General features: G+C 33.0%; 119 protein-coding genes, 3 tRNA genes and 1 pseudogene (2 of these 123 running past the window's edge). 94 read left to right on the forward strand and 29 right to left on the reverse strand.

Annotation, left to right across the window (positions count from 1 at the left end):
* Positions 1–1,543: the 5' portion of a carbon starvation CstA family protein gene (locus ACX6U0_RS09765; protein WP_464959969.1), read on the reverse strand. 533 nt of this gene lie to the left of the window's left edge; the window shows 1,543 of its 2,076 coding nt (coding positions 1–1,543); it begins with the start codon at positions 1,541–1,543; its stop codon lies off the left edge, out of view.
* Between the two features lie 516 nt (positions 1,544–2,059).
* On the opposite strand from ACX6U0_RS09765, the gene ACX6U0_RS09770 reads away from it, so the two are divergent.
* Positions 2,060–3,058, forward strand: a complete 999-nt coding sequence (locus tag ACX6U0_RS09770) for an NAD(P)H-dependent flavin oxidoreductase (protein WP_464959762.1) — start codon at positions 2,060–2,062, stop codon at positions 3,056–3,058.
* Between the two features lie 361 nt (positions 3,059–3,419).
* Positions 3,420–3,650, forward strand: coding sequence for a hypothetical protein (locus tag ACX6U0_RS09775; RefSeq protein ID WP_464959763.1), 231 nt, complete (start codon positions 3,420–3,422; stop codon positions 3,648–3,650).
* Between the two features lie 102 nt (positions 3,651–3,752).
* Here the strand turns inward: ACX6U0_RS09775 and ACX6U0_RS09780 are convergent, their stop codons facing one another.
* On the reverse strand, positions 3,753–5,465 hold the full coding sequence (locus ACX6U0_RS09780; RefSeq protein ID WP_464959764.1) for a glycosyl hydrolase family 18 protein: 1,713 nt from the start codon (positions 5,463–5,465) through the stop codon (positions 3,753–3,755).
* A 633-nt stretch (positions 5,466–6,098) separates the two neighbouring features.
* Between ACX6U0_RS09780 and ACX6U0_RS09785 the strand changes: the two genes are divergently transcribed.
* From ACX6U0_RS09785 to ACX6U0_RS09795, 3 genes are all read left to right on the forward strand, one after another.
* Positions 6,099–10,448 (forward strand): S8 family serine peptidase, encoded by a 4,350-nt coding sequence (locus ACX6U0_RS09785; RefSeq protein WP_464959765.1) that lies wholly within the window; start codon positions 6,099–6,101, stop codon positions 10,446–10,448.
* Between the two features lie 69 nt (positions 10,449–10,517).
* Complete coding sequence (locus ACX6U0_RS09790) at positions 10,518–12,014, forward strand: Ig-like domain-containing protein (protein ID WP_464959766.1); 1,497 nt, start codon at positions 10,518–10,520, stop codon at positions 12,012–12,014.
* A gap of 244 nt (positions 12,015–12,258) precedes the next feature.
* Positions 12,259–13,257 carry an LCP family protein gene (locus ACX6U0_RS09795; RefSeq protein WP_464959767.1) on the forward strand — a complete coding sequence of 333 codons (999 nt, stop codon included), beginning with the start codon at positions 12,259–12,261 and terminating at the stop codon, positions 13,255–13,257.
* A 43-nt stretch (positions 13,258–13,300) separates the two neighbouring features.
* On the opposite strand, the gene ACX6U0_RS09800 is transcribed toward ACX6U0_RS09795, so the two are convergent.
* A complete protein-coding gene (locus tag ACX6U0_RS09800) occupies positions 13,301–13,456 on the reverse strand; it encodes a hypothetical protein (protein ID WP_464959768.1) in 156 nt (51 codons plus the stop codon).
* A gap of 92 nt (positions 13,457–13,548) precedes the next feature.
* Complete coding sequence (locus ACX6U0_RS09805; RefSeq protein ID WP_464959769.1) at positions 13,549–14,058, reverse strand: complement C1q domain-containing protein; 510 nt, start codon at positions 14,056–14,058, stop codon at positions 13,549–13,551.
* Between the two features lie 368 nt (positions 14,059–14,426).
* Here ACX6U0_RS09805 and ACX6U0_RS09810 point away from each other — a divergent pair, with 368 nt between their 5' ends.
* Together ACX6U0_RS09810 and ACX6U0_RS09815 are read left to right on the forward strand one after the other, a co-directional pair.
* The gene (locus ACX6U0_RS09810) at positions 14,427–15,413 is read left to right on the forward strand and encodes a DUF4309 domain-containing protein (RefSeq protein WP_464959770.1); all 987 of its coding nucleotides are present in this window, start codon (positions 14,427–14,429) and stop codon (positions 15,411–15,413) included.
* A gap of 155 nt (positions 15,414–15,568) precedes the next feature.
* On the forward strand, positions 15,569–15,901 hold the full coding sequence (locus tag ACX6U0_RS09815) for a hypothetical protein (protein ID WP_464959771.1): 333 nt from the start codon (positions 15,569–15,571) through the stop codon (positions 15,899–15,901).
* A 98-nt stretch (positions 15,902–15,999) separates the two neighbouring features.
* Here the strand turns inward: ACX6U0_RS09815 and ACX6U0_RS09820 are convergent, their stop codons facing one another.
* Positions 16,000–16,392 (reverse strand): YybH family protein, encoded by a 393-nt coding sequence (locus ACX6U0_RS09820; protein ID WP_464959772.1) that lies wholly within the window; start codon positions 16,390–16,392, stop codon positions 16,000–16,002.
* 484 nt (positions 16,393–16,876) lie between these two features.
* Here ACX6U0_RS09820 and ACX6U0_RS09825 point away from each other — a divergent pair, with 484 nt between their 5' ends.
* The 6 genes from ACX6U0_RS09825 to ACX6U0_RS09850 all read left to right on the forward strand — a co-directional run bounded on the left by ACX6U0_RS09825 (position 16,877) and on the right by ACX6U0_RS09850 (position 21,432).
* A complete protein-coding gene (locus ACX6U0_RS09825; RefSeq protein ID WP_464959773.1) occupies positions 16,877–17,203 on the forward strand; it encodes an antibiotic biosynthesis monooxygenase in 327 nt (108 codons plus the stop codon).
* Positions 17,204–17,309: 106 nt separating this feature from the next.
* Complete coding sequence (locus ACX6U0_RS09830) at positions 17,310–18,266, forward strand: ABC transporter permease (protein ID WP_464959774.1); 957 nt, start codon at positions 17,310–17,312, stop codon at positions 18,264–18,266.
* Entirely contained in the window at positions 18,256–19,203 is a 948-nt protein-coding gene (locus tag ACX6U0_RS09835; RefSeq protein WP_464959775.1) for an iron chelate uptake ABC transporter family permease subunit, read from the forward strand. Before ACX6U0_RS09830 ends, ACX6U0_RS09835 begins: the two co-directional genes overlap by 11 nt.
* On the forward strand, positions 19,200–19,958 hold the full coding sequence (locus tag ACX6U0_RS09840) for an iron ABC transporter ATP-binding protein (RefSeq protein WP_464959776.1): 759 nt from the start codon (positions 19,200–19,202) through the stop codon (positions 19,956–19,958). The genes ACX6U0_RS09835 and ACX6U0_RS09840 overlap by 4 nt, the downstream gene beginning before the upstream one ends.
* Positions 19,959–20,065: 107 nt before the next feature.
* Positions 20,066–21,016, forward strand: a complete 951-nt coding sequence (locus ACX6U0_RS09845; protein ID WP_464959777.1) for a siderophore ABC transporter substrate-binding protein — start codon at positions 20,066–20,068, stop codon at positions 21,014–21,016.
* Positions 21,017–21,123: 107 nt separating this feature from the next.
* Positions 21,124–21,432, forward strand: a complete 309-nt coding sequence (locus tag ACX6U0_RS09850) for a hypothetical protein (RefSeq protein ID WP_464959778.1) — start codon at positions 21,124–21,126, stop codon at positions 21,430–21,432.
* Between the two features lie 217 nt (positions 21,433–21,649).
* Here ACX6U0_RS09850 and ACX6U0_RS09855 read toward each other — a convergent pair whose 3' ends face one another.
* The 4 genes from ACX6U0_RS09855 to ACX6U0_RS09870 form a co-directional block, all read right to left on the reverse strand.
* Positions 21,650–22,720, reverse strand: coding sequence for a Ger(x)C family spore germination protein (locus tag ACX6U0_RS09855; protein ID WP_464959779.1), 1,071 nt, complete (start codon positions 22,718–22,720; stop codon positions 21,650–21,652).
* Positions 22,707–23,786: a GerAB/ArcD/ProY family transporter gene (locus ACX6U0_RS09860; RefSeq protein WP_464959780.1), complete on the reverse strand. Its 1,080-nt coding sequence runs from the start codon at positions 23,784–23,786 to the stop codon at positions 22,707–22,709. The genes ACX6U0_RS09855 and ACX6U0_RS09860 overlap by 14 nt, the downstream gene beginning before the upstream one ends.
* 1 nt (position 23,787) lies before the next feature.
* Complete coding sequence (locus ACX6U0_RS09865; RefSeq protein WP_464959781.1) at positions 23,788–25,119, reverse strand: spore germination protein; 1,332 nt, start codon at positions 25,117–25,119, stop codon at positions 23,788–23,790.
* 199 nt (positions 25,120–25,318) lie between these two features.
* Positions 25,319–26,080 carry an MBL fold metallo-hydrolase gene (locus ACX6U0_RS09870; RefSeq protein WP_464959782.1) on the reverse strand — a complete coding sequence of 254 codons (762 nt, stop codon included), beginning with the start codon at positions 26,078–26,080 and terminating at the stop codon, positions 25,319–25,321.
* 130 nt (positions 26,081–26,210) lie between these two features.
* On the opposite strand from ACX6U0_RS09870, the gene ACX6U0_RS09875 reads away from it, so the two are divergent.
* The 3 genes from ACX6U0_RS09875 to ACX6U0_RS09885 all read left to right on the forward strand — a co-directional run bounded on the left by ACX6U0_RS09875 (position 26,211) and on the right by ACX6U0_RS09885 (position 28,101).
* Positions 26,211–26,621 carry an Lrp/AsnC family transcriptional regulator gene (locus ACX6U0_RS09875; protein WP_464959783.1) on the forward strand — a complete coding sequence of 137 codons (411 nt, stop codon included), beginning with the start codon at positions 26,211–26,213 and terminating at the stop codon, positions 26,619–26,621.
* Between the two features lie 158 nt (positions 26,622–26,779).
* Positions 26,780–27,340 (forward strand): GNAT family N-acetyltransferase, encoded by a 561-nt coding sequence (locus ACX6U0_RS09880; RefSeq protein WP_464959784.1) that lies wholly within the window; start codon positions 26,780–26,782, stop codon positions 27,338–27,340.
* Between the two features lie 629 nt (positions 27,341–27,969).
* Entirely contained in the window at positions 27,970–28,101 is a 132-nt protein-coding gene (locus ACX6U0_RS09885; protein WP_464959785.1) for a hypothetical protein, read from the forward strand.
* Positions 28,102–28,159: 58 nt separating this feature from the next.
* Here the strand turns inward: ACX6U0_RS09885 and ACX6U0_RS09890 are convergent, their stop codons facing one another.
* Complete coding sequence (locus tag ACX6U0_RS09890; protein WP_464959786.1) at positions 28,160–28,954, reverse strand: HAD family hydrolase; 795 nt, start codon at positions 28,952–28,954, stop codon at positions 28,160–28,162.
* Positions 28,955–29,209: 255 nt separating this feature from the next.
* Between ACX6U0_RS09890 and ACX6U0_RS09895 the strand changes: the two genes are divergently transcribed.
* The 3 genes from ACX6U0_RS09895 to ACX6U0_RS09905 all read left to right on the forward strand — a co-directional run bounded on the left by ACX6U0_RS09895 (position 29,210) and on the right by ACX6U0_RS09905 (position 30,340).
* Positions 29,210–29,719 carry a DUF6933 domain-containing protein gene (locus ACX6U0_RS09895; protein ID WP_464959787.1) on the forward strand — a complete coding sequence of 170 codons (510 nt, stop codon included), beginning with the start codon at positions 29,210–29,212 and terminating at the stop codon, positions 29,717–29,719.
* Positions 29,720–29,750: 31 nt separating this feature from the next.
* Positions 29,751–30,047 carry a hypothetical protein gene (locus ACX6U0_RS09900; RefSeq protein ID WP_464959788.1) on the forward strand — a complete coding sequence of 99 codons (297 nt, stop codon included), beginning with the start codon at positions 29,751–29,753 and terminating at the stop codon, positions 30,045–30,047.
* Between the two features lie 74 nt (positions 30,048–30,121).
* A complete protein-coding gene (locus tag ACX6U0_RS09905) occupies positions 30,122–30,340 on the forward strand; it encodes a hypothetical protein (protein ID WP_464959789.1) in 219 nt (72 codons plus the stop codon).
* Between the two features lie 41 nt (positions 30,341–30,381).
* Here ACX6U0_RS09905 and ACX6U0_RS09910 read toward each other — a convergent pair whose 3' ends face one another.
* Positions 30,382–31,356: a hypothetical protein gene (locus ACX6U0_RS09910; protein ID WP_464959790.1), complete on the reverse strand. Its 975-nt coding sequence runs from the start codon at positions 31,354–31,356 to the stop codon at positions 30,382–30,384.
* Between the two features lie 193 nt (positions 31,357–31,549).
* Between ACX6U0_RS09910 and ACX6U0_RS09915 the strand changes: the two genes are divergently transcribed.
* Positions 31,550–31,747, forward strand: a complete 198-nt coding sequence (locus ACX6U0_RS09915) for a hypothetical protein (RefSeq protein ID WP_464959791.1) — start codon at positions 31,550–31,552, stop codon at positions 31,745–31,747.
* Between the two features lie 82 nt (positions 31,748–31,829).
* Here the strand turns inward: ACX6U0_RS09915 and ACX6U0_RS09920 are convergent, their stop codons facing one another.
* Positions 31,830–32,738, reverse strand: a complete 909-nt coding sequence (locus tag ACX6U0_RS09920; protein WP_464959792.1) for an alpha/beta fold hydrolase — start codon at positions 32,736–32,738, stop codon at positions 31,830–31,832.
* A gap of 206 nt (positions 32,739–32,944) precedes the next feature.
* On the opposite strand from ACX6U0_RS09920, the gene nagZ reads away from it, so the two are divergent.
* The 3 genes from nagZ to cdaS all read left to right on the forward strand — a co-directional run bounded on the left by nagZ (position 32,945) and on the right by cdaS (position 35,770).
* Complete coding sequence (gene nagZ / locus ACX6U0_RS09925) at positions 32,945–34,621, forward strand: beta-N-acetylhexosaminidase (RefSeq protein ID WP_464959793.1); 1,677 nt, start codon at positions 32,945–32,947, stop codon at positions 34,619–34,621.
* A 72-nt stretch (positions 34,622–34,693) separates the two neighbouring features.
* Positions 34,694–34,966: a hypothetical protein gene (locus ACX6U0_RS09930; RefSeq protein WP_464959794.1), complete on the forward strand. Its 273-nt coding sequence runs from the start codon at positions 34,694–34,696 to the stop codon at positions 34,964–34,966.
* 174 nt (positions 34,967–35,140) lie between these two features.
* Positions 35,141–35,770, forward strand: a complete 630-nt coding sequence (cdaS, locus tag ACX6U0_RS09935) for a sporulation-specific diadenylate cyclase CdaS (protein WP_464959970.1) — start codon at positions 35,141–35,143, stop codon at positions 35,768–35,770.
* Positions 35,771–35,811: 41 nt separating this feature from the next.
* Here cdaS and ACX6U0_RS09940 read toward each other — a convergent pair whose 3' ends face one another.
* On the reverse strand, positions 35,812–38,226 hold the full coding sequence (locus ACX6U0_RS09940) for an Ig-like domain-containing protein (protein WP_464959795.1): 2,415 nt from the start codon (positions 38,224–38,226) through the stop codon (positions 35,812–35,814).
* A gap of 206 nt (positions 38,227–38,432) precedes the next feature.
* On the opposite strand from ACX6U0_RS09940, the gene ACX6U0_RS09945 reads away from it, so the two are divergent.
* The 4 genes from ACX6U0_RS09945 to ACX6U0_RS09960 all read left to right on the forward strand — a co-directional run bounded on the left by ACX6U0_RS09945 (position 38,433) and on the right by ACX6U0_RS09960 (position 40,555).
* Positions 38,433–38,861 (forward strand): DUF4395 domain-containing protein, encoded by a 429-nt coding sequence (locus ACX6U0_RS09945; RefSeq protein ID WP_464959796.1) that lies wholly within the window; start codon positions 38,433–38,435, stop codon positions 38,859–38,861.
* Positions 38,862–39,021: 160 nt separating this feature from the next.
* Positions 39,022–39,360: a MerR family transcriptional regulator gene (locus ACX6U0_RS09950; protein ID WP_464959797.1), complete on the forward strand. Its 339-nt coding sequence runs from the start codon at positions 39,022–39,024 to the stop codon at positions 39,358–39,360.
* A 2-nt stretch (positions 39,361–39,362) separates the two neighbouring features.
* Positions 39,363–39,815 (forward strand): SRPBCC family protein, encoded by a 453-nt coding sequence (locus ACX6U0_RS09955; RefSeq protein WP_464959798.1) that lies wholly within the window; start codon positions 39,363–39,365, stop codon positions 39,813–39,815.
* A 221-nt stretch (positions 39,816–40,036) separates the two neighbouring features.
* Entirely contained in the window at positions 40,037–40,555 is a 519-nt protein-coding gene (locus tag ACX6U0_RS09960) for a DUF6843 domain-containing protein (RefSeq protein ID WP_464959799.1), read from the forward strand.
* A 336-nt stretch (positions 40,556–40,891) separates the two neighbouring features.
* Here the strand turns inward: ACX6U0_RS09960 and ACX6U0_RS09965 are convergent, their stop codons facing one another.
* Positions 40,892–41,608 (reverse strand): N-acetylmuramoyl-L-alanine amidase, encoded by a 717-nt coding sequence (locus ACX6U0_RS09965; RefSeq protein WP_464959800.1) that lies wholly within the window; start codon positions 41,606–41,608, stop codon positions 40,892–40,894.
* A gap of 608 nt (positions 41,609–42,216) precedes the next feature.
* Here ACX6U0_RS09965 and ACX6U0_RS09970 point away from each other — a divergent pair.
* Positions 42,217–45,384, forward strand: coding sequence for an ATP-binding cassette domain-containing protein (locus ACX6U0_RS09970; RefSeq protein ID WP_464959801.1), 3,168 nt, complete (start codon positions 42,217–42,219; stop codon positions 45,382–45,384).
* A gap of 149 nt (positions 45,385–45,533) precedes the next feature.
* On the opposite strand, the gene ACX6U0_RS09975 is transcribed toward ACX6U0_RS09970, so the two are convergent.
* Positions 45,534–46,574: an LLM class flavin-dependent oxidoreductase gene (locus ACX6U0_RS09975; protein WP_464959802.1), complete on the reverse strand. Its 1,041-nt coding sequence runs from the start codon at positions 46,572–46,574 to the stop codon at positions 45,534–45,536.
* A gap of 320 nt (positions 46,575–46,894) precedes the next feature.
* Here ACX6U0_RS09975 and ACX6U0_RS09980 point away from each other — a divergent pair, with 320 nt between their 5' ends.
* The 18 genes from ACX6U0_RS09980 to ACX6U0_RS10065 all read left to right on the forward strand — a co-directional run bounded on the left by ACX6U0_RS09980 (position 46,895) and on the right by ACX6U0_RS10065 (position 63,330).
* Complete coding sequence (locus tag ACX6U0_RS09980) at positions 46,895–47,098, forward strand: alpha/beta-type small acid-soluble spore protein (RefSeq protein WP_087998846.1); 204 nt, start codon at positions 46,895–46,897, stop codon at positions 47,096–47,098.
* 206 nt (positions 47,099–47,304) lie between these two features.
* A complete protein-coding gene (locus tag ACX6U0_RS09985) occupies positions 47,305–47,754 on the forward strand; it encodes an RrF2 family transcriptional regulator (protein WP_464959803.1) in 450 nt (149 codons plus the stop codon).
* 370 nt (positions 47,755–48,124) lie between these two features.
* Positions 48,125–48,484, forward strand: a complete 360-nt coding sequence (locus ACX6U0_RS09990; RefSeq protein ID WP_464959804.1) for a DoxX family protein — start codon at positions 48,125–48,127, stop codon at positions 48,482–48,484.
* Complete coding sequence (locus ACX6U0_RS09995; protein ID WP_464959805.1) at positions 48,481–49,335, forward strand: VOC family protein; 855 nt, start codon at positions 48,481–48,483, stop codon at positions 49,333–49,335. Before ACX6U0_RS09990 ends, ACX6U0_RS09995 begins: the two co-directional genes overlap by 4 nt.
* A gap of 453 nt (positions 49,336–49,788) precedes the next feature.
* Complete coding sequence (locus tag ACX6U0_RS10000; RefSeq protein ID WP_464959806.1) at positions 49,789–50,616, forward strand: electron transfer flavoprotein subunit beta/FixA family protein; 828 nt, start codon at positions 49,789–49,791, stop codon at positions 50,614–50,616.
* Entirely contained in the window at positions 50,617–51,657 is a 1,041-nt protein-coding gene (locus tag ACX6U0_RS10005; RefSeq protein WP_464959807.1) for an electron transfer flavoprotein subunit alpha/FixB family protein, read from the forward strand.
* Positions 51,641–52,936, forward strand: a complete 1,296-nt coding sequence (locus ACX6U0_RS10010; RefSeq protein WP_464959808.1) for an FAD-dependent oxidoreductase — start codon at positions 51,641–51,643, stop codon at positions 52,934–52,936. The genes ACX6U0_RS10005 and ACX6U0_RS10010 overlap by 17 nt, the downstream gene beginning before the upstream one ends.
* On the forward strand, positions 52,937–53,233 hold the full coding sequence (locus ACX6U0_RS10015; protein ID WP_087998853.1) for a ferredoxin family protein: 297 nt from the start codon (positions 52,937–52,939) through the stop codon (positions 53,231–53,233).
* A gap of 5 nt (positions 53,234–53,238) precedes the next feature.
* Positions 53,239–53,418: a tudor domain-containing protein gene (locus tag ACX6U0_RS10020; protein ID WP_087998854.1), complete on the forward strand. Its 180-nt coding sequence runs from the start codon at positions 53,239–53,241 to the stop codon at positions 53,416–53,418.
* A 583-nt stretch (positions 53,419–54,001) separates the two neighbouring features.
* Complete coding sequence (locus ACX6U0_RS10025) at positions 54,002–54,679, forward strand: response regulator transcription factor (protein ID WP_464959809.1); 678 nt, start codon at positions 54,002–54,004, stop codon at positions 54,677–54,679.
* A complete protein-coding gene (locus tag ACX6U0_RS10030) occupies positions 54,676–56,058 on the forward strand; it encodes a sensor histidine kinase (RefSeq protein ID WP_464959810.1) in 1,383 nt (460 codons plus the stop codon). Before ACX6U0_RS10025 ends, ACX6U0_RS10030 begins: the two co-directional genes overlap by 4 nt.
* Before the next feature lie 73 nt (positions 56,059–56,131).
* A complete protein-coding gene (locus ACX6U0_RS10035; RefSeq protein ID WP_464959811.1) occupies positions 56,132–57,220 on the forward strand; it encodes an ABC transporter permease in 1,089 nt (362 codons plus the stop codon).
* Positions 57,221–57,225: 5 nt separating this feature from the next.
* Entirely contained in the window at positions 57,226–57,900 is a 675-nt protein-coding gene (locus tag ACX6U0_RS10040; protein ID WP_464959971.1) for an ABC transporter ATP-binding protein, read from the forward strand.
* A gap of 217 nt (positions 57,901–58,117) precedes the next feature.
* Positions 58,118–58,960 carry an SAM hydrolase/SAM-dependent halogenase family protein gene (locus ACX6U0_RS10045; RefSeq protein WP_464959812.1) on the forward strand — a complete coding sequence of 281 codons (843 nt, stop codon included), beginning with the start codon at positions 58,118–58,120 and terminating at the stop codon, positions 58,958–58,960.
* Between the two features lie 36 nt (positions 58,961–58,996).
* Positions 58,997–59,554, forward strand: coding sequence for an ECF-type riboflavin transporter substrate-binding protein (locus ACX6U0_RS10050; protein ID WP_464959813.1), 558 nt, complete (start codon positions 58,997–58,999; stop codon positions 59,552–59,554).
* Positions 59,555–59,638: 84 nt separating this feature from the next.
* The gene (locus ACX6U0_RS10055; RefSeq protein WP_464959814.1) at positions 59,639–61,342 is read left to right on the forward strand and encodes an ABC transporter ATP-binding protein; all 1,704 of its coding nucleotides are present in this window, start codon (positions 59,639–59,641) and stop codon (positions 61,340–61,342) included.
* Positions 61,342–62,172 carry an energy-coupling factor transporter transmembrane component T family protein gene (locus tag ACX6U0_RS10060; protein ID WP_464959815.1) on the forward strand — a complete coding sequence of 277 codons (831 nt, stop codon included), beginning with the start codon at positions 61,342–61,344 and terminating at the stop codon, positions 62,170–62,172. Before ACX6U0_RS10055 ends, ACX6U0_RS10060 begins: the two co-directional genes overlap by 1 nt.
* A 705-nt stretch (positions 62,173–62,877) precedes the next feature.
* On the forward strand, positions 62,878–63,330 hold the full coding sequence (locus ACX6U0_RS10065; RefSeq protein ID WP_464959816.1) for an RDD family protein: 453 nt from the start codon (positions 62,878–62,880) through the stop codon (positions 63,328–63,330).
* Positions 63,331–63,441: 111 nt separating this feature from the next.
* Here ACX6U0_RS10065 and ACX6U0_RS10070 read toward each other — a convergent pair.
* Both ACX6U0_RS10070 and ACX6U0_RS10075 read right to left on the reverse strand, forming a co-directional pair.
* Positions 63,442–63,541: pseudogene (locus ACX6U0_RS10070) on the reverse strand (DUF2975 domain-containing protein); the annotation flags it as partial.
* A 17-nt stretch (positions 63,542–63,558) separates the two neighbouring features.
* A complete protein-coding gene (locus ACX6U0_RS10075; RefSeq protein ID WP_192602638.1) occupies positions 63,559–63,867 on the reverse strand; it encodes a hypothetical protein in 309 nt (102 codons plus the stop codon).
* Between the two features lie 206 nt (positions 63,868–64,073).
* On the opposite strand from ACX6U0_RS10075, the gene ACX6U0_RS10080 reads away from it, so the two are divergent.
* The 23 genes from ACX6U0_RS10080 to ACX6U0_RS10190 all read left to right on the forward strand — a co-directional run bounded on the left by ACX6U0_RS10080 (position 64,074) and on the right by ACX6U0_RS10190 (position 85,042).
* On the forward strand, positions 64,074–64,691 hold the full coding sequence (locus ACX6U0_RS10080) for a sterol desaturase family protein (RefSeq protein ID WP_464959817.1): 618 nt from the start codon (positions 64,074–64,076) through the stop codon (positions 64,689–64,691).
* A 593-nt stretch (positions 64,692–65,284) separates the two neighbouring features.
* Positions 65,285–66,502, forward strand: a complete 1,218-nt coding sequence (locus ACX6U0_RS10085; RefSeq protein WP_464959818.1) for an MFS transporter — start codon at positions 65,285–65,287, stop codon at positions 66,500–66,502.
* A gap of 153 nt (positions 66,503–66,655) precedes the next feature.
* Entirely contained in the window at positions 66,656–67,327 is a 672-nt protein-coding gene (deoC, locus tag ACX6U0_RS10090; protein ID WP_464959819.1) for a deoxyribose-phosphate aldolase, read from the forward strand.
* Between the two features lie 164 nt (positions 67,328–67,491).
* A complete protein-coding gene (rpsU, locus tag ACX6U0_RS10095; RefSeq protein ID WP_003152957.1) occupies positions 67,492–67,665 on the forward strand; it encodes a 30S ribosomal protein S21 in 174 nt (57 codons plus the stop codon).
* A 14-nt stretch (positions 67,666–67,679) separates the two neighbouring features.
* Positions 67,680–68,129 (forward strand): GatB/YqeY domain-containing protein, encoded by a 450-nt coding sequence (locus tag ACX6U0_RS10100; RefSeq protein ID WP_464959820.1) that lies wholly within the window; start codon positions 67,680–67,682, stop codon positions 68,127–68,129.
* A gap of 279 nt (positions 68,130–68,408) precedes the next feature.
* Positions 68,409–68,657 carry a sporulation protein YqfC gene (gene yqfC / locus ACX6U0_RS10105; RefSeq protein WP_087999544.1) on the forward strand — a complete coding sequence of 83 codons (249 nt, stop codon included), beginning with the start codon at positions 68,409–68,411 and terminating at the stop codon, positions 68,655–68,657.
* 48 nt (positions 68,658–68,705) lie between these two features.
* Positions 68,706–69,893, forward strand: coding sequence for a sporulation protein YqfD (yqfD, locus tag ACX6U0_RS10110; protein WP_464959821.1), 1,188 nt, complete (start codon positions 68,706–68,708; stop codon positions 69,891–69,893).
* A 3-nt stretch (positions 69,894–69,896) separates the two neighbouring features.
* Positions 69,897–70,859, forward strand: a complete 963-nt coding sequence (locus ACX6U0_RS10115) for a PhoH family protein (protein WP_464959822.1) — start codon at positions 69,897–69,899, stop codon at positions 70,857–70,859.
* 74 nt (positions 70,860–70,933) lie between these two features.
* Positions 70,934–73,039: an HD family phosphohydrolase gene (locus tag ACX6U0_RS10120; RefSeq protein WP_464959823.1), complete on the forward strand. Its 2,106-nt coding sequence runs from the start codon at positions 70,934–70,936 to the stop codon at positions 73,037–73,039.
* An 11-nt stretch (positions 73,040–73,050) separates the two neighbouring features.
* Complete coding sequence (gene ybeY / locus ACX6U0_RS10125) at positions 73,051–73,527, forward strand: rRNA maturation RNase YbeY (protein ID WP_464959824.1); 477 nt, start codon at positions 73,051–73,053, stop codon at positions 73,525–73,527.
* Positions 73,508–73,885 (forward strand): diacylglycerol kinase family protein, encoded by a 378-nt coding sequence (locus tag ACX6U0_RS10130; RefSeq protein ID WP_464959825.1) that lies wholly within the window; start codon positions 73,508–73,510, stop codon positions 73,883–73,885. The genes ybeY and ACX6U0_RS10130 overlap by 20 nt, the downstream gene beginning before the upstream one ends.
* A gap of 45 nt (positions 73,886–73,930) precedes the next feature.
* A complete protein-coding gene (locus tag ACX6U0_RS10135) occupies positions 73,931–74,329 on the forward strand; it encodes a cytidine deaminase (protein ID WP_464959826.1) in 399 nt (132 codons plus the stop codon).
* Positions 74,322–75,230 (forward strand): GTPase Era, encoded by a 909-nt coding sequence (era, locus tag ACX6U0_RS10140; RefSeq protein WP_464959827.1) that lies wholly within the window; start codon positions 74,322–74,324, stop codon positions 75,228–75,230. Before ACX6U0_RS10135 ends, era begins: the two co-directional genes overlap by 8 nt.
* Before the next feature lie 326 nt (positions 75,231–75,556).
* Positions 75,557–75,700 (forward strand): YqzL family protein, encoded by a 144-nt coding sequence (locus ACX6U0_RS10145; protein WP_087998878.1) that lies wholly within the window; start codon positions 75,557–75,559, stop codon positions 75,698–75,700.
* A gap of 28 nt (positions 75,701–75,728) precedes the next feature.
* Positions 75,729–76,511 (forward strand): DNA repair protein RecO, encoded by a 783-nt coding sequence (gene recO / locus ACX6U0_RS10150; RefSeq protein ID WP_464959828.1) that lies wholly within the window; start codon positions 75,729–75,731, stop codon positions 76,509–76,511.
* Between the two features lie 103 nt (positions 76,512–76,614).
* A complete protein-coding gene (locus tag ACX6U0_RS10155; protein WP_464959829.1) occupies positions 76,615–77,253 on the forward strand; it encodes a helix-turn-helix transcriptional regulator in 639 nt (212 codons plus the stop codon).
* A gap of 21 nt (positions 77,254–77,274) precedes the next feature.
* Complete coding sequence (locus ACX6U0_RS10160) at positions 77,275–78,087, forward strand: pyruvate, water dikinase regulatory protein (protein ID WP_464959830.1); 813 nt, start codon at positions 77,275–77,277, stop codon at positions 78,085–78,087.
* 808 nt (positions 78,088–78,895) lie between these two features.
* Positions 78,896–80,704 (forward strand): DNA primase, encoded by a 1,809-nt coding sequence (gene dnaG, locus ACX6U0_RS10165; RefSeq protein ID WP_464959831.1) that lies wholly within the window; start codon positions 78,896–78,898, stop codon positions 80,702–80,704.
* A 29-nt stretch (positions 80,705–80,733) separates the two neighbouring features.
* On the forward strand, positions 80,734–81,852 hold the full coding sequence (gene rpoD, locus ACX6U0_RS10170) for an RNA polymerase sigma factor RpoD (RefSeq protein WP_056474947.1): 1,119 nt from the start codon (positions 80,734–80,736) through the stop codon (positions 81,850–81,852).
* A 193-nt stretch (positions 81,853–82,045) separates the two neighbouring features.
* Positions 82,046–82,582: a hypothetical protein gene (locus ACX6U0_RS10175; RefSeq protein ID WP_464959832.1), complete on the forward strand. Its 537-nt coding sequence runs from the start codon at positions 82,046–82,048 to the stop codon at positions 82,580–82,582.
* A gap of 161 nt (positions 82,583–82,743) precedes the next feature.
* Positions 82,744–83,100 carry a cytochrome c550 gene (cccA, locus tag ACX6U0_RS10180; RefSeq protein ID WP_464959833.1) on the forward strand — a complete coding sequence of 119 codons (357 nt, stop codon included), beginning with the start codon at positions 82,744–82,746 and terminating at the stop codon, positions 83,098–83,100.
* A 119-nt stretch (positions 83,101–83,219) separates the two neighbouring features.
* The gene (locus tag ACX6U0_RS10185) at positions 83,220–83,927 is read left to right on the forward strand and encodes a tRNA (adenine(22)-N(1))-methyltransferase (RefSeq protein ID WP_464959834.1); all 708 of its coding nucleotides are present in this window, start codon (positions 83,220–83,222) and stop codon (positions 83,925–83,927) included.
* Positions 83,924–85,042 (forward strand): Nif3-like dinuclear metal center hexameric protein, encoded by a 1,119-nt coding sequence (locus ACX6U0_RS10190; RefSeq protein ID WP_464959835.1) that lies wholly within the window; start codon positions 83,924–83,926, stop codon positions 85,040–85,042. Before ACX6U0_RS10185 ends, ACX6U0_RS10190 begins: the two co-directional genes overlap by 4 nt.
* 34 nt (positions 85,043–85,076) lie before the next feature.
* Here ACX6U0_RS10190 and ACX6U0_RS10195 read toward each other — a convergent pair whose 3' ends face one another.
* Positions 85,077–86,021: a 4-hydroxy-3-methylbut-2-enyl diphosphate reductase gene (locus tag ACX6U0_RS10195; protein WP_464959836.1), complete on the reverse strand. Its 945-nt coding sequence runs from the start codon at positions 86,019–86,021 to the stop codon at positions 85,077–85,079.
* A gap of 83 nt (positions 86,022–86,104) precedes the next feature.
* Positions 86,105–86,884, reverse strand: coding sequence for a VrrA/YqfQ family protein (gene vrrA, locus ACX6U0_RS10200; RefSeq protein WP_464959837.1), 780 nt, complete (start codon positions 86,882–86,884; stop codon positions 86,105–86,107).
* 228 nt (positions 86,885–87,112) lie between these two features.
* On the opposite strand from vrrA, the gene ACX6U0_RS10205 reads away from it, so the two are divergent.
* From ACX6U0_RS10205 to ACX6U0_RS10220, 4 genes are all read left to right on the forward strand, one after another.
* Complete coding sequence (locus ACX6U0_RS10205; protein WP_464959838.1) at positions 87,113–88,420, forward strand: DEAD/DEAH box helicase; 1,308 nt, start codon at positions 87,113–87,115, stop codon at positions 88,418–88,420.
* A gap of 588 nt (positions 88,421–89,008) precedes the next feature.
* Positions 89,009–89,902 carry a deoxyribonuclease IV gene (locus ACX6U0_RS10210; RefSeq protein ID WP_464959839.1) on the forward strand — a complete coding sequence of 298 codons (894 nt, stop codon included), beginning with the start codon at positions 89,009–89,011 and terminating at the stop codon, positions 89,900–89,902.
* 170 nt (positions 89,903–90,072) lie between these two features.
* Positions 90,073–90,414: a hypothetical protein gene (locus tag ACX6U0_RS10215; RefSeq protein WP_464959840.1), complete on the forward strand. Its 342-nt coding sequence runs from the start codon at positions 90,073–90,075 to the stop codon at positions 90,412–90,414.
* 211 nt (positions 90,415–90,625) lie between these two features.
* Complete coding sequence (locus tag ACX6U0_RS10220) at positions 90,626–90,877, forward strand: hypothetical protein (protein ID WP_464959841.1); 252 nt, start codon at positions 90,626–90,628, stop codon at positions 90,875–90,877.
* A gap of 163 nt (positions 90,878–91,040) precedes the next feature.
* On the opposite strand, the gene ACX6U0_RS10225 is transcribed toward ACX6U0_RS10220, so the two are convergent.
* From ACX6U0_RS10225 to ACX6U0_RS10235, 3 genes are all read right to left on the reverse strand, one after another.
* On the reverse strand, positions 91,041–91,340 hold the full coding sequence (locus ACX6U0_RS10225) for a hypothetical protein (RefSeq protein WP_464959842.1): 300 nt from the start codon (positions 91,338–91,340) through the stop codon (positions 91,041–91,043).
* Between the two features lie 111 nt (positions 91,341–91,451).
* Positions 91,452–91,703, reverse strand: coding sequence for a DUF2624 domain-containing protein (locus ACX6U0_RS10230; protein ID WP_464959843.1), 252 nt, complete (start codon positions 91,701–91,703; stop codon positions 91,452–91,454).
* A 142-nt stretch (positions 91,704–91,845) separates the two neighbouring features.
* Positions 91,846–92,634 (reverse strand): YitT family protein, encoded by a 789-nt coding sequence (locus tag ACX6U0_RS10235; protein ID WP_464959844.1) that lies wholly within the window; start codon positions 92,632–92,634, stop codon positions 91,846–91,848.
* A 402-nt stretch (positions 92,635–93,036) separates the two neighbouring features.
* Between ACX6U0_RS10235 and ACX6U0_RS10240 the strand changes: the two genes are divergently transcribed.
* The 3 genes from ACX6U0_RS10240 to ACX6U0_RS10250 are packed head-to-tail and all read left to right on the forward strand — an operon-like array spanning position 93,037 to position 95,076.
* Positions 93,037–93,819: a metal ABC transporter ATP-binding protein gene (locus tag ACX6U0_RS10240; protein ID WP_464959845.1), complete on the forward strand. Its 783-nt coding sequence runs from the start codon at positions 93,037–93,039 to the stop codon at positions 93,817–93,819.
* On the forward strand, positions 93,816–94,646 hold the full coding sequence (locus ACX6U0_RS10245; protein WP_464959846.1) for a metal ABC transporter permease: 831 nt from the start codon (positions 93,816–93,818) through the stop codon (positions 94,644–94,646). Before ACX6U0_RS10240 ends, ACX6U0_RS10245 begins: the two co-directional genes overlap by 4 nt.
* Before the next feature lie 13 nt (positions 94,647–94,659).
* Complete coding sequence (locus ACX6U0_RS10250; protein ID WP_464959847.1) at positions 94,660–95,076, forward strand: Fur family transcriptional regulator; 417 nt, start codon at positions 94,660–94,662, stop codon at positions 95,074–95,076.
* Positions 95,077–95,268: 192 nt separating this feature from the next.
* On the opposite strand, the gene ACX6U0_RS10255 is transcribed toward ACX6U0_RS10250, so the two are convergent.
* A complete protein-coding gene (locus ACX6U0_RS10255; protein WP_464959848.1) occupies positions 95,269–95,685 on the reverse strand; it encodes a VOC family protein in 417 nt (138 codons plus the stop codon).
* A gap of 276 nt (positions 95,686–95,961) precedes the next feature.
* Here ACX6U0_RS10255 and ACX6U0_RS10260 point away from each other — a divergent pair, with 276 nt between their 5' ends.
* The 3 genes from ACX6U0_RS10260 (at position 95,962) to ACX6U0_RS10270 (ending at position 97,657) form a co-directional block, all read left to right on the forward strand.
* The gene (locus ACX6U0_RS10260) at positions 95,962–96,417 is read left to right on the forward strand and encodes a hypothetical protein (RefSeq protein WP_464959849.1); all 456 of its coding nucleotides are present in this window, start codon (positions 95,962–95,964) and stop codon (positions 96,415–96,417) included.
* Positions 96,418–96,619: 202 nt separating this feature from the next.
* Entirely contained in the window at positions 96,620–97,090 is a 471-nt protein-coding gene (locus ACX6U0_RS10265) for a CarD family transcriptional regulator (RefSeq protein WP_464959850.1), read from the forward strand.
* A gap of 183 nt (positions 97,091–97,273) precedes the next feature.
* Positions 97,274–97,657 (forward strand): hypothetical protein, encoded by a 384-nt coding sequence (locus ACX6U0_RS10270; protein ID WP_464959851.1) that lies wholly within the window; start codon positions 97,274–97,276, stop codon positions 97,655–97,657.
* Between the two features lie 91 nt (positions 97,658–97,748).
* Here the strand turns inward: ACX6U0_RS10270 and ACX6U0_RS10275 are convergent, their stop codons facing one another.
* Positions 97,749–97,961, reverse strand: a complete 213-nt coding sequence (locus ACX6U0_RS10275; protein WP_464959852.1) for a hypothetical protein — start codon at positions 97,959–97,961, stop codon at positions 97,749–97,751.
* A gap of 333 nt (positions 97,962–98,294) precedes the next feature.
* Between ACX6U0_RS10275 and ACX6U0_RS10280 the strand changes: the two genes are divergently transcribed.
* Positions 98,295–99,920, forward strand: a complete 1,626-nt coding sequence (locus ACX6U0_RS10280) for a M20/M25/M40 family metallo-hydrolase (protein ID WP_464959853.1) — start codon at positions 98,295–98,297, stop codon at positions 99,918–99,920.
* A gap of 80 nt (positions 99,921–100,000) precedes the next feature.
* Positions 100,001–100,441, forward strand: a complete 441-nt coding sequence (locus ACX6U0_RS10285) for a hypothetical protein (RefSeq protein ID WP_464959854.1) — start codon at positions 100,001–100,003, stop codon at positions 100,439–100,441.
* A 43-nt stretch (positions 100,442–100,484) separates the two neighbouring features.
* Here the strand turns inward: ACX6U0_RS10285 and ACX6U0_RS10290 are convergent, their stop codons facing one another.
* Complete coding sequence (locus ACX6U0_RS10290) at positions 100,485–100,619, reverse strand: hypothetical protein (RefSeq protein ID WP_464959855.1); 135 nt, start codon at positions 100,617–100,619, stop codon at positions 100,485–100,487.
* 104 nt (positions 100,620–100,723) lie between these two features.
* The gene (locus tag ACX6U0_RS10295) at positions 100,724–101,530 is read right to left on the reverse strand and encodes an arylamine N-acetyltransferase family protein (protein WP_464959856.1); all 807 of its coding nucleotides are present in this window, start codon (positions 101,528–101,530) and stop codon (positions 100,724–100,726) included.
* A gap of 310 nt (positions 101,531–101,840) precedes the next feature.
* Here ACX6U0_RS10295 and ACX6U0_RS10300 point away from each other — a divergent pair, with 310 nt between their 5' ends.
* The 4 genes from ACX6U0_RS10300 (at position 101,841) to ACX6U0_RS10315 (ending at position 105,833) form a co-directional block, all read left to right on the forward strand.
* Positions 101,841–102,887: a sulfate ABC transporter substrate-binding protein gene (locus tag ACX6U0_RS10300; protein ID WP_464959857.1), complete on the forward strand. Its 1,047-nt coding sequence runs from the start codon at positions 101,841–101,843 to the stop codon at positions 102,885–102,887.
* Between the two features lie 144 nt (positions 102,888–103,031).
* Positions 103,032–103,868: a sulfate ABC transporter permease subunit CysT gene (gene cysT / locus ACX6U0_RS10305; RefSeq protein ID WP_464959858.1), complete on the forward strand. Its 837-nt coding sequence runs from the start codon at positions 103,032–103,034 to the stop codon at positions 103,866–103,868.
* A 4-nt stretch (positions 103,869–103,872) separates the two neighbouring features.
* Positions 103,873–104,748, forward strand: coding sequence for a sulfate ABC transporter permease subunit CysW (cysW, locus tag ACX6U0_RS10310; protein ID WP_464959859.1), 876 nt, complete (start codon positions 103,873–103,875; stop codon positions 104,746–104,748).
* An 11-nt stretch (positions 104,749–104,759) separates the two neighbouring features.
* Positions 104,760–105,833 (forward strand): sulfate/molybdate ABC transporter ATP-binding protein, encoded by a 1,074-nt coding sequence (locus ACX6U0_RS10315; RefSeq protein ID WP_464959860.1) that lies wholly within the window; start codon positions 104,760–104,762, stop codon positions 105,831–105,833.
* Positions 105,834–105,888: 55 nt separating this feature from the next.
* Here ACX6U0_RS10315 and ispG read toward each other — a convergent pair whose 3' ends face one another.
* From ispG to ACX6U0_RS10330, 3 genes are all read right to left on the reverse strand, one after another.
* Positions 105,889–106,989 carry a flavodoxin-dependent (E)-4-hydroxy-3-methylbut-2-enyl-diphosphate synthase gene (gene ispG, locus ACX6U0_RS10320; protein ID WP_087998913.1) on the reverse strand — a complete coding sequence of 367 codons (1,101 nt, stop codon included), beginning with the start codon at positions 106,987–106,989 and terminating at the stop codon, positions 105,889–105,891.
* Between the two features lie 123 nt (positions 106,990–107,112).
* On the reverse strand, positions 107,113–107,454 hold the full coding sequence (locus ACX6U0_RS10325; protein ID WP_464959861.1) for a hypothetical protein: 342 nt from the start codon (positions 107,452–107,454) through the stop codon (positions 107,113–107,115).
* A 158-nt stretch (positions 107,455–107,612) separates the two neighbouring features.
* Complete coding sequence (locus ACX6U0_RS10330) at positions 107,613–108,371, reverse strand: DUF1189 domain-containing protein (protein WP_464959862.1); 759 nt, start codon at positions 108,369–108,371, stop codon at positions 107,613–107,615.
* A gap of 264 nt (positions 108,372–108,635) precedes the next feature.
* Here ACX6U0_RS10330 and ACX6U0_RS10335 point away from each other — a divergent pair.
* From ACX6U0_RS10335 to phoU, 9 genes are all read left to right on the forward strand, one after another.
* Positions 108,636–108,710 (forward strand) — tRNA-Asn (locus tag ACX6U0_RS10335).
* Positions 108,711–108,728: 18 nt separating this feature from the next.
* Positions 108,729–108,805 (forward strand) — tRNA-Met (locus ACX6U0_RS10340).
* An 11-nt stretch (positions 108,806–108,816) separates the two neighbouring features.
* Positions 108,817–108,906: transfer RNA gene (locus ACX6U0_RS10345), tRNA-Ser, on the forward strand.
* Positions 108,907–109,181: 275 nt separating this feature from the next.
* Positions 109,182–109,541, forward strand: a complete 360-nt coding sequence (locus ACX6U0_RS10350) for a hypothetical protein (RefSeq protein WP_464959863.1) — start codon at positions 109,182–109,184, stop codon at positions 109,539–109,541.
* Positions 109,542–109,793: 252 nt separating this feature from the next.
* Positions 109,794–110,402 carry a superoxide dismutase gene (locus ACX6U0_RS10355; RefSeq protein ID WP_087998917.1) on the forward strand — a complete coding sequence of 203 codons (609 nt, stop codon included), beginning with the start codon at positions 109,794–109,796 and terminating at the stop codon, positions 110,400–110,402.
* Between the two features lie 113 nt (positions 110,403–110,515).
* A complete protein-coding gene (locus ACX6U0_RS10360; RefSeq protein ID WP_464959864.1) occupies positions 110,516–111,733 on the forward strand; it encodes an MFS transporter in 1,218 nt (405 codons plus the stop codon).
* Between the two features lie 80 nt (positions 111,734–111,813).
* Positions 111,814–113,940 carry a peptidoglycan D,D-transpeptidase FtsI family protein gene (locus tag ACX6U0_RS10365; protein ID WP_464959865.1) on the forward strand — a complete coding sequence of 709 codons (2,127 nt, stop codon included), beginning with the start codon at positions 111,814–111,816 and terminating at the stop codon, positions 113,938–113,940.
* Positions 113,941–114,483: 543 nt separating this feature from the next.
* Positions 114,484–115,254, forward strand: coding sequence for a phosphate ABC transporter ATP-binding protein PstB (gene pstB, locus ACX6U0_RS10370; RefSeq protein WP_235821409.1), 771 nt, complete (start codon positions 114,484–114,486; stop codon positions 115,252–115,254).
* 23 nt (positions 115,255–115,277) lie between these two features.
* Positions 115,278–115,343 carry the 5' end (the start) of a phosphate signaling complex protein PhoU gene (gene phoU / locus ACX6U0_RS10375; RefSeq protein ID WP_464959866.1) on the forward strand. It continues 588 nt past the right edge of the window, so only the first 66 of its 654 coding nucleotides appear in the window; the start codon lies at positions 115,278–115,280; the stop codon falls past the right edge of the window.

Raw genomic sequence — 115,343 nt, forward strand, 5'->3', positions numbered from 1 at the left:
TAATATTAGGAATTAATGCATCCGTTCTAGCAAAAGGCTTATAAGCAGTCCCGATAAGGTCCTGAATCATAAAACGTCCTACACGTGTACCTGCATCAATCGTAGTTAAAATAAAAAGTGCTTCAAAAAGGATAGCAAAATGGTACCAAAATGCCATTAGTGCCTTTCCACCGATCACTTTGGAGAATATTACAGCCATACCGATTGCTAGCGTCGGTGCACCGCCAGTTCTTGAAAGAATGCTTTGCTCCCCAACGTCATTTGCGAGTGCTTTTAAATCATCAGGAGTGATTGTAAAGCCCCAGCTCGAAACAGTTGAAGCAGCTTGGACAACATCAGTTCCGATTAAAGCAGGTGGACTATTAATCGCAAAGTAAACGCCAGGTGTTAATACGCAGGCAGCAATCATTGCCATAACCGCAACAAAAGATTCTGTCAGCATTGCTCCATATCCGATCGGACGAGCATGTGATTCACGTTCAATCATTTTAGGAGTGGTACCTGAGGAAACCAACGCATGGAACCCAGAAACAGAACCACAGGCAATTGTAATAAATAAAAATGGGAAGAGATTTCCTGCAAAAACTGGACCTGTACCGTCTATGAATTTTGTAACACCAGCCATTTCTAGGTTTGGTGCAACAATAATGATACCTAACGCTAGGCCAAGGATCGTACCAATTTTTAAAAATGTACTCAAATAGTCCCGTGGTGCTAGAAGAAGCCAAACTGGTAAGACAGATGCTACAAATCCATAAATAATCATCATAATAGCAATTGTTTCACCTTTAAAGGTAAACATAGCTGCTAGAGTTGGGTTTTCAGCAACTGTTTGTCCTAAGAATAGTGAAATAAGCAACAATATTATACCAATTAGAGAAGCTTCCCCGACACGTCCCGGGCGAATAAAACGCATATAAATTCCCATAAAAATAGCGATTGGAATGGTAGCAGCTATGGTAAACATTCCCCATGGACTGCCTACTAATGCTTTAACAACCACCAATGCTAATACGGCTAATAAAATAACCATAATTCCTAAAATACCAATCATTGAAATAATTCCTGTTACACGTCCCATTTCGTCCTTAATCATTTCACCGAGTGACTTACCATTACGGCGCATGGAACCGAAAAGAATAATAAAGTCCTGAACAGCTCCAGCTAAAACAACACCTACTACAATCCACAGTGTTCCAGGTAAATAACCCATTTGTGCTGCAAGAATTGGGCCAACTAATGGTCCTGCACCGGCAATGGCAGCAAAGTGGTGTCCAAAGAGCACCCATTTATTTGTCGGAACATAGTCTTTTCCATCGTTATGTATTTCAGAAGGTGTTTTACGTTTGTCATCTAGCTGAAACACCTTATTCGCAATAAACCTACTGTAGAAACGGTAAGCAATTGCATAAACACAAACTGCTGCTGTTAAAAGCCAAATTGCATTAATACTTTCTCCGCTATTTAAAGCCATCACCGCAAATCCTGCTGCTCCAAGTGCAGCAATTAATCCCCAGATTAAAATTGATTTAAGCGCTTTTATACTGATCGCCACCTTTTCCAAAATTTAGTAATATTATATCTTAAAATTATGAAAATTCTAATAATTATTTAGGTCTATTATAAAATACAAAATTAGTACAATCTTACTAATTGATAAAATGATTGATTTAGGTTCTCGACTGAAATGGTTGTCACTATTTTATTTAATCATTTATTTAAGGAATGTATTTGATTTTAGAAAAAATACATTTTAGCTTTTTGTTAGGAAGATCAATTAAATTTCTAATAATAATTTTTTTAGCAACTAGTAAAAAATAAAAAGAATCCAAAGCATTACAATACATTAGTAAATATGAATATTTTAAAAGTATGTCTTATCTTAGTAGGGCTTTTTTAAAGTTAAATTTTACTATATAGATATATCAAATTCATTAGGAGGAAGTTCTGATTAACCATTCAACATGCTTTTTTACATTTAGAAGATTGAAAATAATAGTTTACTAATGTAAGATTAAGTAATAATCAGAAAATTCTGTATGAGAGTGAGGCGTTTTGTATGGGTAAGAAAATTCCTGAACAATGGTGGAGCCAATTAAAATTGCCAGCCATTTCTGCTCCGATGTTTTTAGTATCTGGACCTGAGTTAGTAGAGTCAGTATGTTTAAATGGTGTGATTGGGTCATTCCCCGCTCCAAATGCACGTCCAATTGAGTTACTTGATCAATGGATGGGTAGTTTGAATGAGAATCTTGCTTTAGCGAGGGAAAAAGAGCCTGAGCGTAAGATTGCACCTTGGGCGATTAATATGGTCGTTCACAGTTCATATAGCCGTTTGCAAGAAGAGCTTGAACTGTTGAAAAAACATCAGCCGCAGCTTGTTATTACTTCATTAGGAAGTCCGAAGGTTGTTGTTGACATTGTACATAGTTATGGTGGACTAGTATTCTCTGATGTTAGCGATATGAAGTTTGCTAAAAAGGCAGCCGAGGCAGGGGTTGACGGTTTGATTCTAGTTTCTACAGGAGCAGGCGGTCATGCAGGAAATATCAATGGATTTGCTTTTGTGGATAGCGTTCGTACATTTTGGGATGGCATTATTGTGCTAGCAGGTGGGATTTCTACAGGTAAAAGCATTTTAGCTGCTCAAGCTGCAGGTGCTGACTTAGCATACATGGGAACACGCTTTATCGTTGCTGAAGAAAGCTTAGCAAATGATGAGTACCGTCAAATGCTAGTTGATTCTACACAGGACGATATCGTTCTGACAGATGCATTCTCTGGGGTAAAAGCAAATATGCTAATTCCGAGTATTGTAAAAGCCGGTCTTGATCCAACGTTATTGAAAAAGAAAGATAAAGTAGAATTTGATAGCATGAAAAATGAATCGAGCGCAAAAGCCTGGAAAGAAATATGGTCAGCTGGCCATGGAGTTGGTGCGATTACAAAAATTAGCCCAGCAGCTGATATTATTAGCGAGCTTGAAGAAGAGTATAATGAAGCAGTTCAAAAGCTAAATGAACAGGCTGAAAAATTAAAGTCGACAGTTAGTAAATAACAGGTAACTTGTAAGCGTTTTATTAATTTGAAAACACTTCGGAAAATTTTTTCGAAGTGTTTTTTTGTGTTTAGTAAATTTGTTGAAAAATAGTCATTTTATGATCACAACTTCCATCATTTTATTCTAAGTATGTATGTTAATATTTTCACAAACTATATCATGAATATATAGATTGGAGTGATTATATGAAAGAAAATACTAAAATGTGGTGGAGTATTGCATTTTTATTATTCGTGGTCAGTATTGGAGTTGTATTAAAGATGATGGATGTTCCACCTTATGGGATTGAGGATCTATTTAAGTAAAAATGACTAATGTTATTTATTTGTTTCAAAGTCTAAGATAAAGGTAGGGTTATATGAATATCTGGTTTAAAGTATTATGTTATATTGTTTGGTTATGTTTTATATGTATTGAGTTCTATATGTTAGCAGATAGACCTGGTGATGTAAGGCTTCTAACTGCAATAGCTTTAATTCTAGGAGGTATATCATTCTATTTATATACGATCTATATAAATAGAAAAGGATTAAGAAGATATCTTACATTAATAATTGTTTTCATAGGTTTCGGTTTACTTGTGATTTAAAGGCTGAAATTCAACATTTAATAAAAGTTGAATTCTATCAAATAATCTTATAGGAAGGCCATTATATATTAAAAAACCGCCCCAATCAGAGCGGTCCATACATCATTTCGCCAATCCAAACAACTTCGTCTGAGTTTCCTTCCCTGCAATACCATCAACTTTCAATTTATATTTCTTTTGAAAATTAATAACAGCTTGTTTTGTTTTTGAGTCGTAAATACCGTGAGTAGATCCAGTATAGAATCCGAGTTTCTTTAGTGCATTTTGTAAATCAACTACGCTTTTTCCTTTTGAGCCTTGTTGTAAGTTTGCATATACTTTTGGAGTAGGTAGGCTATAAAGCTTTGTTTGTACTTGTTTTCCTGCAATTCCATCAATCTTCAAATGGTATTTCTTTTGAAATGTTGTGACTGCATTTTTAGTTTTCGTATCATATAATCCGGTCACAGTCCCAAAGTAGAAGCGATGTTTTTTGAGCGCGATTTGCAATTTTTTTACACTTTCACCTTTTGAGCCAATTTTTAGAATTGGATAAGTAGTGGTAGCTCTGGCAGGTGGAGGAGATGTGACTCTTTCGTCATGAGTTGTCATCCACCTTTTATAATTGCTCCAAATTGCTGTGTTTTCATCTCCAAGTGACCAGCTACCCGTGCCTTTTAAGTCATATTTATGTACCAAATCCACTTTTGCCTTTAGGGAGGTTAGATTTTCATACCAAAATACATATGTTCCAGGGTGCAATGTTCTACCATGAATGACTGGAAGCGGGTCACCACTTTTAATCGTGATTGTTGCTTTTGGTGATTGTTTAGTTTGATCGTATGAAACAACACCTTTATATTTCGAAATGAGCGACTCTACTTGATTTACTCCTACACCATATCCACCTACCGCACTGCCATCTTTCCAATATCGACCAAAAAATGGTACGCCAAGCACAATTTTGTCTTTTGATACACCTTGGTTTAATGCGTATTGAATTGATTTGTCGACCCAATCTCTACTTGCCACTGGCCCAGCAGTTCCACCTTCATAGTGCTCATCATATGCCATAATGAATAAGTAATCCGCATAATTAGCTAATGCTTTATAGTCATAGGATCCATGCCAGCCCTGTGTCCAGCCATAGGGATTTGCCGCAACGGCAACCGAGACTTCTTTATCCTTTGGTAGTTTGTTTCGAAGTAGTCTGACTAAATCAGTGAAGGCATCTCGATCATCATCGGTTACATTTTCAATATCAACATTTACACCATCAAGATTGTTTTTCATGATGAAACTGGCAATTTGACTGGAAAGTGCTTCACGGTTCGCTAAAGCAGTTCGTCCTAATTCTCGATCCCAATGATTACTTAGAAAAGGTACAACCTTCATATTTCGTTTATGTACTTCACTCACTAATTTTTCACTAAACTGATTTGTAACTTTAAGTGTTCCATTTGGATGAATATCAAAAAAGCTTGGAGCAACGAGATTTAAATTTCCTTTTGTCTGATCAATTTGTGAAAGATATGATTCTGTGTTACCAAAGTATAAATAACTCATATTAAAATTAGCTGAATGTGCAGAGCTTTTCATTGGAAAAGACGCTAATATAAACGAACCAGCCACAATACTAATCGTTGCAGTCTTTATTTGCGGTACATTTTGCTGAATATACTCAATTGCTGATTTTTTTAAGTTAATAATCTTCTTAATAGAGTTCGTTCCAAATTCGCTTGAAAACTCTTCTAAAAATGGTGATAAATGAACGATGATAATTGTTTCGCCATTTAACTGCTTAATCTCATATCTCTTAAACAATTCCAATTCCACTTCACCTACTTTTCAACTCAATCTTTTTTAGTATTAAAAAAAACAGGAAAATGTATCCAATCATTTATGAAAGTTATCTAATATTTTGGACTAAGAATTTTATACTGCAAAAGTGAATTTAATTAACTTAGTAAAAAAGTATACATTTTGTATACGTGCCTACATTTAACTATAAATTTAAAAGATTTATATCATATTTCTAATTATATTTTGAAAAAAAAAGAAATATTTTTTCCTCATAATAAGTCAAAAAAATGATCTTTGAACTAATTGAATCAATTTTTGTGATATTTTAGAGAATTCTCATTTTTTATATGTCATCCATTCGTGAATTTTGTCTAATATATCAGAAAAATATCTCGAGTATTTCAAAATGTGAACTTTTTCATAAGAAAGAGAATTGGAGAATCATAGGAAAAAACTAAAGTTATGTCAGAAATATATCAAACTTTGTCGGTAAAAATTTGTAATTTTATGAGAAATTCTACAAAATGAGTTTTTTTCCGCTATTTACGAGGGAAATAGGTCATGGTAATTTTTATGTAGTTAGGAAAATACACCTAACAATTGGATGAAACTGTTGAAAAGGGGGATTGTTTTAGTATTTCACTATAATTCAAAGGGGAGAAACAAGTGAAAAAGAGAAAGAAATATCAAAGAAGTGTGGCAGTAGGAGTTGCGACATTATTAACATTATCTAATGTTAGTATGGGACTTACTTCTGTTCATGCAGAGTCAGAAGGGGATACTTCAAATTTTGAAGAGCCTAAAGCTGTTCCACAGCAAAAAATCGATTTGGGTCAACATTTTGATGATAACGATAAAGTGCGTGTAATTGTTGAGTTAGAAGGTGATCCAGCCATCGTTTTACCTACTAAACAAGGGAAAAGATATAAGGATCTTCCTGCTTCGCAAAAAGAACAATTACAAACAGCAGTACAAAGCGAACAAAATGAATTTTTATCTGATGTAAAGATCGAAGACATTGATTTTGATGTTGAAAACAAAGTAACGACAGTCATGAATGGTCTTAGTGGTGAAGTAAAGTTTGGAGAAATTGATGAACTTGAAAAACTACCAAACGTTGAATCTGTAAGTCTTGTAAATCAATATCAAAGACCGACTGAAAAACCACAGATGATTTCTAGTAAAGACCTAGTTGAAACAATCCAAACTTGGAATGCTGGATTTGATGGACGTGGAATGGTAGTAGGGGTTATTGATACTGGTATCGACTATACACACAAAGATATGAAACTGACAACAAATAGTCCTAAATTAACTAAAGAGTCAGTGGATTCAGTTGTAGCAAAAGAAGGATTAAAAGGTAAGTTTTATACAAGTAAAGTTCCATATGGTTATAACTACGCTGATAAAAATAGTGAAGTTAGAGACCTAGGACCAGATGCATCGATGCACGGAATGCATGTTGCCGGTACTGTAGGTGCAAATGGAGATGAATCAGGAGATGGAATCAAAGGGGTAGCTCCTGAAGCACAGTTATTAGCGCTCAAAGTATTCGGTAATGACCCTGCAATGCCTTCTACTTTCGGGGATATTTACATAAAAGCAATTGATGATGCGATTAAATTAGGTGCAGACGTACTGAATATGAGTTTAGGATCAACAGCAGGTTTTGTAGATTCAAATAACTCAGAGCAAAAAGCAATTGACCGTGCAGTAAATAGTGGTGTTGTTATGTCCATTTCCGCAGGTAATAGCGCAAACTTTGGTAGTGGTGTCGATAATCCATACGCGGAGAACCCAGATATTGGACTAGTTGGTTCACCTGGTTTATCAACTAATTCCATTTCGGTTGCTTCTTTAGAAAATAGTAAGATTACGTTAAAACAATTGACGATGAAGTTTGGTGATGAATCAGTACCAATTGCATACAAAACTCAGGATTCTCCAGATTTTGTTGAAGTATTTGGCAAAACAAATGATTTAGATGTTGTGTATGTTGGTGACGGAAGTGCAGCCCAATACGAAGGTAAAAATGTAAAAGGTAAAGTTGTCTTTGCAGTAAGATCTGCAGCAGCTCCAAACTACGGTCAAATCCAACAGCAAGCTGAAGCGGCTGGGGCAACAGGTGTAATCGTTAGAGGAAACCCTGCCCATGGTGACTATGTAAGTATGGCTTTATTAAGTCCAAAAATTCCTCTAGTTTCTTTAAGTCAAAGTGACGGTAATTTGTTAAAAGAAAAAATTATCGCTGCTGGTGGAACAGCCAAAGTTAACTTCCCAGATAAACCAATGCAAGTAGCAAATACTGCAGCAGGTAGGATGTCTACATTTACTTCATGGGGATTAACACCTGATTTAGGTATTAAACCAGAAATTACTGCTCCAGGTGGCCAAATTTATTCTACGCTTAATAACAATAAATATGGTGTTATGAGTGGTACGTCAATGGCAGCTCCACATGTAGCAGGTGGTTCAGCTCTTGTATTACAAAGAGTTCAACAATTATTCCCAACTCTAACAGGTGCGGAAAAAGTAAAACGCGCAAAACTACTTCTAATGAATACAGCTAAACCTGTAAATGATCCAGACAACAATAATATCTACTACTCTCCTCGTCGCCAAGGTGCTGGATTAATGCAATTACATTCAGCAATCTCTTCACCAATATACGTTGTAAACAAGGGAACAAATGAAGGTAAAGTTGAATTAAAAGAAATCAATAACGATTCCTTCACAATGACATTAACGGCTACTAACTTCAGTAAACAGGATGTAACGTATAATGTTGATGCTTCAGTGTTAACTGACGCTATTGCAAATGGATATAATCAATTAAAAGAAAAAGTGATTTCAGATGCAAAAGTAACAGTTGCTACACCAAAAATCACTCTTTTAGCAGGTGAATCAGCTGACATTACTGTAAAAGTTGACTTAACAAATGCTAAAGCTGCTTTAGAAGCATTAATGGAAAATGGTTATTTTGTAGAAGGTTTCATTAAATTAACAAATGACTCACAAGAAAATCCTTTCCCAGCAATTTCAGTTCCATTCGTAGGCTTTAAAGGTGATTGGAATAAGGCTCCGGTATTAGATGGAATGATTTATGATGCTGACTCATTCTACGGATATGCTGGTATGGTTGATGAGTACGGCGAATATTTAGGTTTCAATAAATTTAAAGGTTATGACAAGAATTTAATTACAATCTCTCCAAATGGTGATGGCTTAAATGAAGCTATCACACCTGTTCTTTCATTCTTACGTAATAGTAAATCAGTTGAATACAGCATTGTGAATCAAGCTGGTACAACTTTAAGAAAAATTACAACAGATGGAGAACAACGTAAAAACTATCTTGTTGCTTCAGCAGGCGCAGCTTCACTGTACTCTTATAAAAAGATTACTCAGTGGGACGGCTTAATTAATAACAAGAAAACGGCTGATGGTCTTTACTATTATCAAGTAAAAACTCAAGTAGATTTAGCTGGTGAAACTCCACAAATTGTAAAAATTCCAGTTCGTGTTGATACAACTGCACCAACAGTTTCAAATGCAGCTTATAGCAGCAATACCGGATACTTATCCTTTACAGCTAGTGATAATGCTTCTGGTAGCGGATTACAAACAGTTGAAATTTATGTAGATGGTAAAAAAATGGGTGAGGTTAACCCTACAGGAAAAACAAACTTTAAAGTTAAGGTTGGTAAAGTAAACGAAGGTTCTACTATTGAAGTAATTGCTTATGACTATGGTTATAACTCTGGTGGCCAATCATTAACTGGTAAATGGGATAATACAATTCCATATATCATTACTGACTCTCCAGAAGCTCTAGGATACTATGATACTCGTGAAGTTCCATTATCTGGTTACGTAAGTGATGGTTCAGCAGTAGAGTACCTAAAAGTGAAAGGCGATAAGATCGAGGGTGGAGAAATCAACTTAGATCTTGAATACAACTCAACATTAAAAGAATATGAGTTTGCTACACAAATACCATTTACTGAAGATGGTGTTCATGAGATTTACTTTGAAGGTGAAGACTCAGTTGGTAACCATATTGAATTCAGACGTCAAATTATTGTTGATACTGAAGGACCAACAGTTGATGTAACTGGAGTTCCTGAAAATAACTACGTAGCAGCTGACGGACAAGATCCAGAAGTAACTGTTACAGTAGCTGATAATTTTGATGAGCTTCGTTTACAAGTAAATGGAAGCGAAGAATTCAAAACAGTATTTGATGAGCCATTTGAAAGAAGAGCTCTTACAAAAGAACAAAAAGTAACATTACATTTAGAGCCAGGTGAAAATAACTTTGAGTTCACAGCTACAGACTTAACAGGTCATGTAGTGACAAAAACAATTTGCATCTATAAAGGTGAAGCTGCACCTACTGCATTTGTAACGAACTTCTCAGCATCACCAACTCAAGATGTAAGTGCAAACCGTCCTTATGAATTTACTGCTGAAGCTTCTTCTTCAATTAAATGGAATGCAAAAGTAGTAGATCCAAACGGTAAAGAAGTTAAACTTGAAGGAGCAGAAGGTAAGACTTTCAAATCATCATTCACTCCAGATGCATTAGCACAAAATGGTAATTACACATTAGTGTTAACTTCTGAAGATGGAACTCTATCAAAATCTCAAACATTTACAGTTGTAAACTTCCCAATCACTGTAAATAGCGTTTCTACAATCGATGGAGCTGGTAACAAAACATCTACCTTCAATACTAGTGATACTGTAAGTGTTAAAGGTAACTTAAAGAACTTAGGACAAAATGCAGTAAGTCCTACAGTATTCGTTCAAGTGAAAGACGCTGAAGGAGCAGTTGTTTTCTTCAAACAAGTTGATCTAAATACATTAAAGAAAGGATCAATGAATAGATTTGGAGTTGATCTTGCACTGGATGAATTTGAAAAAGGTTCATATAAAGTTGAAGTATTTGTATGGGATCAAAATAATAACCCATTAACAGAAAGCAGTACTCAACAATCATTTACAGTGAATTAAGTAAGTAGAGAAGTGGGAGGTGTTTCTTGCCTCCCTAACTTCCTACCAATTATGCAGGGAGTGAATACTTTGAAGAATAAATTATTGATGTTGTTAACAACTTTTGTCTTAACAATTGGAATTGTAATGCCAGTATTTGCATCAACAGTAACTGTGGATTTTCAAACTGATAAAGTGACTTATTCAGCGAGCTCAACAATTGCAGTAACAGGTAATGTGTTAAAGGATGGACAAGCAGGTAAAGGAACTAATCCATTATTACAATTATTAAACCCAAGTGGACAAGTAGTTGAAGTTAAGCAATGGAATGATAGCGATATTGGAACAAACGGCGCAATCTCGACAAATATTAAACTAGGAACAAATATTGTAAACGGCACATATACTCTTCGAATAACAGCTGGGGGAGTATATAAAACAAATGAAATCACAGTTTCAGGTGGGGTAACTCAAACAGGTGCTGTGAGTAACTTAAGATTTGATAAAGCTGAATATTCACCAAATAGTTTGGTTCGTATAGATGGTAATGTATCAGTTGATAATAAACCCGCAAGTAAAAGTGTCAGTCTTAAAATTGTAAATGGTGGAACAGAAAGCAAAATGAGTACTCAATCAAACGCAGCGGGAGGATTTACAGCAACATATACACTTCCAGCTAATGCTTCAGGTACATATACAGTAACAGCTTCAATTGTTGGTATGAGTGCAAGTCAAACGAAAACATTCGTTGTAAAAGCTACTCCAACAACACCAACAAATCCAGGTACACCACCACCAGGACCAGTTGTGCCACCAACTGATCCAGAGCCACCAACAACAGGCTTAGAAACACCTGTTGTGAATGCAGTTACATCTGAAAGTACAGTCATTTCAGGAAAAGCAAAAGCTGGTACTACAGTATCAGTGACAGATAAGAAAGAATTAAATATAACAACTACTGCTGACGCAAGTGGAGCATTCTCTATCAAACTATCAAAGAAAATAAAAGAAGGTACTGTTTTATATGTAAAAGCAACAGATACAAAAGGTGAAGTAAGTAATGAAGTAGCAATTGTTGTAGCAGACAAAACTGCTCCAAAAGCACCAACAGTTTCAGCATTAAAGGACTATGACAAAGTAATCTCAGGTAAAGCAGAAGCTGGCTCAATCATCACAATTAAATCAGGAACAAAAGTGATTAAAACTGGTACAGCAGATAAAAATGGAAACTTTAAAATTTCAATTGCTGCTCAAAAAGCAAATACAGTCTTGCTGATCACTTCAAAAGACAAAGCTGGTAATGTTAGTACTGTATCGAAAGTGAAAGTACTTGATAAAACAGCACCAGGTACACCAACAATTAATAAAGTTAAAGCATCATCTAAAACAGTAACTGGTAAAGCTGAAGCAGGTGCAACTGTCTACGTAAAAGTAGGTAAAAAAGTAATTGGAAGTGCTGTTGCAAACAGTAAAGGAACGTACTCAATTAAAATTAAAAACCAAAAATCTGGCACAACACTTGTTGTTTATGTAAAAGATAAAGCAGGAAATGTAGGGAAAGCGAAATCTATTAAAGTAAGTAAGTAAAAAAAGGCTTGTGGATCTCAAATGATTCACAAGCTTTTTTTTAGTAAAAATCAATTTTTTCGGCTAATAAATTTGAAATTCAAGAATCATCCTTAAATCGTCGATATATAAGGAGGAAAGACCATAATAAATTCAATTCTAAATAGTTCTTATGTCAGGATACATATTTTCAAATTAAAGGATTTTCATGATATATGTAGTATTTAAATACGAAAGTAAGAACTTAAAGGGAGAACAAAGTGAGATGGAAATATCGAGAAAGAACATAAAAAAGAAGAAAAAATATAAAAAAGTACTATTATTTATTCTATCAATTTGTTTGATTCTTTTAGCAGTTGTTGGTTATAAGGGATATGTTACGTATACAGAATTAAATAAAATAACGCAAGGTGAAGAGATTAAGTCAATTATTAGACCTCAAGAAGTTAAGGTCGATGTTCAGGAAGAACCAATTTCAATATTATTTTTAGGATTGGAGGATTATGTAACAAAAGGAGTTAATGGAAGAACAGATGCCATCATTCTTGCCACTTATAATCCAAAGGATCAATCACTAAAAACTTTAAGTATACCAAGGGATACATATGTAGATATTGTGGACTTTAATGTTACGTCTAAAATTAATGGAGCATTTGCAAGAGGCGGAATACAAACGACTGTGCAAACAATTGAGAATTTCTTACATGTGCCAATTGACTATTATGTGACTGTCAATTTTGATGGTTTTAAAAACATAGTGGATGAAGTTGGTGGGGTAACAGTTGATGTGCCATTTGATTTTTGGGAGCATACTGATTCGGTACCTAGAGAAAAGGTCTATTTTACAAAGGGAAGGCAGCATTTAAATGGTCAAGAAGCGTTAGCATATTCTCGAATGAGAAAACGTGACGTAAATAATGACTTTGGACGACAAGAGCGTCAAAGACAAGTGTTATCTGCCATTTTAAATGAACTAAAATCTCCAAAATCTATTTTAAAAACAGATACATATGCAAAAGAATTCAGCAAAAATATTCGTACAAATATGGGCATCGGTGACGCGTTCAAGCTTTATCGCAGCCTACCAGATGACATAACAGCACATATTGAACCGTTAAGTTATACTGGTAAAAATGAATTAATTAATGGTATCTGGTACTATGTTGCGGATCAAGTAAGTGTAGATGATATATCAACAAAATTTAGGAATCACTTAGAGATTACTGACGATTCGGTTGGTAAAATAACAGAATCAGCCCAGTAAAAAAAGTCTTCAAAATGAAGACTTTTTTTGTTTGTAGAATTGTTTATAATGATCCATCACCAGGTGGAAGACTGTTAGATTTAATACGTTCCAATTCCTGTAATTGTTGTTCTGAAAGGTCACGAGAAGGACTACCAATTATACCAATGATAAAGATAATAACAAAGATGCCAATAAAAAAAATAATGCTCCAAAGCATAATGTGATCTCTCCTTTATTTTATATAATATGAAAGACGATCAACATAGTATGCTAATCGTCTTTTTTTGAAATAACGTTTACATGTAATACTTATTTTGTTGGAGATGGAAATCTCGCAGCTTCAAAATGAGTACTAACTTCTCCAGCTGCATTTACTGCAATAAAACCAGCAGTACTACTTTGGGCAAAAACCTCAACTTGATCATTTGCTCTAAGCTGCAGAATACTTGAGACACTTACAACATTTCCGAAGTTTATTGGACCAAAGAAATCATTATCAATAGCGATTGCAGGTCTTCCATTCACACGAATTTCGATCCGGGCTCTATAATTAACATTATTATTATTAGGAGCAAAAGAAATCGTTGCAGAAACTAAATATACGCCATTCTTATTTGGTCTAAATGTTGAAGTAGCTGGATGATACTCATTTGCTAAATCAAATTGCTGAAGTTGATAATTTACTTTTACAAAAGTGTTCTCAGGCACAGTTTGAATTACATTATTGACAGCTCTAAAGGCTGAAGCAATATGAATATTCTCTTCATTTGAATCATTTGGTTTTTTCGGTTTAGGTGGCAAACTGTTCACTTCCCTCATATAAACTTCTATATAATATTAGGGCTAGATTTGAAGTGATTGTATGCTTGTCCACGATTAATGAGTATAATATTTACGCTCAAAAAGAAAATGATTGGGAAGATCTTAATTGAAGCTAATGATTTGATAAAGTGAGTTCCATGATGACAGTACTTTTCTTTTACATTAAATTGAATTAGAACTATAGTAATATATTTCCCGGGTACATATTGTTTCGTAGTTCAAATTGACTTAATGTTTTTTCCAGTTTTCACCAATATTACGTCTGTATTAAAAAAATATGTCAATATAGTATTACTTTAGATATACTCCTACTATAAGTATCTTTTTATAAGAGATAACATTTAAAATTCAAGGAGTTTATTAAAATGAGAAACTTTACATCCAAGAACAAAATCCTTTTTGCAGCAATTATTTCGGCACTCGTATTACTAGTAGCATTATCTCCAATTCTTATCCCGAAAGTAAAACATTTGATAGCGGTTTCTCAAATTGACCCTACACAAAAGAAGTTATTAGATCAGATTACAAACGATGCTGAAAAAGGCAGAATGATTAATAGTCCATTTAAAATAGGAGATTCATATTCTTCTGTAAAAAAACAATGGGGTGAGGCAGATTCTATAAATAATGATCTAAGTGATAATGGAAATACTCCTTTTTTTATGGATATGTTTGCTAATGGCATGTATCCGGAAGATATGCGTAGTTTCATCTATGAGAAAAAAGACGTTAAGTTTGAAGTGAATTCTATGAAACAAATAAAAAGTATGACATCAGTTGACAAAAGACTGAACAAATTATCAAAATCTATTCTTACTCAATATTTTGGGGAACCTGAACATGAATTCTCGGACTACTCCTTATATAAAGTAGGGGAGTACCAACTGATGTTTCAGTTTTTACATGATGGGGAGTTTTTCAATACGAATAGGTATATTATTCTAGCTGAAGATTCTACAAAACATAAAAACACTCTTAATAAAATTGCGAAGTTAGCAAAACAAGGTAAGGTATTAAATTTCACATACCCAGTTGGAACGCCAGTTAAGGACGTTACTCAAAATATAGGAGAACCTAATCAAATTGATGCAGGTGGTTCTAATTTTATATATAAAGATGTTTCATTAGATATTGATCAAAAGAAACAGTTAATTAAAGGGATGCTAGTTAGTGATCAAAGCTTACAAAATATCTCATACATTACTTTAAAAAATACACTAGGAAAACCTTTTAAAGAAGATAATAATGAAAGTAGATGGGTAACATATAAATTTGGAAACCATAAAATTCATTTTTACTTTGGGCAAGATGTACCAGGTAATCCAGATTTAGCCTTTTATTCTCTTGACTAATGAATCTATTACAAAATAATGAAACTTATTTAACGGAGTTGCTATTGCAACTCTTTTTTTGTAGATTTTCAAAGAGAAACAAATGAAAAAGGGTTTTTGAATGTCTTATAGAATTACAAATAAATGGAAAAAACTAGTGTAAAAGAGGTATTCAAATGAGACAAACAAAGTGGTCAGAAATATTGTTAATAATTAGTCCTGTCATCATAATTCCTATCATTTTATTTGCTATTTTACATTCTACACCAAAGTTAGCATTAAGAACTCATGTATTTTTTAATGGTCACCCTATATTGGCTTTTCAAACAGAAATCATTCCTGATCGAGAGCATAATAGTATAGATAAGGAATATTTAAAGAAAGAACAAGCGAAATGTTACTCTTTAACAAAAGCACCTAAAGGAGGTACAACAGACTCACATTTTACCAATTATATAGTTCGTAAAAAGGGATTTATCTATAAGGCCAATTATTATGGGAATGCCTAAACAATTGATTTCCTGTGTTAAATCTATTAAGAAAAAGTAATTAAGTTCTTATTCTACTAATGCCAATAGTAGAGTAAGAACTTATCATAAAGCTAGAATTAATTTTCCTTCAATAAGTCTGTACCATATGAGTTGTCTATCGAACAAAGCCATTCACCTTGTGAGTTCTTCTTGAAAACATATGTAGCTCTTCTCTCCATAGAAAAACCCAATTCATTTTTGTCTGCTTCAAGCAGCGTTTGGGAAAGAACTAATGCAGTATCTCCGGCTTCTAAAATAATCATTTCACCCTCTGTCGGTACAAGCGTATTGTTAAAATATTTTGCAATGGCAATGAAGGCTTTTTTAATTTCTTCTTTTCCTCGTGCAATCATATCTGGTTTCACAACAAGGATTGCATCCTCAGCATAATAATTGAGAAGGGTATCAAAATCCTCTTGCTGAATAGCTGTGTCACACTTCTTAATTAACTCTTTTAATTCGTGTTCCATCTTTTTCTCCTCCAATACTTGATCCAGGTTCATACAAAGCAATTTGAAAATACATGAAAATTAATCCAATTATAATATATTTATGATAAGAGTTTGTAAAAATCTGAATCTTTTTTGGGGGAAACCATAAATTTGTGAATACCAAATTGTTATGTAATGAAGAGAACGATAGAAGATAAAGGTGGAAATACGTCAAAACGATGTACAGAACGAATTCACAGGAAAAAATAAGATAAAGAAAGGGAATGTAAGTTTGCAAATAAAGCAAAAAATAACAAGGAAATTAAGTATGACTCCATTGATTGATAGAGTCATATTTTTTTATTATTTTCATTAAAAATTTCTAATAAAAAGGATATAATTTTTACTATTTTGTGATATATCTATAATATATTTTTAATATTTCAGTATTGACGTTGATAATCATTATCATTATAATGTAAAACGTAAACGAATGAAACAAATCTGAATTGGAGATGATCTAGTGTTTGTACAAATGAGAAAGACGATTGTGACTGAAGGTAATTCAGATAAAGTCGTTGAACGTTTTAGTAAGGCAGGTGTGATTGAAGAGCAAGTTGGATTTGTTGATTTGACAATCATGGTGAAAAAGGTTCGTAGTGGTGATGAGGAAGTCATCATTATGATTCGTTGGGAATCAGAAGAGGATTGGAAAAATTGGGAGAAAAGTGAAGTACATATTGCAGGTCATAAAGCGAATGCGGGTAAGCCGAAGCCTGAATTTTATGTTAGTTCAGAGGCTGGACGATATGAGGTCAAGGCAGTGAAGAAGGCAGTTAATAATAACTAATCAATTATATATATATATTATTTTTTTGCATCTTACTGATAATGAATTTCGTTATCAAATACATGTTTTAACGATTATTCTAGAAATGGAAGTGTGGGTTTTACGAATGAAAAAAGTCGTTCTTTTTATGTTTATTTTCGTGCTATTATCCATCACTTCATTATTTATAGGAGTAAAGGATATCCATCCATTTGACCTCTTTCATTTAACAGAGGATCAAAAAGATATTTTATGGATCAGTCGCTTTCCTCGATTGATTACAATCATCATTGCTGGAGTTAGTATGAGTATTTGCGGGTTGATTATGCAGCAGCTTACTCAAAATAAATTTGTATCACCTACTACAGCGGGGACGATGGATTGCGCGAAGCTAGGAATTTTAGTTTCATTAATGCTTTTTTCATCTGCGACGATGTTAGAAAAAATAATAGTGGCGTCAATTTTTGCGTTAATTGGTACATTTTTATTTATGAAAATATTAGATTCTATTAAATTTAAGGATGCTATTTTTATTCCATTAGTAGGTTTAATGTTTGGAAGTATTGTCAGTTCTATTACTACTTTTTTTGCTTATAAGCATGACCTGATTCAAAGTATTTCAGCATGGGTGCAAGGAGATTTTTCGATGATTATGTCAGGTAGATTTGAAATGATATACATTAGTATTCCACTTGTTATCATGGCTTATCTTTTTGCAAACAAATTTACTTTAGCAGGAATGGGTGAAGATTTTGCTACAAATCTTGGCCTAAAGTATAAAGTAATTGTCAATATAGGATTAACGATTGTGGCACTGTCTACTACTTCTGTTTTATTAACAGTTGGTACGATTCCGTTTTTGGGATTGATTGTACCAAATATTGTTTCAATCTATAATGGCGATCATTTAAAGAAAAATTTATTTCCAACTGCGTTACTTGGTGCTGTATTTTTATTGTCTTGTGACATTTTAGGAAGAGTCATTATTGCTCCATATGAAATACCGATTGGATTAACAGTAGGGGCAATTGGTAGTGCAATTTTCCTTTACTTGCTAATAAGGGGAAGAGCCTATGCAGCATAAACTAAAACTATTAATTTTAACAGCTATATCGTTAACGATTGTGAGTATCTTTCTATTTACGAGTATCGGAAACTATTGGGAATATGTAGTTCCAAACCGTGCGATAAAAATACTTGCGATTGTATTAACAGGTGCAGCAATTTCTGTTTCGACAGTTGTTTTTCAAACAATCACAAATAATCGCATACTAACGCCAAGTATTATTGGTTTAGATTCTCTTTATATGCTCATTCAAACATTTCTTATATTTGCATTTGGAGCAACAAGTTCTACAGTGATGGATAAGAATATTAACTTTTTAATTTGCACCACAGTCATGATTGGGTTTGCTGGCCTTTTATATAAGTTCTTATTTCAAAAAGAAGGACGAAATATTTACTTTTTACTACTTGTCGGAATGGTCATGGGAATTTTCTTTCAAAGCTTTTCATCATTTATGCAGGTTATTATCGATCCGAATGACTTCTTGGTCATTCAAGATCGAATGTTTGCGAGCTTTAATAATATCAATACTGATTTATTAATCGTTTCGATCATTTTATTAATTCTTGTATTTTTATATTTTATGAGATTTGCCAAATATCTTAATGTCATTTCTCTTGGCAGGGATACAGCAATTAATCTTGGTGTAGATTTTGATCATGTAGTTAAAAGATTACTAATTATTGTTGCAATTCTAGTATCGATTTCTACTTCTTTAGTTGGTCCGATTATGTTTTTAGGATTACTCGTTTCGAATGTGTCCTATCAATTTATCAAAACATATCGCCATTCTTACATAATAGTATCTTCAATTCTGAACAGTATCATTGCGTTAGTCGGTGGCTTACTAATTGTTGAAAGAGTATTTACATTTTCAACCACCATTAGCGTCATTATCAACTTCATTGGTGGAGTGTATTTTATTTATCTACTAATAAGGGAGAGAAAAGCATGATATCAGTGAAAAGTGTTTCTAAGAAATATGGAGATAAATTAGTAGTTAATAATGTCTCGTTCAATATCGAAAAAGGAAAAATTACATCTTTAATTGGACCAAATGGAGCTGGAAAGAGTACGGTCCTTTCGATGATTAGTCGATTAAGTTTAAAAGATGCAGGTGAAATCTTTATTGATGGTAAAGAAATTAGTAAAACGCAAACAAGTGAATTAGCTAAAATACTGTCCATTTTAAAACAATCAAATCATATTAATGTTCGATTAACCGTTAGAGAGCTAGTATCTTTTGGCCGGTTCCCGTACTCGAAAGGGAAGTTGACGAAAGAAGATTGGCGGTTTGTAGATGAAGCAATTCACTATATGGACCTGGAACCAATTCAAGAACTATTTTTAGATCAATTAAGTGGAGGACAACAGCAAAGAGCTTATATTGCGATGACAATAGCGCAAGATACAGACTATATATTACTTGATGAGCCGTTAAATAATTTAGATATGAAGCACGCCGTTCAAATTATGAAGGTGCTAAGAAGATTGACTGACGAACTTGGAAAGACTGTCGTCATTGTCATCCATGATATTAATTTCGCATCCTGTTATTCGGATTATATTATTGCATTAAAAGATGGAAATCTAGCCCATTATGGGGCTATAAATCAGATCATGGATTCAAAGGTTTTAGCAAATCTATATGAAATGGATATATCGATTCAAGACATAAACGATCATAAAATATGTGTGTATTATGTGTAATGATAAAAAATAGGGAATGATAGTGTGCAAAAAGGCACCTATTTGAAAATTATAATTGAGAATGATATTCATTTTTAATTAAATATATAATATAATGAGGTGTAAGGATGTATAAAAAATTATCTGTATTTTTATTTGTTTCTTTATTAACGATGATCATCGCTGCTTGTGGAGCAAATAATGAAAAAACTTCAAGCTCTGAAAAGAAAGAAACGGTGTTAACGATTAAGCATCAATTAGGAGAATCGAAGGTAGCAAAAAATCCAAAAAAAGTAGTTGTTTTTGATTTTGGATCCTTAGATACATTAGATAAGCTTGGTCTTTCTGAATCAGTAGCAGGTGTTCCACAACAAAACATACCAAAATATCTAAAACAATATTCGGATTCTACATATGCTAATGTTGGTGGTTTAAAAGAACCAGATTTTGAAGCAATCAATGAAATTAAACCTGATTTAATTATCATTTCAGGGAGACAACAAGATTCATATGATAAATTCCAAGAAATTGCACCAACCATTTTTATGGGAATAGATCAAAAGAATTACATGGAGTCATTTAAACAGAATGTAATGACTTTAGGAGAAATTTTTAATAAAGAAGATCAAGTAAAAGAAGAACTAGATACAATTGACAGTGCAATCGCAGAATTAAAAGAGAAAGCTGATGCAAGCGATGTAAAAGCATTAATTACGCTAGCTGAGGGTGGAAAAGTAACTACATTTGGACCAAGCTCAAGATTTGGAATCGTGCATGATGTATTTGGTATTAAAGCTGCTGCAGAAAATACGGATGCGGATCCAATTCACGGACAAGTTATTTCGATGGAATTCATTACAGAAAAAAATCCTGGCATTTTATATGTAATTGACCGTGATGCGGCAATTGGAGAAGGTAGTAATGCAAAAAAAGTAATTGAAAATGACTTAGTTAAAAAGACAGATGCTTTTAAAAATGGGAAAATTATTTATCTTGATCCAGGTTATTGGTATCTTTCTGGTGGTGGACTGGAATCAGTAGCTGAGATGGTAAAAGAAGCATCAGCTGGACTTGAATAAATAATTCATTCTCACCAATATTTAGTGCAAAACGGGCTGTTACTGCAGGCTCTTTTGCAACAATTCGATTGTATTGAACATGAATCTATATCGTGTGAGGAGAAATTATGGATACTAAAAGAGTATTTTTTAGGTGGATCAATAAAAATAGAGACAAAGGTGATTTATATTTTATTTTACTCGTTGTTTCAGTCATTTTTACTTCAGGGATCATGACAAAAATGCTAAAACCTAATTTAGCCGTAGCAATGCTCTTATGTTTCATTCTTTTAGTAGTATTTAGATTATTTGAGGACATTGTTAGTTACATGTTTAAAGCAAAAAATCAGAAACAGCAATTACTCATTTCGATCATCCCACATGGTATGATCATTTCAACTACAATCTTACTTAATATTTATCAATCATTTGAATGAAGTCTGCTTTTGGGGTATAAAGATGTCAGTAAGTAGACACCAATTAAAAAGACTAAACAGCCGTTGTTCTCCTGTATTTTACAGTGGAATAACGGCTGAGTTATTTTTGTGAGGTTCAAATTGAAAAATCGAACGACGGTTGTACTTTGCTTGAATTGGTTTTGTTGACTTTATTTGATTTGAAAAGAGACACTGATAATTGTAAATTTCAACAATTTTATTTTGTAATTAAATTTCCTCCATTCTGAATGTCTACTTGAACATGGAAATCCATTGATAATTTAGAATAGTACTCTGATCGCCAATTCTTTAATTCTTTTCTTGGAATCTTTTTTCTATAAAATTGACCTAGTGCTAATATATCAGCTTCACTGTTTTGTAATTTAGTAAACATTTTATTAAATCGATTTGTTAGTAGCTTTTCCATATCACTTTTGATTGACTCTAAAGTTGCGTTTCCTGTTGTTTCAAGAATACTAACTTTTAGCTTCAAATTACTTTTCAAATAAGCCCTTTCATTTATGAACTTACTTTTGTGTTTCATTTTATTACTGAGGATTAAGACAGATCCATCGTGAGTGACTTCAATTTTTCCATTAGTGCTTTCATCGTTGAAGGCATTGAATAAAAGGGTTTCATCTGAGTTAATCTCTTCAACCATCTTCCCTTGTTTTATAACTGCTGAACCAACCTGTTCAACTAAAGTACTTTTTCCGACTTTTAACATGGGGATTGCAACGTCCTGCGTGTAAGAATGAATACTTCGATAAGTCTCCCATACACTAGTCAATGCTATTTGTGGATTCCAACCAGCGTTTTTTTCAAAATACTCCAAAAGAGCAGTTCCTTGAGGTTCAGCAGATTGCTTCATTTTTGAAAAGAATAAATTAATATCATCATCACAAATGGCAACCATTGCCTTTGGTGAGACATCCCTTGACCTCATAAAACCGGAAATCAAGTCCTTCATTCCTTTTTGGGCCAATTTTTTTTCAAAAACGATTACCTTCAAATGAAGCAAGTCAACACTGCTTTCCATATTCGTACTGATCTTATCGACAGCTTGACTAATTGTCTTGCCTGTTCCCATTACTACCTTGGTTTTAATAATTCCCTGTGAGGGTTGTGGAATCTGAAGGAAGAGTTTGTATTCATCATTTAACAATGAAATGCCTAAAACAACAGGCAACACCCTATGATTGATATCCTTGTTATCCCAACAAGCGCTTAGGGTGGATGCTAAAAATGAAATCAAAATAATAATCTTCAGCTTCTTAAAAGTTCTCATTATTTCCTTCCTTCCTTAACCTTTTTCCAATATAAAAAACTGAAATAGGAATGGCACACATTACATAGAATCTCAAATATGTGTTCCACAGAAAGACTTTTTCAATGTCATCCCAATTCGGGATTAGTAAACAAAGGATAAAGATGGATGCTGAGAGAGTAATTGTAAGAAAAGTAGGTTTTAATGATGGAAAACAGACATTCGCGATCCTGATCGTTTTCCAAAGCACCAATGATATATATAGCATAATGAAGGTTATCAGGCTCATTAGGAAAAACATCGTAACTCTGTCAAATATTAACCAATCCATTTCTACAGTATCCAGTGCTACGACGAAAGGGAATAATAAAGTGGATGCAGTGGCCTGACCGAACGTAAGGATAGGGATATAAACCGATAGAATAAAGCAAGGTATTAGGAAAAGTGCGCCTATTAAGATTTTTTTCCTTTGGTAGGATAAGTATGGTGGGATAAACCCGAGGAACAAAAATCCCCCTCCTACTGCAAAAAAACTTACATAAAATGATGAACTAGTGAAAAATGTAAATTCTTTATCTACAATCGGAAACAAATAGTGCCAGTCTACATTTTGTACAGAGCTGCAGAAGATAAGGATAATAAGAGGTAAAAATAAAAAAGCAATTAGGACACCAGTACGAAAAATGGCTTCCACTCCTTTTGATGCTAAATATGTTGAAATGAAGAGCAGGAAAGCCATAATAGCCCACAAAGGGGTCTTGGCTAAGAATACGATAGAAATAATTTCAGAATAAGCACGAATGGTAATAATAATGATCATAAGAAAATAAAGGGTAGTTGGTATTAAAAAAATAATTGCAACGCCCTTTCCAATCCCTAGATAAATACTCATGAGGTCCTTTTTTGGGAAATAACTTAGCCCTTTCATATAAGTTGCAATAGTGGCGAAATGAAAAAGCAGTCCTATCATAATAGGAATCCAATGACCTTCATCTGTACTAGCTATTATGTTTCTAGGATACAAAAAAAATATAAGACTAAGATGAGTTAAAATATACATTATGACAACTTGAAAACTTCTATCCATCTTAAATTTCTTCCTTTTTCATATTGAAATATAGATATGGAACACCAAACGTGGTAATACCAGCAAGATAGGTGCAGGTTATGACTAAACCACCCATAATCCCTAAAATACCGTAAATTGAAGCCAAAATGGCGATAATATACTTAAACAAACGGGTTGTGAGAGAGTTTTGAAAACCCACCATCGTCGAGTTTGCAATTGTTGTAGCTGCAAGTACGATTATTAGGAGGTTGCTCACTAACTTCGCTTCCACAACAGCTTGTCCAATGATAATTCCACCAACCATTGTTAACGTAGGACCAATACTTTTCGGTAGTCTAACGCTGGCCTCCATAATCAATTCCAAGATAACTAGCATTAGTATCATTTCCACAAGTGCAGGGTATGGAACACCATCACGACTTTGGGCGACGGATAAAGCAAGCTCTATTCTTAACACTTCTGGGTTGACGGCAACCAAGGCAACATATAATCCCGGTAATATCAAAGTCATTAAGTAGCCGATAATACGTAAAGAACGAAAGACAATCATGAGAGGTACGGGAAAGTTACGATCATTTTCAATTGCAAACATGTCCCAAAATAGTCCGGGAAGAACGAGAGCAAAAGGAATTCTATCAACGAACATAATAATCCTTCCCATGACTAAAAACTTACTAGCCTCTTGAGGAAGCTCTGTCATATTAAATTTGTTAACAGCCAACCAAGATGAAAAGCCCATCATTTTTGATAAGTCTTGAACATTATTAATTTCTTTTTCTAAATTACTTTCAATATGTTTAACGATTTTTTGGAGAAGATTTATATTGGCATTATTTTCAAAATATAGTACCGATAGCGTCTTTTTTCTATCCGTTCCTACAGAATACGATCTTATTTGTAATCTTTCGGAATTAGTTTGTTTTCTAATAATACCTATATTTGTATTAATATCTTCTATAAAGGAACTTAAAGGACCCTGAAGGACATTCTCATTTGTTGGTGATTCAATGGAACGATTAAGTATCTGAGAAATGGGATCTACTATAACGTACTTCTGATCCTTATCATCTTGTAAGAGAATGACTAATTTACCTTCTACGATTGATGAAAGGGCTTCTTTTGTATCGTTCACTCTTACTTCACCAATCCAATGCATTAGTTGATCAAAAGTCTTATCTGTCAGGAAAATTGATTCCATATTTTTTTGAATTGATATTAGTGTTTTTGGTAAGTCAATTAAACTTTTAAACCCCAAAAACACAACAGGGGCATTAACAAAGTGCTCTTTTAAAATAAAGAAATCATCATTTTTTCCGAACGTGTTTTTCATTTCCTCTAATAATGATTTCAAGTGATACCCTCCTTAGGGAACATGTTATTTTTTGATTACATGCGAAAACTATATATGGAATCATTTTGACCACTTTTTACTTTATTCTTTAACTTTTGCATGATTTAAATTCCTTATTCAAGAATAAGCAAATTGGATTAAAAAAGACCCATAAAGGGTCTCGTGATTAACTAATATTAACTTTTTAACGATGGGTTTATTAAAGTGTGTATGATTCACCATCTTCTGGTACTAAAACATAAGAAGAGATTCCTTTTTCATCAATAAATCTTCTTAATTCTTTTCTTGATAATGTCCAATGATTGACAGCTTCCATATGACTAACAATAATTTGTGCATTAGGGGCAGCCTGGGACAATTCAAAGATATCCTCTTTGCCCATAACAAGAGAACCGCCTACAAAAAATTGATTATCTCCACCATTTACAACAATAATTTCTGGTTTATTTGTATGAATCACTTCTTGAATTGCATCATACCAAACTGTATCTCCAGCAACATATAAAGTTTTTTCATTTTGGTGTTTGAAAACAACTCCACAGACTAAACCAGTACGTTTTAATATTTCCCCTCTACCATGTTCGCCTGCCGTTTTAATTAATTGAATATCATCAAAGATCGTATCCTCATGTAAAACCTCTACATTTTGGAAACCATCCTTTCTAACATTTATCGCATCTTCTTCGTTTTGAACAAATATTTTTATATCTTTCGGTAACACATCTTTGGCAACGTCGTCAAAATGATCTAAATGTAGGTGAGTTACAATCACAGCATCTACTTCATTTAAAATATCTTCAATTGAAGACGGTAAATTAACTAAAGGATTAAATTGATCTTGCCTAATTGAATTTTGGAAAGGGGGATAAGTACCTTTATCAGCTAACATCGGATCAATTAAAAACTTTTTACCTGCATATTGAACAATTAGTGTTGCATTTCGAATTTGTTTAATATTCATATTGATAACTCCTTTTCTTTTGTTAGTGTTTATTACATATGATAAGTTTAATCTATAAGCAGATCCCATTTACATAGATAAAATCAAGTGTTTTTATCCTTTTACTTGAATTTTGAAAGGAGTTGATTTCATGTTAGATCATACAGACATGCGAATCGTGGAGGAGTTATCTAAAAATAGTCGTATCACTATGAAAGAATTAGGGGAGAAAGTTCATTTAACAGGGCAAGCAGCTGCATCTCGAGTAGCTAAGCTAGAGGATAATGGAGTGATTGAGGGTTATACAATTAAAGTAAATCAAGTTAAATTAGGGTGTTTTATACATGCTCTAATTAATATCTTTACTAAAGATACACATCATCAACCATTTCTATCATTTATAAAAACACAAGAGAAATATGTGATAAATAACTATAAAATTAGTGGTGATAGTTGTTATCTTCTTGAATGTAGATTTCCATCTAATGAAATATTAAATCAATTCTTAAATGACTTAAACAAACATGCTAACTATAAATTATCAATTATCATTAATAAATAATGCAAAGGTTACCCAATTTTAAGCAAAGGAGTTACTAATAGTAGCTCTATTTTTATGAGGTTAAAGTGTAAATGAGAAGGATAATGAACATATAAAAAAGAACATGTATATAGAACAAGAAAAGAACAAGTATATAATGCAGCAATGGAGGAGATATATTGGCACAACTGATTGTTCGTCCCTATACATATGAAGATGCACAAGATAAGCTACAGCTACATCAAGAAAATAGAGAACATTTCCAAAAATGGTCTCCGATTAAAAGAAAAGAAGAGTTTTTCACACTGCAAGGACAAATTGATAGTATAAAAGAATATATAAAAAATAGTTCAGAAGATAGTAGATACGATTTCGCTATTTTTTTAAAAGATGAAACCACACATACATTAATTGGAGAGGTTCAGTTCGTCTTTGTAACACGAGGACCTAAGCAAAGTTGTATGGTGGGATATCAAATTGGAGAAAAATTTAACGGTTATGGCTATATGACAAAGGCTTTGGAGCTTGCATTAAAAATTGCCTTTCAAGAGTTGAAATTTCACCGAGTAACCTCAGAAGTAAATCCAGAAAACAAAGCATCCTTAAGAGTACTTGAAAAGCTAGGATTCGTAAAAGAAGGATACCTCAGAAAAAACTTAAAAGTTGGAGATGAGTGGTGTGACCACGTATGTGTGTCACTATTAGAGGAAGAATTTTTTGCATTGAATCAAAAAGCATAAGATCAAAATTTTAATGATTATTTATCTTAAGTAGTTTTAGATTATCAAGCTTCATCAATTCTAAACTCTTAGAATCTATTTCCCAGGCACTAATATAAATGAATCAAATGAACTTTACCACTAGAAAAAAATGAGGCACTTAGATCGTAGGTTGAAGTGAAAAAAGAATCTAATAAAGCAATTTTTTAAGATTATCCTTCAGATAGCTTCATTAAGAAGTTGAATGGAACGGAAGGATGCTCGACTCCTATGGGAAATGCCTGGACAGCTGAGACCTTGCAGAAGGCCCACAGGAAGTGGGTCATGCATGCGTTACGACAGGACGTCGTGGTTTTAGCATGCCTACCTTTTTGGAGGAGGCTCTGCGCCAGCCCCATGGAAAGCGAGCATCCTGTAGTGGAATTCAACAATCTTCTTTCAACAAATCAAAAAGAGACTAAAGTTAATGTTTTATTTTCTAAAAATTAAAATAATTATTGCGTTAAATACTTTAATCGTGTCAAAATATGATTACATCTTAAGGGCTTAATACATGATTAAAAACATTTTAAGTAAAATGTATCATTCTTGCCAACCTTGTTAATAATACAAAAATTACAATAAATAATCATTTAAAAGAGGTGTAATCAATGCACGTTAACGACCCAAACGAGTTTGATGAAGTGAATAAAAACGATGTTGATTTACATTTTAAAAATGAATTACCAGTAATTGAAGATGCACTCGGAATTGATGAAATACTTAAATGGTTAGAGGAATAAAACTCAATTTTTACAAACAAAAAAGTACTTTCTATAAAGAAAGTACTTTTTATTTTTTCTATTTTTCTGAGTTTAAAGTATCAATGATGCCAAATAACTCTTCTAAATGAGTAATTTCATATGTAGGTTTTACTTCGTTTCTCTCTTTATGATGACGATTAATCCAAACATTTTTCATACCGATTCGGTTGGATCCTAGTATGTCTGTCAGTAAATTGTCTCCAACCATTAATGCTTCTTCTTTTGATAAGTTCATTAATGATAAGGCATGTTCAAAAATAGAAGGGTCCGGTTTACCCTTACCAAAATCCCCTGAAATCAGAATTTGATCGAAGTATTCTTTTATTTCTGGAGTAATAGAAAGCTTTGTATGTTGTAAGTCAGGTGATCCATTTGTCAAAAGTAATAATTGATATGTCCCTTTTAACGAATCTAATACTTGAAACGTTTCCTCATAAACATACGGATTTCCCTTTCGTTCTTCTGGGAATGTTTCAGCTAAAATATGTCCAAACTCAGGATCATCAATTCCAAATGCTTTTAATCCTAATGTCCATGCATTTTTACGATATGAAGAAGAGTTTGCACGCATTTTAGGAAAGTCAGCGTGTTCCTCCAAAAAATTTCCCCAAAGTCCTTCAAAAGGATTGATTCCAATTAACTGAGTAAACTCATACGTATCATACGATTCATATAGTTCTCTAGCAGCATTTCTGACAGCTTCTTCAAATGCTTCAGGTTCGATTCCATATTTCTTTTCAACGAGTTTACAAGTATTTTCAAATGCAACCTTCACGCTTTTTTGATCCCAAAGCAATGTATCATCCAAATCAAAAATAATCCCTTTAATCATCGGAAATCTCCTTTTATGTTTGAATATTTTAAATTATTCATAATGGTACAAGGAAAATGGTGTTTAGTAAATAGGGAAAGTTTAAACTAAAGGAAAATGTGAGTTGCTTAAATGTAATATAAAGTTTCTTTAAATACCTTGTTAAACTATTAGTAAATTATTTTATTTAATAGTTCACAATGATATAATTTTTACAAGTTAATACAAGGAATATATATAATTTCAACTATAAAAAAAGAAGGAAGAATTAGATAAATGATTATTCAATGCACAAAAAAATTAGCTGATGAAATGAAAATAAATGTTGAAAAACCAGATTTAACCCACGAAAAATTATTGTACTGTTGGCACGCACATATATTTAAAATTGGTAGAACAAAATGTGTTATGATCATGAACAATGTTTCTAGATATCATTTTGTTATTTATGGTTTATTGAAAAAGGATTTTAATAATTTATCAGAAATCATTAAAAAAGAATTAATAACTAACTTTTTTGCAGATGAATTTTCAGAGGATGACATAAACAAATATTTAAATCAAATTGGAAATATACAGTATACTGCAACAAGTGATCGAAGTTTAATTTCCCAATTAAATGATTCAATTTTAATAACAGAGCATATCTTTTATGAAGAAGCCGAAAAAGGGAATCCAGTATACATTTATGATTTAAATAGAGAATTGAATAGTATGCTAATGATGAAAATTAAGGGTGATCCTAAGGATGTAATGAGATTACATTTAAGTACATTTAATAATTAATTCATATATAAAGAGGATGGAAAGATTAAAAATGAAAAAATATATATTCATCATCATTTTAGCAATTGTTTTATTTGTCTCAGCAAAAACGAACCCTTCAAAACAACAATTTGTTGTATGGGCCAAAGATAAACTAGTGGAAGAGTCAAATAATAAATATCTTAAATTTGGAATTGAACTGGTAGGGGATCGATTAATTAGTTCAGTTACGACAAAGCATGATTATGTCTTTTTTTCACTTTATGAGGTAAAAGTATTGGATAAAGAGATTAAAGTTATTGGTGTATTTGACCGATTTATTCCGATTTCGAAAAAAGATGTGAAATAGCTAGGTTTTAGTGAGTGGAAAATTTCAAAGGTAAGTATATAATAGAAGGAGAAAATGAAAAAAGAGGTGCTAAAATGAGTAAATCAAAAGCTAGGAAGTTTAGAGAAAAATTAGCAAGAGAAGGCAACAGAAACCCGGAATTAAGTAGAAGTCCATTTGCAATGTTAGATTTAAATACACGTAAGACGAAAACCAAAAAAGATAAATTACAGCAGATGAAGCATAAAAAACAGTCCTTTGGAAGAGATGACTTTCAAACAAAGGACTGTTTTTTATTTTGTTTCATTTTATAAAAAAAGAAGAGTAATAAATTACTCCTCTTAATGATACTTATTTAGTTAACAGGTGTTTCAGTAGTTGGTTCTGTCGGTTGTTTCGCTTTATCAGCAAATTTAACTGGTAGATTCGTTTTGTAAGCATCGATTTCTGCTTTAATTTTTTCAATTAATTCATTATATAATTTAGCATCATTTGTTGTTTTGACAATAGCAATTTTAACTTTTAATACATCTCTTTTTTCTATTGCTGAATATAAGTCGTCACTTCCCATAAAATCCATTAAGTCATCAAAAGAATCTTCGTTAATGTATTTTTCAGTAATCGCTTCTAAGTCAATTTGAATTTGCTTGTATAAAGGGTAATCCATATTTAGGACTTTATATGCATGAGATTGAACTTCTTGTTCAATAGTAAATAATTCAATTGAACTTTTCATTATTTTTGCAATTTCAGCATCATAGTTTTCAAATTCAGTAGGTAACTGATTGTGAATGTAAATTTCGTTTTCAGTAAACATTTGATCTTCAATTTCATAAGCATATTCTTCAATGTCATACATTAAATCATCTTGATAAATAAGGATAGCAAGTAATTTTGCTTTTTGTTTTACGTAGTATGCTTTTGCATTTTTAGTGTCACCTTTTTTCAGGTAAGCATTAAATGTAGCAGAAACTTTCTTCATATCTACAGCTGCGTTATCTTTACGCGTTTTATCAAGCTTTGCTCTGAAACTTGCAATCTTCTTCGTTAATTCTTCTTTACCAGTATATCCATACTTTGTAAATTCTTTATTGTATCTTTGCAGATCCATGTAAAGATCATAAATGTACTCATCATTTTCTTTAATATCTCTTTTATAATTGTTTAAAGTTTTGTTATATGCACTTATCTGGTTTTTAAATGCTTTTTGCGCTTGAGTAGTTTTTGAAGTAGTGCTTGCAGATGCTGATGTTGGGACTGAACCTAAAAGAATTCCTGCTGTTATTGTCGTTGCAGTAACGAATGATGTAATTTTCTTAAAGTTTTTCATTTTGGTCTCCTCAATATGTAATGTGTTTTTGCCTATATTAGTATAATATAAGATTTAAAAATATTAAATATAAATTAGTAAAATTAAATAACAATTAAATTTATTTTACAAAAAAGTTTCAAAAGTTGCAGGAATAATTGTAACGAAAGGTAATAAGTATAGAGCAGGTGATTGAGAAAAAGGAGGTATATATATGGAAGATTACCATTTTACAATCAATATGATCAGAAATATAATTGTGACATTTTTTCAAAATGGTATTTGGGTAGTTGGATTTTTTTACTTACTTAATAAAACATTTACTAGTAAAACTATATTAAAAGCTTCAAAAATAATCATAATTGTTGTTCTCGTATTTTTATTACTTTATTCTATTGATATCAGTCGGTAATTTACAATTGAAATAATAACTAAAAAACGCCCAGAAACTACTTTCTGGGCGTTTTTTCTAAGGATATTTACACATGTATTCATTAGTCTCTACCTGCATTTACGATCAAATGTGCGACTTTTCTCGGTTGTAATTTTGCAGTCGTCATATGATCTCCATGTCCTTGAATGAAACGGAAAATGCCTAATCTACTTGCCATATGTGGGTACCATCCATAAGCTTCACCAGCTGGAATCGCTGTATCTTCAAGTAAGTTAATAAAGCTTCTTGGAGTGGTTAACTGATAAAACGCTTTTAAATCTAGCTTTTCAGTCAATGGTGCAGATGGTTCTGGAGTAGTAGAGTTATAGATTTGTTGTGCGGTTTGCAGGTCTGCTAAGTTAACGAAAACTTCTCTAAAATAAGAAAAAGGTAGTTTAATTGAATGGTCAGGGGACTCTTGTGCAAGTCCTAATATGAACTGCTGTCCTTGTGGTGGAAATTGATCTGCCATGCTTTCTCCATCTTTTAAAATAAAAGCATTCCAAAAGACTAATCGCTTAATGCGATCTGGAAGGTGTTCTGCTACTTTTTGAATGACGCTACCACCAAAACTGTGTCCAACTAAAATGATGTTTTTTAGATTTTGTGTTGTTATATATTCAACAACAGACTGTGTAATCATTGCATGCGTTACATTTTTATTTTTATCAGTTCCATGGCCAGGTAATTGAGGGGTATGAACGATATGTCCCATTTTACGTAGTTCTCCAGCTATTCCATTCCAAAAAGTAGGGTCAGCCCAAGAGCCATGAATTAATACAAAGGTTAAGATATGTTGACGAAAATATAAGTCATTGTAATCTATCAAGCCATTTTGAGTTGTATTTGTGTAATATTCGTTATTGAAATGATAAGGTTGATAAGAATATGGAGTTGATTGATTCGGATTCATATGTCTAAAATAATAGTTAAATTGATGCATTGCTTCATTATGTTCTTTCGTAGTCATTAAAAGGGGTCCCTCCTTGTTAATCTTTCCCATGTTATGCATAATGAGATTGAAAGGTGCCCAATACAATATTAAAAATGATTAACAAATAATCAATTTCTAAAGGGATATACATAGATTGAAATAAAAGATTATTTTAGGAGGAGTTAGCAATTAAAAGAGCTTTCTGGATGATGTTTGGCATTATCCTCATATGTGGGATTAGCGTGTTTTATGTGAAGGGGGATGCAAAAGAAGAACATCCTATAAAACAAAGTCAGCCTTCATTTCAAACTGAACACGAAATTGAAGATGAAAGTGAATCGTTAGATGAACATGAATTATTAGCATTAATTGTTACAAATGCTCAACAGGGTAAGATATCCGAAGCAAGTATTTTTGTTGGTAAAACGGATGTAAACGAGGTAATTGGTAGATTTGGAACGATCAGTCAAAAAGATGTGGTCGATAAAGGGACATATTTAACGTTTAATGAACGAGCAATCGCTGTAGGATATGATCAAGATGGATTTGTTTTTGAGGCAAGATCCTATAAACCGAATCTACATCAAATTCATTATGACTCGATTATTGATTTATTACAGAATCCAACCACAATTAAATATTATAAAGATCAATCTGTTGATCAAATTATTCTTGGGTATAAACTAGCACATAACTATGAATTGAAGTTTATTTTACCAAGACCAACCGATGAAAATCCAAATCCTACTGTACATCATATATCTGTATCAATAATGAATAATATCAATGAAGTCATTCCTTCAGATTTTCTCTCTACAAATATTGATGAGCAGATTAAAAACATGAGTTTAAATGAAAAGATTGGACAAATGATTTTCTCTGGAATTTATGGGACTAAGTATACGGAAGAATTGAAAAACTTAGTACAGCAAAATAAAATCGGTGGATTCATTTTTTACAGTGATAACATAAAAAGTAAACAGCAATCTGTTGCATTAATAAACTCTTTAAAGAAGGCAAATGAATTTAATCCTCTGCCTATATTATTTGGAGTAGATCAAGAGGGTGGTAGAATTTCTCGTTTGCCGGCTAATATTGGAACGCTTCCTTCGAGTGCAGATATTGGGAAGAGGAACAATACTGAACTGTCATTTGCAATTGGTCAAATCTTAGGGAAACAAGTGAAAACATTTGGTTTTAATCTTGATTTCGCACCAGTGCTTGATATTAATAGTAATCCGAACAACCCAGTCATCGGAGATCGGTCATTTGGTAAGAGCGCTTCTATTGTGAGTGAACTTGGAATTCAAACAATGAAAGGAATTCAGTCAGATAATATCATACCTGTTATCAAACATTTTCCAGGTCATGGTGATACTGGTGTTGATTCACATTTAACATTACCAATTGTTTATAAATCATATAATGATTTAAAGGCGTTTGAATTGGTTCCATTTAGAAATGCGATAAAGCAAAATGCCGATGTTGTAATGATTGCGCATATTTTATTGCCGAAAATCGATTCTAACTATCCGTCATCAATGTCTAAAAAAGTGGTAACCAATATTTTAAGAAATGACATGCAATTTAATGGAGTCGTTATGACAGATGATATGACGATGGATGCGATTAGGAAGCATTTCAACTTAGCTAATGCATCTGTAAGATCTATTCAAGCAGGTACTGATATTATTATGGTTGCTCATGATACGAATAAAGTAAAAGCAGTATTTAAAGCAATTCAGACAGCTGTAAATAATGGTTCAATTTCAGAGGAACGGATAAATCAAAGTGTTAAACGAATCATTTTATTAAAACAAAAGTACAAAATTGACAATAAGTCAGTACCAAATTATAGTACGGATGAGTTAATTGATAATACGAATAAAGTACTAAAAAAATATCATATTGAAAAATGAGGAAAAAAAAGGAAAATACCATCTTTTTGTCGAATGAAATGTTAAATGATAATGGAGAAAGGTGGTGTTTTTATGACTACGATGATTTCTGATGCAGAGATGATGTTACTTGCGATCTTTAAAGAACTTCAAGAAAAAGAACCTAATTTTGAAAAAGGAATTCATGAAGAAGTTGGAGTAGCAATTGAATACGTTACACCTGCAATAATCGAACTAGAACAAGAAGGTTATATCAACGGAATAATATGGGTTAAAAGTGATGTAGATCAAAATGAAATACCTTCTTTTAATAATGTTGCTATAACACCGTCTGGGATGGTTAAAGTAATCGAATTACTCAAATAAAAAGATAATAGATAGAAATATATATGGTTATTAAATGGGAAAAAAACCTCAGTAGACATTCGTCTTCTGAGGTTTTTTGTGATTTTGAAATGGTAAAGAATGGTATATGATCATGCACTCGTGGGTAAAGTAAAATAAGCTAACTAGGTTTGAAAGAGAGTTGATGATTTGAAAATGGAAGAAATTGAATCTCTACTAACACCAACAGTACAGAAAAACTTAACGAATACACTTACTCAAATTAATTCTAAAATTGAAGGTATGATCGGAAAAATAGAAAAAAAGGGGTGCGGTATATTAACAGAGTTTGAAAATATTCATCGCGTATTTAATAAACTACAATTAGAAGCCTCTTCCTTCTATTTAAATTCATATCTTTCTCCTTATACGGATATTTTTGAAGAACTGACCATCGCTGTTCAGCATTTATCAGAGCGAAAACATGGTGGACTGATTGTAGTAAAGCGAGATGATTCACTCGAACACCTCATGAGTTCAGGTATACCGGTTGGGGCAACATTATCATCTGCTCTATTAGAATCCATTTTTTATCCTGGAAGCCCTTTACATGATGGAGCGGTTTTAGTTGAACAAAATACAATTATCTCTGCTGGAAATGTACTTCCATTATCAAAAATTACATATGAAAACAAAAAACTAGGGACGAGACATCGTGCAGCAATTGGGATTTCAGAAGAAAGTGATGCGCTAGTATTGGTTGTATCTGAAGAAACTGGGAAGATTTCTTTTGCGTTTAATGGAAGTTTATATCCTGTTCAGTCTGGTACACCGAATGTAAATTAGCAAAAAAATCTACCTAATCAGGTAGATTTTTTTAATGAAATTTATTTTACAGTAATAACTGTTGGTGCACTCACCGCACCTAAGGTATTTTTACTGACCACTGATAATTTGGTTCCTTTTTTCTGTTGTGCGATTTTTACTGAAAATTGACCATTCCGATTTGCTTTATTCGTACCAAGTACCTTGGAACCGTTTTTAACAATAATTGTTGTATACGGCTGTGCTTTACCTGAAATGTTCTTACTTGAAATTTTAATCGATGTAGGTGATTTCGGTGCTTTTAATGTTTTAACCGTCGTCGCTTTACTAATATTATTTGAAGGATCGGTTGCAGTGACTGTTAATACTGTTCCAACAGTTTGTTTTAGCACTTTTACTGAAAAACCACCTGATTGTGAAGCTAACACATTGCCAATTAATTTTCCATTTTTTCTAACATGAATTTTTGCATTTGGCTCTGTTACACCAGTTAGAGCAGTTGAAGCATCACTGAATGTGTATACTCGTGGAGCTGAAGGTGCCTTTGTATCTGCTATTTTAGCATTTGTTGGTTTACTGCGGTTCCCGACTAAATCAGTTGCAGTAGCTTTGAATACTTTACCAGCCATTCCTTTAAGTGATAACTTGAATTTACCATCTTTACTTGCTTTAACAGTAAAGGTAGTTTTTCCAGAAGTTGTCCCACCAAAAGGATTTAATTGACCATTTGAACTAGATAGCGAACGACTAGTTGTAGAGCTTGCAGTTGCCATCGTAGAAGATTGAATGGCAGAAACTGTTATCGTTGCATTTGGCTCAGTTATACCTTCCACTACTGAAGTTGACTCATCAATCTCCGTGATTGTAGGTGGCTTTGGTGCAACAGTGTCACGGATTACAGATTCAAATAAATAATGAGCTTGTTCTCCTTCAGCATCTTCAGTCCATGTCAAAAATGAAGGTAATCCATTTGCTTGTAACGGCTCTTTCAACTCAATCACGAAAGTACCATCTTCTTTTACTATTGTTTGATATTCTCCAATAACCGTAACGATGAGAGTTGCTCCAGCGGGTGCAGTACCTTTAATGACCGTAGAAGAATCGTATAAGGTTTCTACACTAATCTTTGAAGTGGATTTTTCTTTTACTTCAACAGACAAATAGTCTACAAAACCTTTATAAGTTGCTTTTACGAGTGTATTACCTGGTTTTTGAGAAACAATTTTATTTGTTGAATCGATTGTAATCACATTTTGATCTAATGACTCTAATTTAAATTCTTCTGGATCCAGAAGCGTTCGTTTCCCATATTGGTCAATGTATTCCAGGCTGTAATATGTTGAATTCCCTTCACGTAAGGCGATGGCAGGATCTTTAAATTCTATAGTATTTACTTTATGTGTTTTTATTGGATAATCTTGTACAACAACATATGTTGGAGTTTGTCCGGATGTATAATATACGTTTTTAGAATAAGCAATTTTTTCCATATTTTTAGAAAAAGTTACATCATATATTTTCCCATCAATTGTTTTCAGATATGATCCATTTTTTGAATCAAAGAATTTAATTTTATCAAAATAGTGAAGAATAATTTCATTGTTTTTTCCATATGAAATCATTCTTGGTCGAGTATCCATTGTATTTTCAGTTTCATTTACATAGGCATTTAGTTTAAATGGTGAAAGAGTATATTGCTGACTTTCATCGGGAATATACTGTAAAAATGGATTTTCTGCCCCAAAAGCATTAATCATATTTAATTTTCCATCAGGGCTAAATGATAATTGAAAGATTGCCCAAAATTCTTCACGGAAATCAAATGGATTTTCTATTTTAGTTAATAATTTTTTTGTTTCATAATTTATGATTTCAACATCAGTTCCATGAGATACTGCAACAATTGGAAGAATTGGATGCAGTGCAACATGCATCGTTTGTTCTTTTTCATAGCCTTTTTCATAAATAACAGATTGAGACTTTGTATCATAAATCGTTAAAGTATTTCGATAATAGGAAGTCTTATCTGGTGAATGCACAAAACCAACAATTGAGTCATCTGTTTCTTTGAAAGAATATTCTGCATAATTATATGGAAGACTAAATAATTTATCCCCTGTTTTTCCGTCTAAGAATAGTACAGTATCTCCTGCTAATACTACATAATTCCCTAGAGAACTATAGTTAGAAAACTCAGTATTATTATCAACTTCAATTGTTTTGATTAATGAGCCATTTTCTGTATTGTACATTCCAATGTTGTATACATTATCAATGGCATTATCTTTTCTTCTTTTACCAACAAATACAGTTTTACCATCTGGAGAAAGGGCTGGCCATACCCCATAAGTAGAAAACTCTACATTCTTACTCTCTTGAGTTGTTTCAGCATGTATTCCATTATCGAATTGTATTGGTAATGTACTAAATGCTAATAAAAAACTTAATATGCAGGTGAAAAATCTCTTGTTGTTCATCTTAATCTCCTAAATTAATATATTTTTACTCTCCTCAGTATAATGAATCAAAGTTACAAATTATATATAAAATTAGAAATTAATAAAAATTATTAGCGTAATTCTAAGAATTTCTTAATTTTTACTTCAAGTCGGAAATATTGTAAAAACCTTTTTAATACAATATGATTATATATAATTATTCCGATGTGAAAGGTTGGGTATTAATGACGAAATCAAAAAATGGCTCGATTCCATTACCATTAGTACGTACAAATCAGTGGACAATTGTATTAACAGTCGTACTAACTTTAATTACAGGTGTTTATTGGTTTTTACTAATTCCGCTACTAAGTGGTTTAGGTGGTATGCTCTTTCAATTTAATCCGGTTATGAGAATTGCAAAAACATTCTTGAAGAAAAGTCCTTCTGAATATATACAAGAGGATCAGCAACAGCAAAATTTCAACCAAGTGATAGCAGTATCTTGTTTAACCATTGCGTTTGTTAGTGCATTATTAGGCTTTAAGATATTATTTTATGTATTCACTATTATGGTTGGATTAGCAGCTTTTGTTGCAATTCTAGGATTTTGCGTTGGGTGCTTTATTCATTTTCAGTATAATCAATATAAATATAGAAGAAGCTTAAAATAATTTTTTTAAAGGGAAACATTTAGGGTTTCTCTTTTTTTATTTGCATTGAGTTTTTTTAAACACTTTTTGAATCAATCTAACTAGGTATATACTAAAAAAGAGAAATAAATATTGACCATGTGGTGTACCCCACAGTTTATGATGTAGTGGGAGGATAAAAATGTATAAAATAAGTGATTTCGCAGAGATAACAGGACTAAGTAAAGAAACTTTGCGATACTATGCTGAAGTGAAATTGCTCGAACCAGCTTATATTGATCCTAAAAATAATTATCGTTACTATGATGATGGTAGCTATTTTCTTGCTATGCTATTAAATAAATTACGTAGATTTGGTTTTACAATTCAGGAAATGATTTCAGTGATGGAAGACGAATCATTTACAAATTTAGAAGCGTTATTAAACAATAAGAGAAAAAAGATCCAGCTGCAAATAGAGGATTTAACATTACAATTAGAGGAAATAGATGATTTTATTGCATCTGGTAAGGAGGAGTAAAATTGATTCAGTGGAAAGAAGACATTATCATCGAAACAAATATTGAAAAGGTTTGGAGCTTATTTTTGGATAAAAATATTCAAAAAATCATGCCTAAAGTTGAGGAACATATTTTAATTGAAAAGAACGAAAATGAAATTGGTGCAAAACACCAACAAAGCTACCGAGAAGGAAAACGAGTAGAAACATATATTGTGAATACATTAGACTATGAAGATACGGAAACTAGCAAGAAAAAGCAAATCAGCTTTGTTTTAGCAAATGCATTTGAAACGAATCTAATTTTTAAACTTGAAAAAATAGACGAAAATCATACGAAGTTTATTTATGAAGGCTCAAATAAGGGCGTTAATTTTGTTGGACGAGCAATGCTAAAGTTAGGGAATAAGAAGGGTGCTATGAAAGTAGTGGACGATTTTTTACAAAGAGTTAAGCAAGAAGCATTAAGTTTGTAGTTTATTAGTTGATTTTCATAAACTCCTTGAATGAATTTAAGGAACGTACTTCTTATTAGAAATATGTTCCTTTTTTATTTTCCTTATTTAACATAATGGCAGTATAATATAAGTGAAGAGTTTCACAAACGGGTTCATATTTTTATAAAATCAAAATCCATCTACGTTTTCTATGATGTATTATAATATAGAACTGAGTTAAGTAAGAAGGGGTAATTACTGTGAAAAAATGTTTAATGTTGATGATAGCTATATTTATTATTGGCGGTTGCTCTACACAAGAAACACCTGATACAAATGAGTTGTTTCTTATTCCAAATGGTTTTGAAGGAACGATTACGGTTTTCTATAATGTAACTGATACTCCTGCCCTAGAAAAAGAAGGCAAATATTCCGTTATCCCGGTAATTGAAGCATCATTAAAACAATTAGAAGGTACTGATATAAGTAACTATGGCGTGTATTTAACGTCTTCGAAATTTTTGTTTGAAGGGGGCGCAACAATCTCTAATAAATATTTCTATGTTGGCGAAAATGGGAAAAGAACTGTTGTTGACGAGCAGTGTACGAATCCTAGTAACACTGGTAGCTTTACGTTGGAAAATGGGAAAGAGATTAACTATCAAACGATACAAGTAACAAAAAGCAAATGTGGACAGGACTTCTATTTTGATGGTGAAGAGCGATATAAAATACAAGAGAGAGAATTACTAAAATATTGGATGGATAATTTGGAATAAAGTTTAAATAAACTTCAACTAACTAAATGGCGCGTTTTTCGTATCTCTGTACTTTTCTAATTCTTCTTCTATATATTTATCTTTAAAAAGAGTGTCATTTTGTTTTAGAAGAATTTTTAAAAGAGGATTTTCATTAATTGAATATCCTCTTTCTTATATATGAAATTTAGACCAATAAGATATCTGAGTTTATTGGGATTATTTAGTGAGGTAAAATGTTGTTGTATGTTTCTTATAATGTTTTAATATTTCTTCAATTGGTAGATTCCTATATAGTACAAGCCTTATTCTTATCATAAAGCTAGTCAGCTAAATATCTTTGCTAATAATTTCTATTTAATGAACAGATTTCACGATTCCGTTGACTAGTCCGTTCACAATACTTTGCTGGTAGCTTTTGGTTGATAGTCGTTTGTCTTCTGCTACATTAGACATAAAGCCCATTTCAACCAGTACAACCGGTGTTTTGGACCAATTAAAACCCGTTAAATCACTTCGAGGGAGAAGACCGTCTCCATAGCCTTTTTTCGCTTTTGTTGTTCGAATACTTTCCGTTAACAAAGTTTTCGCAATGGATTCGCTGACTTTATTAATGCTTTTTGTAGAAGTACCAGATGGGTACAAGAGGGAAAGACCTTGAGTATTTTTGTTCGTGCTCCCATCCGCATGAATCCGAATCGATAAAGCAGATTGTTCATTGTTACAAATTGTTGCACGGTCAATATTACTTAGGTTCACATCATGCTTTGTTCGTGTCATAATCACCCGGTAATTCTTTTGTTCGAGTGCTGTTTGTAACTGAAGTGCAACTTCTAAATTCAACTCATATTCATATTTTTTGGTCGCAACTCCGCGCGTACCAGCTGACACTTTTGCTTTTTTTACTTTTGATCCAGGTGCAACTGGTTCTGTCTGAAGGTTTTGCTTCTTTTGATGTCCTGCATCGATACAAATCGTTTTTTGTGGTTTGGGTTTCGTTATTGCGACGGTAGACTGAACAAAGAATGTTCCAACCAATCCAATAACGGAAGCAAACAATATGATTTTTTTCAAGCGGTTCTCCTCCAAAGATTCCATTTTTTACTATGTATAAGACACATCCTTAAGTGTAACAGAATCCAACAAACGAGTGAGAATATTTTGCTAATTGTACAGAGAAAACCTTTGGTAAATTCAATAGAAATGACATTTGAAATGATATTACGACAACGAAACAAATAAGAATTGCATCTATTAAATATAGATAACGCATGCTTAGTTGTATTACATTAAGCTGCTATTTTTAATTATGCTAGCAGTTTAGTTAAATAGGGGTTATCTGAAAAATACAGCCTTTTTTGAGGAAGTTCATCGCACGCCCAAAAAAAAGCGAGCATACTGAAGCTGAAATCATCATTCTTTTTTTAAAATTGACAATATATTTAGAAATATAGCTTTCCTATGATATACGCTTTCATACTCGCCATTGTATAATAATCTATGAATCGACAAAGTTCGTATTAATCATTTTGAAAGATTGGTATTCATATAAGGAAGGTGGAGAAATATCAAAATCAAAAGTACGCCTTATGCTGCCTAACGATTTGTTTGTAAGTAAGTCTAAAAAGTAACACAGCTTGGAAAGAATAAGGATAGAGAAATAGAAATGAGAGGATGAAACTATGAAAATAAATCAATTAATAGCTAATAATATTCATAAGTTAGATGCAGTACTTCCGGTAGATCAATCATTAGGTGTAGCTGGTTTATCTGGATCTGGAAAAACAACTTTCTGCCAATCTATTGGGGAAGAATCAAAGAAACGTCTTGTATCGTTATTACCAAAGGCTGAATATCAATATCTATTTTCAAATATTATGGAAACCAACTTCAGTGCCATCAAAATGGAAGAAATGCCTCTAGTACTTTTTCTAGGAAAATCTTCTATATCATCAAATCCTCGTTCAACAATTGGTACACATACTGGCGTATTTAAAGAAATCCGTGATTGCCTTGCTGAGAAGTTTCATCTTTCTCCAGAGGTTTTTTCTTTCAATAATGAATTAGGTTGGTGTCCAGCTTGTAAAGGGCGCGGAACGACTAAAAATATTGAATGTACAAAATGTCATGGGAAGCGCTATAGCCAAGAAGTTGAACAATATACAATTGAACTGTTTGATAAACTACATACTATTTCCGATATTAATAACTTAAGCATTGAATCTATTCTTTCTTTATCAGATGAATTAAACATTAGCGAAGCGAAACAACATATTCTTAAAAACATTATCAATATGAATATTGGTTATTTAACACTTAATCGCATAATGGGTACTTTATCAGGTGGAGAATTAACAAGACTTTATTTGGCTGAATTCATGGCAACAAGTGAAGACACTGTCATTATTATTGATGAAATCTCTGTTGGTCTTGATCACCAAACTCTTTTAAAGATTCTTGAACAAATTAAACAATTAGGCTATAAAAATCAAATTTGGCTGATTGATCATTCTGATACGGTCCTAAATGCTTCTGATGAACAATTATTCTTTGGTCCGGGTAGTGGTAAATATGGTGGGAAAATTGTAGAAGAATCACCACGTCCAAAACCGATTATTTGGGAAAGAAATGTAGCAAAGCCAAGTGATTATTATCAATTTCATGATCTTTACTGTCGAAATATTCAAATTGATGAAATTCAGATTCCAAAAAATAGACTTGTAACCTTTACAGGTGAATCTGGGTGTGGAAAATCTACTCTTGTTAATGACTGTATGGCAAAGGATTTTCTGAATAGACATCCAAAGGATAAGCTGGTAATTGTAGGACAAGATCGTAATCAATCAATTACAAGTCGATCTACAGTTGCGACTTTCTTAGATATTAAAAAGAAACTGACAAAATATAGTGAAGATATTGATGATATTTTTGAGCGTTCAATTGAAGACATTATTGAGGAATTACCAAATGAAGACATTGCGCACAAACGTTTAAGTTTATTAATTAAGCTTGGACTAGGTTATTTAACATTAGAAAGAAAAACACAAACATTATCAACTGGTGAGTTTCAATGTGTTCATTTAGTTTCTGAGTTATTTGGTAATACAAGAAATCCACATACGCTGTTTATATTTGATGAGCCTTCTAAAGGATTATCTCAAAATATTTTAAACCAATTCATTGATAGTGTTAGGGTGATTCTTGAGGATGAGTCTGTTTCAATTATGATGATTGAGCATAATGCTTATATGTTAGAAAGCTCTGATTTTATCGTGGATTTTGGTAAAAGGCAGATCGAACCAGTAAAGCATCTCGATGTGTTAAGTCATGAAGATTATTACAAAAACATTGAAACTTTACATAATGATGCACCTTTGGAGATTACTTCAACCATTCATCAAAAAAATGGGATACACTACGTCAAAGAAAACCATATAGATTATTTTAAAAATGCGGAAAATATCTATAAAGGTGGTATCTTAAAAAGTTTATCGTCGATGGCAAGATTGATTTATGGTGAATATGAATCAGAAAAAATCGCACCAGTTATCGCGATTGATCTTGAAAGGCACTTATATAGTCAATTTAGTTTTCTTTATGAAATTGGTGGGCTAATCAATCATATTGTAAGTGCACATCCAAAGAATAAAGATACGAAGAACTTCGATTTCTACTACCAAGAAAATCATTGTCCAAGTTGTTCGGGTCGTCGTGTGATTGAAAAATTTGATATCGATGTTGTGATTCAAGACAAAACAGTGCCATTTTTTGATGGTTTATTACATCCAGACGTAATGGAAGTATTAAAATATTATCAATATCCAAAATTACAATTCCTTTTTGATGAAATAAAGAATGAGCTTGGACAGGATATTAGTAAAAGTTACAATGAAATGACTGAGGCTGAAAGACATACGTTTTTATATGGTTATTGGGAAAAGTCATTTTATGATAAAGCTGGTAAGGCTTCTAGAACTTGGGAAGGTTTTAATTTAATCATTAACCGTTATATGTTTATTTCAAAATCAATTATTAAAGAGCAAATGAAAGAATCAAAAGAGATGATTACTTGTCCAGTTTGTGATGGAACGGTATTAAAACATCATAAAAAATTAATGTTTGGTGACAGTGATATCCGTGAGATGATCAATCAACCAATTGATCAAGTAATGAATACAGTTGGTAATTTACCTGTACTGGAAAAATTGAAATCAATTGTTGGTGGCGATATTGTGCTAACAGAGGATGTTTCATTACTACCAAGGGAAATACAAGTAGCGCTTAAAATGTTTGAAATTGAACAAGCGAGTTTTGTACATTATGAAGTGGTTTTACAAAATGCTTTACCTTTCTGGGATCAAATTAAAAGTAATATAGAAGCGATTAGTCGTAAAAACCAAATCTCAATCTGTGATTTTGAGGGTATCTATGAAACGAGAGAACACATAATCGATCAGTATTTTACAAATGGAAAGTACAAAAAATTAACTTATGTATACGAAGCATTTGGGTATAAAAAAATTGTGACTTTAATTAATAAAATTAAATCAAGTCATCCTTGCCCATTCTGTAAAGGTAAAAAGGTTATTTCAGAAGATGGTCTTCATGATGGTGTCCATAAATTATCAGTACCATGTGTAAGTTGTTATGCAAGTGGTATCAATGATGAAGGGCGAAAACAAATTGTCGAGGGCATTGAAGTTCAAACGTGGCTAACTGGAAAAGTTCGTGATGTAGTTGAAGAGAGCCAAATAACAGAGCAAGTTGCGGATATTCCAATTTTCAATCGAATTCGTGAGTTGAATAAGCGGGATATGATGGCAGTATATCAAATTCTATTAGCTAAATAATGTGAAGGATTAAAGGTAAAAACTCATTTGTCGTTCAGTTTACAAATGAGTTTTTCGCACTTTTGACATTGAAAAAAGCAGCCTTATTAAATTAATGTGTTTGACACGACAAAAAACTTATCTTCAAAGGAAGATGAGTTACTTTTTTATCATTTCATTTCTGCAGCTTTTTTCAATAATTCATACGAATATAGACGAGCAGAATGGTCGAACACTGAACCATTCACCATGATTTCGTCGGCCTTAGTCATATTTAATACTGCTTGTAGTTTATCTTTTACTGTCTCAATACTTCCAATTGCTGACAGTCTCATTTGATTTTCAAGTGTTTGTTTTTCGAATGGGCTCCAAATATCATCCATAGTATCAACTGGTGGTTTAAGTAAAGCAGGTTTACCACCACGAACTAAGTTTAAGAATGATTGCTGTTGCGTTGTGAATAGTCTTTTTGCTTCTTGGTCTGTATCTGCAACTACCACGTTAAGACCAATCATTGCATATGGTTCATCTAATACATCCGAAGGTTTGAAATAGTTATGATAGATTTGCATAGCTTGAACTGTATAGTCTGGTGCAAAATGAGCTGCAAATGCAAAAGGTAGGCCAAGTTCAGCGGCTAATTGTGCGCTAAAACCACTTGAACCTAATAACCAAATTGGTACATTCAAGCCCTCGCCTGGAATTGCTTGAACATGTGCACTGCCATTTCCAAGTGATGGATCAAAATAAGTTCTTAATTCATCAAGTTGTGCAGGGAAATCTTCTCCACTTCGTAAATCACGTCTTAAAGCCCTCGTTGTTAACATATCACTTCCTGGTGCACGGCCAAGTCCAAGGTCGATACGACCCGGGTGAAGTGATTCAAGAGTACCAAATTGTTCCGCAATTACTAATGGTGGATGATTTGGTAACATGATCCCACCTGAGCCAACACGAATAGTGGATGTCCCGCTTGCAATATGACCGATTACTACAGATGTTGCAGAGCTTGCTACTGCAGGCATATTATGATGCTCTGCGAACCAATAGCGTAAATAACCTAATTTTTCAGCATGTCTTGCTAAATCCAGACTGTTTTTAAATGCAACCGCAGGAGTGCTACCTTCAACCACAGGGGCTAAATCTAATACTGATAGCGGTATTTCGTGTAATTGTTTTGCAATTTTATCTTGAAATCTATTCGTTGCCATTTTATACTCCTCCTTCGTACAAACTTCTTGTGTACTTTGGTATTTATTTACATGGATATATATATTATTTCATTTAAACTGTGTTGTTAATTTATACAGTATACAGGAATTATAGTTAATAATCATAGAATGTACAAGTTTTTGAACCTACATAAATTTTTTATAAAATCATGCTTTTTACATTTATGAATGGCAACAAAAAGTAAATTTGGAAAAAGAAAAAAAATTTGTAAATATATGTATAGAATAATTTAACTGAATCATACTATCTTTAATCTGATAAAACATCAGAGCATCCAAAAAACAAAGGAGTCGACAACATGGCAAACAGAAGATCATCAAATCAATATGTTTCACCAAACGCTTCATCAGCAATTGATCAAATGAAGTACGAAATAGCTTCTGAATTTGGAGTGCAATTAGGTCCGGATACAACATCTCGTGCTAATGGATCAGTTGGTGGAGAGATTACAAAGCGTTTAGTTCAAATGGCTGAGCAAAGCTTAGGCGGATATGCTCGATAAATAATTAAAGATGGAGATGAAAATCTCCATCTTTTTTTATGCCATGTTACAAAAGATCCTAGGATTCTTCTCTGGGGTACATTGGTGTTGACTGGATAACCATCTTCAAGAAGAATGATTTTTAATATAAAATTTACCGAAAACGACTATTTACTTGCAAGGCATTATGAAACAAGAGATAATAATGTCACTGGTAGGTGATTAAATTGTCAAATTGTAAAAATTCAGTTACTCCGAAATGGTTCGGATTTGCGATACAAGCATTGGTATTACTAGCTACAACTGATGGTGTCACTCCAAGTAAAGCAATTGCTAAACATATTCGTTCTGGTGTTTCATTCATGAGAAGAATTATGGCTCCTTTAGTAAAAGATCAAATTGTAGAAGCTAGAGAAGGTAGAGATGGTGGCTATTTACTTGCGAAATCACCGGAGGATATCACTCTTAAAGAAGTGTATCTTGCATTGCAAATGACTGAACCTTTATCAACAGCGTTAATCGAATCAACTTCAGATTGTTCAAGCGGACGAGTAATGAATAATGTTTTTTCTGATTTCGCTATTGAGGCTGAGGATCATATGCTTGGTTTCTTATGTAATTACACTTTAGCAGACTTTGTAAAACGAGCTAATCATAAAAGTTTAGAATCGATATAAAAATATCGTACAAATTCATGTGCGATATTTTTTTATTTTAAGTGTTTGAAATGTAAGAGAATCTTGAATTAACTGCCAAAAATAGAATGTATTATGGTTTTTTCAAAATAGAAATAATACACTACATTAAAAATGTACTTGAAACGAGAACAGTTATCGAGTATACTGTACTTAAGTTAAGAACACTTGATGGATGACTGAACTTAAAAACTAGGTAAACTGATAGGGAATCATAATCTTCAGAAAATTAGACAAGGTATGTGTTATTGAATACTATATCAGTTTTATATGATGTATGCTTATAACTGTTCTTATTTTGAGTTCAGTATACAATTAGTAGTTTATAAATATTTAAAAGGGGGAGAATGAAATGAAATGGTTAATTCGCATTTTACAAGTAGTATTAATTGTTGCATTTATAATGTCTGGGGCTGTTAAGTTAAGTGGCAATACCCAAATGTTACATGATTTTAAAGAAGTATATGGGTATTCCAAAGGATTTATGTACTTAATCGGGTCATTTGAAATACTCGGTGCAATTGGTCTTTTTGTAGGCTTTTGGAAATCTAATATTGCTACACTTGCATCAACTGGATTAGCAGTGATTATGGCAGGAGCAGTTTACACTCATCTTAGTGCAGGTCAAGACTTAAATGTTGCAATAGCACCATTTGTTTTGTTAGTGTTAACAATAATTGTAATATTATCTAGAAGGGGTAATGTAAAGTGAATTTCCATGTGAAGCCACAAGTTTATGCACCAACTATAGAATTAAAAGTATCTAATTTATCACGTTCAATTTCATTCTATCAAGAAGTAATTGGACTACGTATTTTAGATGAATCAACGACTAAAGCTAGATTAACTGCTGATGGGGTTAAGCCATTAATTACATTAGAACAGATCGAAAATAGTGTTCCAAGAAATGATAGAAATACAGGTTTATATCACTTTGCTTTACTTTTACCAACACGAAAAGACCTAGGTATTGTGTTAAAACATTTTATAGAAACTAGAAATCCATTACAAGGCGGTTCTGATCATTTAGTGAGTGAAGCATTATATTTAGCCGATCCTGATATGAATGGAATCGAAATATATGCAGATCGTCCACACGAAGGCTGGAGCTGGCAAAATGAACAGGTTGTAATGGATAGTCGTCGCCTTGATGTAGAGGGCTTACTCTCACTTGCTGGTGAGGAAAAATTCACAGGTCTACCGCAAGAAACCATTATGGGACATATTCATTTACAAGTTTCAGATTTAGAAAGTACAGAAAGATTTTATTGCGAAGGATTAGGATTTGATGTAGTAACTAGATACGGCAACCAAGCTTTATTTGTCTCAACAGGACAATATCATCACCATTTAGGCTTTAACACGTGGCATAGCGCTGGTGGATCTCGTCCACTTGAAAACAGTGTAGGATTACATCATTATACTTTGCTATATCCAAGTGAAGAAGAAAAAACAAATGCCATTAATAGATTAACAAACATCAGTGCGATAGTATTTGAAGAAAATGGAATTACTTACACGAAAGATCCATCAGGCAATACTATTCAAATACTAGTCGGTTAAATATATTGTTATTTATATCAAGAGACATTTGCGAGTAATGACGCAAATGTCTTTTTTTATTTTGACTAAAGTTTAATCTCAAAATTGTTTTTTTTTATGTTTGATTCGTACTTATTTTAAGAAGATGTTTGGAACGGAAGGTGGCTCGACTCCTGTGGGAGTAGCGGGACAGCTGAGACCCCACAGGAGGAAAAGCCTAGGAGGCTCAGCGCACGCCCCACAAAAAGCGAGCAACCTGTAGTGGAAATCGACGAATACTTTTTTTACCATACAAGTTTGCTAGAAAAAAGTAGAGACACTTGTAAGCCATTAAGAAAAATTTTTATATTTACCATAACAAAATATTAAAACTAACTCTTACTTCTATCATATTTCCTTATAAAAATTAATATAGTTGAATACATGTACATTTACTAGCTAAGGGTGAAGGGAAGATAAAGGGGAGTGAACTAAGTGTTACATATTGTAGTTTGTATTAAACAAGTTCCTGATACAAAAATCATTAAAATGAATCCAAAAACCAATACGATGGACCGGGCAAGTGCGCCTGCAATTTTGAATCCATACGATGCGCATGCAGTTGAGGAAGCTGTTCGATTGAAGAAAAGATATGGTGGGACAGTGTCAGTTATTACAATGGGCCCTCCTCCTGCTGTGAAGGCAATCCGAAAATGTATAGAAATTGGTGCTGACGAAGGTTATATGATTTCAGATAGAGCATTTGCTGGAGCAGATACTTTAGCGACAAGCTATGCCTTAACGAAAGCGATTGAAAAAATAGGGGGAATTCAACCAATTGATTTAATCGTTTGTGGAAAAATGACAATTGACGGTGATACTGGACAAGTTGGGCCAGGGATAGCTCGACGACTTGATATCCCGCCTTTAACTTCTGTAAAAAAAGTTCATGAGATAAATAAAGAAGATGGTTATGCGATTGTTCATCGGAAAATAGAGGACGGCCATGAGGTTATAAAAACAACATTACCTTGTTTATTTGCAGTTGAAAAAGAAATCAACGAAGTCCCATACTCTTCATTACCTAATTTGATAAAAGCTGCTAAATATCAACCAACTATTTGGGCAGTTAAAGATTTAGAAGATGTGGATATCAAACAATTGGGGTTAAAAGGCTCACCGACGATTGTATCAAAAGTTTGGGCTCCGCCAAAAGCAAAGGGCGGAACAGTTTTTGAAGGTACATCAACTGAAAAAGTAGCAGAATTAATGAAGGTTTTAAGTGACAAGAAGGAATTATTTGAAGTGAAGGGAGGGGTATAAGTGGATTTCTCAGATTACAAAGGTATATGGGTATTTATTGAGGAAAATGACAAAGTCATCGCACCAGTTTCTTTGGAATTATTAGGTGCAGGAAAGCAATTAGCAGAAAAACGAGGCTGCGAACTTGCAGGGATTTTAATTGGTCATGATGTGAAATCATTAGCCCCTAAACTGTTCGAATATGGTGCAGATATAGTTTACGTATATGATCAACCTATTTTTAAAGATTATCGAACGGAATCTTTTATGAAGGCAGTATTAGAATGTAGTAACAAATACAAGCCAGAAATCTTATTATATGGAGCAACCTCGAAAGGAAAGGATTTGGCAAGTGCTGTTGCGACAGACTTACCAACTGGTTTAACTGCAGATACGACAGTCTTAGATGTTGAAGAAGATACGGGCTTATTATTAGCAAGTCGACCAGCGTTTGGTGGAAATATCATGGCGACTATTTTATGTAAGAAGTATCGTCCGCAAATGGCAACTGTACGTCCGAAAGTGATGAAAGCGTTATCTCCTAATCCTGGTGCTGAAGGAATTGTGATCGAAGAAGAAATCGATTTAAAAGAAGAAGATATTCGAACAAAAGTATTGGAAATTGTGCGAGCAACAACGAAGAAAGTTCGGATTGATGAGGCAGACATTATTGTTGCAGGTGGAAAAGGACTTGGTAGTAGAGAAGGCTTTGAAATCATCAAGACTTTTGCAGAATCAATTGGTGCAGCTGTTGGTGCAAGTCGAGATGTAGTCGAAGCAGGTTGGGTTGAGCACCATCATCAGGTTGGTCAAACTGGTTTAACAGTTACGCCTAAAATTTATTTTGCAATTGGAATATCAGGTGCGATTCAACATATTGTAGGAATGCAAAACTCAGGTCTCATTATTGCAATTAATAAAGATCCAGACGCACCAATTTTCCAATCGTGCCACTATGGCATTGTAGGCGACGCATTCGAAATCGTTCCACTTTTAATTCAACAATTCCAAGAAAGCTTTTCTTTAAAGGAGGAAAATCACGACCATGCCGGAAAAATTTGATGTAATTGTCGTTGGAGCAGGACCAGCAGGAATCTCATGTGCATACGAGCTAGCTAAAAATGGTGTTAATGTAATCCTTATTGAAAGAGGAGAGTATCCAGGTTCTAAAAATGTAATGGGTGGGGTTCTTTACCGCAAAATGATGGAAGACGTAATCCCTGAGTTTTGGAAGGAAGCACCAATAGAACGAGTAATCGTTGAACAACGTGTCATGATGTTAGATAAACAATCAGCTACTACATTTGGGTATAAAGGGTTGGAATTTGCTGAAGAGCCATATAACAATTTTACGGTGCTTCGTTCGAAGTTTGATCAGTGGTTTGCTTCAAAAGCAGTAGAGCAAGGCGCATTACTAATCAATGAAACGGTCGTATTAGAATGTATCGTAGAAAATGGTGCTGTTGTCGGTGTTAGAACAGATCGACCAGATGGTGATTTATATGCAGATGTGGTCGTGCTGGCTGATGGCGTAAACTCTCTATTAGGAAAATCACTAGGTTTTCATAAAGAATGGAGACCAGATGAGGTTGCATTAGCGACAATGGAAATACTCAAACTCGATAGCAAAATCATTGAGGACCGCTTTGGCTTAGAAGGAAATCAAGGTTGTGCCATAGAGTTGTTTGGGGATGCTACAAAAGGTATTGTTGGAACAGGCTTTTTATACACGAATAAAGATACATTAAGCATTGGAGTCGGTACATTACTTTCGGGTATGATTGAACATAAAATAAAACCATATGAACTTTTAGAGTATGTCAAAAAACATCCGATGATTCGCCCATATATCCAAGGAAGTGAGCCGCAGGAATATTTGGCACATTTAATTCCAGAGGGTGGATATAAATCAATTCCAAAATTAGTCGCCGATGGTGTAGTAGTGATTGGGGACGCTGCACAATTAGTAAATGCGATTCACCGTGAAGGTTCTAATATGGCAATGACTTCAGGAAGACTCGCAGCCGAAACAATTATTGAAGCAAAAGAAATAGGTCAGTATACAGAAAGTGTCTTAAAATCGTATGCTAATAAATTACTAGATAGCTTTGTTGGTCAAGATTTGAAAAAATACAAAGATGCTACTCATCATTTTGATAAATTCCCTCAATATTTCGAGCAATATATTCCTCTACTTAACAAATCTGCAAGTCAAATGTTCACTGTTGACGGTAAATCTAAATGGGAAAAACAAAAGAAAATTATGAGCGACTTGGGAGGGGTCAAATCTAAATATAAACTTGCGAAAGATGTATATAAAGCATGGAAGGTGATGAAATAAATGAGTGAGACAAAGAAAGAACATACAATTGAGGAAAAACAATATCTCGTTCGTTTTAATGCTGATACAAAATCGCACTTAACAGTACTAGATTCGGATATTTGTTTAACAAAATGTCCTGATAAGGTCTGTACAATATTCTGTCCAGCAGAAGTCTATAAATGGGAAAATATTCGAATGCATGTAGGATATGAAGGATGTCATGAATGCGGAAGTTGTAGAATTGGATGTCCTCATCAAAATATTAAATGGGAATACCCGAAAGGTGGGCACGGAATTATCTTTAGACTGGGGTGATTGCAATGTTCGCAATTGGCAATTATGTGATGTTTAGTTTAGATGGTGCTGTCGGTACTGTTATGGAAACTAAAGACAATCAATGCTTAGTCGCTTGGGAAGACCGTGTTGTTAGCTGGGCAAATAAAGAGCTACTTAAAAAGATTAGTTGTGCAGAACTAATTCAACTTTTTACCCCTAAGTAAATATTTCTTTTATTGAAAGGAACTGCCTATCGCTAAAAATAAATTTTGGTTATTGAGATTACTAGTTAAATAATAGACTAGTACATTATGAAAAATGATGGGACTGCTTAGGTAGTCCTTTTTTTGATTGATCGCAATAATAGTCTCGTTGTTTTGAAATTAAGATAACACATCAGTATTTATAAATTTTGGAGGAAAGATAAGAAATAAATAATGTTATTCATGTATTTGAAATCATTCTTCGAGTGAAGAAGGATTTTTATTGGGTTATACTACACATTTTATTTAATTTTGATAAAATACCATTGATAAACAAAAAGTATATTATTGACTTACATATCATGAATTTAACAACAATCTTTTGATCGTAGAAGTTAAGTTTGGATTATATTATCAATTAAATTAGAAGGGCGTACTAACATAAGGAATTAGATTTATTTTTATTTTTTAGTTTGTTTCTAAAAGATTGTTGCTTTGTGAAATTAAACCGAAATAGACAAAGTTGTAATCAACTAACGCAATCTTTTACCAACTTTATATAAGAAAAACAGCCTATTTTTAAAAGGGAAAAACGGAGGTTTCTATGATAAAAATTTTAATAGTTGATGATGATGCGCATATTAGAGAATTGTTAAGACATTATCTCCAAGCTGAGGGCTATGCAACATTAGAGGCGTCAAATGGAGAAGAGGCTTCATTATTGCTTTCTGAGCAACAAGTAAATCTAGCGATTGTTGATATCATGATGCCGAATAAGGATGGCTATGAGCTTTGTGAGGAAATTAGAAATGATTATGATTTTCCGGTTATTTTACTAACCGCAAAAAATCAATTATTAGATAAGGAAAAAGGATTCAAGGTTGGAACGGATGATTATGTAACGAAACCTTTTGAGCCGAAAGAATTATTGTTCCGAATTAAAGCATTACTAAGACGTTTTACAATGGTAAATGCAACTCAAATTCATCTTAATGAAACGATAATTGATCGTAGAAGCTATGAAATATATTGTAAAGGTAAGCTGTTAATGCTCCCTATGAAAGAGTTTGAATTATTATCACAATTAGCAAGTTATCCCGACAGAATATTCACTCGCGAGGAATTAATTCATTTAATTTGGGGTGCTGATTTCGATGGTGATGATCGGACAATTAATGTTCATATTAAGAGACTAAGAGAACGTTTTTCAAATTTAACAGATGATTTTTTCATTAAAACTGTACGTGGCGTCGGTTATAAATTGGAGGTCACGAAAAAGTGAAAACACTATATGTAAGAATTGTAATGACGATTATTTTTGTCATGATTTTTAGTAGCTTAGTGTCCTTTTTAATATCAAATATCTATTATCACTACAAACTGAAGCCTTTTAACGATCAAAAGTTAACAAAAATGGCTTATGAAGTGAAATCATTTTATGAAAAGAATCCTAGTTTAACGATCCAAGACTATTTAGAAAATATTGGAGACTTAGGTTATCAAGTTTTGTTAGTAGATGAGAATGAGAGACAGTCTTTTTACGGTGGGTCTTTTCGAAATAGTCAATTGGATGAAACAACTGTGAAATCAGTATTAAATGGAGAAGTTTATCATGGTATAGCTAAATATCCTACAAATTGGTTCGTGACGGGATTTTTCGATAATTCAGTTGTTAATACAATTGGCGTTCCAATTATTAAGAGCGAGGATCATCATTATGCGCTTTTTTTAAGACCAAATGTGGAGCTCCAATTTGGTGAGCTTAGAATTTTATTTTCAATCATTTTAAGCCTAACAATTCTATTAAGTATTTTAATGGTATTCATTAGCACACGTTACATTGTAAAACCAATTGTAAAGTTAACAGAAGCCACTAAAATCATCGCTGAAGGTAAATATAAGATTCGATTACAAATTAAAAGAAAAGATGAAATCGGAAAGCTTGCCAATCATTTTACGAAAATGACAAAAAAATTAGATCAAATTGAACAAATGCGCCAAGAGTTTGTTTCAAATGTTTCTCATGAATTTCAGTCGCCGTTAACGTCAATTCAAGGCTTTTCACAATCATTACAAGCAGATGATTTATCTGACGAACAAAGAAAAACATTTTCAGCGATTATTGAAAAAGAAAGTAAACGGATGTCTTTATTGAGTAAGCAATTATTAGTATTAGCTTCATTAGATAAAGAGGAAGAAATATTGCAAAAAACGGAATATGATGTTTCTGAACAAATCAAACAAGTAGTTATAACAAATGAATGGAGCTGGCGTACGAAAAATTTAGCAATTGAAATGGAATTAGCTCCAACGAAACTATTTGCTGATAAAAATTTGCTACATCAAGCTTGGACAAACTTAATTATGAATAGCATTAAGTTTAATAAAGAAGGCGGTTTAGTTTCGGTAAGACTTTCTAGCGAAGATGGGATGGTAACAATCGAGATAAAAGATACTGGTATTGGCATTTCAGAAAATGACCTTCCATTTATATTTAATCGTTTCTTTATTGCTGATAAAGCAAGAATTCGTAAGGAATCAAGCACTGGTTTGGGGTTAGCCATTACGAAACAAATTATTGAATTACATTATGGAGAAATACATGTTGAAAGTAAATTAAATGAAGGAACATTGTTTTTCATTAAAATTCCGCAATTGTAATGAACTGTTCACCTTCTGTTCACTTTCCATTTCTATACTCAAAAGAGTAATAAGAAAAGGAGATGAATAGTTGATGTTTCTTGCTTTAAGAGAATTTAAACATGCCAAATTTCGCTTTCTATTGATAAGCTGCATTATGATTCTGATATCATTACTCGTTCTATTTGTAACTGGGCTGGCAAAAGGATTGTCTTTTGATAATGCTTCGTCAATTGAAGGAATGAAAGCAAATTATATCGTTCTTCAAAAGGGTTCTGATAAACGTTTGAGTCATTCAATGTTAAATAATGAAAATTTAAATGAAGTGCAAAAATATATTAGTGAAAAAAATGCAACTCCATTAGGTATTCAAATGACTACTGTAATGAAGGATGGGGTATCCAAAAAAATAGATGCTTCATTTTTCGCAATTAATACAAATGAATTTCTCCAACCAAAACTCCTTGAAGGTAGAATGATCAATCGGGATACAAAATCTGAAGTAGTGGTTGATGCTTCATTTAAAGATGATGGAATTCGAATAGGTGACAAAATAATTGATCAAATTTCTGGCAAGGAGTTTGAAGTAGTCGGTTTTACAGAAAATCAATCATTTAGTCACACACCAGTCATTCATCTGAATTTTACAGAATGGTCGATGATGTATACTTCCAAACAAGGTTTTAATGCAATTGCGCTAAATACAAATTCTGAAACTGCAAAAAAATTAGAAGAAAAAATAGCTGGTGTAGAAGTCATTCAAAAAAATGAAGCTTTAAAAGGAATTCCAGGCTACAAGGAAGAACAAGGCTCATTATTCATGATGATTACATTTCTATTTATCATTGGAGCGTTTGTATTAGCAGTGTTTTTTTATGTGATTACGATTCAAAAGATTAACCAATTCGGTGTATTGAAAGCGATCGGTTCAAAAACAAGTTATTTAGCAAAAAATATTGTTTCTCAAGTTCTTGTTCTGACGGCTGGAAGTCTTTTCATTAGTAGTTTATTAACTTACGGTTTATCAAAAATATTACCAAATAGTATGCCATTTGTTTATAACTTACAGTTAGTTGTAGGCTGTTCACTCTTATTTCTAGTCGTAGCACTTGTTGGATCATTATTATCCTTATACCGAATTACAAAAATCGATGCAGTTGAAGCGATTGGGAGGGCTAATTAATGAGTATGAAACTAGAACTAGAGAATATTAGTAAAATTTATAAAGATGGAGAATCTTCCATAAAAGTACTAGATCAAGTATCACTACAAGTGAAATCAGGTGAACTTGTAGCACTTGTCGGTCCTTCTGGGTCTGGGAAAAGTACATTTCTTTCAATAGCTGGTGCTTTACTATCACCTAGTAGTGGTAGATTATTGATAGATAACATAGAAATTAGTAAGCTTCCTCTTTCTAAACTAACTGAATTTAGATTAAAAAAGATTGGCTTCATTTTTCAAATGTCCAATTTGTTGCCGTATTTAACAGTTAAAGATCAACTGTTATTAATTAGTGAATTAGCTGGTGGACAAAAATCTGTAGCTGATCAAAAAGCTGATGAACTATTAGAGCGGTTAGGCTTATCAAATCGTAAAATGAACCATCCAGAAAATTTATCAGGCGGGGAAAAACAAAGAGTAGCAATCGCAAGAGCGTTTATGAATAATCCAGAAGTTATTTTCGCAGATGAACCAACTGCAAGTTTAGATGCTGAGCGTGGCAGAACGGTTGTTGAAATGCTCGCTAATGAAGTGAAAGAACAAAATAAAGCTGCTATCATGGTGACGCATGATCAACGCATGTTAGACTTATGCGATCGAGTGATCTTTATCGAAAATGGGAGGCTAACAGAAAGGAAATAAGGTTTAATTCGTTTTAGAATAAAAATTAGCTTTTTATGTAACAATATTTTAAAGATATAGTAGCTTCTTACTATATCTTTTTTATTTTTTTTCAGAAAAAAATGGAATGCAAAATATGAAAGAAATATATAGTAATCATAAATACTTTTTTATATTGACTAATAAATTAATAGAATTTATATTTAATTTTAAATATTCTAATAATAGGGGTGTGTAGATGGGTAACGCATTGGTATTTCAGTCTGATTTTGGTTTGCTAGACGGAGCAGTTAGTGCTATGTATGGTGTTGCTTGTAGTGTGAACCACGATTTAAAGATGTACGATTTAACCCATGATATTCCTCAATTTAATATTTGGGAAGCATCCTATCGATTGGTTCAAACAATGAATTATTGGCCGGTTGGAACAGTATTTGTTTCAGTAGTCGATCCAGGTGTTGGTTCAGATCGAAGAAGCGTCGTAGCACGAACGAATTCAAATCATTACATCATTACACCTGATAATGGAACATTGACTCATATCGCAAAAAATGAAGGAATTAGTCAGCTGAGAGTCATTGATGAAGAAATAAATAGATTACCTAATTCAAGTGAGAGTTATACATTTCATGGAAGAGATATTTTTGCATTTACCGGAGCACGATTAGCTTCTGGGATAATCGACTTCGAAAATATTGGACCAGAAGTAGCTACAAATTCATACATAAAACTACCGACAAAAGAATGTTCTAGAGAAAACAATATAATCAATGGAACAATTGATATTCTTGATATTCGATATGGAAGCATATGGACAAATATTGGAAGAACAGAGTTTATTAGTCTAGGTGCAAATTATGGAGATACAGTTGAAATTTCGATTGAAAATGAAGGAGAAAAAATGTTTCATAAACTGGTTAAATATGGAAAGTCATTTGCCGATGTAAATATTGGTGAACCGATACTTTATGTTAACAGTCTCGATCAAATGGCGGTTGCTGTTAATCAAGGATCATTTACTAATGAATATGGTATTTCAACAGGAATTGACTGGACAATTTCAATCAAGATTTCTAATTAAAAAATAGAGATAGAAAGAAAAAAGGGAGAGTGTGGAATGAATAATAATAATTTGTCGATTAGAACAATTGTTGCGATTGGAATTGGAGCAGCAGTGTTTATTATATTAGGAAGATTCGGTTCAATACCAACTGGTGTTCCTAATACTAATATTGAAACTGCATATGCATTTTTAGCACTAATGGCTGTTTTATATGGTCCACTTGCTGGATTATTAATAGGGCTAATTGGTCATACATTAAAGGATGCAATTTTTTATGGTTCTCCTTGGTTTAGCTGGGTTATTGCATCAGCAATTGTTGGATTGATTATTGGTCTGGCATCTAAAAATATCAAGGTTCAAAATGGCGAGTTCGGTAATAAAGGAATCATTCAATTTAATTTGATTCAAGTCATTGCAAACGCACTTGCTTGGTTTGTTGTTGCACCAGTTTTAGATATTTTAATTTATTCAGAACCGGTTAATAAGGTATTTGTTCAAGGTGCCGTTGCAGGTATATCAAATATTGTAACTGTTGCTATTTTAGGAACGATATTATTAACAGTTTATGCGAAAGCAAGACCAAAACAAGGTAGCTTAACAAAGGATATGTAGTCGGTGGAAATCTCTCACCGACCTTTTTCATTTTCATATAAATGAACCAAAACTTAAAATTTTATTGATTAAAGGAAGATGAAATTGAAAAAAGCAATGATTGAGTTTACTAAATTTTCGTTTCAATACAAAGCCCAGTCCAAACCAACACTAAAAGATATTAATCTAACCATCTATGAAGGTGAAAAAATATTAATTGTTGGTCCATCAGGTTCAGGGAAAAGTACGATTTCACATTGTTTAAACGGCTTAGTTCCATCGTTTTATGAAGGGGATATCAGTGGAAGCTTAAAAATAAATGGTAAAGAAACAAAAAATCAATCAATCTTTGAGTTGTCACAGCATGTCGGTACCGTATTACAAGATCCAGATGCGCAATTCATTGGATTAACTGTCGCCGAAGATATCGGTTTTAAATTAGAAAATACAGGTGTACATCAATCTGAAATGATTGAGACAGTGAAAGATATTTCAAAAATGGTCGGGATTGATCGGCATCTACATTCTTCACCACACCAATTATCAGGGGGACAAAAGCAAAGAGTAACGCTTGGTGGGGTGATGGTAGATCAAGCAAATATATTATTATTTGATGAACCTCTAGCGAATTTGGATCCAGCAACTGGAAAAATTGCGATGGAATTAATTGAAGATATTCATCAAAAAACGAATAGTACGGTTATTATTATTGAACATCGATTAGAAGAAGTTCTTCAAATTGATATTGATCGAATTATTGTCATAAATGAGGGTGAAATACTAGCAGATGTTAGTACTAATGAATGTCTTAGTGCCAACTTACTAGAAAACATAGGGATACGTGAACCTCTTTATATCACGGCTCTAAAGTATGCAGGATGTAAGATTACCCCTGAATCTGAACCCAAAAATATTGATTCTTTAAAAATAGATTCATATATTGATCAATTAACAAGTTGGTTTCAACATTCAGACAGATTAAAAAGCTTAGAAAATGAGGAAGCTGTGCTAGAACTAAAATCGATTGAATTTGGTTACAGGCAGAATGAAAAAATCATTCATAATGTATCTTTTAAAATAAATAAAGGTGAAATGGTAAGTATTGTTGGGAAAAACGGAGCTGGAAAATCTACTATTTCAAAATTAATTTGTGGGTTTTATCAGCCATCGAATGGACAAATCTTATTTGAAGGTAAAGATATGAAGGGGTTATCGATAAAAGAACGCGCTGAATATATTGGTATTGTACTTCAAAATCCAAACCAAATGATTTCACAAACTTCAATTTTTGATGAGATAGCTTTAGGCCTGAAATTTAGAGGTGTCTCACAAGAAGAAATAAAAGAAAGAGTGATGAATACCTTAAAGGTATGTGGCTTATATGAATATAGAAACTGGCCAATTTCTGCATTAAGTTTTGGGCAGAAGAAAAGGGTAACTATCGCAAGTGTGCTTGTACTGAATCCGAATATAATCATATTAGACGAACCAACCGCAGGACAAGACTACAAACATTATAATGAAATGATGGAATTTCTAAAGGAACTTCAGAATAGAGGCATGACGATTATTTTTATTACTCATGATATGCATCTAATGCTTGAATATACAAAAAGAGCAATTGTATTTTCAGACGGAAAAATCATTGTAGACGATTTAGCAGCTAATGTGTTAACGAATGCAGAAATCGTAAAACAAGCGAATTTAAAAGAAACATCATTACAGCAGTTGGCTCAAAAAGCAAATATATCCAATTCAGTTGAGTTTGTACATAAATTCATTGAATACGATCGGAGGGTTCGAGTTTAATGAACAATCCAATGCTTTCTTATATAAGTAAAGATTCCTTTATTCATGAATTAACAGGTGCAACAAAATTAATCTTTTTTATATTGTGGTCTACAGCTGCAATGGTTTCATATGACACTCGAATTCTATTAGTAATGTTTCTAATGGGTATCTTCTGTTTTAAAGTTTCAAAAATAGCGTTTAAGCAAGTTTCTTTTGTACTTTATTTTATTTTGTTTTTTATGGTGTTTAATAGCTTAATGACCTTTATTTTTGCACCGTATCAAGGTGTAGAAATTTATGGGACAAGACATAATTTGTTTCATATTTTTGGAAATGTATATATGACATCAGAACAATTATTCTATCAATTTAATATTAATTTGAAATATCTTACGGTTATTCCAGTTGGGATCTTATTTATTGTCACAACAAATCCTAGTGAGTTTGCTGCTTCGTTAAACAAAATAGGTGTTCACTACAAAATTGCTTACTCAGTTGCAATTGCATTGCGTTATATACCTGATGTGCAACGAGATTATCAAGATATTTCATTTGCACAACAAGCTCGTGGGTTGGAATTATCGAACAAACAAAATTTATGGAAGCGAATCGTTAATTCTGTTTCAATTTTAATGCCTTTAATTTTTTCAAGCTTGAATCGAATTGAAGTTATCAGTTCGGCGATGGAATTAAGAGGGTTTGGTAGTAAAAACTATCGAACTTGGTATAATGAAAAAAATTTTGAAATGAGAGACTATGTCACTTTTTTGTTTATAGGAATACTCTTTTTGGGGTCACTCGTTATTACATTCCATGATGGGAATCGATTTTATAATCCTTTTCTTTAATAAGTTTAAAATAGGAGAAGTTTAGTCAAAAAGAGTTAACTTCTTTTTTTCTTTGTTAAAGTAGTTTGTTGATTTCCACTCCAGGATGCTCGCTTTCCATGGGGCGGGCGCTGAGCCTTCTGGGCCCACAGGATGTGGGTCATGCATGCGTTACGACAGGACGTCGTGGGTTTAGCATGCCTTCCTTTTCGCGTCTGTAGGTCTCAGCTGTCCCACAGCTCCCATAGGAGTCGAGCATCCTTACGTTCCAATCTTGTTCCTATTAAAAGAGAGTGGTAATTAAAAACTTTAAATTAAAGATAATAAAATAGTTCATCCAAGGATTTCCGGTATATAATCTCATTTTTGTGAGGGGCGATGTGTCTCAACCTGTTCGAAATAATGGGGTCTCATTTGTACCAAACTCGTAGGAGTCGAACATCCTTGCGTTCCATTCCTTTTCTTAAACTGAGATTAATATCTAAAAACTTTTGATATTAAAGATATTAAAATTAATTCATCCTGTATTCCTTTTAAGTATCTCGCATTACGTGAAGCTCATCATTCTAACAACTCCTAAGAATTCGAGTAACTTAGGTCAAATTAATTTCTAAATTGCTTTTTAGTCAATTTGCTCTTTTTTCACACTTGAAAAACATTTTTTGTTTATTTTACGAGATAGATAGATTATTTTAAGAATATGTTTATTCTAAAAGGGGGATTACAATGGATACTGATTTACATTTGGCAAGTCGATCTAGCAGACTTTTAGCCGTATTGATTGATGCATTTATCACTTTTTTATTTTTCATTCTAATGGCATTCTTAACGGGAATTTCAACATCTGAATTTATTAATGACACATTTAATGTAAAGTTTTTCTTGATCTCGATACTGAGCATTCTGATTTTTAATGTTATTATTCCTACATTTGTATGGAAGGGTCAGACACTTGGGAAACGTTGGATTAAAATTGCAGTTGTAAAAGATTCAGATGTAGAAGTTGATTTGGTGACGATGCTACTTCGAGCGGTGTTTTTATTTTTTGGTCAAATAACTTTGCCAATCATTTCGTATATTATCAACGTGATAGCTTTTATCGATCCTTTGTTAATTTTTAGACATAATAAAAAAACAATTCACGATATGATTGCTAAAACGAAAGTAATTGATGTGTAAGTGAGAACAATAGAGTAAATTACAGCAAAAAAGAAAAGAAGGGATGGCAATTAAGCTGTTCCTTCTTTTCTCTATCGACGCAATATGAATATTAATTGACATGCTTTCATATTAGACAGTCAAATTATTTTCTGACTTAAGCTTCTTGGAGAAGCCGTTGGAGAATCGTAGCAAAAACGGCGATAACCAATGAAGCAAAAATGATAATGAGTCGATCTTCATTTTTAATCATAAAATATGCATGCTATGTATATGTTCTCTCGTTTCTTCTGACCCTAAATCATAAATTAATTTATATGCTTGTTTTAGAAAATAATCATAACCATTTTTGTTTTCATGATTCATATCAGTGATTGGTGCAATAAATGCCGTTTGTACGCCTAAAGCTTCATCGTACTTATCGATTTCATCAAAAATTCTTCCCAGTCTTTCTGCTTCATCTTCAGTTGCATCTATTTCAAGTTCATATGGTGCATCACCTTGATTAGGAACCATTGTTCTTGCTTGTACTGAAACATAATATCTCCTTTTTTCCATTACAATCTCCCTTACATTCAAAATTTGTTCTATTTCATATTATCTTCTCTGAACAATTGATTATTCAATTTTATAGAAATATCATTGTTCAGAAGGAAAGGTTATGATGTAAAAAGGAATTTGTTGTCTTTACATTGAATATTATTTTGATAAATAACACTTTAAGTTCCGTTTATTAAAAGGGAGAAAAAACACGGGGGTAAGAAATGAAGAGTAAAGGATTATATCAAGATTTTTTTCTACACTTTGACATTTTAGTAATGGGCATCATTTTTGCAATTGGATTTATTTATAGTGTTGGTTTTCACTTTTCATGGACTGTATTTCTAATCTTTATTGCAGGTTTAGTATTCTTTATGTTTAGTGAATATGTAACCCACAGATTTTTATTTCATTTAAAGGTACCTAAAAACCAATTATTTCTTAAATTTTTAAAGCGCATTCATTATGATCATCATACGTACCCAGATGATTTAAAGCTATTATTCTTACCAATTTGGTATAGCATCCCTAACTTAGGTGCTTTATGTGTTATTTTTTATTTAGTAACTCAAGATCTTACCTTAACATCTGCTTTTGGAGCAGGCTTGGTAATGATGTTACTTGTTTACGAATGGAAACATTATGTCGCACATCGACCAATTAAACCAAAAACGAAATTAGGTCGCCATGTTAAAAAGCTTCACATACTACATCATTTTAAAAATGAGAACTATTGGTATGGTGTATCAACTCCTATTTTTGATGGGATATTTGGAACACTAAAGGATGAAAAAGAAGTAAAAACAAGCGCAACTGCAAAATCATTAGAAGAAAGAATGTAGTAAAAAACGCCTCAAATGGCGTTTTTTATTTGTCATTTTTTACACATTTACTGGAATTTAAAGTTCTACTAGTTATTAATAAAGATGAAACGAGTGAGAGGTGAGACTTCACAGGAGGGAAATGGAGAAAGGGAAGACCCAATACATAATTCAAATATTATAGTTTCTAGTCTCTAAAAAAAGAAAGTCTTACAAGAAGTTGATTGAAGTGGAAGGTGCTCGACTCCTATGGGAAATGCGGGAATGTTGAGACCCCACAGACGCGAAAAGGAAGGCATGCTAAACACACGACGTCCTGTCGTAACGCATGCTTGACACACATCCTGTGGGCCCAGGAGGCTCAACTCTCACGCCCCATGGAAAGCGAGCATCTGCAGCGGAAATCAACAATCTTCTTTTAAAACATCGAAGTATTTTAGAACACTTTTATAAAGAACATTAATAAATCATTAAACTTATGATAAATATCAAAAAATGTAAATAATTGGACTATGTATTCACTATACATATTAGTATGGGGAATAATTTAGATTTTTATTTTGCCTTAAACCTGATCAACATACTGAAGGTTATTCTAAAATTAGGAGATGTAAATGAATAACTTAAATTACCGGAAAATCTTGTTTCTTGGATTTGGATTTTTTGCTATTAGTTTAACATGGTCAGTCTATAATGCCTTTATGCCGAAGATATTAAGTGACTATATCGGTTCTTCAGCATTAATTGGTTTTATCATGACATTTGATAATTATTTTGCTTTATTTCTACAACCGGCAGTAGGCGTATACAGTGATCGCTTAAATACTCGGTTTGGAAGAAGAATGCCATTTTTAATGATTGGTATGCCACTTGCAGCACTTTTCACCCTATTGATCCCTTTCCACCAATCTCTAATGCTACTAGTATTTTTTATTGTTTTTATGAATTTGAGCATGAGTGTATTCCGTTCCCCTGTCATTGCACTTATGCCGGATTTAACAAGAACAGAACACAGAAGCAAAGCAAATAGTATTATTAATTTTATGGGTGGTATTGGAGCGCTCATTGCTTTTTTTATTGGCTCAATATTATGGGATTTAAATGAGGGCTTTCCTTTTTATTTAGCAGGTTCTCTAATGCTCATTAGTTTTATCATTTTGTTTCATTTTATAAAAGAAAAAAGAGACGTCATCAATTATGAAGAAGCAGAAGAAAAAGTGAATTTAAAAGAAGGATTTAAATCGGCAATTGCAAACAAAAATGCATTATTCCTCTTACTTGCAATCCTCAGTTGGTTTATTGGTTTTAATGGAATTGAAACATTTTTTACTCGATATGGAGAAGTTTATTTAGGCATTAAGGTAAGTGCTGCATCATTTTCTTTTGCGTTTATCTCATTAGCCTTTTTAATATTTGCGATTCCAGCGGGCTTTATTGGAACCAAGATTGGAAAGAAAAAAAGTATTATCATTGGGATAATCGGCATCATTGTTGGATTTGGCGTATTGTTTTTCTTGAAAGATATCACTACGATTCGGATTGTTTTCTTTGTAATGGGATGCTTTTGGGCAATGGTAAATATTAATTCATATCCATTTTTAGCTGAGATGGCACCAGCGGGCTTTATTGGGACATATACAGGTTTATATTATTTATTTGCTTCAATTGCAAATATTGTCTCGCCACCACTTTTAGGAGCCATTTTGGATATGATTGGCTTTAAATTTATGTTTTTATATGGAGGTTTCTTTATTATCGTTTCGTTCTTTATGATACTGAAGGTGAAGGAAGGTAATATTACAATTGAGAGAAATTCAAACGCATCAATTTAGGTTGATGCTTTGAGTTTCTTTTTTAAGGTATCAAGGTTGAACTCACATATTTATATAGGAATTACGAATACTAAAAACTGCACTTCTTGATTTAAAAATCAATTTCAATTTATATAAATGTATTCAAATTTCTTAAGACAAGGGGTATTCACTATGACAACAAATATTTCTAAATTGATTGATCATACGGTATTAAAAGCAGAAACAACTAAATCTCAAATTGAGAAGTTATGTGCTGAAGCAAATGAGCATCATTTTGCATCAGTTTGCGTTAATCCAACTTGGGTAAAGCTTTGTGCATCATTGTTAAAAGGAACAGATGTAAAAGTATGTACTGTAATTGGGTTTCCTTTAGGTGCAAATACAAAAGAAGTGAAAGCATTTGAAACGCAAAATGCAATTGAAAATGGTGCTGATGAAGTAGATATGGTGATCAATATTGGTGCCCTAAAAGACAAGGATGCAGAATTGGTAGAACAAGATGTTGCAGCTGTTGTCGGTGCAGCTAAAGGTAAAGCAATTGTCAAAGTTATTATTGAGACAAGTTTACTAACTGATGAAGAAAAGGAGCTAGCATCTAAATTATCTGTAAAAGCCGGGGCCGATTTCGTAAAAACTTCAACAGGATTTTCAACTGGCGGAGCAACTGTGGAAGATGTAGCATTAATGAGAAAAACTGTTGGACCAGATATTGGTGTAAAAGCTTCAGGTGGGGTACGAGATATCGCTAGTGTGAATGAAATGTTAAAAGCAGGAGCGACTCGTATAGGTACGAGTAATGGTGTTACAATTGCTCAAGGAAATGTTGCTACAGAAGGTTATTAAAAAGCACCCATTATTATAGGTGTGTTAAGGTCTAAACTTGACATTTACCTGTTGACCTAACAATGCTTTATGTATTATAATCGTAAAAGACATGTAGAAAAGTGTTCTTTTTTGCAGTGTTTTTATTGATTGTAAGTGGTAGCTTGGAGGGAGGGAAAAGTAAGATGTCTAAAACAGTCGTTCGTAAAAACGAATCTTTAGAAGATGCTCTTCGTCGTTTTAAACGTTCAGTTTCTAAAACTGGTACGCTTCAAGAAGCAAGAAAACGCGAATTTTATGAAAAGCCAAGTGTAAAACGTAAGAAAAAATCAGAGGCAGCAAGAAAACGTAAATTCTAAGAGAGGGTGTTACTATGAGTCTTCTCGAACGTTTGAATTCAGATATGAAACAAGCGATGAAGGAAAAAAATAAAGACAAGTTAAATGTTATCCGTATGGTGAAAGCATCATTGCAAAATGAAGTGATTAGCTTGGGGAATAATGTAACATTGTCAGCTGATCAAGAGTTAACAATTTTAACTCGTGAAGTGAAACAACGTAAAGACTCCCTCCTGGAATTCGAAAAAGCTGGTCGTGCTGACCTTGTGGATAAATTAAAGCAAGAATTACTGATTCTAGAAGAATACTTGCCTCAACAATTATCTGAAGACGAACTTCTTGAAATCGTGCGTGCTACAATTTCAGAAGTTGGTGCTACATCAAAAGCTGACATGGGGAAAGTAATGAGTGCAGTTATGCCTAAAGTTAAAGGACAAGCTGACGGCTCTTCTGTGAATAAAGCTGTAGCTAGTCTGTTAAAATAAACGTCTATTTTTAGACGTTTATTTTTTTTGCCCTAAAACATTGATTTCTTCAATTAAACCCCCTTCTGTCACACTTCATTCTCATACAGAATCTAAAACGAATTTCCAAGTCTAATGGATAAAATTTATGATATATGAACGCTTCCCCGTCACTTCCCAGTTAATTTTCATTCACCATTTCCCTTTTTGTATCATACGTTCTCTAATTTAATCATAAATATGATATGAAAGGGGGAGGAGTCTATCTTGAAAAGATTAGCGCACAATATAAAAAACTGGATGTCAAGTAAGATGGACTTACCACCAGATGTACTCCTTGAATTACCACGAATTACAATGTTAGGTCAATTACATATTTATATTGAAAACCATAGAGGTTTGTTAGTTTATTCAGACAAGGAACTTCGTTTACTAATGAAGCAAGGACAGCTTCTTATTAAAGGAAAGGATTTTGTCTTGAAAACAATGCTTCCAGAAGAAATTTTATTAGAAGGCGAAATAGAGCACGTTTATTTTATTAATGAATAGCAACTAGAACTTACACCATGATCAGTAAATTGAACATGGGGGATAATCATGAAAAATCAATGGACAGCAAATCTTACAGGGATGGTTCAAGTAAAAGTAATTGGACTTGGACCTGAACGATTTTTAAATGAATGTATGCGAAAAGGGATACCATTAAAAAATGTGAAAAAGAATGGAACAAATTCAATTTCCTTTACGATTGATTTGAGGGATTATAAACGGATAAGAAAAATTCCTCGGAAAAAAGAATACAAGGTATTTTTTATCGGAAGACAAGGACTACCTTTTGAAATCAGACGAGCTTGGAAGCACTTTGGATTTGTTATTGGGTTAGTAGGCTTTCTAGTCGTTTTGTTTTTATTATCAAATATGGTTTGGAGAATTGATGTAAAAGGTGCTTCACCTGAAATTGAGTATAAGCTTCGTAAAGACTTGAACTCACTTGGTGTCAAAACCGGTGTATCACAATTTTCATTGCCAAAACTTCAAACAATACAAAAAAAATTACAGGATGATAATCCTTCAATTACTTGGATTGGTGTTCAATTAAAAGGGACTACCTTTCATTTCGAGGTTGTAGAAAAGCATTTACCGAAGCCTGATAAAAAATTAAGCCCAAGACATATTGTTGCGAAAGAAGAAGCTGTTATTACAAGTATGTTCGTCGAAAAAGGAAAACCTTTAGTCACTACAAATGATTATGTAAAAAGGGGTCAAGTATTAGTTTCTGGGATTATAGGTACTGAGGATCATCCAATTATCGTCCCAGCAGTCGGAAAAGTAATTGGTGAAGTTTGGAGAGAAGAAATTGTCAGTATCCCCTTAAATACGAAATTTACTGTGCTGACAGGAGAAAAAAAGAAGAGATTTTATATCGGAACTAGCCAAAGTAAAATAAAATTCTGGGGTTTTGATAAAAATAAGTACAAATCATTTCAAACTGAAGATAATGCATATCAATTTAAATTTTTAAAGTGGAAGTTACCGATATATTTTACAAAAAAAACAATCTTAGAGAGTGAAGATATTGTAAGAACCTACACAAAAGCAGAAGCAATTAATGTCGGAAAACAAACAGGTAGAAATGATTTGATGGATAAGTTAAGTGAGGATGCCAAAATTTTACAAGAAAAAGTTTTGCACGAGTCATTAGACAATGGTAAAGTTAATTTAAGAATATATTATAAAGTTTTAGAGGATATTACGAAAACGAAAACTATTGTTCAAGGGGACTGAGTAATGCCAGAACAACTACTAACGATAAATCAACAACTAGAAGATCCAAACGAAGCGATTGCCTTATTTGGCACAAATGATAAGCACCTACAAATTATTGAAAATATGCTTGATGTAAACATTGTCACGCGTGGTCAATCTGTACAAGTATCTGGAGCTAGTGAAGACGTAGGAACTGTTGAACAAATTATTCAAGCGTTATTAGAGGTTATACGCAATGGTGTGAGTATTACATCAAGAGATGTTACTTACTCGATTCAAATGGCTAAAGAAGGAAAGTTAGCATCATTTGCAAGATTATATGACGAAGAAATTATTAAAAATTCTAGAGGTAAAGCAATTCGTGTAAAAACCTTTGGACAAAGACATTATCTTCGTGCCATTCAATCAAATGATTTAGTATTTGGTATAGGTCCTGCTGGAACAGGTAAAACATATCTTGCAGTTGTTATGGCTGTTCAAGCATTAAAAAACAACAAAGTGAGTAAGATTATTTTAACAAGACCTGCTGTTGAAGCTGGTGAGAGTTTAGGATTTCTACCAGGTGATTTAAAAGAAAAAGTTGATCCTTACTTAAGACCACTGTATGATGCATTACACGATGTACTGGGTCAAGAACACACGGTCCGTTTGATTGAAAGAGGTACAATTGAAATAGCACCTCTTGCATATATGAGGGGAAGAACATTAGAAGATGCATTTGTCATTTTAGATGAAGCTCAAAATACGACGATGGCTCAAATGAAAATGTTTTTAACTCGTTTAGGATTTGGCTCTAAAATGGTCATAACAGGAGACCCTTCTCAAATTGATCTACCAAAAGGAGTAAAATCTGGTTTAATTTCTGCTCAAAATACACTAAAAGGTGTAGAAGGTATTGGAATGACAATACTAGAGCAGACAGACGTAGTCCGTCACCCACTCGTTCAAAAGATTATTCAAGCTTATGACGTAGCAAAAGAATAAATCGTAGTGACCCTACAAAATGCTAGGGTCATTTCGTGTTTTATCGAAGGTGCAGTACTAGTAAGGGGGAAATGATGAATAATTTGCAAGCTTTACTCCAGCGATTTAAGAATCAATCATTAGTCATATTATTTTGTATCATAACGCTAGGCTTAACAAGTTTTCTTCTTCTAATTAGTCATGTTAGACCAATAAAATACGATGTTGAGCTATTATCAATTTCAGACCAAACAATCTATTCTCCAATTACGATTGAAGATAAGGTTGCTACATATAAAAAACGACAAGAAGCCGCAGCACGAGTTGAGGATGTATATAAATACGAAGAAAATTACACCCAAAATCGAATTGATATTGTCAATTCTATATTTGATATTGTAGAAGAAGTGACAAACAAAAATGATAAAAGTAGTCAGTCGATTAATGGACAAGCGTTAATAAAAAAAGAGATTAATCAAGTGAAAGAAAAACTACCAGATGATATTCGTAAAAATTTTGAAGACGATGTCATCAGTTCTTTATTGAAGTCGTCAACTGAACAATTAAATATCGCAAAGGCTTCTTTAAACACGGCTATTAATAATGTCATGTCTGATGAAATTACAACAAATCAAATAGAAGAAGCTAGGGCGAATTTGAGAACAGAATTATCATATGTAAGCGTAAATCCAGGGTTAAAGGATGCAATGATTCAAATAGGGGAATTTGCAATTGTTCCAAACTATTTTTTTGATGCAGACGTAACAAAAGAACGTAAACGACTAGAAAGTGAAGCTGTTGATAGTGTCTATATACTTCAAGGGCAGGTTCTTGTAAAAGTTGGAGAAACAATCACTAAAGAAAAATATGATCAATTGAAACTAGTCGGACTGATTAAAAACAATCAGTCTATTCAGCCATATGTTGGATTAATTTTATTAATAGGCGTACTGCTTTATTTTGTATTTAAACAAACAGAGTCTTTAAAAGAGAATGATAATAACTATATTGTAGCTTACTTTGGTATCGTTATTTTTACGATCTTAATATTAAAGATCGTAAGTTTGTTCCAAAAAATAGAGTTTTCGGGTCTGGTATATGTTGCACCAGTTGCCATCGGTACTTTGTTAATTAAGTTCTTATTAGGAAATCGCTATTTAATGGTGACAGCGATTATCTTTTCTATTTGTGGAAGTATCATGTTTAATGAAGAAGTAAACGGTGCAATTAATTATTCAACTGGAATTTATATATTATTTAGCTCTATTGCTGCTTTATTTTTGAATGAAGAACGAAATAAACGTTCGATGATTATTCATGCTGGTGTGTTAATTTCATTAGTTAACATCGCCACTTTATCGGCATTAATGCTAATTCGAAATGGTCAATATTCTTCTGTTGAGATTGGAATTTATCTATTAATGGGATTAATCTCAGGAATCTTGTCTAGTGTAATTACTATGGGGATTCTACCATTTGTAGAAGATTCTTTTGGTATGGTTTCGTCCTTTAAGTTAGTTGAGTTAGGAAGCCCTAATCATCCATTACTACGTAAAATCTTATTAGAAGCGCCAGGAACATACCATCATAGTATTATGGTTGCGAACCTTGCAGAAGCAGCATGCGAAGCGATTGGAGCAAATGGCTTATTAGCTAGAGTAGGCTCGTATTATCATGATATAGGTAAAACGAATAATTCTGGATTTTTTATTGAAAATCAAATGGGTGGTCATAACCCACATGACCGAATTAAACCGTTACAAAGTAAAGATATTATTTTCCGTCATGTTAGTGATGGAGTAAAAATACTAAAAAAATATAATTTGCCAAAAGATATAATTGATATTGCAGCTGAACATCATGGTACAACATTATTAAAGTTTTTTTACTACAAGGAAAAAGAAACGAATCCAGATGTAAAAGAAATTGATTTCCGTTATCCGGGTCCTAAAGCTCACACAAAGGAGTCTGCCATTGTTGGTATTGCTGATAGTGTGGAAGCTGCAGTGCGTTCTTTGAAGGAGCCAGATATGGAAAAAATCGAAGAGCTTGTTTCTGCCATAATGAATGATCGTTTAAACGACGGGCAATTTGCAATGTGTGAATTGAATCTAAAAGAATTACATATCATTGAAAAATCATTATGTGAAACGTTACAAGGTACCTTCCATTCTAGAATACAGTATCCAGATGAAAGATAAGGTGAGAAAACATGGTTCAATTAGAAATAGATTTTATAGATGAAACAAATGAAGTAACAGATGAGCAACAAGAAGATTTAAAAGGTCTAATCGAATGTGCACTTGAATTTGAAGGGCTTAGTGGTGAAGTAGAAGTTTCAATCTCATTTGTTGACGATGAAAGAATTCACGAAATCAATAAAGAATACCGTGAAAAGGATCGTGCGACAGATGTTATTTCATTCCCTATGGAAGAGCTAGGGGAAGGTGAGATTGAAATAGTAGGTGTTGACTTGCCAAGAACGCTTGGGGATATTGTTATCTCTATTCCTACAACGAAAAGACAAGCGGAGGAGTACGGTCATTCTTTTAGACGTGAATTAGGCTTCTTAGCAGTGCATGGGTGCTTACATTTACTTGGTTATGATCATATGAATGAAGCTGATGAAAAAATTATGTTTACTAAACAAAAGGATATTTTAGAGAAATATGGGCTCGAGAGACTATAAGAGAGCTTCGTTACTAAAATCCTTTGGATATGCAATAAGCGGAATTATTCAAGTGATCAAAGAGGAAAGAAACATTAAAATTCACTTATCTGCAGCGATCATTGTGATTGCCTTAGCTTATTATTTCCAGTTCAGCCGAAATGACTGGTTAGTTCTTTTACTTATCATAACAATTGTCATTTCACTTGAACTTGTTAATTCTGCGGTTGAGGCTGTTGTCGATTTGGCATCACCTGAGATTCATCCATTAGCAAAAAAAGCGAAAGATGTTGCTGCAGGTGCAGTATTGGTTGCTGCAATTATTTCAGTGATGATTGGTTTTTTGCTATTTTTTCCTTATTTTACTATACTACGGTAATAACACTAATTTTCGTTAATCTCTCGATATGAGGAGGCTTAATACATGGATAAACAATCTTTAATTAATGAAGCTATTAAAGCTAGAGAAAAAGCTTATGTACCATATTCAAAATTTCAAGTAGGAGCAGCATTGCTTACTAAGGATGGTCAAGTCATTCATGGTTGTAATGTTGAAAATGCTTCTTATGGACTTACAAATTGTGCCGAACGAACGGCGTTATTTAAAGCGTACTCAGATGGTATTACTGAATTTTCTGCAGTAGCAGTCGTTGCAGATACGAAAGGGCCAGTTCCACCATGCGGTGCATGTCGCCAAGTATTATCTGAACTGTGTAAACCAGACACAGTTGTTTATTTATCTAATTTAAATGGAGTAGTCCATGAAACTACAGTAAAAGAATTATTGCCAGGAGCATTTACACCGGAGGATTTAAATGAATAAAGAAAGTTATAAATCAGGCTTTGTTTCAATTATAGGAAGACCAAATGTAGGAAAAAGTACGTTCCTTAATCGAGTAATTGGTCAAAAAATTGCTATAATGAGTGATAAGCCTCAAACAACTCGTAATAAAATTCAAGGTGTGTACACAGAAGATGATGCGCAAATTGTCTTTATTGATACACCAGGTATTCATAAGCCAAAACATAAACTTGGGGATTTCATGGTAAAAGTTGCTCAAGAATCAATAAAAGATGTTGATGCGACATTATTTATGGTGAATGCCGATGAAGGTTTTGGTCGAGGAGACGAATTTATTATCGAGAAGCTACAAGGTACACGTAGCCCTGTCATTTTAGTTATCAATAAAATCGATACGATTCATCCAGAAGAACTCTTTAATATTATTACAAAGTATAAAGATTTATTTGAGTTTGCAGAAATCGTACCAATTTCAGCACTTCAAGGAAATAATGTAGATCGTTTACTAGAAGTGATTAAAAATTACCTTCCAGAAGGACCTCAATATTATCCAGCGAATCAAGTAACGGACCATCCCGAACGATTTATTATTTCGGAGTTAATTCGTGAAAAAGTTTTACATTTAACGAGAGAAGAAGTTCCTCATTCAATTGCAGTCATTATTGAACAAATCGAGAGAAGACCTGAAGGTAATGCTATTTATGTAAATGCTACAATAGTTGTTGAACGTTCGTCGCAAAAAGGTATTATTATCGGTAAACAAGGAAGCATGTTGAAAGAGGTTGGTAAACGTGCTCGATTAGATATACAAAATTTACTTGATACAAAAGTATTCCTTGAGCTTTGGGTAAAAGTTCAAAAAGACTGGAGAAACAGAATGTCTCAATTAAGAGATTTAGGTTTTCGTGAGGACGAATATTAATCAAGGTAGTTAAAGGGAATTGAGATCAAAGCGATTCCCTTTTTTGATTCAAAGGTGAACAAGCTATAGAGAATAAACTTGGTGCGGGTATTTATAGAAGTTAGCTTGCTTTAAAGCACCTTAATAAGTTCTCAAAGAATTGTCGCTATAAAAATTTGGATGCACATTTTTTGTGGTTTTGCAAGAGTTTTATTTGTATTTTTAATAAATTTTGTGCACATGAAAACTGGGAGAGAAGGTCACATTATAAGTAAGCAGGGAAAGTAGTATTTGGCTAAAAGGTAATGAGCAATGAGTTGTAGCTATTCTTGAAAGGTGGTTTCTCAATGTTGAATTTTACCTGGGATGTCTTTTCTAAAACTGGAAATGTTGAGACGTATTTAATATTTAAGCAGCTTGAACAGGAACATGTGGAACAGAAAAGTTACATTGATGAAGAAATAGCTGATATTGATTCCCTACATACGTAACCTTCATCCAATTGGATGGTGAGTTGTATTGTTACAACGAGTAGAAGGGATAGTTTTACGCGCAAATCCTTATGGAGAATCAAATGTAATTATTACTCTCCTGACTAGAGAATTAGGTAAGATTGGAGTTGTGGCAAGAGGAGCTAAGAAGACAAATAGTCGACTTGCTTCTGTTACACAACTCTTTACATATGGTTCGTATTTAATTCAAAAGGGTTCTGGATTAGGTACATTAAGTCAAGGTGAGTTAATTGATTCATTTAGAGATTTAAGGGAAGATTTGATCGCTACATCCTACGCTTCGATAATTGTTGAGCTAACGGATAAAGCAGTTGAAGAGAAAAAAAATAATCCATATTTATTTGAGTTAATTCTGCAACTTCTTCAACGGATGAATGATGGTGCAGATGCTGAAGTGTTAACTTATTTATATATGACAAAAATGATACCTGTATTAGGTTATCATCCGTTCTTTGATTATTGTATCAACTGTAAATGTAGTGCCAATGAAAATATATTTGTAGCTTTCTCTGTGAAAGATGGTGGATTTTTATGTCAGCGTTGTAAACATACTGATCCATATGCATTTTCTGTAACTGAAAAGTCTGTCAAACTAATGAGATTGTTTTATCATTTCGATGTAAATCGACTTGGGAAGATTGAGGTTAGTGATCAGACGAAAAAGCTATTACAACAAATTTTGTTTTCTTATTATGACGAGTATAGTGGGATTTATCTAAAATCCCGTAAATTTTTAGAGCAATTGAAGGCAATGGATAGTTTTTTTAAATCGAATAAGAACTCAGAATAACTTGAAGAAGGAAATAGGCTAACTATTTCCTTCTTTCTTTTGTAAATTGTAAAAATAGTATATAATATTTAGTTAGAGAGTATAGCATATTGGAACGTTAGGGGTGAGGAACATCGAACTGACAAAAAGACAAACTCAAATTCTTGAAATTGTTAAAACAAATGGGCCGATTACGGGAGAACATATTGCAGATAAGCTTGCACTAACTCGAGCAACGCTTCGCCCTGACTTAGCAATTCTTACAATGACTGGATTTTTAGAGGCAAGACCACGAGTGGGTTATTATTACACAGGAAGAACGAGTGGTGCTCAAATTATTGAGAAAATCAAAAAATTAAGTGTGAAAGATTTTCAAGCAATACCAGTTGTAGTGGATAGAAGTTCTTCTGTGTATGATGCAATTGTGACAATGTTTTTAGAGGATGTAGGTACTTTGTTTGTTGTCGATCAAAATTCGGTATTATCGGGTGTATTATCAAGAAAAGATTTATTAAGAGCAAGTATAGGGAATAAAGACCTGCACACATTACCAGTAGATATAATTATGACTAGAATGCCGAACATTACAATTTGCTATAAAGATGATACAATCTATAACGTAGCAAAGAGTTTAATTGAGAAACAAATTGATGCCGTCCCTGTTGTTCGTGAAAGTGAACATGGACTTGAGGTAATTGGTCGATTTACAAAAACAAATTTTACTCGTGCGATCGTAGACTTAATGAACAATGACATGTTTTAGTAAAATTTAAGAGGTGAACATATGGGGAATTCAATCGTTTATGTTGTATCTGATTCAGTTGGAGAAACAGCGGAGCACGTCGTTAAGGCAGCTATTAGTCAATTTCATTATAAATTTGAAATTAGACGCGTACCTTATGTTGAGGATGTAGCAACACTTATTGAAATCGTTCAAGTAGCAAAAGAGAATAACGGAATTATTGTTTTCACATTAGTAAAACCAGATATGAGAAATGCGATTCTTGATGAATCGAAAAAAGCTGGAGTCATTGTTTATGACTTAATTGGGCCATTAATTGATACAATTGCATCAATTAATAAAATGGAGCCAAAAAATGAACCAGGTGTGGTTCGAAAATTAGATGAGGATTATTTCCAACGAATCGAAGCAATTGAATTTGCAGTGAAGTATGATGATGGAAGAGACCCAAGAGGGATTGAAAAAGCTGATATTGTATTAATCGGTGTATCGAGAACTTCTAAAACGCCTTTATCTCAATATCTAGCTCATAAAGGTTTTAAAGTTGCGAATGTACCATTAGTACCAGAGGTAGATCCACCTGAGCAATTATATAAAGTTCCAAAAGAACGTTGTTTTGGATTGATGATATCACCTGAGAAATTAAATCATATTCGAAAAGAAAGATTAATTTCATTAGGTCTTCATGATGGAGCTAGTTATGCAAACATTGCCAGAATTGAAGAAGAACTTAAACATTTTAATAATGTAGTGACTCGAATTGGATGCCAGATCGTAGATGTTTCAAGTAAAGCTGTTGAAGAATCAGCAAATGTAATTCTAGGTCATTATTATCAAAATAGACATATTAGATAATTTTCAGACTGCGAGCCAAACGCTCGCTTTCTTCATTTCAGTCAGTCTGAATCTCGAAGTTTTTGTATATTGTCGTCACAAAACAAATTAACACATTAGTTCATTCTAATGTGTTTTCTTTGTTTATGTTCTTTTCTAATATTGTTTTTTTAGATTGAAATAAAATGTAAGTTTGAATATATCGGAAGTGCGGATCACCTGTGGGATATGCGGGAAGGACATGCTAAAAATAAAGCAAGGATAAACCACATCGTGTGTAGACGAGGCTCAGCAACCCTCCGCGGAAAGGGAGCATCCTGAAGTTGTAATCAACAAACTCATTCTTATATTCCTAGAATCGTTGCGAAAACAATCTTTTTTTAATCATGAAATGGAACAAAAAATTCTTTGATGCATATTGCTAGATTTCCAATGTGAAATAGATTATAATAAAAAATTGTATGAAAAGAGTTAATTATAGGTTTAACTTTTTATACTTACGAATAAACTATGAATATGTGCTTCCTAGTTTATCGAAAGAAGGAAATAAAACTACATAAATCGATACATGTTTTGAAGGAATTAGCAAAGACATGTAGAAATTAATCATAAGCAATAAATAAATAGGGTTTTATAGAAACCAGAACTAGCAGTTGAATGCAATGCTTATGAACTACTGTAGCTCCTCTTTTTCAGACAATTATTAATACATATACGACTTGAAATGATCAATTGATTTTTGAGTAAAAAAAATATGAAAAAAATATTGTCGAAACTTGAAGGAATACAGCGAGTTTTATCGAATAAAATAGTATATGGAGCTGTCAATATGGGAAACAGAATTCCCGATGAACTTATTGAGCAAGTTCGTCAGTCAGTAGACATAGTTGATGTAGTGAGTGAATATGTTCCTTTAAAAAAACAAGGAAGAAATTATTTTGGGCTTTGTCCATTTCATGGAGAAAGTACTCCATCATTTTCAGTTTCACCTGAAAAACAGATTTTTCATTGTTTTGGTTGCGGAGCTGGTGGGAATTCAATTTCCTTTATTATGCAGCTTGAAGGTTTAAACTTTCAGGAATCTGTACAACAACTTGCACAAAAGGCAAATATCACTCTACCAACAGATGCGATTGACACTGTAAAAAATCCACAATCTACTGAGCAAGCGATAATGCAAGAGGCTCATGAGTTTGTCAAAAAGTACTATCATCATCTATTAGTTAATACAACAGAAGGTAAAGAAGCGTTAGATTACCTTATTAACAGAGGCATTTCTAAGGAAGAAATCAAGCATTTTGAGCTTGGTGTTGCACTTGATTCTTGGGATGCTGTTACAAAGGTATTAGAAAAACGTGGATACTCCATGCCAATCATGGAAAAAGCCGGTCTTGTTGTTCGTAACGAGCGTGATGGGAATTATTATGATCGATTTAGAAATCGATTAATTTTTCCTATTCATAATCATCAAGGTAAGATTGTTGCATTTAGCGGAAGAATAATGGGTGAAGGTTCACCAAAATATTTGAATAGTCCGGAATCATCAATCTTTCATAAAGGGAAATTATTATATCATTTTTACCAAGCTAAAAACGTGATGCGTAAGCAAAACAGAGCAGTTTTAATGGAAGGCTTCGCCGACGTTATCTCTGCATATAAAGCTGGCGTCAATGACGCTGTTGCTACTATGGGTACTTCATTAACAGAAGATCAAGCAAAAGTGTTAAAAACTTCTGTTGATCAAATTATCATATGCTACGATTCTGATCAGGCTGGTATAAACGCGACCGAAAAAGCAGCAAATATTCTTCAAAAAGAAGGTTTTACAATAAAGGTTGCACAAATGCCAGATGGCTTAGATCCTGATGAATACATAAGACAATTTGGAGCTGAAAAATTTAACTCCTCTATTATTGAAGCTAGTGTATCATTAATGAGTTTTAAAATGCAATATCATCGAAAAGGAAAAAATCTCCTAGATGAAACTGTTAAATTTCAATATATAAAAGAAATGCTTCAGGAAATTGCAAAATTAAGCCAACTCATTGAACAAGATTATTACTTAAATCAACTCTCAAAAGAGTTTTCTATCTCAATTGAAGTGCTTAAGAAGGAATTTGGACAATATAGTAATCAGGCAAATCGTATAACAAATGTAACAGAAGTAAAAACTGATATCAAACGAGATCTATCTTCTAAAACCCTTTTACCTGCACATGTAAGAGCAGAACAAACACTCTTAGCACACATGTTGAATAGTAGAGAAGTGACCGAGAAGGTTAGACAACAATATCAGGGTCTATTCTACAATAATGATTATTCCGAGATTATAATCCATCTTTATGCTTATTATGAAGAGGGCAATGAGTCTAATATTAGTAAATTTATGAATTACCTTCCTTCAAAAAGGTTACTTGAAGTAGTTTCAAAAATTGTCAATTTACAGATAGCACCTGAACTAACAGAGCGAGAGTTAAAGGATTATTTAGATGCATTAAACAACTATGATAAGCAACAACGTATACGTGAAAAAGAAATAGACTTAAAAAAAGCTGAACGTGAAGGAGATTTCGTAAAAGCTGCGACAATCCTCCAACAAATTACCCAGCTACGGTCTAGTATGAAATATGTTAAATGATTCGCGAACTTTTCGAAGGAGGGGAACAAATGGCTGATAAATCGGCTCGTTCTAAAGATACTGAAACAGAAGTAACACTCGATCAAGTAAAAGCATTATTAATTGAAAATGGTAAAAAACGTGGTGTAATTACATATGAAGAAATTGCTGATCGTTTAAATGGTTTTGAAATTGATTCAGATCAATTAGAAGAATTTTATGAACAATTGGGTGAACAAGGGATTGATATTGTCGGTGATGCTGACGATGAACCTAGAGGAGCTCAGTTAGAAAAAGAAGAAGAATTCGACTTAAATGATTTAAGTGTTCCTCCTGGTGTTAAAATTAACGATCCAGTGCGTATGTACTTAAAAGAAATTGGTCGAGTTGACTTACTTTCTGGACAAGATGAAATTAATTTAGCAAAACGTATTGAAGAAGGCGATGAAGAAGCCAAACGCCGCCTAGCAGAAGCAAACTTACGTTTAGTAGTAAGTATTGCAAAACGTTACGTAGGACGTGGAATGCTATTCTTAGACCTTATTCAAGAAGGGAATATGGGATTAATTAAAGCCGTTGAAAAATTTGATTACCGTAAAGGTTACAAATTTAGTACATATGCTACATGGTGGATTCGTCAAGCGATTACTCGTGCAATTGCTGACCAAGCAAGAACGATTCGTATTCCAGTACATATGGTTGAAACAATTAATAAATTAATTCGAGTTCAACGTCAATTACTTCAAGATTTAGGTCGCGAGCCATCTCCTGAAGAAATTGGGGAAGAAATGGATTTACCACCAGAAAAGGTAAGAGAAATTTTAAAAATTGCTCAAGAACCTGTATCATTAGAAACACCAATTGGTGAAGAAGACGATTCACATTTAGGTGATTTCATCGAAGATTCAGAAGCTACTTCTCCGGCTGAACATGCTGCTTATGAGATGTTAAAAGAACAGCTAGAAGATGTACTTGATACATTAACTGACCGTGAAGAGAACGTACTTCGTTTACGATTTGGTTTAGATGATGGCCGTACTCGCACTTTAGAAGAAGTTGGTAAAGTATTTGGTGTAACACGTGAACGTATCCGCCAAATTGAAGCGAAAGCACTTCGTAAGTTACGTCATCCAAGTCGTAGTAAACGATTAAAAGACTTCTTAGAATAGAATAATCTAGAAAAGTTTATCCAATTTTGGATAGACTTTTTTATTGTTTATTGAATCAACTAGGAAAAATGTCATATGAAGAATTTTGTCAAAACAAATCGAATGACCATACACAAAATCCATTTAAAATGATATCCTAATAACAAAGTGTGATTTTTCAGAATCTTTTTGAGAAATCATTGGAGGATGCAATATGGATCAGCAACGTAAACAAATTATCATAAAAGAAATAAAGTTCTGGAAAGAAAATCGAATGCTACCAGAGCAATATTGTGATTATTTACTAAGTATTTATTCAGAAGGTGAATTAAAGGATAATTCTCAAGTTTTTGGTTATCATAAATTATGGGCACTCTTAGGAGTTTTACCTTTATTAATGATTCCATTTGTCACCTATCTCCTTTATTTTACAGAATTGTCTTTAAATTTGCAAATACTCATTTTCCTATCTGTTTTTCTTTTTTTAGTTATTAATGCAGTACTTTTGACATCGAAGAAGCTAATTTGGAGACATATAACGTATCTTGTCATTGCAATTATTTTTTTAGAACTGATCATTGAAGGAGTAGGGAGTTTTATCAATTTATCTGCAACTGTAATGGGGATCATATTATTTGTAAATTGTACCCTGTGGATTGTAATTGGTTTCGTAAAAAAACTTACTTATTTCATTTATTCAGGGGTGAGCTTAATCATTTTATCTATCGCATATTTTCTCTATTTAATGTAATTCTTAAGTGTGGTATGGGTTTAAGTAAAATGTAATCGGTTAACTATTTTTAAAATTATCCAATATAATACTTTTTTTATTGTTTTTAATCGTATACAATAATAATGTTATAGTAATTAAATACTTTTTATTTTTTAAGGGGTTACATAAGGGGGATCATAATGAAACGAAATCCATTAATTCCTTTTGCTTTAATTGCAGCACTAGGAATCGCGGTAATGCTAATTATCTCATTAAAAGGGGCAAAACAAGCTGATGAGATAGCAAATGGTGGTAAGAAGGAAGAACAAACTGCTTCTACAAAACCAGATGAAATATACGCACAAACTTGTGTTAGTTGTCACGGTGACCAATTACAAGGTGCAGTAGGGCCTAACTTAACAAAAGTTGGCGCTAAATACTCTCAAGATGAGATTAAAGCAATCATACAAAACGGTAAAGAAGGCGGAATGCCAGCTGGTTTAGTATCTGGAGCTCAATTAGATGCAGTATCAAAATGGTTATCTGAGAAAAAATAATCATATTAAAATGACCTTTTCTATATGGAGAGGTCATTTTTATTTGTTCAATATTAGGATTCTTACATAATTTAGTGTAAAATATTGTCATGAAAATAATATGAAATGGTGATTTTGTTATGAATGAAGTAAATTTATCAATGCGATTAAAAAGAGTTTTTGATTATATCCCAGAAGGTACTAAATTAGCTGATATTGGGTCAGATCATGCCTATTTACCTTGTTATGCTGTTCTAAATAAAAGATGTACATCGGCGATTGTAGGTGAAATAACAGAAGGTCCTTTTAATTCAGCACGTTCAACAATTCGTCAAAGTGGTTTAGAAGGAATCGTTGAAGCTAGATTGGGAGATGGATTAGATGTTTTGACACCTAATGAAGTAGACGTTATTACGATTGCCGGAATGGGCGGTTCATTGATTGCAAGTATCCTTGAAAAAGGGAAAGAAAAGCTTGCAGGTGTAGAAACGCTAGTATTGCAACCAAACATTGGAGCACATCAAGTCAGAAATTGGTTAGATCAGGAAGGTTATTCTTTAATTGAAGAAGATATATTGGAAGAAGATACGAAAATATATGAAATATTAGTTGCATCGAAATCAAGTACATATAAACCTTATTCTGATTCAAAGAATAAAGAGATGTTTATCGGACCGCATTTAATGCACAATCAAAATGAGGCTTTTAAGAAAAAGTGGAATCATGAGCGTAAAAACTTTGAACGAATTCTTTTACAATTACAATCAGCAAAACAAACTGAAGAATCTATTCAAAAAATAAAAGAAATAAATCAAAAAATTGAATGGATAGATGAGGTGCTTTTATGAAATCTGTGAATGGCTATCAATTGGTTCAACAGTTTGAGGTTCTTTTTCCAAAGCATCTTGCTGAGGAAGGGGACCCAAACGGTCTTCAAATTGGTACTTTATCAAATCAAGTAAATAAAGCATTAATTGCCTTAGATGTTACAAAAGAAGTTGTAGAAGAAGCAATTTCGATTGGAGCGAATTTGATTATTGCACATCATCCAATTATTTATCGCCCATTAAAGAAAATTGTAACTGATGGTGAAGCAGGCAAAATAATTGAATTATGTATTAAGCATGATATAGCTGTTTTTGCTGCACACACAAATGTTGATATTGCAGAAGTTGGCGTTAGTGATTTCCTTGCTGAGGCATTGCAATTAGAAAATACCCGTGTGCTTGCACCTACATATGTAGAAAAATTAGTGAAGTTGGTTGTATATGTACCTAAATCGCACGCGGAGGATGTCCGTAATGCAATTTGTGATGCAGGAGCAGGTCACATAGGAAATTATAGTCACTGTACGTTTAATGCGGAGGGGACGGGAACATTTTTACCATTAGCTGACACGAAGCCTTTTATTGGTCAACAAGGACAATTAGAGAAGGTAGAGGAAGTTAAAATTGAGTCAATTGTACCTGAAGCAATTCTGAAAAAGGTTATGAAAGCTATGTTAAATGCTCATCCGTACGAGGAAGTAGCATACGATACGATGACGTTACTAAATGAAGGTAAAACTTATGGAATTGGAAGAATAGGTACGTTGAAGGAAGAATGTACTTTAGAGGAATTTGCTCACTTTGTTAAAGAGAAATTGGATTTAAAAGGTGTTCGTGTTGTAGGTAAATTAGGAGATAAAATCAAGAAGGTTGCAATTGTTGGTGGGGATGGTAATAAATTTGCATTCCATGCCAAACGACATGGTGCAGATGTATATGTAAGTGGAGATATTTATTATCATGTAGCACAAGATTGGAAGATGGAAAATTTAAATATCGTTGACGCTGGTCATAATATTGAAAAAGTGATGAAAGAAGGCGTCAAAAAATTATTAGACAAGAAACTAATTGAAAGCAATCTAACATGCGAAATTGTTGCTTCCAAAATAAATACTGATCCTTTTGTATTCATTTAAAGAAAAAACTCGCCCGGTAAAAGGCGAGTTTTTATTATTCTTTTATTCTTACTTTAGGAAGAATACGATTTAACTCTACGTTTGAAGTGATGTCCCATGTGCTTTCGTCTTTTGGATCATAACGTTCTAGGAAGGCAATGACTTCTCGTGTAATTGGTGTTGGAGTAGAAGCGCCAGAAGTAACAGCGACTGTTTCAATTCCATCTAACCATTTTAATTGAAGCTCAGTAAGATCTGAAATTCGGTATGCTTTTGTACCTGCGATTTCATGAGATACCTGTGCAAGTCGATTTGAGTTATTACTCATAGGGTCACCAACTACGATTGTTAGATCGGCTTCCCCAGCGCGGTCAGCGATTGCTTCTTGGCGTACTTGTGTTGCCATGCAAATTTCTTTATGAACATGAGCAGTTGGATATTTTTTAATTGCATATTGAATTAAATCTACTACATCCCACTGACTCATTGTCGTTTGATTCGTGATGATGATTTTTTCAGTAGGAATATTCAGTTCATCAATATCTGATTTATTTTGTATTAAGTGAACGATATCTGGTGCAATACCAACAGCACCCTCTGGCTCGGGATGTCCTTTTTTACCGATGTAAATAAAGTGATAACCTTCAGCCATTCTATCTTTAATTAAATCATGTGTTTTTGTTACGTCAGGACAAGTTGCATCAATTGTCGTCAGTCCTTTTTTTATAGCTCTGGACTTTACTTCCGGTGACACACCATGAGCAGTGAAAATGACAGTTCCTTTATCAATTTTATCAAGTATATCTAAACGACTTGGCCCGTCTAATGTGATGATTCCTTCTTCTTCAAATGCATCAGTGACATGTTTATTATGAACGATCATTCCAAGAATATAAATTGGTCTAGGTAATGATGGATCCTTTGCAGCATTTCTAGCAATTACCATTGCATCTACAACTCCGTAGCAATAGCCTCGTGGGGTAACTTTTATAACTTTCATGGAGTAGCCCCTCCTTTATTATATTGTTGTACATTTTTTATTATAAAGGAGGGAGATAGAACTATTCAAAGGAAATTGTCTTTTTACATAAACAATTTTGGTTTTGGAGAATCATTTAAGACATTTCTTTCTTGGATTTGCATCAATTCACTATCATCATTATTGATTGTCTTTTTTCTACTTCTTTTTTCTTTTATAGGTGTTTGAACAGTATTTTCCTTTTTAGAAGCTTTTTTCGTTTCTTGTGGATCATCTATATTTACTTCTTTAAAAATCTTATATAAAGATGGTAGATTTTTTACAATTGGTCCGTATTGTTGAATCATAGGCGTGACTTGTTGTGCAGTCTGAACAGCTCTTTGCATGTTGCCGATGATACCAGTAATGGATGTGTCGCCACCTAATACTCGCGATAAAAATCCTGTGTTACCATCTTCTTGTCTATTTGGTGGCTGCCCCGTCATGGGGTATTGACTTTGTGCTGGTTGTTGTTGTTGTTGTTGTTGAAACATATTGCTATGGTGTGACTGAATAACGGGTTGGTTTTGAAATGGCACTGATTGTAGCAATTTATTTTGATTTACATATTGTTGATATGCATTTAATTGAGGTTGAACTGGTTTTGGTTGTTGAAAATATCCTTGATCTTGAGGATGGGACGGTTGCCCTGATTGAATATAGTTTTGTTGATAATGATGTTGCTGTGGTGGTTGTTGAAAATTTGGATATTGTTGATATTGCGGTCTCATACCGTATGGATTTTGTATATTAGGGTTAGGCTGATGATAGCCATTAAAAGGATTCGGTCCGTACATATTTTGCCCCTGTTGATTTTTTTTCTTAAATTTATCAAGTAATCCCATTACTAACAAACCTCCTTTCAAAAAGCATTTTATTACTTAGGCTATGCACTACTTTAAAAATGGTTAGTATAGGACAGTCTAAAAATTATAATCATAATAAATAAGAAGATGTAAGAAAAATTAGCTATTCCATGTGAAACTATTGTATAATAGATAATTGTAGCTATTTCGAACTAGGAAATTGTTTCCTATATAACTAAGAAAGTCCAAATTAAGAAGGTGAATTATATGGCAGTATCATTTAAAGATTATCAATTAAAACCATTTATTATGGAAGCAATAGAAAAGAAACATTTTACAGGTCCAACAGAAATTCAACAAAAGATTATTCCCCAAGTAAAAACTGGACGTAGTATTATCGGACAATCACAAACAGGATCTGGGAAAACGCACGCTTATTTAATTCCAACAATTAATACACTTGACCCATCAATTGACCAAGTGCAATTAGTAATTACTGCTCCAACGCGTGAATTGGCAACACAAATTTATAAAGATATTCAATCTATTATTGAATGTTGTCCAGAAGATGCTAAGTTAACTGCAAAGAATTTTGTAGGTGGAACAGATTACAAACGTACGGTTGAAAAATTAAAGAAACAACCTCATATTGTGGTTGGTACAACAGGTCGAATAAAAGATCTAGTTAATGACAATGTACTATTAGTGCATACATCTAAATACTTAGTAGTTGATGAAGCGGATTTAATGTTAGATATGGGATTTATCCATGACGTTGACCAAGTTGCATCAAAAATGCCTAAGAATTTACAAATGCTAGTATTTTCAGCGACAATTCCTGAAAAACTAAAACCATTTATGAAAAAATACATGGAAAACCCTGAGCATATTCATATTAATCCGAAACAACTATCTGCTCAGCAAATCGAGCACATTATCGTTCCGAGTCGCCATAAAGACAAAGTTAGAATGGCAAAAGACATTTTAAATAGTTTCCAACCTTATTTAGCAATTATTTTTACGAACACAAAGAAAAAAGCTGAAGAAGTTGCATCTCAATTATCATCATATGGGCTAAAGGTCGGCCAAATTCATGGAGATTTAAGTCCACGTGAACGTAAAAAAATGATGAAACAAATTCAAGACTTAGAATTCCAATACATTGTCGCAACTGACTTAGCATCTCGTGGAATTGATATTGAAGGCGTAAGTCATGTTATTAATATTGAATTGCCTTCAGACTTAGATTTCTATGTACACCGTGTAGGACGTACAGGTCGTGCAAATTACTCTGGTACAGCAATTACAATTTATGACCAAGAAGATGAGCAAGCACTAGATAAACTACAAGAACGCGGTATTTCATTCGAACATCGCGAACTAAAAAATGGCGAATGGGTTGACCTAGGACCACGTGCGAAACGTAAACTACGCAAGAGAACAGACCGTAGCCTAGATGCTGTTGCAACAAAAGCAATCAAAAAACCATCAAAAGTAAAACCAGGCTACAAACGAAAACTAAACGAACAACGTGAAACATTCAAACAACGAGTTAAGAAAAAAACTAGTAGGTAATTAAGAAAAGCGGAGGCGACTGCTTAGCTCCGACAAGCATAAGACGAGGACCGGTAAAGGTTGTTCTTTAACCTTTATTGGGCATTGGCTTATGACTCGAGGAGTTAGGAGTTGAAGCTAGACAATAAGAAAAGTGGAACAAGCGCGTTTAGCTCTGAGAGGAATATCTCCATTAATCTGAAGAAGTGGTGGTTTTCCACTTCAAAGATTAATGGAATATTACCGAAGAGCTAGCTTGTGGAACTAGACAATTAAGAAAAGCGGAGGCGACTGCTTAGCTCCGACAAGCATAAGACGAGGACCGGTAAAGGTTGTTCTTTAACCTTTATTGGGCATTGGTTTATGACTCGAGGAGTTAGGAGCCGAAGCTAGACAAAAAGAAAAGCGGAGGCGACTGCTTAGCTCCGACAAGCATAAGAGAAAACAAATTAAATTTGTCTTTGTCTTTTGAACGTAAGAAAATCAGTAACCGAAACCTAGAAATAGACTATATGAATGAAGAGAGGCAATTGTAAAGCCTCTCTTTTTTCATTTTTGAATCATCGTGTTACAATGGAATGTATGAAGAAAAGCTAGGAGTGGACAAGTATGTTACGTATTGGATCTCATGTGTCAATGAGCGGGAAAAAGATGTTTTTAGCAGCAAGTGAAGAAGCAGCAAGTTATGGTGCAAATACTTTTATGGTATACACTGGTGCACCTCAAAATACAAGACGTAAAAAGATAGAGGATTTAAATATTGAAGCAGGATTAAAGCATATGGCTGAAAATGGAATAGCAGATATTGTTGTTCATGCACCATATATTATTAATATTGGTAATACAACAAATCCGGCAACATATGAACTTGGTGTAGAATTCCTACAAAAAGAAATTGATCGAACTGCAGCTTTAGGGGCAAAACAAATTGTTTTACACCCTGGTGCTCATGTAGGCGCTGGAGAAGATGCAGGTATTGAGCGTATTATTCAAGGTTTAAATGAAGTTTTAACGTCTGATACACCGGTTCAGATCGCACTTGAAACGATGGCAGGAAAAGGTTCCGAATGCGGTAAATCATTTGAAGAAATTGCAAGAATTATGGAAGGAGTACACTATAGCGATAAATTATCTGTTTGCTTTGATACATGTCATATTAATGACGCAGGATATGATATTGTAAATGACTTTGATGGTGTACTTCAACAGTTTGACCAATTAGTCGGTATTGATAAATTAAAAGTACTTCACATTAATGACAGTAAAAATCCAGCTGGTAGTCGAAAAGACCGTCATGAGAATATTGGCTTTGGTACTATCGGTTTTGATGCATTAAATTATATTGTTCACCATCCACAATTAACGGAAATTCCTAAGATTTTGGAAACACCGTATGTAGGTGAAGATAAAAATAATAAAGTAGCACCATATAAATTGGAAATTGAAATGTTACGAAATAAAGAATTTAATGAAAATCTAATTCAACAACTTTTAAATTCATAATCATTAGCCCCAACTTTTTATGTTGGGGCTTTTTTATGAACTTTTAAAAATTAAATTCAGAAAGAATATATTTAAAAGATATAATCAGTCGATAAAGGAAGTATATAAATAATATAAAGTGTTCTTCTAACATGAACACGAGGTAAAACACATAACAAGGAGTGAAGACTTTGGAATTAAAAAATCCATACGTATTCCTTGGGAAAATTAAGCACATGAGTTCATTCGACGAAATCGCCTTATTTATTACTGAGGAAAAAAACAGACATATCAGAAACATCAAGCGAATTCGTTTCTCATTATATTCGTCGAGTGTCATTTTTTTAACAACTTCAATGATTGCCATTGGGAATCATAGGATTGGATTGTCAATTTTATTATTTAGTTCAACTTTTCTTTCATTACCATTTATATATATTGTGAATAAAAACAATCATATCAATCGATTCGAATATGTATTGAAAGAAATTAAAAATGAAGAATTAAATCGAAATCGATATCTGAAAAAATAAACATGAAAATTTATTCGTTGACTCGTGGTCATCCAAAATAGGGTGACTATTTTTCTGTAATAGACTAAATTCCTCAATGTATCTACTAAAAGGGATATCACACTTCAGGGAAATCTGACCCGAATCTATTATTTTTAATAGATGTTGGTTATCTATTTATTTTATTTTGCATATGAATAGGACAAGCTTACTAATAAATAGGGGTGTTATGATGAAAGGAAAATATTTATTTGTATTAGCAGGTACTGCTTTTATGTGTCTATGTATAATTTCATTGAATCTATTTATGAATGTGAAACACCAAAACTTTGGGAATGAAAAAATAGTTAAACAAATTAAGATGGACAGTAAACATAAGATCGTAACTGTTCCAATGCCAAATAAAGATAGTCAAAAATTTATTATCAACAAGATGCCTTCTAAATTTGGACAAGTAGTGATTCAAAATTTAACTGCCAAGTAAGATAATTGTCAGTTTATAATGAATGTCATTTGATTCTATTAAAAAGGTTCTCAAATTAATTTTAGGTATAATCAAAAACCCTTTTAAAGTGTTATGAACGATTTTTTTTGTGAGAAGTGACAAAGAAAAACATAAGACCTAAAATGGTCTTATGTTTTTCTATTTAAAGCTCAGTTTCAATTATTTTCTTCAATTTACTATCTAAATGTGAGGCAATAATTTTGCCATCTTTTTTTCTTTTTACCGTAACTACATTATTTATATGCTCTTCGTTTTGATCATCTAAAAATAATAATTTAATATAAACTACATGAGCTTTGTCACGTTCGATTAAACTACTTGCAATTGACAAGGCTAGGTCATGACTTAAATCATCCAAATGAAAGGTATGATTATATTTGACCTCATCTTGTGTGTTCTTATCTAAATACATAATCTCATAATGTAGTTCACGTAAATCCATCTTAATCCCTCTCATTTCGTTTTGAAATTAAATTGATGTAAGAGAATTATATGAGATACGAAATGAGTAGAGTTGTTAATTAGAGGTTTTTAATCAACATATTAACTTTACTTAAGTTAATTTTTGAAAAATCGAATCAATCTGCTTCGCTGTTTGTGGTGAAGTTACATTAGCGATTTGAGCTAGAAGTTGTTTTCTTTGGGTAAGGTCATAAATATTTACATTTTTACCATTTAATAAAGAAGCCACTTTTTCCGCTTGATCTGGCGTAATTGATACTTGATATTGCTGACTTAATTTTAATAATTCTTTAGGTGTAATACTATTAACTTTTTTATTAATGATTGTCTGAATAATATTCATCATGATCCTCCTCTAGGTTGGTGTTATATTCATCCATTCATTTTATGAGGAGAATCTCTATTTAATGAACCCTGAAATTGATTTTAGTAGCTATTAAAATAGAAAAAAAGCTTGAATTCATTATGAACTCAAGCTCTTTTAATTAGTGAATTGCTTTCTTTTTAAATTTACCGCCTTTAACGTCAGCGATATTACCTATTGCTACAAAAGCATTTTCATCAAAATCTTCTACGATTGATTTTAATTTTGCTTCTTCTAATCGAGAAATGACTGTGAAAATAATTTTTTTATCTTCGCCCATAAAACCACCTTCACCGTGGAAATACGTAACACCTCGGCCTAATCGTGCATTTAATGCATCACCAATTTCTTTATCATTATCACTAATAATCCATACAGACTTTGTATCTTGGAAGCCCTCAATTGTAAGATCAATTGTCTTAAAAGCAACATAATAAGCGATTAGAGAGTACATAGCATTGTCCCATCCAAAAACGAAACCTGCACTACCAAGTATGAATACGTTAAATGCCATGACAACTTCACCGATAGAAAATGGAGTTGATTTTGATAGAAGAATTCCGATGATTTCAGTGCCATCAAGTGAACCACCATATCGGATAACTAAACCAACACCGATACCTAACCCAAGACCACCAAATAAAGAAGCTAATAGAGGGTCTGATGTTAAGTGAGGAATGTCTTTAAATAATGTAGTAAATACTGATAATAAACTAATTCCAAATAATGTTGAAATTGCAAATGTTTTACCTATTTGTTTATATCCTACTAGTACAAAAGGTAAATTTAAGATGAATAGAAAGATACCGAGATTAATCGAAGTAATATGTGAGAGGATCAAAGAGATACCTACAATTCCGCCATCAATAATATCAGTTGGAATAAAAAATGCTTTTAAGCAGACTGCCATAAGAGCAGCTCCTAGTGTAATAAAAAACCCCCGTTTAAAAATCTTGAAATTTGAAAGCCTTCGATGTGTGACTGCGTTCAAAAAACCACCTCTTTATCTATAGATTTATAGATTAATTGTAACATATGTATTATTAGTCACAAAGTGAAAAGCCTTATAAATAAAGGTTTTTTTGAAATTATATTAAAATAAACATAAGTTTTAGGGTGTTTTTCTAATGAAAAATTAATGAAAAATTACAATTTTATTCCTTAGAAAGTTTCAAAAAAAAGTAAAAAAAAGTGTTTGAAAGAAAGAATGGAACATGCGAATGTTTCTTTGTTTACAAATATGAAGGAATCTCTTATACTAAGAAATTGAACTACAAAACGTAATTATTCCTAAATAGATGAAGGTGTATAAATGAGTCAAAATATAATAAAAATAGAAGATTTATCTTATAGCTATGATCGTCAAAATGTTTTAAAGGACATAAATGTTCTAGTAAAAAAAGGAGACTTCTTAGGGTTAGTCGGACCTAACGGAAGTGGAAAGTCCACTTTACTTAAATGTATTCTTGGAATCCAACAGCCTAATCATGGGAGCATTGAGTTGTTTGGCAATGATATTCGTAAAATGAAGAATTGGGAAAAGATTGGCTATGTCTCACAAAAGGCAAATAGCTTTAATTCGGGATTTCCTGCATCTGTATTTGAAGTCGTTTCACTGGGGCTTGTAAAAAAGCTAGGTCTATTTAATGGCTTTAAAAACTCAGATAAACAAAAGGTTACAGATGCATTAAAATCTGTAGGGATGAATGAATTTGCAAATCGAAATATTGGTGAGCTTTCTGGTGGGCAACAACAACGTGTTTTTATCGCTAGAGCTTTAGTAAGTAATCCTGAATTACTAATTCTTGATGAACCGACTGTTGGTGTTGATGCGGAAAATGTAGAGAGTTTCTATGAATTACTAAGTGATTTAAACACAAAATTAGGTATCACATTATTATTAGTCTCTCATGATATTGGTATTATTACTGATAAAGTTTCACATGTTGCCTGTTTAAATAAAAAACTTCATTTCCACGGAAGCCGAGAAAAATTTAAGGATGCTACTGAAAAAGATCTATCGATTTTGTATGGTCATTCAGTACATCTACTATCTCATAACCACGAACATGAAGAGGGGAGAGATAGCATATGATGGATTTTTTCCAATATGATTTTTTACGTAATACATTACTTACAGGAATGATTATCGGAATTATGGCTCCATTACTTGGAGTGTTTGTTGTTTTTAGAAGATTATCATTAATTTCTGATGCGTTAAGCCATGTGACTTTATCAGGTGTTGCAGCAAGCTTATTACTAGAAAAATATTTCTTTTCAAGTGGATTTATGAGTCCATTATTTATGGGGATGACTTTTTCAGTCGCAGGTGCATTCTTAATAGAAAAATTAAGAAGTGTTTATAGACATTATCAAGAACTTGCTATTCCGATCATTCTTTCTGGTGGTATGGGATTAGGCGTAATACTAATTTCGTTAGCAAATGGGTTTAATACGGATTTATTTAGTTTCTTATTTGGAAGTGTAAGTGCAGTCTCTGGGCAAGACTTAATGACTGTCGTAATCATTGCAATATTTGTGGTCATATCAATTATCGTACTTTATAAAGAATTGTTCTTATTATCATTTGATGAAGAATACGCTGTTGCATCAGGTATAAATGCAAAATGGATTCACTATTTATTTATTCTATTAGTGGCCTTAGTAGTTTCAGTATCCATGAGAGTGGTAGGAGTTTTATTAGTCTCATCACTTATGACATTACCAGTTGCAGCCAGCATTCGTATTGCAAAAGGGTTTAAACAAACAATCATCTATTCAATTATTTTTGGTGAACTTTCGGTTGTTGCAGGAATATTCCTATCATATTTTTTAAATTTAGCGCCGGGTGGTACAATTGTGATCCTGCAAATACTTATTCTTATTTTTACGTTAGGTTGGAAGAAATTAAGAACGAGATAAAGGTAGTGATGAAATGAAATTAGCAGATGCATCAAAATTATTAAAAGATCGAGGCTATAAAAATACTCCTAAACGATATGATATGCTTGAATATATTTTTAGACAAAATAAATATGTAACGGCAAGAGATATTCAACTTGCATTAAAAGATAAATACAAAGGACTTAGTTTTGATACAATTTATCGTAATTTAACTACCTTTGTAGATGTTGATGTAGTGGAAGTAACTGAATTGGACGGAGAGAAGCGATTTAGATCAAAGTGCGCTTCTGCTGAGCACCACCATCATTTTATCTGTTTAGACTGTGGGAATACGAAAAGTATTCATGGTTGTCCGATGGAAAATATACCAGTTGACTTTGACTTACCTGGTTATAAAGTCCAAAGTCATAAATTTGAAATTTATGGACTATGTCCGGATTGTAATTAAAAGAGTACTTTTATTGTACTCTTTTCATTTTTAGTCTCAAACTAGTATGAATCAAGAAAAGCTCTGTCATAAGACAGAGCTTTTTTCTTTTATTGTATGTAAGGTATAATACTTGCTTCATAAATTGGGATACATAAAAGGATGGAAAAACGGATTCAAGATTTTAATAAAACATTTATTACCGTGCGTGTATTATTGATTACCTTCAGTGAAAACTTGGAATAATACACCAAATTTGTCTACAACTTTGCCATATGCAGGGCTAAATCCCATATCTTGGAGCGGTAATTCTACTTGCCCGCCTTGAGATAAACCTTCAAAAATATGTCTTGATTTTTCGATTTCACTTGTAGAAATACAGATTGTAACTTGATTTCCAATTTGATGAGGAGATCCTGGGAATGTATCAGATAACATTAGGAATGATTCACCAATTTGAATACAAGCGTGCATAATCAGGTCTTTTGAATTAGCAGTTTCAGGAGTATCAGCAAAATCTCCATAAGTTTGACTAAATTGAATTTGAGCGTCTAACGTTTCTTCGTAAAACTTAATTGCTTCCTGTGCATTACCATCCATAATTAAATAAGGGATTAATTTAACGGTCATTATATTTAGCTCCTTGAATATGAATTTTTATATTAGCTTAACAGTTTATCTGAATCGTTTTCACATCAACTTACTATCCACAAATCTATTATAAAATAAGAACGTACGTTTGTAAATATCGGTTAGGTAATAATGGTTCGACAAAATACAAGAACCTTTGTTCTTGTCGAAATCACACCTATCAATCATAAAGGAGAAATTCAACCATTGTTGAATAGTATGCTTTAAGGCTAAAAGATTTATGAGAAAGATACTTAGCCTAGGAGGATGGGGTTAATGGATAAACTCAAAAAATATAGAAGATATGTATTACTATTATTTTGTATTATTTTTCTTTCCTATATTGGCTTATTCTCTGATCCACTTCCTAATGTATTTCAAAAAATAAGTGTGGGTACATTTTTTATCAGTTTAATCCTTTGTCTAGTGATTGTTACAAAGGGTGTGATACAATTTAGCCAAAAAATAGGAAAACTGGCATATTTCCTTGTAATAATTAGCATAATAGGGGCAATCTTTGCCTTTTCAATTCATACAATTTATTTAATTGAAGTTATTGCATTATACACATACTATATAAGTTTAATAGCAAGTCTAATTGCTGGAGTTGTTGCAATCGTAAAGGAAGAAAAGGGTTTAGCAAAATTATCTGGATTTATTTTGTTGTTATGTATCGGCATGATTATTGTATGTACTTTTATTGTGTATAATATTAATCTTGGCGAATTGTGATTTAACATTAAGGAACATTATCTTATAGATGAGATAATGTTTTTTTGTCATTAACAACTGATGTACAGAATAAAACGTATATTTATAAAAAAACACAAAAGTAATTGACAAAAACACTTTCGTTTTGATAAAATATTAAATTTGACAAATTTTTAATTCGTGTTATGCTTGATTGAGTTGTAATTTATGGGGGTGTACTATAATGTTTGAAATTGGCGATAATATTGTTTATCCAATGCAAGGAGCAGGCGTTATTGAATCCATTATTGAAAAAGAAATTCAAGGTAATGTACAACAATATTTTGTCATCAGATTGCTGATTAAGAAGATGGAGGTAATGATTCCAATTTCTAGAATGGATCAATCTAAAATCCGTTTAGTAGTCAATTCACAAACACTCGAGGATGTATTACAAAATTTTCATAATGGACAATCTGATATGTCTCTTCCATATAAGGAAAGATTTAAAGTGAACACTGAGAAAATGAGAACTGGTAGTATGAAAGATGGCTCAGAGGTTGTACGTGATTTGATGCGAATAGATAAACAAAAATCACTTAACTCAAGTGAAAAGCAAATGTTAGAAAATGCTAAAAAAATCCTGATCAGTGAACTTGGGCTAATTAAGGGGATTACTGAAACTCAGGCAAAAGAATTATTAATACAGAATTAAATAGAAGAATTTCTTATTTGGTCATTTAAATGATACTTTTTCCTCAAAATACCTATGCACTTGTTCCTCCATTACATTTCAAAAGCTATTATAGATTAAATTTCTTTTCCAATAACGAAACAAAACCTGTAACCGAAATAGACATAATTAGTAAGATTCAAAAAAATAAAGGTGGGATTGTTATTGAATATACAAGTTTACATTCACAATTATGGTAGTCTCTTAAATAAAGATAAGGACAACAATATAAGGCTGTCATCTGAAAGTCATAAAAAGCTATTTAAAGCATTTGGGTTAAATCATAATCACTATAAAAAACATGCTATATATCAACATTTAAAAGATAACTTTACTTGGATCCTTCTTGCTGGGGGAGAAAACCCAACTGCAAAACAAGTTCAAGAAGATATTAATAAAGACGATGAAAACCTAGAAGTTGATGGTGTTCAACAATCATTTCAGTACGAAGATTTGGTTGAAAAAAGACTACATGAAAAAACTTTTTTAATTGAAGAACTACCATTTAACGAAGGACATAATATTTATCGCATTACAGAAATTGATTAATGTATATAAAATTACGAAACTTTACTTTCATAAAAGTAAGGTTTTTTTTGTGAGTATATATAGATCAAACTAAAAATAAAAAAACACCCAATTAATTGGATGCATATTTTAATATTCCGCTTAGAAAAATAGCGCTATCTAATTGTTTACATTCCTTTAGTTTAATTAATCCTTCTTGTTCTAATTCTTTGGCATATTCTTGAATTTTCGTTTCTTCTTCCCTCATGGAACAATCAATACTGATTGAAAAAAAGTTTCCTCTAGTAGCATTGCGAAGGTTTTTCAATAGAATCATTTTGCTCATTTCTTCATCTCCCTTCTGTCATACAAATTCGACATATAGAAGCTGTTTACCTCTATCTTTACAAGTGCATTACTTTGATTTAATGACAAATGAAAAATTTGAAATGAATAGATCTGTTAAATTAGTAGCTTATGAAATGACAATAAAAAACCACAATAAGAGGGTTTTTCTATCTATCTCTAGAAAGTAAAACAATACTAACTGGACATTAAAATATAAAAGAAATCAGTTAATTTGACATCTTCTTTTATCAATCATATTTCTATTCAATTTGATTGTATAAAATAAAAGAATTGTAGACAAAATTGCAGTAACATTAGAGGGGGAATTGTTATGAACAACTTAAAATGGGGAACACCTGAGGACTTGAAAAATTTACTCATTAAGCTAGTAAGCTGGAAAAGTATGACGTTGTCTGAGGGAGAGCGACAATTTTCATTTAAGCTTGAAGAATTATTATTTGAATTGGATTATTTTCAAAAATTTCCTGAGAATCTTTCCCTTCATGACACAGATTTAGGACGAAAATATGTAACGGCTTTGTATAAGCATCCAAATGCAAAGGAAACAATTTGTTTAATCAGTCATTTTGACACAGTAAACACTGAAGAATATGGTGATTTTGAATCATTAGCAACCGAACCAGAAGAATTAACAAAGGTTTTCGTCAATCAGTTAAATGAATTTACCGACGAGGTTCAAAACGATTTAATGTCTGGTGAATATTTATTTGGTCGTGGAACGATGGATATGAAAATGGGACTGGCTATGCATATGAGTCTCGTTGAGAAAGCGACAGTAGAAAATTGGCCAATTAACTTGCTTCTTTTAACGGTTCCAGATGAAGAAGTGAATTCTTCTGGAATGCGATCTGCTGTTACAACACTCCATTCAATGAAAGAGGAATACGGTCTAGAATATAAGTTGTTTCTAAATGGTGAACCTGTATTTTCACAAGAACCAGGTGATCCGAAATATTACATATATTCAGGAACAATTGGGAAAATCATGCCTGCTGCTCTTTTTTATGGAAAGGAAACTCATGCGGGTGAGCCTCTAAGTGGTTTAACTTCACCATATATTGCATCGTTTTTAACAAAAAAAATGGAGTGGAATTTGAAATTTCAAGAAACTTCCTTTGGTGAACACACACCATTGCCAGTTACATTACAGCAAAAAGATTTGAAATTAGAATATTCTACGCAAACGCCATATAGGACAGCTGCACTTTACAATGTATTTTTAATGAAGCGAAATGCAGCTGAAATTATGGATTTATTTGAACAAATTTCCATCGAAGCAGCGAATGAATGTAATGAAGAATATGGAAAAGTATGTAAAATACATAATGTAAAACCGATTGGAAAAGTAAGCGTTACAAGATATAGTGAGTTACTGACTTATGCCACAAATAAGTATGGCACAGAGTATGTTGATAACATAAAAAAAGAAGTTCAAAGTCATGATGAATGGGATGATCGTGAGAAATCATTTCGGATTGCCGATAAATTGATGATTCAATGTCAAGAACTAGCACCGACAATTATTATTTTATTTGCTCCACCTTATTATCCGGCAGTAAATTCTACTGGGAATGAACTGGTTGAACAATGTATTGATTTCGTAACTGAAAAAGCATTAGAAAAATGTGATTTAACAGTAAAAAGAATTCACTATTTTAATGGAATTTGTGATTTGAGCTATGTAAATTATTCGGATTCACATGAAGGTTGGACATCATTTGAGATGAATACACCAGTATGGGGTGAGTCTTATACATTACCTTTTGACATCATGAAGAGTTTGAATACACCAGTTTTGAATATTGGTCCATTCGGAAAAGATGCACATAAACGGACAGAGCGGTTACATATGAGAAGTGCTTTTGTGGAAGTGCCAATGATTGTAGAAGAAATGATATGTAATATTAGTAAACAGTTATTGCACATAAAAGATTAAAGTTGAGATAGAAATCATATAATGTTCTAAATGTGAAAGTTGGTGTTATTTTGAATAAGAGACTAATGGTGAGTATGATAATGGTTGCGATACTTTTAATCTATGTCTGTTATTCTAATATCTCTTACGTCACAGGGAAGCCACCGAAATTGAAAATATTTGTTGGTGATCACATGTATGATACGAAACTAGGGACATATTGTTGGAAAGGTTTAATGAGCCATAAATGTGTAGATACAGCTGGAGCAATTGAACTTTTAGATGGTGAAAAACCGATTCTAGTCCACCAAAATGAAAAAATTGAGATTAGAGTAAAATCCAATTTGAAGCCTGATGAATATAGTCTGACAGTTTTCAATGAAGGAGCCGAAAAAAGCGTAAAAATTAAAAAATATCTATTCTCTGCACCTAAAGAAAAAGGAATTTATTATTATGCTTTTAGTGCCTGGTGGATGGATGAAAATAGACAAAATATCGCTAATGGTGATGCATATTATGCATTTGTATTAAAAGTAGAATAGGTATAAGCGTAAAAAAAACCTTCGTATTGAAGGTTTTTTTTGATCAATATTCTATTTCTTCATAATCCTTAGGGTTGGGTGTTGGTGTGTTATTATTTTTAGAAGCTTCATTAGTTGTACTTATTTCATCTTCTCTTCTTTCATTTATAAATGGTTTATTGTTTCTTTCTTCGTTCATTGCCATCCTCCTTACAATTTTAACTTTAATATGCTTCATAAAGTAAATTTTTACTCAAGTATTAGCCATTGTATAGTTAATATGTAAGTTGGTCGAAATTGGTTTTATTTTAATTGAATATTGGTTACTTCACCGAGTGAAGAATCATTTCTACATGTCTTTGATGGTTGGAAAATGTCATTGTATATTTTGAGCCACTCTTCCTCAGATTCAAATTCTGTAATCGTTACAATATGATTTTTCGTTATTTTAAATTGATGATCTGATAAAGTGATTCGTCCGTCATTTGTTAAACGATTAACAATTTTATTTTTTGTAAAAATGGTTTCGTTACTAGTTTGATAATATAAAAATTGCTCTTCAAATTGATGTAATTGTTTACATTCGGTAGAGATGAATAGTAAATCCATCCAATTTGATTCCTCTAGTTTTTGTAGTATATATGTAGTATCCGTTATGTTGATTACACGATAAGCGCCGTTTGAGTCAGAGTATTCATGGTGATGTTCTAATAAAATTGGTTCCAAAAATCCTCCACCAACTCCTACATCAGCTAAATACATGTTACCTTCAATCCTAATAACTAGTGCAAGATGTGAAAAGTCAGGATTCCATTCTTGTTTTTCATCATTCCAAAATTTTGCAGAAACAGTTTGTACGTTGAATCCTAAATCAAGTAAGATGGTGGCTAGTAAAGTATTCGTTTCAAAACAAATTCCACCGCGATTGTTATGAATAATCTTGTTCATTATAAAAGAAGGCTCCATACTAAGTGGTACACCATTTATAATATCAAGATTTTCAAATGGAACTGTTAGTAAATGATGCTTATGAATTTCTTTCAATGCTTCAAATGAAATTGATGTTGGTTTTAATATACCGATGTGCTTGAAATATTTTTCAATATCCATTTCCTACCTCCTCACGAACAAGTTGTTTAATGATAAATTATATAGAGTATACAATGACTTAGAAATGAAATGTTGTAAAAAGAAAAAAATTTTTAATAATCTAAAAACACAGTTGACACATAGGAATACTCTGTTTATGATTAAGCTATTAAATAAATATATGGCTGATTGGAAGACCAAAGGCCCTTAACTATTCAATATAGTTAAGGGTCTTTTTGCATTTGCGCCTTAAAAGGGGAGATTGATATGTGTTGAAAATCAAGAAGGTTCAACGACATTAAATAGTACTGGAACTTGAGAGGAGAAAATTATGAGCGCAAAAAAATGGTTAATCAGTTCAACAGTAGCGGTAGTCGTTATTGCAGGCATTTTATATGCAACAATAAAAGATGATAAAAAAGCAGTAAATACTACTGCAGATTCAAAAGACATTGAGTTATTAAATGTATCATATGATCCAACTCGCGAACTTTATGAAGAGATTAATAAATCGTTTAGTCAAAAATGGAAAGAGGAACACGATCAAACAGTAACGATTAAACAATCACATGGGGGTTCTGGAAAACAAGCTAGAGCTGTAATAGATGGATTAGATGCTGATGTGGTTTCATTGGCACTTGGGTATGATATTGATTCCATTAATGAACAGGCAGAATTGATTTCTCCAGATTGGCAAAGTGAATTTGCTTATAATTCTACACCGTATACTTCAACGATTGTTTTTTTAGTAAGGAAAGACAATCCAAAAAATATTAAAGATTGGGACGACTTAACAAAGAAAGGGATTGAAGTGATTACGCCTAATCCGAAAACATCAGGTGGTGCGAGATGGAATTACTTAGCTGCTTGGGGATTTGCGGAAAAGAAATTTAATGGGGACGAAAAGAAGGTAAAGGATTTCATTTCAAAATTATATAAAAATGTACCTGTTCTAGATACTGGTGCGCGTGGTTCTACTACAACATTCGTTGAAAAAGGAATTGGAGATGTTTTAATAGCTTGGGAGAATGAAGCTTTACTTTCAGTTAAGGAGTTAGGAGAAGGGAAGTATGAAATTGTATACCCTTCAATTAGTATTTTAGCAGAACCACCAGTGGCTATTGTTGATAAGAATATTAAAGACGATGATACAAAGAAAGTTGCAGAAGGTTATTTGAATTATCTATATAGTGATGAAGGACAACAAATCATTGCAGACAATTATTATCGACCAAGAAATCAAGAAATTCTTACAAAATACAGTGATGAATATCCGACGATACCATTATTAACAATCGACAAGGATTTTGGAGGCTGGAAAAAAGCACAAACAACTCATTTTAGCGACGGTGGCGTTTTTGATCAAATCTATCAATAAACCAATAATATCTTTTATAAGATTCATAAAAGTTTAGTAGAATTCAAAAATAAAGAATGCTCCGAATTTGATGAAGCTATTGCTCCTAGTCAAATTCGAGTTTTCTTTATTTCATTTTTTTATTTTTAGGAGGTATGGCTTACATTGACATTATTTAGTAAAAAAAATAGAGTCCTGCCTGGTTTCGGATTAACCTTTGGATTTTCTATTTTCTATATTAGTTTTTTTATTTTACTACCAATCTCAATGTTGTTTTTAAATACACTTGACATTGGTTGGTCAAAGTTTATTGAGATAGTTACAGATCCACGAGTTATAGCAAGTTATAAAGTAAGTTTTGGTACTGCGTTCATTGCAGCCATCATCAATGCAGTTTTTGGCTTATTAGTGGCATGGGTACTTGTCCGTTATCGTTTTCCAGGCAAAAGAATTGTGGATGCTTTTATTGATTTGCCTTTTGCTTTACCAACTGCAGTAGCAGGTATTACATTAACGACTTTATACTCTCAGGAAGGGTGGATTGGGAAATTTGTATCGTTTAAAATTGCCTATACGCCACTTGGTATTATCATTGCGTTAACATTTATCGGATTGCCGTTTGTTGTGAGAATGGTTCAGCCTGTATTAGAAAATTTTCAAAGTGAGGTAGAGGAGGCGGCAGCTAGTCTTGGCGCAAATCGATTTCAAATTTTTTGGAAGGTTATTTTTCCAGGGATTTTACCAGCTTTACTAACTGGGTTTTCTTTAGCGTTTGCTAGATCTTTAGGCGAATATGGTTCGGTCGTATTTATATCAGGTAATATGCCAATGAAAACCGAGATTACCCCTTTATTAATTATGACAAAATTAGAACAGTATGATTATGCAGGTGCAACTGCTCTCGCTGTTGTTTTATTAGTCATTTCATTTATCCTTTTATTCATTATTAGCATTTTCCAGAGATATGCCAATAGAGCAGTTAATGTTGAAGGGGGGAATTGATTGGATGCAAGGGAATATAGAAATTGAAAAAGCAACAATCTTAAAATCTTCGGACAAAAAGATAAAAAAAGGGAATCTCCTTCAGTTCATTTTAATTGGAATTGTCATTTTATTTTTATCATTATTTCTATTTCTACCTTTGATTTCAATTTTTATAAAAGCTCTAAATGAAGGGTTTGAAGTATACAAAGAAGCAGTAATTAACGCAGACACAATAGCTGCGATTAAATTAACTTTTATCGTGACGATCATTACAGTACCTCTTAATGCAGTGTTTGGGGTTGCGATCGCATGGGCAACAACGAAGTTTCATTTTAAAGGGAAAAACTTATTACTAACATTTATTGAATTACCATTTGCAGTTTCTCCAGTCGTTGCTGGCTTACTTTTTGTTTTATTATTTAGTCCAAACCATGGTGTTTTCGGTGAATGGCTTAAAGAACATAATTTGAAAATCATTTTTTCAACGCCGGGTATTGTACTTGCAACGATCTTTGTAACCCTTCCTTTTGTCGCAAAAGAACTAATTGCTTTAATGCAAGCAACAGGTAGTTCAGAAGAAGAGGCTGCGTTGACATTAGGAGCAAACGGCTGGCAAACCTTTTGGAAGGTGACACTTCCAAAAATTAAGTGGGGTTTATTATACGGTGTTATTCTTTGTAATGCCAGAGCGGTAGGGGAATTTGGTGCAGTTTCAGTTGTATCTGGCCATATTAGGGGTGAAACAATTACGATGCCGCTACATATTGAAAACTTATACAATGAGTATCATTTCGCTGAAGCATATACAGTGGCGTCTTTAATGTCCATCTTTGCAATACTTACATTGCTTATTAAAAATATCATTGAATGGAAAACACATAAAGAAGCAAAACAGTAGGAGTGGATCGAATGTCAATTAAAGTATCGAATGTAATAAAAAACTATGAAAATGAATCTGCTTTAAAACAAATCGATTTAGATGTGAAAAAAGGTGAGCTAGTTGCGTTATTAGGTCCTTCAGGGTCAGGAAAAACAACATTGTTAAGAATAATTGCAGGTTTAGAAAATCCTGATCAAGGTAGTATTTTATTTGAGGATCAAGATGTTGGTCAGCTTCAAGTAAAAGAAAGAAACGTTGGCTTTGTTTTTCAACATTATGCTCTTTTTCAGCATATGACGGTATTTGATAATATTGCATTTGGGCTAAACGTAAGACCTAAATCGACTAGACCTAAGAAACGTGAAATTGCAGAGAAGGTAATGGAATTGTTAAGTCTAGTAAAGCTTGAAAGCTTTTCCAAACGGTATCCTTCACAATTATCAGGTGGACAAAGGCAAAGAGTTGCGTTAGCACGTGCACTTGCCGTTGAGCCAACTGTGCTTCTGTTGGATGAACCATTCGGAGCTTTAGATGCAAAAGTACGAAAAGATTTAAGAAGATGGTTGAGAAAGCTTCATGATGACATACAAGTTACCAGTATATTCGTTACACATGATCAGGAAGAAGCGCTTGAAGTAGCGGATCGGGTTGTTATTATGAATAATGGGAAGATTGAGCAAGTTGGAACACCTGAAGAAGTATATCATTCCCCAGCAACGCCATTTGTATATGACTTTTTAGGGAAGGTAAATCTATTCCACGGAAGGGTTCAAAAAGGAAATTTAATCAGTGGCGGTTTAGAAATACCATTACCTGAATTAGAGGGTGATGACCATAAAGAAGTGACTGGATACGTCAGACCACATCAAATTACGATCGAAAAATTTGAGACGAACCAAACCTCAATTAGTGCAATTGTGACACATATACATGCAGTTGGTCCGATTGTTTATGTTGAAGTTTTAAGGGAAGATACAAAAGAATATGTGGAAGTGGAATTAATGAATGAGTTATTTTTCAAATTAAATCTTGAGTTAGGTGAAAGAGTTTTTGTACGTCCAAATGAATTAAAAGTATTTATACCGCAAGACTATTCAATCTAAAAGAAAAAACATACAAAACATGAAAGTTTTGTATGTTTTTTGTTGTTCAATTTACTTAATTTTTTGCTGCTTCTAGCTCTGCCAGTTTTTCAGCAGCAATTTTATCGATTTCTATTTTTAATTCTTCAACCATTGTTGCTTCAGGCACTTTTCGAACAATTTCACCATGTCGGAACAGTAAACCTTCTTTACGAGCACCTGCAATCCCGATATCAGCTTCACGTGCTTCACCAGGACCATTAACTGCACAGCCTAGAACTGCAACTTTAATTGGTACTTTTAGTGTAGAAATATATTCTTCAACTTCATTTGCAATACTAATTAAGTCAATTTCAATACGTCCACATGTTGGACAAGAAATTAATGTTGCTGCATTTGATGATAAACCAAATGATTTTAACAGTTCACGAGCAACTTTTATTTCCTCAACTGGGTCTGCGCTTAAAGAAATACGCATTGTATTACCGATCCCTTTGCTGATAATTGCACCAAGACCTGCTGCACTTTTCACTGTTCCAGAGAATAGTGTGCCAGATTCAGTAATACCTAAATGAAGAGGGTAGCTAAATGCTTTAGCTGCTTTTTCATATGCTTCAATCGCCAAGTTAACATCAGAGGCTTTCATTGAAACGATAATGTCATGGAAATCAAGATCTTCTAAAATTTTAATATGATGTAATGCACTTTCAACCATTCCATCAGCTGTTGGATAACCGTATTTATCTAAAATACGTTTCTCTAAAGAACCAGCATTTACACCGATTCGAATTGGAATACCTTTTGCTTTAGCAGCGTTAACAACTGCTTCAACTTTTTCTCTTCGACCAATATTACCTGGATTAATTCTTATTTTATCTATTCCGCCTTCAATTGCTTTTAAAGCTAATTTGTAATCGAAGTGGATATCAGCTACAAGTGGTATATTAATTTGTTTTTTAATATCAGCAATTGCGTTTGCAGCTCGTTCATCTGGTACCGCAACTCGAACAATTTGACAACCTGCTTCTTCTAAACGTTTAATTTCAGCAACTGTTGCTTCAACATCATGTGTTTTTGTAGTACACATACTTTGTATCGAAATCTCATTTGCACCACCAACAACTACATTACCAACTTTTACTGCACGTGTTTTACTTCTATGTGTAAGTTCATTCACGAGTAACTCGCTCCTTCAAAAATAACTAATTTCATTTTGTGTTTGTGTACAACTATACATTATCATATTTTCTTCATGATTTCTCTTTTTATAAACTAGCTAAAAAGAAATATACCACAAATTCTATTTATTAGAAGAGTAAATTGGAAATTTATATGATTTTCCACTTTGAATTTTTGTTGGTGATAGTCCTTTGTTTAATTCAATGAAATCTTTCGTAATTTGACTAATTGGTTGTGTGAAGTCTGGGTTAAGCTCTTCAACAATGCCTAAGACTGTATCGCCGTTTTTCACTTGAATTTCTTCAAATTTTGGAAGAGATTTAGTTGATTTAGACGTCTCATCTGATTTGGAGACAGTTGCAACTGTACTTATATGTTTTGTAGGAATTGTTCCTACTTGAAGGTCAAAGAACACGATATAAATAACTAATAGTATGCCAAAGAAATAAAAAATTTTCTTCATTTACATCACTCCTTTAGTAGACTATATGCTTGTCCACTCTTTATATTCCATAAAAGTATAGAAGTGACCTACTTAAATTTAGTAAAAAATAAGCTTTGTTAAAGAAATATGTTAATTCAATGAAAAAAAGATAGAAGAAGTGTGAGTACACACCTCTTTTATCTTTTTGAAGGTAATTGTTTAACAGTTAATGTATACATTACTGCAGAGATTATTATAAAAAAGATTGTCTGGAATGGGATGTTAATGTTAAATAATCCGACAATAAAATAAATGACTGTTGGCAGTGTTAAGCTATATGCAATCATTGCAAATCTATGTCTAAAAGTTAAGTGCTTATCAGAATGAAATAATGCAGTGATAAACGCTAGTATTGTTGCGACAATGAAAATAAAGAAACAAGAACCTAAATAAAATAAGAAAAATAATGCAAACATAAAAACCGGTAAAGCTTCCTTGACGTTATTTATAAATTTAGAAATATCTTCTTTATTAATCTCAGTTTTATCTAATGATGGGTAGGGATAATCTTGTTCTCCAGTATCAGTTTTAATGACAACTCGATTTTTTAAGACCGTAATCGAAAATTTATCCTTCGAAGTTGATGAAGGCAAGCTTGTTTCATTTGGATAAAAAGCATATCTAAAGTCACCAATTTTACGTTCAAACGGTTTATTATCATTGATCGTTAAGATTCCTTTATTTAATGAGATTGTTTGGATGTTTTCCTTTAATAAATCTGAGGCATTATTCACCTGGAGTTTTACAGAGTTCTCAAATGAAAAAAAACCTGGAAGAGTATAAAGAATCACTAATAGAAATAAATAGAATATTGTTTTGCCGATTTTTTGTAGTCTGAATTTAGAAATTGTTTTGGGAGAGTATAAGCTGTACCAAAATTGTTTGAAGAGATTCATAAACTCATCCTTTCTTATATAATGTTATATCTCTTTACAACGTTATTATGTATCTTTTTGGTAATTTTGTACAATGTTAGCATTGTATAAGAAAAACTTAATTAATTAGTTTTTTGTAAACTCGTTGTTGCTTAAATAAAAACTAGTTAGACCAACTAAAGGAAATGTGAAAGAACATAAAAATATAAAAAAATGTTAAAAAGCATTGACGTTCGTTTTGAAACATGTTAAATTAAATATTGTCTTAAGGAAATGTTAAATTATTCCGCAGTAGCTCAGTGGTAGAGCACTCGGCTGTTAACCGAGTGGTCGTAGGTTCGAACCCTACCTGCGGAGCCATTTATACTTATTCATTTTGGCGGTGTAGCTCAGCTGGCTAGAGCGTACGGTTCATACCCGTGAGGTCGTGGGTTCGACTCCCTCCGCCGCTACCAAATCATATTATGGAGTAATACCCAAGTCCGGCTGAAGGGATCGGTCTTGAAAACCGACAGGGGTGTAACAGCCCGCGGGGGTTCGAATCCCTCTTACTCCTTACCGATTTAAGAAAAAACTCTAACGGATATTTCGTTAGAGTTTTTTCTTTTTTTATTGAGGTTATAGTAAGAACGTGGAATCAAAAGTCCAATTGAAAGAATATATAAAACAGAGTGTTTGATGGTTTGTTGTAGGGAAAAACTATAAGAACCATTTAGACCTTTTAGCACGATATGAACGATGATTTATATCCTGTTTTTTCTTTTTTTGTAGAAAATCCAAGGATATTATTGTATTATTTTTTGTGATTAAAAAATGAGGTAGGAGATTAGTATGTATCCAACGGAAAGTCAGGACCTATACTTAGAACGTTTAGAAGATAAGTTGCATAGCTCAATAACGGCAGTGCTATACGATACGACAGGGCAACGGAATGAACACACAATAAAACGTCGATTTCCAAAACCAATGTCTAACGAGGACGTACAATCAATTATTAGCGCAATTAACAAATTTACTGCTATGAATAAACCATTATTATGGAGAAGGTATCATAAAGAAGCGTTCGATCCGAGAAATTTTGAATGTTATATTATGCAATATCAAATTTTAGCAAAATACTATGATTTACCACTTGAAAGTGAATTAGTACGTACTTTTACGGATTGGAATCAGAAAAAGCCTCACGGATAAACTAGATTGAGGCTTGTTTTGTGATTTTGGATTGAACGTTATGTATGGTAGAGGAGACCTATTGTTTCAGGTGCCATAACAATTTATGTTACATCATTATTTGTGAAGGATTAGCTTATTTTATAAAAAACTTTCTGCATAAAGACATTATTTTTAACATTCTTTCCCATTTATGAGCATAACTATTGAAATCTTTCAGTTTATTTGATAACTTTAAATTGAATTTTACTATATTCTTGGGAGGAATTACGAATGTCAAAATTTGAATTACCACAATTACCTTATGCTTACGATGCTTTAGAACCACATATTGACAAAGAAACAATGAACATTCACCACACTCGTCACCACAATACATACATTACAAACTTAAACGCAGCTTTAGAGGGTAAAGAAGTTTCTGCAACTACAATTGAAGAATTAATTTCAAACTTAGATGCACTTCCTGAAGGTATCCAAACTGCTGTTCGTAACAATGGTGGTGGACATGCAAACCACAGCTTATTCTGGACTTTATTAACTCCAGAAGGCACTGGCGCTCCAGTTGGAGAAGTTGCTGAAGCAATCAACGCTAAATTCGGTAGCTTCGATGAGTTCAAAGCTGCATTCACTCAAGCTGCTTTAACTCGTTTTGGTTCTGGTTGGGCATGGTTAGTAGTAAACAATGGTGAATTAGAAGTAACAAGCACACCAAACCAAGATTCTCCATTAATGGAAGGTAAAACGCCTATCCTTGGATTAGATGTTTGGGAGCATGCTTACTACTTAAACTTCCAAAACAAACGCCCTGATTATGTAGGTGCTTTCTGGAACGTTGTTAACTGGACTAAAGTAGAAGAATTATACAAAGCTGCTAAGTAATTAGCATGTAAGCACTACTAAGAATCTCTTAGTAGTGTTTTTTTTATTGCCAAAAAAATGGATAATATTTAGCTTACTCGAAAAAACTAGACCTAGGACAAAGGAGAGTATTTATGAGTAAGTTGAAATTTTTAATAGGCGATGTGAAGGTAAACAAAGACTTAATTTTATTATTAAGTGTTGGTGGTTTATTTTCATTAGCAACAGCATTATCTAATACGTTTGTAAATGTTTATTTATGGAAGCAATCTAATGATTATTTACCGATTGCTTCTTATCAATTTTCAATTGCCTTTTTTCAGGCACTCACTTTTATCATAGCAGGAAGGTTAGCCAAACATATCGATCGGGTCGTTATTTTAAGGATTGGAATTTCATTTTTAGCGATATTCTATATTGCTGTTTTACTGTTTAAAACAGATACCTTGCTTTCGACAATACTAATCGGGGCAATCCTAGGGATTGGAAATGGATGTTATTACCTTTCCTTTAATTTACTGACATTTGAAGTGACAGAACCTGAAACAAGACAATTTTTTAATGGTTTTATGGGTTTGCTTACTTCATTCTCTGGAATACTTGGCCCTTTTATCGCGGGGGCAATTATTTCATCGATGATTGGCAACAAAGGATATACATATGTCTTTGTGGCAGCAGTTATATTATTTATTTGTGCAGTCATTTTAAGCTGCTTCTTGATTAGAAGAGAGTTAGATACCGAATTTAATTTAAAAAGGGTTATTTTAGAACGTAAATTAAATGGTAATTGGAGAAGAGTTACACATGCTAATTTTTTTCAAGGGATTAGAGAAGGGATCTTTTTATTTGTCATATCTATTTATATTTACTTAGCTACAGGCAGTGAGTTTGCTGTGGGGAAGTATGGGCTCATTACTTCATTAATTAGTTTTATTACATATTATATTGTGACTCGAATCATCAAGGAAGAGTATCGTTTAAAGGCGATTTTTATTGGAGGCTTTCTCCTATTTGCTGCAGTTTTTACAATTGTATTTAAAGTGACATTTACTTTACTGATAATATACGGGGTTATTATTTCTTTGGCATATCCAATCATTTTAGTACCTTACTTATCTTTAACATATGATATAATAGGAAAATCGTATAAAGCGAGGGAATATAGAGTTGAATATATTGTGATTCGTGAAGTGTATTTAAACAGTGGAAGAATGTTCTCAATAGCTGTATTTATTGTTTTTACAGCATTTTTTCCTGCAAAACAAGTTATCCCTATCCTCATTTGTATTTTTGGAGTCGGGCATTTCTTGGTTTATTTTGTGATGAGGAAATTAGAACTGGATCCTTCTTAATGAAACTACATAAAGATCGCATTTAGAAAAAGTTCCCTTATATGTTAAACCAAAAGTAAGAGTATAAAAGAGGAGAAGAAATGAATAAACCAAAGAAAAATAAAATTAAATTACCAACTCGGCTGAATACACTATTTTTTCTTGTGTTTTTATTATTCTCTTTATTAATTCTAAGACTAGGCGTTGTTCAAATTGTAAAAGGTGAAGACTACCAACTAGAATTAGAACGAACAGAGAATATGACAGTTGATAAATCAGTACCAAGGGGAAAGATATTAGACCGTAATGGAAAAGTAGTTGTAGATAACACGCCACTTCGTTCTATAACGTATACAAGAAAAAAAGGTACAAGTTCTGCTGAGTTATTAGAAATGGCAACAAAATTAACAAGCTATATAAAAATGCCAACAGATAAAATAATGGAACGAGATCGACAAGATTATTGGCTACTAACACATCCTGAAGAAGCAAAAGAACTTGTTTCAAAAAAGGAAGATAAAAAATTAAAAGCTAAATACGAAGAAGACCCTGCTTCTTACAACAAAGAGTATTATGCAATGCAGCTTGAAGCAATTACAGAAGACGATATAAAATCTTTAAGTAAACAAGATCTACAAATTCTTGCTATTTATAAACAAATGAGTGTTGGATATGCACTTACGCCTCAAACGATTAAAAGTGAGGGTGTAACTGAACCTGAATATGCTATGGTAAGTGAACATTTAGATGAACTTCCTGGTGTTGATGTAACAACTGATTGGGAAAGAGATTACGTGTATGAAGATACTTTCCGAACGATTTTAGGAAATATTACATCTGAAAAAGAAGGTCTGCCAGCTGAGAATGTAGATTATTACTTGGCGCGTGGATATGACCGTAATGACCGTGTAGGTAAAAGTTATATCGAGCAACAATATGAAGATGTGCTTAGAGGAACAAAAGGTAAAGCACAAAATGTTGTTGATACACAAGGGAATGTTATTGATACAAAAGTAATCACTGAAGGCGAACCAGGTAGTGATCTTGTTTTATCACTAGATATTGAATTGCAAAAAAAGGTAGATGAAATTGTACAAAGAGAACTGTTAAAAGCAAAACAAACTTCTAATGGTAAATATATGGACCGCGCGTTTGTTACAATGATGAATCCAAAAACTGGTGAAATCTTGGCAATGTCAGGAAAGCAACTCGTAAAAGATAAGAAAACAGGAAAAATGGAAGTTCAAGATTTTGCAACTGGAAACTTGACGACTTCATACGAGATGGGATCTACTGTTAAAGGGGCAACAGTTTTAACTGGCTTCCAGCAAAAAGCAATTAGTCCTGGAACACAATTATACGATGCTCCTATTAAAATCAAAGATACACCACAAAAAGGATCATATAAAAACATGGGATGGGTTAGTGATTTAGAAGCTTTAAAAAAATCATCTAACGTTTATATGTTCCGAACTGCGATTGCAATTGGTAAAGGACATTATGTTGAAAATCAACCACTTAATGTTGATTCAAAAGCATTTGAAACTTTCCGAAATAGTTTTAGTCAGTTTGGTTTAGGTGTGAAAACAGGAGTTGACTTGCCAAATGAAGCAATCGGGTTTAAAGGAACAGATACTCGTAATCCTGGTTTCTTACTTGACTTAGCAATTGGACAATATGACACATATACACCACTCCAATTAGCTCAATACACTTCTACAATTGCTAATGGAGGTTACCGTGTACAACCACATGTAGCAAAAGAATTAAGACAGCCTTCAATTGGAGAGGAAAAAGGTGTTGTTAGACAAGAAATCAAACCTAATATTTTAAATAGAATCGACATGAAAGACTCATACGTTGATCGTGTTAAAGAAGGATTTTATAAGGTATATAATGAAGTAGGCGGTACAGCTAATATTTACTTCCAGGGTGTAGATTACAAACCAGCTGGTAAAACGGGAACTGCTCAGTCAGTGTATGATGGGCCAGATCGTAAAAAATATAATGGGCCACAAAAAACATATAACCTAACGCTAATTGGCTATGCACCTTATGACAATCCTGAAATCGCATTTGCCGTTGTTGTCCCATGGATGCAAAGTGACCAAGCTCCAGTTAATAAATACATCGGTCGTGGCATATTAGATGAATATTTCAAAATGAAAGCAAATAAAAATTCAAGTAATAATGATGAAGATGACCAAGAGTCAACTAAGGATGAATAAGATAAAAATAAGCAAAGAGAAGGGGATTTCCCTTCTCTTTTTTTGGTTGGATTCTGCCAGTCGCCTCCACTTTTCATGATGTCTAGTTCCGGCTCCTAGCTCCTCGAGTCATAAGCCCAAGCCCACTGGAAGTTAAAAAGCAACTTCCAATGTTCTTTGGCTTATGCTTGTCGGAGCTGCCCAGTCGCCTCCACTTTTCGTGATGTCTAGTTCCGGCTCCTAGCTCCTCGAGTCATAAGCCCAAGCCCATTGGAAGTTAAAAAGCAACTTCCAATGTTCTTTGTCTTATGCTTGTCGGAGCTACCCAGTCGCCTCCACTTTTCATATTTACATAATCTTTACATTCGGTTAAAACCTTTTTAATAGTTGGGATTTATGATTAGTGATGTAGTCTTATTTGAAATGAATGAGGTTTGATACTAAGTTTATTACTAAATTTTATATATTCATGATAAGTGAGAGCCTTTAGGATGAGAGGGGAACGAATAGATGACAACTACTTTAATTAGAGAGAATAAAACGAATACTGAAGATGTTGAAGAGATGACAACTGTTAAGAAATCAATTGTTTATGATACTCAAAATTTAAATTTATGGTATGGACAGGATAAGGCTTTAAAGGATATTAATTTAAGTATTTATGAAAATGAAGTTACTGCAATTATCGGTCCGAGTGGTTGTGGTAAGTCAACTTATTTAAAAACGTTAAATAGAATGGTTGAGTTAGTTCCTACTGTTAGAACAGAAGGGAAAATTCTTTATCGTGAGCAAAATATTTTTGATAAAAATTATCCTGTTGAAGAATTAAGAACACATGTAGGTATGGTGTTCCAAAAACCGAATGTATTCCCTAAATCAATTTGGGAAAATGTTGCTTATGGTCCTAAAATTCATGGGATTAAAGATAAAAATACGTTAAATCAAATTGTTGAAAAGAGTTTAAAAGGTGCAGCAATTTGGGATGAAGTGAAAGATCGTTTACACGAGAATGCGTATGGACTTTCAGGAGGACAACAACAACGTTTATGTATCGCACGTTGTTTAGCGATTGAGCCAGATGTTATTTTAATGGATGAGCCAACGTCTGCACTTGATCCAATTTCTACATTAAAAGTAGAAGAATTAATTCATGAACTAAAAAAAGAATTTAGTATTATTATTGTAACGCATAATATGCAACAAGCTGCACGTGTATCTGATAAAACAGCATTCTTCTTAAGTGGAGAAGTTGTAGAGTATACAGATACAAATAAATTATTCTCAACTCCAAAAGATAAACGCACTGAAGATTATATCACTGGCCGTTTCGGTTAATGGAAGGATATAGGTGACAAAAAATGAGACCACAATTTGATGCAGATTTAAAAACACTACAAGAAATGATTATTGAATTAGCTATGAAA

This window comes from Gottfriedia sp. ABJ_BB2_2, from assembly GCF_055484705.1.

Coding starts and splice junctions, on each gene's coding strand:
- ACX6U0_RS09770 (WP_464959762.1), top strand. CDS start 2,060: ATGGGTAAGAAAATTCCTGAACAATGGTGGAGCCAATTAAAATTGCCA.
- ACX6U0_RS09775 (WP_464959763.1), top strand. CDS start 3,420: ATGAATATCTGGTTTAAAGTATTATGTTATATTGTTTGGTTATGTTTT.
- ACX6U0_RS09795 (WP_464959767.1), top strand. CDS start 12,259: ATGGAAATATCGAGAAAGAACATAAAAAAGAAGAAAAAATATAAAAAA.
- ACX6U0_RS09800 (WP_464959768.1), bottom strand. CDS start 13,456: ATGCTTTGGAGCATTATTTTTTTTATTGGCATCTTTGTTATTATCTTT.
- ACX6U0_RS09805 (WP_464959769.1), bottom strand. CDS start 14,058: ATGAGGGAAGTGAACAGTTTGCCACCTAAACCGAAAAAACCAAATGAT.
- ACX6U0_RS09810 (WP_464959770.1), top strand. CDS start 14,427: ATGAGAAACTTTACATCCAAGAACAAAATCCTTTTTGCAGCAATTATT.
- ACX6U0_RS09815 (WP_464959771.1), top strand. CDS start 15,569: ATGAGACAAACAAAGTGGTCAGAAATATTGTTAATAATTAGTCCTGTC.
- ACX6U0_RS09820 (WP_464959772.1), bottom strand. CDS start 16,392: ATGGAACACGAATTAAAAGAGTTAATTAAGAAGTGTGACACAGCTATT.
- ACX6U0_RS09830 (WP_464959774.1), top strand. CDS start 17,310: ATGAAAAAAGTCGTTCTTTTTATGTTTATTTTCGTGCTATTATCCATC.
- ACX6U0_RS09835 (WP_464959775.1), top strand. CDS start 18,256: ATGCAGCATAAACTAAAACTATTAATTTTAACAGCTATATCGTTAACG.
- ACX6U0_RS09840 (WP_464959776.1), top strand. CDS start 19,200: ATGATATCAGTGAAAAGTGTTTCTAAGAAATATGGAGATAAATTAGTA.
- ACX6U0_RS09845 (WP_464959777.1), top strand. CDS start 20,066: ATGTATAAAAAATTATCTGTATTTTTATTTGTTTCTTTATTAACGATG.
- ACX6U0_RS09850 (WP_464959778.1), top strand. CDS start 21,124: ATGGATACTAAAAGAGTATTTTTTAGGTGGATCAATAAAAATAGAGAC.
- ACX6U0_RS09855 (WP_464959779.1), bottom strand. CDS start 22,720: ATGAGAACTTTTAAGAAGCTGAAGATTATTATTTTGATTTCATTTTTA.
- ACX6U0_RS09860 (WP_464959780.1), bottom strand. CDS start 23,786: ATGGATAGAAGTTTTCAAGTTGTCATAATGTATATTTTAACTCATCTT.
- ACX6U0_RS09870 (WP_464959782.1), bottom strand. CDS start 26,080: ATGAATATTAAACAAATTCGAAATGCAACACTAATTGTTCAATATGCA.
- ACX6U0_RS09875 (WP_464959783.1), top strand. CDS start 26,211: ATGTTAGATCATACAGACATGCGAATCGTGGAGGAGTTATCTAAAAAT.
- ACX6U0_RS09885 (WP_464959785.1), top strand. CDS start 27,970: ATGCACGTTAACGACCCAAACGAGTTTGATGAAGTGAATAAAAACGAT.
- ACX6U0_RS09890 (WP_464959786.1), bottom strand. CDS start 28,954: ATGATTAAAGGGATTATTTTTGATTTGGATGATACATTGCTTTGGGAT.
- ACX6U0_RS09895 (WP_464959787.1), top strand. CDS start 29,210: ATGATTATTCAATGCACAAAAAAATTAGCTGATGAAATGAAAATAAAT.
- ACX6U0_RS09900 (WP_464959788.1), top strand. CDS start 29,751: ATGAAAAAATATATATTCATCATCATTTTAGCAATTGTTTTATTTGTC.
- ACX6U0_RS09905 (WP_464959789.1), top strand. CDS start 30,122: ATGAGTAAATCAAAAGCTAGGAAGTTTAGAGAAAAATTAGCAAGAGAA.
- ACX6U0_RS09910 (WP_464959790.1), bottom strand. CDS start 31,356: ATGAAAAACTTTAAGAAAATTACATCATTCGTTACTGCAACGACAATA.
- ACX6U0_RS09915 (WP_464959791.1), top strand. CDS start 31,550: ATGGAAGATTACCATTTTACAATCAATATGATCAGAAATATAATTGTG.
- ACX6U0_RS09920 (WP_464959792.1), bottom strand. CDS start 32,738: ATGACTACGAAAGAACATAATGAAGCAATGCATCAATTTAACTATTAT.
- ACX6U0_RS09930 (WP_464959794.1), top strand. CDS start 34,694: ATGACTACGATGATTTCTGATGCAGAGATGATGTTACTTGCGATCTTT.
- cdaS (WP_464959970.1), top strand. CDS start 35,141: ATGGAAGAAATTGAATCTCTACTAACACCAACAGTACAGAAAAACTTA.
- ACX6U0_RS09940 (WP_464959795.1), bottom strand. CDS start 38,226: ATGAACAACAAGAGATTTTTCACCTGCATATTAAGTTTTTTATTAGCA.
- ACX6U0_RS09945 (WP_464959796.1), top strand. CDS start 38,433: ATGACGAAATCAAAAAATGGCTCGATTCCATTACCATTAGTACGTACA.
- ACX6U0_RS09950 (WP_464959797.1), top strand. CDS start 39,022: ATGTATAAAATAAGTGATTTCGCAGAGATAACAGGACTAAGTAAAGAA.
- ACX6U0_RS09970 (WP_464959801.1), top strand. CDS start 42,217: ATGAAAATAAATCAATTAATAGCTAATAATATTCATAAGTTAGATGCA.
- ACX6U0_RS09975 (WP_464959802.1), bottom strand. CDS start 46,574: ATGGCAACGAATAGATTTCAAGATAAAATTGCAAAACAATTACACGAA.
- ACX6U0_RS09980 (WP_087998846.1), top strand. CDS start 46,895: ATGGCAAACAGAAGATCATCAAATCAATATGTTTCACCAAACGCTTCA.
- ACX6U0_RS09990 (WP_464959804.1), top strand. CDS start 48,125: ATGAAATGGTTAATTCGCATTTTACAAGTAGTATTAATTGTTGCATTT.
- ACX6U0_RS10010 (WP_464959808.1), top strand. CDS start 51,641: ATGCCGGAAAAATTTGATGTAATTGTCGTTGGAGCAGGACCAGCAGGA.
- ACX6U0_RS10015 (WP_087998853.1), top strand. CDS start 52,937: ATGAGTGAGACAAAGAAAGAACATACAATTGAGGAAAAACAATATCTC.
- ACX6U0_RS10020 (WP_087998854.1), top strand. CDS start 53,239: ATGTTCGCAATTGGCAATTATGTGATGTTTAGTTTAGATGGTGCTGTC.
- ACX6U0_RS10025 (WP_464959809.1), top strand. CDS start 54,002: ATGATAAAAATTTTAATAGTTGATGATGATGCGCATATTAGAGAATTG.
- ACX6U0_RS10035 (WP_464959811.1), top strand. CDS start 56,132: ATGTTTCTTGCTTTAAGAGAATTTAAACATGCCAAATTTCGCTTTCTA.
- ACX6U0_RS10040 (WP_464959971.1), top strand. CDS start 57,226: ATGAAACTAGAACTAGAGAATATTAGTAAAATTTATAAAGATGGAGAA.
- ACX6U0_RS10045 (WP_464959812.1), top strand. CDS start 58,118: ATGGGTAACGCATTGGTATTTCAGTCTGATTTTGGTTTGCTAGACGGA.
- ACX6U0_RS10050 (WP_464959813.1), top strand. CDS start 58,997: ATGAATAATAATAATTTGTCGATTAGAACAATTGTTGCGATTGGAATT.
- ACX6U0_RS10060 (WP_464959815.1), top strand. CDS start 61,342: ATGAACAATCCAATGCTTTCTTATATAAGTAAAGATTCCTTTATTCAT.
- ACX6U0_RS10065 (WP_464959816.1), top strand. CDS start 62,878: ATGGATACTGATTTACATTTGGCAAGTCGATCTAGCAGACTTTTAGCC.
- ACX6U0_RS10075 (WP_192602638.1), bottom strand. CDS start 63,867: ATGGAAAAAAGGAGATATTATGTTTCAGTACAAGCAAGAACAATGGTT.
- ACX6U0_RS10080 (WP_464959817.1), top strand. CDS start 64,074: ATGAAGAGTAAAGGATTATATCAAGATTTTTTTCTACACTTTGACATT.
- ACX6U0_RS10085 (WP_464959818.1), top strand. CDS start 65,285: ATGAATAACTTAAATTACCGGAAAATCTTGTTTCTTGGATTTGGATTT.
- deoC (WP_464959819.1), top strand. CDS start 66,656: ATGACAACAAATATTTCTAAATTGATTGATCATACGGTATTAAAAGCA.
- rpsU (WP_003152957.1), top strand. CDS start 67,492: ATGTCTAAAACAGTCGTTCGTAAAAACGAATCTTTAGAAGATGCTCTT.
- ACX6U0_RS10100 (WP_464959820.1), top strand. CDS start 67,680: ATGAGTCTTCTCGAACGTTTGAATTCAGATATGAAACAAGCGATGAAG.
- yqfC (WP_087999544.1), top strand. CDS start 68,409: ATGTCAAGTAAGATGGACTTACCACCAGATGTACTCCTTGAATTACCA.
- yqfD (WP_464959821.1), top strand. CDS start 68,706: ATGAAAAATCAATGGACAGCAAATCTTACAGGGATGGTTCAAGTAAAA.
- ACX6U0_RS10115 (WP_464959822.1), top strand. CDS start 69,897: ATGCCAGAACAACTACTAACGATAAATCAACAACTAGAAGATCCAAAC.
- ACX6U0_RS10120 (WP_464959823.1), top strand. CDS start 70,934: ATGAATAATTTGCAAGCTTTACTCCAGCGATTTAAGAATCAATCATTA.
- ybeY (WP_464959824.1), top strand. CDS start 73,051: ATGGTTCAATTAGAAATAGATTTTATAGATGAAACAAATGAAGTAACA.
- ACX6U0_RS10130 (WP_464959825.1), top strand. CDS start 73,508: ATGGGCTCGAGAGACTATAAGAGAGCTTCGTTACTAAAATCCTTTGGA.
- ACX6U0_RS10135 (WP_464959826.1), top strand. CDS start 73,931: ATGGATAAACAATCTTTAATTAATGAAGCTATTAAAGCTAGAGAAAAA.
- era (WP_464959827.1), top strand. CDS start 74,322: ATGAATAAAGAAAGTTATAAATCAGGCTTTGTTTCAATTATAGGAAGA.
- ACX6U0_RS10145 (WP_087998878.1), top strand. CDS start 75,557: ATGTTGAATTTTACCTGGGATGTCTTTTCTAAAACTGGAAATGTTGAG.
- ACX6U0_RS10160 (WP_464959830.1), top strand. CDS start 77,275: ATGGGGAATTCAATCGTTTATGTTGTATCTGATTCAGTTGGAGAAACA.
- dnaG (WP_464959831.1), top strand. CDS start 78,896: ATGGGAAACAGAATTCCCGATGAACTTATTGAGCAAGTTCGTCAGTCA.
- rpoD (WP_056474947.1), top strand. CDS start 80,734: ATGGCTGATAAATCGGCTCGTTCTAAAGATACTGAAACAGAAGTAACA.
- ACX6U0_RS10175 (WP_464959832.1), top strand. CDS start 82,046: ATGGATCAGCAACGTAAACAAATTATCATAAAAGAAATAAAGTTCTGG.
- cccA (WP_464959833.1), top strand. CDS start 82,744: ATGAAACGAAATCCATTAATTCCTTTTGCTTTAATTGCAGCACTAGGA.
- ACX6U0_RS10185 (WP_464959834.1), top strand. CDS start 83,220: ATGAATGAAGTAAATTTATCAATGCGATTAAAAAGAGTTTTTGATTAT.
- ACX6U0_RS10190 (WP_464959835.1), top strand. CDS start 83,924: ATGAAATCTGTGAATGGCTATCAATTGGTTCAACAGTTTGAGGTTCTT.
- ACX6U0_RS10195 (WP_464959836.1), bottom strand. CDS start 86,021: ATGAAAGTTATAAAAGTTACCCCACGAGGCTATTGCTACGGAGTTGTA.
- vrrA (WP_464959837.1), bottom strand. CDS start 86,884: ATGGGATTACTTGATAAATTTAAGAAAAAAAATCAACAGGGGCAAAAT.
- ACX6U0_RS10205 (WP_464959838.1), top strand. CDS start 87,113: ATGGCAGTATCATTTAAAGATTATCAATTAAAACCATTTATTATGGAA.
- ACX6U0_RS10210 (WP_464959839.1), top strand. CDS start 89,009: ATGTTACGTATTGGATCTCATGTGTCAATGAGCGGGAAAAAGATGTTT.
- ACX6U0_RS10220 (WP_464959841.1), top strand. CDS start 90,626: ATGAAAGGAAAATATTTATTTGTATTAGCAGGTACTGCTTTTATGTGT.
- ACX6U0_RS10225 (WP_464959842.1), bottom strand. CDS start 91,340: ATGGATTTACGTGAACTACATTATGAGATTATGTATTTAGATAAGAAC.
- ACX6U0_RS10230 (WP_464959843.1), bottom strand. CDS start 91,703: ATGAATATTATTCAGACAATCATTAATAAAAAAGTTAATAGTATTACA.
- ACX6U0_RS10235 (WP_464959844.1), bottom strand. CDS start 92,634: ATGGCAGTCTGCTTAAAAGCATTTTTTATTCCAACTGATATTATTGAT.
- ACX6U0_RS10240 (WP_464959845.1), top strand. CDS start 93,037: ATGAGTCAAAATATAATAAAAATAGAAGATTTATCTTATAGCTATGAT.
- ACX6U0_RS10245 (WP_464959846.1), top strand. CDS start 93,816: ATGATGGATTTTTTCCAATATGATTTTTTACGTAATACATTACTTACA.
- ACX6U0_RS10250 (WP_464959847.1), top strand. CDS start 94,660: ATGAAATTAGCAGATGCATCAAAATTATTAAAAGATCGAGGCTATAAA.
- ACX6U0_RS10255 (WP_464959848.1), bottom strand. CDS start 95,685: ATGACCGTTAAATTAATCCCTTATTTAATTATGGATGGTAATGCACAG.
- ACX6U0_RS10260 (WP_464959849.1), top strand. CDS start 95,962: ATGGATAAACTCAAAAAATATAGAAGATATGTATTACTATTATTTTGT.
- ACX6U0_RS10265 (WP_464959850.1), top strand. CDS start 96,620: ATGTTTGAAATTGGCGATAATATTGTTTATCCAATGCAAGGAGCAGGC.
- ACX6U0_RS10275 (WP_464959852.1), bottom strand. CDS start 97,961: ATGAGCAAAATGATTCTATTGAAAAACCTTCGCAATGCTACTAGAGGA.
- ACX6U0_RS10280 (WP_464959853.1), top strand. CDS start 98,295: ATGAACAACTTAAAATGGGGAACACCTGAGGACTTGAAAAATTTACTC.
- ACX6U0_RS10285 (WP_464959854.1), top strand. CDS start 100,001: ATGGTTGCGATACTTTTAATCTATGTCTGTTATTCTAATATCTCTTAC.
- ACX6U0_RS10290 (WP_464959855.1), bottom strand. CDS start 100,619: ATGAACGAAGAAAGAAACAATAAACCATTTATAAATGAAAGAAGAGAA.
- ACX6U0_RS10295 (WP_464959856.1), bottom strand. CDS start 101,530: ATGGATATTGAAAAATATTTCAAGCACATCGGTATATTAAAACCAACA.
- ACX6U0_RS10300 (WP_464959857.1), top strand. CDS start 101,841: ATGAGCGCAAAAAAATGGTTAATCAGTTCAACAGTAGCGGTAGTCGTT.
- cysW (WP_464959859.1), top strand. CDS start 103,873: ATGCAAGGGAATATAGAAATTGAAAAAGCAACAATCTTAAAATCTTCG.
- ACX6U0_RS10315 (WP_464959860.1), top strand. CDS start 104,760: ATGTCAATTAAAGTATCGAATGTAATAAAAAACTATGAAAATGAATCT.
- ACX6U0_RS10325 (WP_464959861.1), bottom strand. CDS start 107,454: ATGAAGAAAATTTTTTATTTCTTTGGCATACTATTAGTTATTTATATC.
- ACX6U0_RS10330 (WP_464959862.1), bottom strand. CDS start 108,371: ATGAATCTCTTCAAACAATTTTGGTACAGCTTATACTCTCCCAAAACA.
- ACX6U0_RS10350 (WP_464959863.1), top strand. CDS start 109,182: ATGTATCCAACGGAAAGTCAGGACCTATACTTAGAACGTTTAGAAGAT.
- ACX6U0_RS10355 (WP_087998917.1), top strand. CDS start 109,794: ATGTCAAAATTTGAATTACCACAATTACCTTATGCTTACGATGCTTTA.
- ACX6U0_RS10360 (WP_464959864.1), top strand. CDS start 110,516: ATGAGTAAGTTGAAATTTTTAATAGGCGATGTGAAGGTAAACAAAGAC.
- ACX6U0_RS10365 (WP_464959865.1), top strand. CDS start 111,814: ATGAATAAACCAAAGAAAAATAAAATTAAATTACCAACTCGGCTGAAT.
- pstB (WP_235821409.1), top strand. CDS start 114,484: ATGACAACTGTTAAGAAATCAATTGTTTATGATACTCAAAATTTAAAT.